This is a genomic window from Nonomuraea sp. NPDC001831 (assembly GCF_042892035.1).
Classification (GTDB): domain Bacteria; phylum Actinomycetota; class Actinomycetes; order Streptosporangiales; family Streptosporangiaceae; genus Nonomuraea.
Window position 1 is genome coordinate 284,523 of the sequence record NZ_JBIATU010000005.1, and the last position, 107,558, is coordinate 392,080.

The 107,558-nt window shown below is 72.2% G+C and carries 120 protein-coding genes, 7 tRNA genes and 3 pseudogenes (1 of these 130 only partly in view); 65 read left to right on the forward strand and 65 right to left on the reverse strand.

All coding sequences use genetic code 11. From position 1 onward, the window contains the following. Positions 1–8: 8 nt before the first annotated feature. On the forward strand, positions 9–308 hold the full coding sequence (locus tag ACFYYW_RS19185; protein WP_387650291.1) for a hypothetical protein: 300 nt from the start codon (positions 9–11) through the stop codon (positions 306–308). Positions 309–525: 217 nt separating this feature from the next. Here ACFYYW_RS19185 and glgC read toward each other — a convergent pair whose 3' ends face one another. After that, on the reverse strand, positions 526–1,761 hold the full coding sequence (gene glgC / locus ACFYYW_RS19190; RefSeq protein WP_387650293.1) for a glucose-1-phosphate adenylyltransferase: 1,236 nt from the start codon (positions 1,759–1,761) through the stop codon (positions 526–528). A 235-nt stretch (positions 1,762–1,996) separates the two neighbouring features. Between glgC and glgA the strand changes: the two genes are divergently transcribed. Both glgA and ACFYYW_RS19200 read left to right on the forward strand, forming a co-directional pair. Beyond that, complete coding sequence (glgA, locus tag ACFYYW_RS19195; protein WP_387650295.1) at positions 1,997–3,172, forward strand: glycogen synthase; 1,176 nt, start codon at positions 1,997–1,999, stop codon at positions 3,170–3,172. A gap of 5 nt (positions 3,173–3,177) precedes the next feature. Next, entirely contained in the window at positions 3,178–3,546 is a 369-nt protein-coding gene (locus tag ACFYYW_RS19200; protein WP_352329858.1) for a hypothetical protein, read from the forward strand. 14 nt (positions 3,547–3,560) lie between these two features. On the opposite strand, the gene ACFYYW_RS19205 is transcribed toward ACFYYW_RS19200, so the two are convergent. From ACFYYW_RS19205 to ACFYYW_RS19215, 3 genes are all read right to left on the reverse strand, one after another. Further along, complete coding sequence (locus ACFYYW_RS19205) at positions 3,561–4,712, reverse strand: hypothetical protein (RefSeq protein WP_387650297.1); 1,152 nt, start codon at positions 4,710–4,712, stop codon at positions 3,561–3,563. 66 nt (positions 4,713–4,778) lie between these two features. Further along, the gene (locus ACFYYW_RS19210) at positions 4,779–5,147 is read right to left on the reverse strand and encodes a PH domain-containing protein (RefSeq protein ID WP_352329854.1); all 369 of its coding nucleotides are present in this window, start codon (positions 5,145–5,147) and stop codon (positions 4,779–4,781) included. A gap of 44 nt (positions 5,148–5,191) precedes the next feature. Continuing rightward, on the reverse strand, positions 5,192–5,344 hold the full coding sequence (locus tag ACFYYW_RS19215) for a hypothetical protein (RefSeq protein WP_387650300.1): 153 nt from the start codon (positions 5,342–5,344) through the stop codon (positions 5,192–5,194). A gap of 84 nt (positions 5,345–5,428) precedes the next feature. On the opposite strand from ACFYYW_RS19215, the gene ACFYYW_RS19220 reads away from it, so the two are divergent. Then, a complete protein-coding gene (locus ACFYYW_RS19220) occupies positions 5,429–6,388 on the forward strand; it encodes a LysR family transcriptional regulator (protein WP_387650302.1) in 960 nt (319 codons plus the stop codon). A 3-nt stretch (positions 6,389–6,391) separates the two neighbouring features. Here the strand turns inward: ACFYYW_RS19220 and ACFYYW_RS19225 are convergent, their stop codons facing one another. From ACFYYW_RS19225 to ACFYYW_RS19240, 4 genes are all read right to left on the reverse strand, one after another. Further along, the gene (locus tag ACFYYW_RS19225) at positions 6,392–6,796 is read right to left on the reverse strand and encodes a nitroreductase family deazaflavin-dependent oxidoreductase (protein ID WP_364390070.1); all 405 of its coding nucleotides are present in this window, start codon (positions 6,794–6,796) and stop codon (positions 6,392–6,394) included. Between the two features lie 30 nt (positions 6,797–6,826). Next, positions 6,827–7,258, reverse strand: coding sequence for a hypothetical protein (locus ACFYYW_RS19230; protein ID WP_387650304.1), 432 nt, complete (start codon positions 7,256–7,258; stop codon positions 6,827–6,829). A gap of 130 nt (positions 7,259–7,388) precedes the next feature. Further along, complete coding sequence (locus ACFYYW_RS19235; protein ID WP_387650306.1) at positions 7,389–7,937, reverse strand: GNAT family N-acetyltransferase; 549 nt, start codon at positions 7,935–7,937, stop codon at positions 7,389–7,391. 41 nt (positions 7,938–7,978) lie between these two features. Next, a complete protein-coding gene (locus tag ACFYYW_RS19240; protein ID WP_387650308.1) occupies positions 7,979–8,686 on the reverse strand; it encodes a sirohydrochlorin chelatase in 708 nt (235 codons plus the stop codon). A gap of 255 nt (positions 8,687–8,941) precedes the next feature. On the opposite strand from ACFYYW_RS19240, the gene ACFYYW_RS19245 reads away from it, so the two are divergent. Continuing rightward, complete coding sequence (locus tag ACFYYW_RS19245) at positions 8,942–10,240, forward strand: MFS transporter (protein ID WP_387650309.1); 1,299 nt, start codon at positions 8,942–8,944, stop codon at positions 10,238–10,240. A gap of 84 nt (positions 10,241–10,324) precedes the next feature. On the opposite strand, the gene ACFYYW_RS19250 is transcribed toward ACFYYW_RS19245, so the two are convergent. Continuing rightward, positions 10,325–11,656 (reverse strand): MFS transporter, encoded by a 1,332-nt coding sequence (locus tag ACFYYW_RS19250; RefSeq protein ID WP_387650311.1) that lies wholly within the window; start codon positions 11,654–11,656, stop codon positions 10,325–10,327. Positions 11,657–11,738: 82 nt separating this feature from the next. Between ACFYYW_RS19250 and ACFYYW_RS19255 the strand changes: the two genes are divergently transcribed. From ACFYYW_RS19255 to ACFYYW_RS19275, 5 genes are all read left to right on the forward strand, one after another. Next, a complete protein-coding gene (locus tag ACFYYW_RS19255; RefSeq protein ID WP_387650591.1) occupies positions 11,739–12,428 on the forward strand; it encodes a GntR family transcriptional regulator in 690 nt (229 codons plus the stop codon). Between the two features lie 9 nt (positions 12,429–12,437). After that, positions 12,438–12,800 carry a DUF2203 domain-containing protein gene (locus ACFYYW_RS19260; RefSeq protein WP_387650313.1) on the forward strand — a complete coding sequence of 121 codons (363 nt, stop codon included), beginning with the start codon at positions 12,438–12,440 and terminating at the stop codon, positions 12,798–12,800. Positions 12,801–12,873: 73 nt separating this feature from the next. After that, positions 12,874–13,824 carry a hypothetical protein gene (locus ACFYYW_RS19265; protein WP_387650315.1) on the forward strand — a complete coding sequence of 317 codons (951 nt, stop codon included), beginning with the start codon at positions 12,874–12,876 and terminating at the stop codon, positions 13,822–13,824. A 5-nt stretch (positions 13,825–13,829) separates the two neighbouring features. Further along, positions 13,830–14,786: a hypothetical protein gene (locus ACFYYW_RS19270; RefSeq protein WP_387650317.1), complete on the forward strand. Its 957-nt coding sequence runs from the start codon at positions 13,830–13,832 to the stop codon at positions 14,784–14,786. Between the two features lie 68 nt (positions 14,787–14,854). After that, positions 14,855–15,394, forward strand: a complete 540-nt coding sequence (locus ACFYYW_RS19275) for a CGNR zinc finger domain-containing protein (RefSeq protein ID WP_387650319.1) — start codon at positions 14,855–14,857, stop codon at positions 15,392–15,394. Between the two features lie 176 nt (positions 15,395–15,570). Here ACFYYW_RS19275 and ACFYYW_RS19280 read toward each other — a convergent pair whose 3' ends face one another. After that, positions 15,571–16,941, reverse strand: coding sequence for an MFS transporter (locus tag ACFYYW_RS19280; protein WP_387650320.1), 1,371 nt, complete (start codon positions 16,939–16,941; stop codon positions 15,571–15,573). A gap of 203 nt (positions 16,942–17,144) precedes the next feature. Between ACFYYW_RS19280 and ACFYYW_RS19285 the strand changes: the two genes are divergently transcribed. Then, complete coding sequence (locus tag ACFYYW_RS19285) at positions 17,145–17,774, forward strand: alpha-ketoglutarate-dependent dioxygenase AlkB (protein ID WP_387650321.1); 630 nt, start codon at positions 17,145–17,147, stop codon at positions 17,772–17,774. Positions 17,775–17,818: 44 nt separating this feature from the next. Here ACFYYW_RS19285 and ACFYYW_RS19290 read toward each other — a convergent pair whose 3' ends face one another. The 4 genes from ACFYYW_RS19290 to ACFYYW_RS19305 all read right to left on the reverse strand — a co-directional run bounded on the left by ACFYYW_RS19290 (position 17,819) and on the right by ACFYYW_RS19305 (position 22,082). Continuing rightward, the gene (locus tag ACFYYW_RS19290) at positions 17,819–18,886 is read right to left on the reverse strand and encodes an oxidoreductase (protein WP_387650323.1); all 1,068 of its coding nucleotides are present in this window, start codon (positions 18,884–18,886) and stop codon (positions 17,819–17,821) included. A 149-nt stretch (positions 18,887–19,035) separates the two neighbouring features. Beyond that, on the reverse strand, positions 19,036–19,938 hold the full coding sequence (locus ACFYYW_RS19295) for a D-alanyl-D-alanine carboxypeptidase family protein (protein ID WP_387650325.1): 903 nt from the start codon (positions 19,936–19,938) through the stop codon (positions 19,036–19,038). A 123-nt stretch (positions 19,939–20,061) separates the two neighbouring features. Beyond that, positions 20,062–21,240, reverse strand: coding sequence for a glycosyltransferase family 4 protein (locus ACFYYW_RS19300; protein ID WP_387650326.1), 1,179 nt, complete (start codon positions 21,238–21,240; stop codon positions 20,062–20,064). After that, a complete protein-coding gene (locus ACFYYW_RS19305) occupies positions 21,237–22,082 on the reverse strand; it encodes a sulfotransferase family protein (RefSeq protein ID WP_387650328.1) in 846 nt (281 codons plus the stop codon). The genes ACFYYW_RS19300 and ACFYYW_RS19305 overlap by 4 nt, the downstream gene beginning before the upstream one ends. Before the next feature lie 191 nt (positions 22,083–22,273). Between ACFYYW_RS19305 and ACFYYW_RS19310 the strand changes: the two genes are divergently transcribed. Beyond that, on the forward strand, positions 22,274–23,260 hold the full coding sequence (locus ACFYYW_RS19310; protein ID WP_352327488.1) for a LacI family DNA-binding transcriptional regulator: 987 nt from the start codon (positions 22,274–22,276) through the stop codon (positions 23,258–23,260). 39 nt (positions 23,261–23,299) lie between these two features. Continuing rightward, a complete protein-coding gene (locus ACFYYW_RS19315) occupies positions 23,300–23,944 on the forward strand; it encodes a phosphatase PAP2 family protein (RefSeq protein WP_387650330.1) in 645 nt (214 codons plus the stop codon). On the opposite strand, the gene ACFYYW_RS19320 is transcribed toward ACFYYW_RS19315, so the two are convergent. Continuing rightward, positions 23,883–24,869: a LacI family DNA-binding transcriptional regulator gene (locus ACFYYW_RS19320; protein ID WP_387650593.1), complete on the reverse strand. Its 987-nt coding sequence runs from the start codon at positions 24,867–24,869 to the stop codon at positions 23,883–23,885. The two genes, ACFYYW_RS19315 and ACFYYW_RS19320, sit on opposite strands and share 62 nt — an antisense overlap. Before the next feature lie 249 nt (positions 24,870–25,118). Between ACFYYW_RS19320 and ACFYYW_RS19325 the strand changes: the two genes are divergently transcribed. The 5 genes from ACFYYW_RS19325 to ACFYYW_RS19345 all read left to right on the forward strand — a co-directional run bounded on the left by ACFYYW_RS19325 (position 25,119) and on the right by ACFYYW_RS19345 (position 32,392). Continuing rightward, positions 25,119–27,320 carry an RICIN domain-containing protein gene (locus tag ACFYYW_RS19325; protein ID WP_387650332.1) on the forward strand — a complete coding sequence of 734 codons (2,202 nt, stop codon included), beginning with the start codon at positions 25,119–25,121 and terminating at the stop codon, positions 27,318–27,320. A gap of 75 nt (positions 27,321–27,395) precedes the next feature. Then, positions 27,396–28,715 (forward strand): ABC transporter substrate-binding protein, encoded by a 1,320-nt coding sequence (locus ACFYYW_RS19330; RefSeq protein WP_387650334.1) that lies wholly within the window; start codon positions 27,396–27,398, stop codon positions 28,713–28,715. After that, the gene (locus tag ACFYYW_RS19335) at positions 28,715–29,635 is read left to right on the forward strand and encodes a sugar ABC transporter permease (RefSeq protein WP_352325160.1); all 921 of its coding nucleotides are present in this window, start codon (positions 28,715–28,717) and stop codon (positions 29,633–29,635) included. The genes ACFYYW_RS19330 and ACFYYW_RS19335 overlap by 1 nt, the downstream gene beginning before the upstream one ends. Before the next feature lie 37 nt (positions 29,636–29,672). Beyond that, positions 29,673–30,488: a carbohydrate ABC transporter permease gene (locus ACFYYW_RS19340; protein WP_387650336.1), complete on the forward strand. Its 816-nt coding sequence runs from the start codon at positions 29,673–29,675 to the stop codon at positions 30,486–30,488. Then, a complete protein-coding gene (locus ACFYYW_RS19345; RefSeq protein WP_387650338.1) occupies positions 30,485–32,392 on the forward strand; it encodes a DUF5107 domain-containing protein in 1,908 nt (635 codons plus the stop codon). The genes ACFYYW_RS19340 and ACFYYW_RS19345 overlap by 4 nt, the downstream gene beginning before the upstream one ends. 49 nt (positions 32,393–32,441) lie before the next feature. Here the strand turns inward: ACFYYW_RS19345 and ACFYYW_RS19350 are convergent, their stop codons facing one another. From ACFYYW_RS19350 to ACFYYW_RS19375, 6 genes are all read right to left on the reverse strand, one after another. Then, positions 32,442–33,188, reverse strand: coding sequence for a hypothetical protein (locus ACFYYW_RS19350; protein ID WP_387650339.1), 747 nt, complete (start codon positions 33,186–33,188; stop codon positions 32,442–32,444). Positions 33,189–33,254: 66 nt separating this feature from the next. Further along, a complete protein-coding gene (locus ACFYYW_RS19355) occupies positions 33,255–33,893 on the reverse strand; it encodes a maleylpyruvate isomerase N-terminal domain-containing protein (RefSeq protein WP_387650340.1) in 639 nt (212 codons plus the stop codon). A gap of 107 nt (positions 33,894–34,000) precedes the next feature. Then, positions 34,001–34,075 (reverse strand) — tRNA-Val (locus ACFYYW_RS19360). A 1-nt stretch (position 34,076) separates the two neighbouring features. Next, positions 34,077–34,150 (reverse strand) — tRNA-Cys (locus ACFYYW_RS19365). Between the two features lie 16 nt (positions 34,151–34,166). After that, positions 34,167–34,238 (reverse strand) — tRNA-Gly (locus ACFYYW_RS19370). A gap of 48 nt (positions 34,239–34,286) precedes the next feature. Further along, on the reverse strand, positions 34,287–34,922 hold the full coding sequence (locus tag ACFYYW_RS19375; RefSeq protein ID WP_352325165.1) for an ACT domain-containing protein: 636 nt from the start codon (positions 34,920–34,922) through the stop codon (positions 34,287–34,289). A 78-nt stretch (positions 34,923–35,000) separates the two neighbouring features. Between ACFYYW_RS19375 and dusB the strand changes: the two genes are divergently transcribed. After that, positions 35,001–36,110: a tRNA dihydrouridine synthase DusB gene (gene dusB / locus ACFYYW_RS19380; protein WP_387650341.1), complete on the forward strand. Its 1,110-nt coding sequence runs from the start codon at positions 35,001–35,003 to the stop codon at positions 36,108–36,110. Positions 36,111–36,133: 23 nt separating this feature from the next. Here the strand turns inward: dusB and ACFYYW_RS19385 are convergent, their stop codons facing one another. Next, positions 36,134–36,913: a phytanoyl-CoA dioxygenase family protein gene (locus ACFYYW_RS19385; protein WP_387650343.1), complete on the reverse strand. Its 780-nt coding sequence runs from the start codon at positions 36,911–36,913 to the stop codon at positions 36,134–36,136. A gap of 41 nt (positions 36,914–36,954) precedes the next feature. On the opposite strand from ACFYYW_RS19385, the gene ACFYYW_RS19390 reads away from it, so the two are divergent. Further along, positions 36,955–37,848, forward strand: coding sequence for a helix-turn-helix domain-containing protein (locus tag ACFYYW_RS19390; protein WP_387650345.1), 894 nt, complete (start codon positions 36,955–36,957; stop codon positions 37,846–37,848). Positions 37,849–37,902: 54 nt separating this feature from the next. On the opposite strand, the gene ACFYYW_RS19395 is transcribed toward ACFYYW_RS19390, so the two are convergent. After that, positions 37,903–38,406: a DUF2087 domain-containing protein gene (locus tag ACFYYW_RS19395; protein ID WP_387650346.1), complete on the reverse strand. Its 504-nt coding sequence runs from the start codon at positions 38,404–38,406 to the stop codon at positions 37,903–37,905. Positions 38,407–38,414: 8 nt separating this feature from the next. On the opposite strand from ACFYYW_RS19395, the gene ACFYYW_RS19400 reads away from it, so the two are divergent. Beyond that, positions 38,415–38,978: a hypothetical protein gene (locus ACFYYW_RS19400; RefSeq protein WP_387650348.1), complete on the forward strand. Its 564-nt coding sequence runs from the start codon at positions 38,415–38,417 to the stop codon at positions 38,976–38,978. Positions 38,979–39,109: 131 nt separating this feature from the next. Here ACFYYW_RS19400 and ACFYYW_RS19405 read toward each other — a convergent pair whose 3' ends face one another. From ACFYYW_RS19405 to ACFYYW_RS19415, 3 genes are read right to left on the reverse strand one after another with little or no spacing between them, the layout of a single operon-like run. Continuing rightward, positions 39,110–41,608 (reverse strand): DEAD/DEAH box helicase, encoded by a 2,499-nt coding sequence (locus ACFYYW_RS19405; RefSeq protein ID WP_387650350.1) that lies wholly within the window; start codon positions 41,606–41,608, stop codon positions 39,110–39,112. 45 nt (positions 41,609–41,653) lie between these two features. Next, positions 41,654–42,211, reverse strand: coding sequence for a GNAT family N-acetyltransferase (locus ACFYYW_RS19410; protein ID WP_387650352.1), 558 nt, complete (start codon positions 42,209–42,211; stop codon positions 41,654–41,656). A 36-nt stretch (positions 42,212–42,247) separates the two neighbouring features. Beyond that, positions 42,248–43,501 (reverse strand): acyltransferase, encoded by a 1,254-nt coding sequence (locus ACFYYW_RS19415; RefSeq protein WP_387650354.1) that lies wholly within the window; start codon positions 43,499–43,501, stop codon positions 42,248–42,250. A 187-nt stretch (positions 43,502–43,688) separates the two neighbouring features. Between ACFYYW_RS19415 and ACFYYW_RS19420 the strand changes: the two genes are divergently transcribed. Both ACFYYW_RS19420 and ACFYYW_RS19425 read left to right on the forward strand, forming a co-directional pair. Beyond that, on the forward strand, positions 43,689–44,936 hold the full coding sequence (locus ACFYYW_RS19420; RefSeq protein ID WP_387650355.1) for a sensor histidine kinase: 1,248 nt from the start codon (positions 43,689–43,691) through the stop codon (positions 44,934–44,936). Beyond that, positions 44,927–45,574 (forward strand): response regulator transcription factor, encoded by a 648-nt coding sequence (locus ACFYYW_RS19425; protein ID WP_352325176.1) that lies wholly within the window; start codon positions 44,927–44,929, stop codon positions 45,572–45,574. Before ACFYYW_RS19420 ends, ACFYYW_RS19425 begins: the two co-directional genes overlap by 10 nt. A 240-nt stretch (positions 45,575–45,814) precedes the next feature. Here ACFYYW_RS19425 and mihF read toward each other — a convergent pair whose 3' ends face one another. The 3 genes from mihF to ACFYYW_RS19440 all read right to left on the reverse strand — a co-directional run bounded on the left by mihF (position 45,815) and on the right by ACFYYW_RS19440 (position 47,983). Next, positions 45,815–46,120: an integration host factor, actinobacterial type gene (gene mihF, locus ACFYYW_RS19430; protein WP_043641121.1), complete on the reverse strand. Its 306-nt coding sequence runs from the start codon at positions 46,118–46,120 to the stop codon at positions 45,815–45,817. A gap of 101 nt (positions 46,121–46,221) precedes the next feature. After that, positions 46,222–46,626: a heme-binding protein gene (locus tag ACFYYW_RS19435; protein ID WP_352325177.1), complete on the reverse strand. Its 405-nt coding sequence runs from the start codon at positions 46,624–46,626 to the stop codon at positions 46,222–46,224. Positions 46,627–46,735: 109 nt separating this feature from the next. Then, entirely contained in the window at positions 46,736–47,983 is a 1,248-nt protein-coding gene (locus ACFYYW_RS19440; RefSeq protein ID WP_387650357.1) for an ROK family protein, read from the reverse strand. A gap of 23 nt (positions 47,984–48,006) precedes the next feature. Between ACFYYW_RS19440 and ACFYYW_RS19445 the strand changes: the two genes are divergently transcribed. The 11 genes from ACFYYW_RS19445 (at position 48,007) to ACFYYW_RS19495 (ending at position 59,136) form a co-directional block, all read left to right on the forward strand. Next, on the forward strand, positions 48,007–49,233 hold the full coding sequence (locus tag ACFYYW_RS19445) for an MFS transporter (RefSeq protein ID WP_387650358.1): 1,227 nt from the start codon (positions 48,007–48,009) through the stop codon (positions 49,231–49,233). Between the two features lie 254 nt (positions 49,234–49,487). After that, complete coding sequence (locus ACFYYW_RS19450) at positions 49,488–50,519, forward strand: LacI family DNA-binding transcriptional regulator (protein WP_387650359.1); 1,032 nt, start codon at positions 49,488–49,490, stop codon at positions 50,517–50,519. Next, a complete protein-coding gene (locus ACFYYW_RS19455) occupies positions 50,516–51,430 on the forward strand; it encodes a carbohydrate ABC transporter permease (protein ID WP_387650360.1) in 915 nt (304 codons plus the stop codon). The genes ACFYYW_RS19450 and ACFYYW_RS19455 overlap by 4 nt, the downstream gene beginning before the upstream one ends. Further along, positions 51,427–52,245 (forward strand): carbohydrate ABC transporter permease, encoded by an 819-nt coding sequence (locus ACFYYW_RS19460; protein ID WP_352328137.1) that lies wholly within the window; start codon positions 51,427–51,429, stop codon positions 52,243–52,245. The genes ACFYYW_RS19455 and ACFYYW_RS19460 overlap by 4 nt, the downstream gene beginning before the upstream one ends. Positions 52,246–52,257: 12 nt before the next feature. Beyond that, the gene (locus tag ACFYYW_RS19465; RefSeq protein WP_387650362.1) at positions 52,258–53,568 is read left to right on the forward strand and encodes an ABC transporter substrate-binding protein; all 1,311 of its coding nucleotides are present in this window, start codon (positions 52,258–52,260) and stop codon (positions 53,566–53,568) included. Further along, positions 53,565–54,530, forward strand: coding sequence for an ADP-ribosylglycohydrolase family protein (locus ACFYYW_RS19470; RefSeq protein WP_387650363.1), 966 nt, complete (start codon positions 53,565–53,567; stop codon positions 54,528–54,530). The genes ACFYYW_RS19465 and ACFYYW_RS19470 overlap by 4 nt, the downstream gene beginning before the upstream one ends. Before the next feature lie 6 nt (positions 54,531–54,536). Next, the gene (locus ACFYYW_RS19475; protein WP_387650364.1) at positions 54,537–55,496 is read left to right on the forward strand and encodes an ADP-ribosylglycohydrolase family protein; all 960 of its coding nucleotides are present in this window, start codon (positions 54,537–54,539) and stop codon (positions 55,494–55,496) included. Beyond that, on the forward strand, positions 55,493–56,632 hold the full coding sequence (locus ACFYYW_RS19480) for an ADP-ribosylglycohydrolase family protein (protein ID WP_352328141.1): 1,140 nt from the start codon (positions 55,493–55,495) through the stop codon (positions 56,630–56,632). The genes ACFYYW_RS19475 and ACFYYW_RS19480 overlap by 4 nt, the downstream gene beginning before the upstream one ends. Further along, positions 56,629–57,969: an ADP-ribosylglycohydrolase family protein gene (locus tag ACFYYW_RS19485; RefSeq protein WP_387650366.1), complete on the forward strand. Its 1,341-nt coding sequence runs from the start codon at positions 56,629–56,631 to the stop codon at positions 57,967–57,969. Before ACFYYW_RS19480 ends, ACFYYW_RS19485 begins: the two co-directional genes overlap by 4 nt. Beyond that, the gene (gene rbsK / locus ACFYYW_RS19490; RefSeq protein ID WP_364390088.1) at positions 57,966–58,859 is read left to right on the forward strand and encodes a ribokinase; all 894 of its coding nucleotides are present in this window, start codon (positions 57,966–57,968) and stop codon (positions 58,857–58,859) included. Before ACFYYW_RS19485 ends, rbsK begins: the two co-directional genes overlap by 4 nt. A 58-nt stretch (positions 58,860–58,917) precedes the next feature. Beyond that, a complete protein-coding gene (locus ACFYYW_RS19495) occupies positions 58,918–59,136 on the forward strand; it encodes a hypothetical protein (RefSeq protein WP_364390089.1) in 219 nt (72 codons plus the stop codon). Positions 59,137–59,299: 163 nt separating this feature from the next. On the opposite strand, the gene ACFYYW_RS19500 is transcribed toward ACFYYW_RS19495, so the two are convergent. Beyond that, positions 59,300–59,998 carry a FadR/GntR family transcriptional regulator gene (locus ACFYYW_RS19500; RefSeq protein WP_387650368.1) on the reverse strand — a complete coding sequence of 233 codons (699 nt, stop codon included), beginning with the start codon at positions 59,996–59,998 and terminating at the stop codon, positions 59,300–59,302. 202 nt (positions 59,999–60,200) lie between these two features. Between ACFYYW_RS19500 and ACFYYW_RS19505 the strand changes: the two are divergent. Next, positions 60,201–61,864 (forward strand): annotated as a pseudogene (locus ACFYYW_RS19505) (2-isopropylmalate synthase). On the opposite strand, the gene pyrF reads toward ACFYYW_RS19505, so the two are convergent. Beyond that, on the reverse strand, positions 61,845–62,651 hold the full coding sequence (pyrF, locus tag ACFYYW_RS19510) for an orotidine-5'-phosphate decarboxylase (RefSeq protein ID WP_387650370.1): 807 nt from the start codon (positions 62,649–62,651) through the stop codon (positions 61,845–61,847). The pseudogene ACFYYW_RS19505 and the gene pyrF sit on opposite strands and share 20 nt — an antisense overlap. Positions 62,652–62,778: 127 nt before the next feature. Between pyrF and ACFYYW_RS19515 the strand changes: the two genes are divergently transcribed. After that, complete coding sequence (locus tag ACFYYW_RS19515) at positions 62,779–63,255, forward strand: DUF2283 domain-containing protein (protein ID WP_352329810.1); 477 nt, start codon at positions 62,779–62,781, stop codon at positions 63,253–63,255. Between the two features lie 109 nt (positions 63,256–63,364). Here the strand turns inward: ACFYYW_RS19515 and ACFYYW_RS19520 are convergent, their stop codons facing one another. Continuing rightward, on the reverse strand, positions 63,365–63,748 hold the full coding sequence (locus tag ACFYYW_RS19520) for a hypothetical protein (RefSeq protein ID WP_352329808.1): 384 nt from the start codon (positions 63,746–63,748) through the stop codon (positions 63,365–63,367). Positions 63,749–63,798: 50 nt separating this feature from the next. Here ACFYYW_RS19520 and ACFYYW_RS19525 point away from each other — a divergent pair, with 50 nt between their 5' ends. Further along, entirely contained in the window at positions 63,799–64,602 is an 804-nt protein-coding gene (locus tag ACFYYW_RS19525) for an HAD hydrolase family protein (RefSeq protein WP_364419414.1), read from the forward strand. A gap of 154 nt (positions 64,603–64,756) precedes the next feature. Here the strand turns inward: ACFYYW_RS19525 and ACFYYW_RS19530 are convergent, their stop codons facing one another. From ACFYYW_RS19530 to ACFYYW_RS19545, 4 genes are all read right to left on the reverse strand, one after another. After that, a complete protein-coding gene (locus ACFYYW_RS19530) occupies positions 64,757–64,960 on the reverse strand; it encodes a hypothetical protein (protein WP_364390092.1) in 204 nt (67 codons plus the stop codon). A gap of 38 nt (positions 64,961–64,998) precedes the next feature. Then, positions 64,999–65,607, reverse strand: a complete 609-nt coding sequence (locus tag ACFYYW_RS19535; protein WP_352331531.1) for a TIGR00645 family protein — start codon at positions 65,605–65,607, stop codon at positions 64,999–65,001. 335 nt (positions 65,608–65,942) lie between these two features. After that, positions 65,943–66,161: a hypothetical protein gene (locus ACFYYW_RS19540; RefSeq protein ID WP_387650373.1), complete on the reverse strand. Its 219-nt coding sequence runs from the start codon at positions 66,159–66,161 to the stop codon at positions 65,943–65,945. Positions 66,162–66,242: 81 nt separating this feature from the next. Beyond that, entirely contained in the window at positions 66,243–66,599 is a 357-nt protein-coding gene (locus tag ACFYYW_RS19545) for a winged helix-turn-helix transcriptional regulator (RefSeq protein WP_387650375.1), read from the reverse strand. Between the two features lie 89 nt (positions 66,600–66,688). Here ACFYYW_RS19545 and ACFYYW_RS19550 point away from each other — a divergent pair, with 89 nt between their 5' ends. Together ACFYYW_RS19550 and ACFYYW_RS19555 are read left to right on the forward strand one after the other, a co-directional pair. Then, positions 66,689–67,342 (forward strand): NADPH-dependent F420 reductase, encoded by a 654-nt coding sequence (locus tag ACFYYW_RS19550; protein WP_387650376.1) that lies wholly within the window; start codon positions 66,689–66,691, stop codon positions 67,340–67,342. A 104-nt stretch (positions 67,343–67,446) separates the two neighbouring features. Then, positions 67,447–67,818, forward strand: coding sequence for a hypothetical protein (locus ACFYYW_RS19555; protein ID WP_352326735.1), 372 nt, complete (start codon positions 67,447–67,449; stop codon positions 67,816–67,818). A gap of 42 nt (positions 67,819–67,860) precedes the next feature. Here ACFYYW_RS19555 and ACFYYW_RS19560 read toward each other — a convergent pair whose 3' ends face one another. The 9 genes from ACFYYW_RS19560 to ACFYYW_RS19600 all read right to left on the reverse strand — a co-directional run bounded on the left by ACFYYW_RS19560 (position 67,861) and on the right by ACFYYW_RS19600 (position 74,478). Further along, on the reverse strand, positions 67,861–68,526 hold the full coding sequence (locus tag ACFYYW_RS19560; RefSeq protein WP_387650378.1) for an endonuclease V: 666 nt from the start codon (positions 68,524–68,526) through the stop codon (positions 67,861–67,863). A gap of 63 nt (positions 68,527–68,589) precedes the next feature. After that, complete coding sequence (locus tag ACFYYW_RS19565) at positions 68,590–69,276, reverse strand: type 1 glutamine amidotransferase (protein ID WP_387650380.1); 687 nt, start codon at positions 69,274–69,276, stop codon at positions 68,590–68,592. Positions 69,277–69,305: 29 nt separating this feature from the next. Next, positions 69,306–70,133, reverse strand: coding sequence for a bifunctional 5,10-methylenetetrahydrofolate dehydrogenase/5,10-methenyltetrahydrofolate cyclohydrolase (locus ACFYYW_RS19570; RefSeq protein ID WP_387650381.1), 828 nt, complete (start codon positions 70,131–70,133; stop codon positions 69,306–69,308). Next, entirely contained in the window at positions 70,130–70,735 is a 606-nt protein-coding gene (locus ACFYYW_RS19575; RefSeq protein WP_352326727.1) for a cyclodeaminase/cyclohydrolase family protein, read from the reverse strand. Before ACFYYW_RS19575 ends, ACFYYW_RS19570 begins: the two co-directional genes overlap by 4 nt. A gap of 28 nt (positions 70,736–70,763) precedes the next feature. Then, the gene (locus ACFYYW_RS19580) at positions 70,764–71,285 is read right to left on the reverse strand and encodes a hypothetical protein (RefSeq protein WP_352326726.1); all 522 of its coding nucleotides are present in this window, start codon (positions 71,283–71,285) and stop codon (positions 70,764–70,766) included. 50 nt (positions 71,286–71,335) lie between these two features. Continuing rightward, positions 71,336–72,010: a chitosanase gene (locus ACFYYW_RS19585; protein ID WP_357964264.1), complete on the reverse strand. Its 675-nt coding sequence runs from the start codon at positions 72,008–72,010 to the stop codon at positions 71,336–71,338. Positions 72,011–72,109: 99 nt separating this feature from the next. Then, a complete protein-coding gene (locus ACFYYW_RS19590; protein ID WP_387650383.1) occupies positions 72,110–72,745 on the reverse strand; it encodes an FMN reductase in 636 nt (211 codons plus the stop codon). A gap of 25 nt (positions 72,746–72,770) precedes the next feature. Next, complete coding sequence (locus tag ACFYYW_RS19595; RefSeq protein ID WP_352326722.1) at positions 72,771–73,862, reverse strand: LLM class flavin-dependent oxidoreductase; 1,092 nt, start codon at positions 73,860–73,862, stop codon at positions 72,771–72,773. A gap of 79 nt (positions 73,863–73,941) precedes the next feature. Next, positions 73,942–74,478 carry a CGNR zinc finger domain-containing protein gene (locus ACFYYW_RS19600; RefSeq protein ID WP_352326720.1) on the reverse strand — a complete coding sequence of 179 codons (537 nt, stop codon included), beginning with the start codon at positions 74,476–74,478 and terminating at the stop codon, positions 73,942–73,944. Between the two features lie 85 nt (positions 74,479–74,563). On the opposite strand from ACFYYW_RS19600, the gene ACFYYW_RS19605 reads away from it, so the two are divergent. Then, positions 74,564–75,808, forward strand: a complete 1,245-nt coding sequence (locus tag ACFYYW_RS19605) for an MFS transporter (RefSeq protein WP_387650384.1) — start codon at positions 74,564–74,566, stop codon at positions 75,806–75,808. On the opposite strand, the gene ACFYYW_RS19610 is transcribed toward ACFYYW_RS19605, so the two are convergent. Together ACFYYW_RS19610 and ACFYYW_RS19615 are read right to left on the reverse strand one after the other, a co-directional pair. Further along, positions 75,795–76,445 (reverse strand): NAD(P)H-binding protein, encoded by a 651-nt coding sequence (locus ACFYYW_RS19610; RefSeq protein WP_387650386.1) that lies wholly within the window; start codon positions 76,443–76,445, stop codon positions 75,795–75,797. The genes ACFYYW_RS19605 and ACFYYW_RS19610 overlap by 14 nt on opposite strands. Then, a complete protein-coding gene (locus ACFYYW_RS19615) occupies positions 76,442–77,815 on the reverse strand; it encodes an APC family permease (protein WP_387650388.1) in 1,374 nt (457 codons plus the stop codon). Before ACFYYW_RS19615 ends, ACFYYW_RS19610 begins: the two co-directional genes overlap by 4 nt. Positions 77,816–77,918: 103 nt before the next feature. On the opposite strand from ACFYYW_RS19615, the gene ACFYYW_RS19620 reads away from it, so the two are divergent. From ACFYYW_RS19620 to ACFYYW_RS19630, 3 genes are all read left to right on the forward strand, one after another. Continuing rightward, positions 77,919–78,527 (forward strand): TetR/AcrR family transcriptional regulator, encoded by a 609-nt coding sequence (locus ACFYYW_RS19620; protein ID WP_387650389.1) that lies wholly within the window; start codon positions 77,919–77,921, stop codon positions 78,525–78,527. Between the two features lie 134 nt (positions 78,528–78,661). Beyond that, positions 78,662–78,985 carry a hypothetical protein gene (locus tag ACFYYW_RS19625; RefSeq protein WP_387650390.1) on the forward strand — a complete coding sequence of 108 codons (324 nt, stop codon included), beginning with the start codon at positions 78,662–78,664 and terminating at the stop codon, positions 78,983–78,985. Positions 78,986–79,051: 66 nt separating this feature from the next. Then, positions 79,052–79,885, forward strand: coding sequence for an alpha/beta fold hydrolase (locus ACFYYW_RS19630; RefSeq protein ID WP_387650392.1), 834 nt, complete (start codon positions 79,052–79,054; stop codon positions 79,883–79,885). A 50-nt stretch (positions 79,886–79,935) separates the two neighbouring features. On the opposite strand, the gene ACFYYW_RS19635 is transcribed toward ACFYYW_RS19630, so the two are convergent. The 5 genes from ACFYYW_RS19635 to ACFYYW_RS19655 all read right to left on the reverse strand — a co-directional run bounded on the left by ACFYYW_RS19635 (position 79,936) and on the right by ACFYYW_RS19655 (position 82,097). Next, a complete protein-coding gene (locus tag ACFYYW_RS19635) occupies positions 79,936–80,367 on the reverse strand; it encodes a nuclear transport factor 2 family protein (protein ID WP_387650393.1) in 432 nt (143 codons plus the stop codon). A 147-nt stretch (positions 80,368–80,514) separates the two neighbouring features. Beyond that, positions 80,515–80,589 (reverse strand) — tRNA-Val (locus tag ACFYYW_RS19640). 7 nt (positions 80,590–80,596) lie between these two features. Further along, positions 80,597–80,667: transfer RNA gene (locus ACFYYW_RS19645), tRNA-Cys, on the reverse strand. 15 nt (positions 80,668–80,682) lie between these two features. Continuing rightward, positions 80,683–80,754: transfer RNA gene (locus ACFYYW_RS19650), tRNA-Gly, on the reverse strand. 143 nt (positions 80,755–80,897) lie between these two features. After that, a complete protein-coding gene (locus tag ACFYYW_RS19655) occupies positions 80,898–82,097 on the reverse strand; it encodes a hypothetical protein (RefSeq protein ID WP_387650395.1) in 1,200 nt (399 codons plus the stop codon). 112 nt (positions 82,098–82,209) lie between these two features. On the opposite strand from ACFYYW_RS19655, the gene ACFYYW_RS19660 reads away from it, so the two are divergent. From ACFYYW_RS19660 to hutH, 3 genes are read left to right on the forward strand one after another with little or no spacing between them, the layout of a single operon-like run. Continuing rightward, positions 82,210–82,761: a hemerythrin domain-containing protein gene (locus ACFYYW_RS19660; protein WP_387650397.1), complete on the forward strand. Its 552-nt coding sequence runs from the start codon at positions 82,210–82,212 to the stop codon at positions 82,759–82,761. Positions 82,762–82,805: 44 nt separating this feature from the next. Next, a complete protein-coding gene (locus ACFYYW_RS19665) occupies positions 82,806–83,513 on the forward strand; it encodes a helix-turn-helix transcriptional regulator (protein ID WP_352361291.1) in 708 nt (235 codons plus the stop codon). Positions 83,514–83,529: 16 nt separating this feature from the next. Beyond that, positions 83,530–85,080, forward strand: coding sequence for a histidine ammonia-lyase (gene hutH / locus ACFYYW_RS19670; RefSeq protein WP_387650398.1), 1,551 nt, complete (start codon positions 83,530–83,532; stop codon positions 85,078–85,080). Between the two features lie 10 nt (positions 85,081–85,090). Here the strand turns inward: hutH and ACFYYW_RS19675 are convergent, their stop codons facing one another. After that, positions 85,091–86,284, reverse strand: coding sequence for an NAD(P)-binding domain-containing protein (locus ACFYYW_RS19675; RefSeq protein ID WP_387650399.1), 1,194 nt, complete (start codon positions 86,282–86,284; stop codon positions 85,091–85,093). A gap of 21 nt (positions 86,285–86,305) precedes the next feature. On the opposite strand from ACFYYW_RS19675, the gene ACFYYW_RS19680 reads away from it, so the two are divergent. From ACFYYW_RS19680 to ACFYYW_RS19690, 3 genes are read left to right on the forward strand one after another with little or no spacing between them, the layout of a single operon-like run. Continuing rightward, a complete protein-coding gene (locus ACFYYW_RS19680; protein ID WP_352329202.1) occupies positions 86,306–87,223 on the forward strand; it encodes a LysR family transcriptional regulator in 918 nt (305 codons plus the stop codon). A 29-nt stretch (positions 87,224–87,252) separates the two neighbouring features. Beyond that, positions 87,253–88,203, forward strand: a complete 951-nt coding sequence (locus ACFYYW_RS19685; RefSeq protein ID WP_387650401.1) for a chorismate-binding protein — start codon at positions 87,253–87,255, stop codon at positions 88,201–88,203. Further along, positions 88,200–89,030, forward strand: coding sequence for an aminotransferase class IV (locus ACFYYW_RS19690; RefSeq protein WP_352329206.1), 831 nt, complete (start codon positions 88,200–88,202; stop codon positions 89,028–89,030). Before ACFYYW_RS19685 ends, ACFYYW_RS19690 begins: the two co-directional genes overlap by 4 nt. 48 nt (positions 89,031–89,078) lie before the next feature. On the opposite strand, the gene ACFYYW_RS19695 is transcribed toward ACFYYW_RS19690, so the two are convergent. Beyond that, positions 89,079–90,458 (reverse strand): LVIVD repeat-containing protein, encoded by a 1,380-nt coding sequence (locus tag ACFYYW_RS19695; protein ID WP_387650595.1) that lies wholly within the window; start codon positions 90,456–90,458, stop codon positions 89,079–89,081. An 88-nt stretch (positions 90,459–90,546) separates the two neighbouring features. On the opposite strand from ACFYYW_RS19695, the gene ACFYYW_RS19700 reads away from it, so the two are divergent. Further along, entirely contained in the window at positions 90,547–91,176 is a 630-nt protein-coding gene (locus ACFYYW_RS19700; protein WP_387650403.1) for a DUF305 domain-containing protein, read from the forward strand. A 59-nt stretch (positions 91,177–91,235) separates the two neighbouring features. On the opposite strand, the gene ACFYYW_RS19705 is transcribed toward ACFYYW_RS19700, so the two are convergent. Further along, positions 91,236–91,652 (reverse strand): SsgA family sporulation/cell division regulator, encoded by a 417-nt coding sequence (locus ACFYYW_RS19705; protein WP_020547189.1) that lies wholly within the window; start codon positions 91,650–91,652, stop codon positions 91,236–91,238. 451 nt (positions 91,653–92,103) lie between these two features. Between ACFYYW_RS19705 and ACFYYW_RS19710 the strand changes: the two genes are divergently transcribed. Further along, positions 92,104–92,178 (forward strand) — tRNA-Val (locus ACFYYW_RS19710). A 140-nt stretch (positions 92,179–92,318) separates the two neighbouring features. Here ACFYYW_RS19710 and ACFYYW_RS19715 read toward each other — a convergent pair. Both ACFYYW_RS19715 and ACFYYW_RS19720 read right to left on the reverse strand, forming a co-directional pair. Continuing rightward, positions 92,319–92,606 (reverse strand): annotated as a pseudogene (locus tag ACFYYW_RS19715) (tyrosine-type recombinase/integrase); the annotation flags it as partial. Then, positions 92,579–93,109, reverse strand: a complete 531-nt coding sequence (locus tag ACFYYW_RS19720; protein ID WP_387650405.1) for a hypothetical protein — start codon at positions 93,107–93,109, stop codon at positions 92,579–92,581. The pseudogene ACFYYW_RS19715 and the gene ACFYYW_RS19720, both read right to left, overlap by 28 nt. A gap of 804 nt (positions 93,110–93,913) precedes the next feature. Here ACFYYW_RS19720 and ACFYYW_RS19725 point away from each other — a divergent pair. From ACFYYW_RS19725 to ACFYYW_RS19745, 5 genes are all read left to right on the forward strand, one after another. Beyond that, positions 93,914–94,273 carry a hypothetical protein gene (locus ACFYYW_RS19725; protein WP_387650406.1) on the forward strand — a complete coding sequence of 120 codons (360 nt, stop codon included), beginning with the start codon at positions 93,914–93,916 and terminating at the stop codon, positions 94,271–94,273. Positions 94,274–94,333: 60 nt separating this feature from the next. Beyond that, positions 94,334–94,843, forward strand: coding sequence for a RibD family protein (locus tag ACFYYW_RS19730; RefSeq protein WP_387650597.1), 510 nt, complete (start codon positions 94,334–94,336; stop codon positions 94,841–94,843). 144 nt (positions 94,844–94,987) lie between these two features. Beyond that, a complete protein-coding gene (locus ACFYYW_RS19735; protein WP_387650407.1) occupies positions 94,988–95,203 on the forward strand; it encodes a hypothetical protein in 216 nt (71 codons plus the stop codon). 23 nt (positions 95,204–95,226) lie between these two features. Further along, positions 95,227–95,445: a hypothetical protein gene (locus tag ACFYYW_RS19740; protein ID WP_387650409.1), complete on the forward strand. Its 219-nt coding sequence runs from the start codon at positions 95,227–95,229 to the stop codon at positions 95,443–95,445. A gap of 531 nt (positions 95,446–95,976) precedes the next feature. Continuing rightward, a complete protein-coding gene (locus ACFYYW_RS19745; protein ID WP_387650410.1) occupies positions 95,977–96,285 on the forward strand; it encodes a hypothetical protein in 309 nt (102 codons plus the stop codon). A gap of 294 nt (positions 96,286–96,579) precedes the next feature. Here ACFYYW_RS19745 and ACFYYW_RS19750 read toward each other — a convergent pair whose 3' ends face one another. Together ACFYYW_RS19750 and ACFYYW_RS19755 are read right to left on the reverse strand one after the other, a co-directional pair. Then, positions 96,580–96,714 (reverse strand): hypothetical protein, encoded by a 135-nt coding sequence (locus ACFYYW_RS19750; protein ID WP_387650411.1) that lies wholly within the window; start codon positions 96,712–96,714, stop codon positions 96,580–96,582. A gap of 76 nt (positions 96,715–96,790) precedes the next feature. Continuing rightward, a pseudogene (locus ACFYYW_RS19755) lies at positions 96,791–96,955 on the reverse strand (site-specific integrase); the annotation flags it as partial. A gap of 379 nt (positions 96,956–97,334) precedes the next feature. On the opposite strand from ACFYYW_RS19755, the gene ACFYYW_RS19760 reads away from it, so the two are divergent. Genes ACFYYW_RS19760 through ACFYYW_RS19770 form a run of 3 tightly spaced genes read left to right on the forward strand, consistent with a single transcriptional unit; the run spans position 97,335 to position 98,441 of the window. Next, a complete protein-coding gene (locus tag ACFYYW_RS19760; protein WP_387650412.1) occupies positions 97,335–97,727 on the forward strand; it encodes a DUF6221 family protein in 393 nt (130 codons plus the stop codon). Beyond that, a complete protein-coding gene (locus tag ACFYYW_RS19765; protein ID WP_387650413.1) occupies positions 97,724–98,038 on the forward strand; it encodes a hypothetical protein in 315 nt (104 codons plus the stop codon). Before ACFYYW_RS19760 ends, ACFYYW_RS19765 begins: the two co-directional genes overlap by 4 nt. Beyond that, a complete protein-coding gene (locus ACFYYW_RS19770) occupies positions 98,031–98,441 on the forward strand; it encodes a hypothetical protein (protein WP_387650414.1) in 411 nt (136 codons plus the stop codon). Before ACFYYW_RS19765 ends, ACFYYW_RS19770 begins: the two co-directional genes overlap by 8 nt. A gap of 494 nt (positions 98,442–98,935) precedes the next feature. Here the strand turns inward: ACFYYW_RS19770 and ACFYYW_RS19775 are convergent, their stop codons facing one another. Further along, positions 98,936–99,352, reverse strand: a complete 417-nt coding sequence (locus ACFYYW_RS19775) for a hypothetical protein (RefSeq protein WP_387650416.1) — start codon at positions 99,350–99,352, stop codon at positions 98,936–98,938. Between the two features lie 316 nt (positions 99,353–99,668). Between ACFYYW_RS19775 and ACFYYW_RS19780 the strand changes: the two genes are divergently transcribed. Both ACFYYW_RS19780 and ACFYYW_RS19785 read left to right on the forward strand, forming a co-directional pair. Continuing rightward, the gene (locus tag ACFYYW_RS19780) at positions 99,669–99,926 is read left to right on the forward strand and encodes a hypothetical protein (RefSeq protein ID WP_387650417.1); all 258 of its coding nucleotides are present in this window, start codon (positions 99,669–99,671) and stop codon (positions 99,924–99,926) included. Between the two features lie 83 nt (positions 99,927–100,009). Beyond that, positions 100,010–100,276 (forward strand): hypothetical protein, encoded by a 267-nt coding sequence (locus ACFYYW_RS19785; protein ID WP_387650418.1) that lies wholly within the window; start codon positions 100,010–100,012, stop codon positions 100,274–100,276. 21 nt (positions 100,277–100,297) lie between these two features. Here the strand turns inward: ACFYYW_RS19785 and ACFYYW_RS19790 are convergent, their stop codons facing one another. Together ACFYYW_RS19790 and ACFYYW_RS19795 are read right to left on the reverse strand one after the other, a co-directional pair. Then, positions 100,298–100,834, reverse strand: a complete 537-nt coding sequence (locus ACFYYW_RS19790; RefSeq protein ID WP_387650420.1) for a LuxR C-terminal-related transcriptional regulator — start codon at positions 100,832–100,834, stop codon at positions 100,298–100,300. 82 nt (positions 100,835–100,916) lie between these two features. Continuing rightward, positions 100,917–101,078, reverse strand: coding sequence for a hypothetical protein (locus ACFYYW_RS19795; protein WP_387650422.1), 162 nt, complete (start codon positions 101,076–101,078; stop codon positions 100,917–100,919). A 204-nt stretch (positions 101,079–101,282) separates the two neighbouring features. On the opposite strand from ACFYYW_RS19795, the gene ACFYYW_RS19800 reads away from it, so the two are divergent. After that, entirely contained in the window at positions 101,283–102,407 is a 1,125-nt protein-coding gene (locus ACFYYW_RS19800; protein ID WP_387650423.1) for an alpha/beta hydrolase family protein, read from the forward strand. On the opposite strand, the gene ACFYYW_RS19805 is transcribed toward ACFYYW_RS19800, so the two are convergent. Further along, entirely contained in the window at positions 102,372–103,100 is a 729-nt protein-coding gene (locus tag ACFYYW_RS19805) for a response regulator (protein ID WP_387650424.1), read from the reverse strand. The two genes, ACFYYW_RS19800 and ACFYYW_RS19805, sit on opposite strands and share 36 nt — an antisense overlap. After that, on the reverse strand, positions 103,097–104,281 hold the full coding sequence (locus tag ACFYYW_RS19810) for a sensor histidine kinase (protein WP_387650426.1): 1,185 nt from the start codon (positions 104,279–104,281) through the stop codon (positions 103,097–103,099). Before ACFYYW_RS19810 ends, ACFYYW_RS19805 begins: the two co-directional genes overlap by 4 nt. Before the next feature lie 76 nt (positions 104,282–104,357). Between ACFYYW_RS19810 and ACFYYW_RS19815 the strand changes: the two genes are divergently transcribed. Together ACFYYW_RS19815 and ACFYYW_RS19820 are read left to right on the forward strand one after the other, a co-directional pair. Further along, positions 104,358–105,122 carry a hypothetical protein gene (locus tag ACFYYW_RS19815; protein WP_387650427.1) on the forward strand — a complete coding sequence of 255 codons (765 nt, stop codon included), beginning with the start codon at positions 104,358–104,360 and terminating at the stop codon, positions 105,120–105,122. Positions 105,123–105,270: 148 nt separating this feature from the next. Further along, positions 105,271–106,200, forward strand: coding sequence for a carbohydrate binding domain-containing protein (locus ACFYYW_RS19820; protein WP_387650428.1), 930 nt, complete (start codon positions 105,271–105,273; stop codon positions 106,198–106,200). A gap of 49 nt (positions 106,201–106,249) precedes the next feature. Here the strand turns inward: ACFYYW_RS19820 and ACFYYW_RS19825 are convergent, their stop codons facing one another. Then, positions 106,250–107,212, reverse strand: a complete 963-nt coding sequence (locus ACFYYW_RS19825) for an RNA polymerase sigma-70 factor (RefSeq protein WP_387650599.1) — start codon at positions 107,210–107,212, stop codon at positions 106,250–106,252. Positions 107,213–107,336: 124 nt separating this feature from the next. Here ACFYYW_RS19825 and ACFYYW_RS19830 point away from each other — a divergent pair, with 124 nt between their 5' ends. After that, positions 107,337–107,558: the start of an SDR family NAD(P)-dependent oxidoreductase gene (locus ACFYYW_RS19830; protein ID WP_387650430.1), read on the forward strand. It continues 624 nt past the right edge of the window; 222 of the gene's 846 nt are visible here — the first part of the coding sequence; the start codon lies at positions 107,337–107,339; the stop codon falls past the right edge of the window.

Genomic DNA, 107,558 nt, shown 5'->3' on the forward strand with positions numbered 1-107,558 from the left:
GGGGATTCATGAAAGCCAAGCTCATCGTGGCCGGCGGCTTCGCCGTCGCCGCGCTGTTCGGCATGGCGGGGGCGGCCAACGCCAACGTCGAGCACGACAGGTGCGACCTGAGCACGTCCGACGACTCGACCGCGCTGCGCATCACGCCGTGGGGCGTGTCCGCCGGACACCGTGACGCCGACGCCTGCGAGCACCACAGGGGCTACTACGGGCGTCCCCACGACGGCTACAACTGGGGCTACTGGGGGGGCCGCGGCTACTGGCCGGGCGGCTGGGCGTACGGCCTGGGCGTGGGCGCCGGCATCTGAGGTCGCACCTCCTGACCCGGGCCGCGCCGTGCGCGGCCCGGGATCCTGCGTTGCCGGGCGCCCGCGGCGCCCGGCGCTGCCACACCCCACGCCGACCGGCCGGATCCGGAACCCGTCCGCCCACGCGATGAGCACACTCGCGCGCGGCCGGGGCTGATCCGGACCGCCGCCGCCCGGTACGCGGCCGGCCCCGGGCGGGGACCGGCCCGCCCGCGCCCTAACGGTCGACGATCTCGTTCTTGCCGATGACCACGACCCCGCCGCGGGTCAGCGCGAAGCGGGTGCGGTCGTAGTCGAGGTCGAAGCCGATGCGCGCGCCGTCGGGGATCACCACGTTCTTGTCGATGATCGCCTTGCGCACGATCGCGCCCCGGCCCACCTTGACGTTCTCCATCAGCACGGAGTCCTCCACCAGCGAGTGCGAGTGGAGCACGACCTTCGGCGACAGGATCGAGCGCATCGCCATGCCGCCCGAGACGATCACGCCGGGGGAGACCAGCGAGTCGATCGCCCGGCCCACCCGGTCGCCGTCGTTGTGCACGAACTTGGCCGGGGGCAGCGGGTCGTGCCCGGTGAAGATCGGCCACTTGTCGTTGTACAGGTTGAAGATCGGGTGGGCGGAGATGAGGTCCATGTGGGCCTCGTAGTAGGCGTCGAGGGTGCCCACGTCGCGCCAGTAGCCGCGGTCGCGCTCGCTGGAGCCGGGCACGATGTTGTTCTTGAAGTCGTAGACGTCCGCGCCGCCGGACTTGACCAGCATCGGGATGATGTTGCCGCCCAGGTCGTGCTTGCTGGTCGGGTCGAGCGCGTCCTCGCGCAGCGCGTCGATCATGGCCTGGGTCTTGAAGACGTAGTTGCCCATCGAGGCGTAGACCTCGTCGGGGGAGTCGGCCAGGCCCACGGCGTCCTTCGGCTTCTCCCTGAAGGCCACGATGCGGCGGCCCTGGGGATCGGTCTCGATCACGCCGAACTGGTCGGCCAGCGAGAGCGGCTGGCGGATCGCCGCCACCGTCACGTCCGCGCCCGAGTCCTCGTGCTGCTCGACCATCTGCCGCGGATCCATGCGGTAGATGTGGTCGGCGCCGAACACGATCACGTGCTCGGGCATCTCGTCGTAGATCAGGTTCAGGTTCTGGAACAGCGCGTCCGCAGAACCGGAGAACCAGCGCGGCCCGAGCCGCTGCTGGGCGGGCACGGGCGTGACGTAGTTGCCCAGCATCGCCGACAGCCGCCAGGTACGGGAGACGTGCCTGTCGAGGCTGTGGTTCTTGTACTGGGTCAACACCACGATCTTCAGGAAGCCGCCGTTCGCGAGGTTCGACAGCACGAAGTCGATCAGCCGATACATCCCCCCGAACGGCACCGCCGGTTTGGCCCGATCCGCCGTGAGCGGCATGAGCCTCTTGCCCTCTCCACCTGCCAGCACAACCGCAAGCACCCTCCGGGACCTCATGTCCAGGACGCTACCCGTAAATGGCCGATCTATCGACGAAACCGCGCACTGTGCTGTGCCGCCGTGTCCTGACTTATCCGCGTTGAGCAGGGGCCGGACTTACCGACATTGGGCTGTATCGATGTGTTCCCTATGCTTGCGACGGTTCACAAGTGCGGTGCCGGAGTTGATGGTCGGCGCAAAACATGCCGCTCGCTGGCGGGCGGCAGGCCCGGCGCGTCGTAAGGTCGTGGGCATGCGTGTTGATCTGCTCAGCAGGGAGTACCCGCCGGACGTCTACGGCGGCGCCGGGGTGCACATGGAGTACCTGGCCAGGGAACTGCGCAAGCTGGCCGACGTCCGGGTGCGCTGCTTCGGAGCCGATCGCGAGGAGCCCGGCGTGTCGGCCTACCGGGTGCCCGGCGGCCTGGAGCGGGCCAACGCCGCCCTCCAGGTGCTCGGCGTCGACCTGGAGATGGCCGCCGCCTGCGAGGGCGCGGACGTCGTCCACTCCCATACCTGGTACGCCAACTTCGCCGGGCATGTCGCCAAGATGCTCCACGGCGTGCCGCACGTCGTCACCACCCACAGCCTGGAGCCGCTGCGCCCGTGGAAGGCCGAGCAGCTCGGCGGCGGCTACACGGTCTCGTCGTGGGCCGAGCGCACCGCCCTGGCCGCCGCCGACGCGGTGATCGCGGTCAGCGAGGGCATGCGCCGCGACGTGCTGGCCGCCTACCCCGAGATCCCGCCCGGCCGGGTCACCGTCATCCACAACGGCATCGACACCGCCCAGTACGCCCCCGACCCCGGCCTCGACGTGCTGAAGAAGCACGGCGTCGACCCCGACCGGCCCTACGTGATCTTCGTCGGCCGCATCACCCGGCAGAAGGGCCTGGTGCACCTCCTGCACGCCGCCCGCTCGTTCGACCCGGCGGCCCAGCTCGTCCTGTGCGCGGGCGCGCCGGACACGCCGGAGATCGCCGCCGAGGTGACCGGGCTGGTGCGCGGCCTCGACCGCGACGGCGTGCTGTGGATCTCGGAGATGCTGCCCAAGCCGGAGGTCATCCAGCTCCTCACGCACGCCTCGGTCTTCGTCTGCCCGTCGGTCTACGAGCCGATGGGCATCGTCAACCTGGAGGCCATGGCCTGCGAGACGCCGGTGGTGGCCACCGCGACCGGCGGCATCCCCGAGGTCGTCGCCGACGGCGAGACGGGCCTGCTGGTGCCGATCGACCAGGGCCCCGACGGCACCCCGCACGACCCCGATGCGTTCGCCGCCGACCTGGCCGAGCGGGTCAACGCGCTGCTGGCCGACCCGGCGCGGGCCGCCGAGATGGGCCGCGCCGGGCGGGCCAGGGCCGTCGAGCACTTCTCCTGGGAGCGCATCGCCCGGCGCACCCTCGACCTCTACGCCTCGCTGCGCCGGGACTGAACGTCTTGGGCTGGGATCTGGAGACCCCCGAGGGCGGCTGCCTGAGCGTCAACGCCTGGAACTGGCGTCCGACCCTGTCCCTGCTGGAGGAGGCGCGGGTGCTCGACCCCGAGACCGCGTGCCTGCTCGGCTTCAACGGCCGCATGACGCTCACCGGCGCGGACGCGAGCCGCATCGCGGCCTTCCTCGACGACTACCTCGACGGCCTGCCCGAGCACGGGCGGGTCCGGCTCGACGGCGAGGTGACCGAGGAGCCCGACGACCACCGCCTCCACCGCGACGACCTGGCGCTCAACTACTCGGCCACCGCCTCCTGGCTGCGCGACCTGCGCGACTTCTGCCGGGCCGCCCCCAACGGCTTCACCTGCATGTAGAGGACGGCGGCGGGTCAGCGGGTGAGCCAGAGGGCGGGCCTGGTCAGGTCGCCCTCGGGGCCGGTCCAGCCCGCCGCGTACACCTCGGTCGTGCCGGGGCGGCGGGCCAGGGCGGTGACCGTGCCGCGCACGGTCGTCGTCGTCCAGCGGCCGGCCGCGTAGTGGTGCAGCCGGGAGCGGGTCGAGTCGAGCACCCACAGGCCCGCCCGGCCGTCGGGCTCGGCCTCGGTGAAGGCCGCGCCCTCCGGGCCCCAGCGGCACCGCCAGGCCGAGCCGTCCCAGTGCAGCGCCAGCGGGCGGCGGCGTTCCAGGGGCTCGCCCTGCTCGTCGTACTCGTCGGGCGGGAACCAGGAGACCCCGCCGACCACCCACACGTCGTCCGGCCCGAGCACGGCCACGTCGCCGAGCTCCGTCCGGGCCGACCGCGCGCCGTCGGGCGCGCCCGGCTCGGGCAGGTGCACCGCCTGCCACGCGACGCCGTTCCAGCGGGCGGCGGGGTCGTGCGCGGTCTGGCCCACCGTCCACACGTCCGCGCCCTCGCCGCCGAGAGCCCGCGCCGGGGCGGGCAGCCGGTACGCGCGCCAGGCCGAGCCGTCCCAGCGCAGCGCGTCGCGCCCGGACACGGCCCACGGGCCGCTCGCCGCGGTGCCGTGCAGGCCGATGGCCGAGGCGCCCTCCTTGAGCGGCGTGGCGGCGCTCACGTCGCCGTCCGCGACGGCGGCGACCAGGCCGGGACGTTCGTCGTCGCCGGTCCCGAAGGCCCACGCCCGCTCGCCCGAGACCGCCCCGACCGCGGTGACCGTCATCCGGGACGGCAGCGCGTACGTGCGCCAGCGCGCGCCGTCCCACCGGCCCAGCCCGCCGGACGTCGTCTCCATCCCGGCGGACGTCTCGCGCTGGACGGAACGCACCGCCCACACCGCCCCGTCGGGGGCGACCGCGAGCCGGTCGAGCGTGCCGTGCCCGTCGCCCGCCGGGACCGTCCGCCACGGGGACCGTACGGGCTCGGCGCGCAGGTCGTCGCCGCCGGGCCGGGGGCAGCGGGCCTGGACGGTGAGACTCACCGCCGGAGCGGACGGGACGTCCCGCCCGGGAGGCCCGGCGCAGGCCGGGAGCGTCAGCAGCACGCCGAGACCGGCCACGCGGGCACGTACGGAACGCCGCACCTCGCCCCCTTCGTGATCATCGGCAGAATACGCTCACCCTGCCCAGGAGACCACGCGTGACGCCGATCAGCCCTGCGAAATGTAGTGGAGGATGACGTTGTGCACGTGGTGGGCCTTGTTGTCGCCGCGGAAGTCCACCTCGTAGGTGTGCGTGCCGACGTGGATGGCGATGGCGCCCGAGGAGAAGAACCCGCCGGCCAGCGACTTGTTGCTGACGACGCTCACCGCCGAGATCTTGGAGTAGGGGATGCTGGTGATCGCGATCCGCTTGCCCACGAACGACTTGTCCTGCACGATCACCCGCCGGTCCGTGAGCCCCAGGAACCCGGTGCCCGCCCCGATCGCGTCGTAGACGGCGATGATCTGCTCGCCGGGGAGCAGGCCGCTCTCGATCTGCTTGAACTGCTCTTTACGGTCGTAGGGGATGTCAGCCATGCCCGGCCAACGAACGGGACGGGCTCCCGCGTTCCGCCCCGGGCTCAGGGCCCCGGCGGGTGGGCGGAAGGGTCGTGCGGGAGGTCGAGCAGGCAGCCGCACGCGCCGGGCGGCCGTGGCAGCCCGAACAGCGCGCGGACCTGGGCCGGAGCGGGCGGCGCGGGACGGAGCAGGCGGGTCAGGAGGCGGCGGATCATGCTTTCCAGCGTCGCGGTGCCGCCCGCGCCGGGTCCAACACCGAAATATCGCGATTGACGCGCTTTTGTGGTTAATGTGGCGTCGTGGATCTGCACCCCCGGCTGCTGCGCGTCTTCGTCGCCGTCGCCGAGGAGCTGCACTTCGGGCGCGCCGCCGCCCGGCTCTTCCTGGCCCAGCAGGCGCTCAGCCGCGACGTGCGCACGCTGGAGACCCGGCTCGGGACGCCGCTGTTCGTCCGGTCCACCCGCCGGGTGGAGCTGACCTCCGCCGGCGCCCGGCTGCTGCCCGGGGCGCGGCGGCTGCTGGCGCTGCACGACGAGGTCGTCGCCGACGTGGCCGGCGCCGGTCGCCCGCTGCTCGTGGACGTCACCATGCAGGGCCCCGACCTGCCCGAGCCGCTGGTCAGAGCCCGGGAACTGGCCCCCGGCGCCGAGATGCTGGCCCGCTTCCACGGCGGCCTGGCCGCGGGCGCGGCGGCGATGCTGGACGGACGGCTCGACGTGTCGTTCGGCCGCTTCGCCGGGCTGCCCGCGGACGTGCGCGCCCGGCTGGCCCAGGTCCCGGTGCGCCTGCAGCCCCTGGCCGTGCTCCTGCCGCGGGACCACCCGCTGGCGGAGCTGGACGCCGTGCCGCTCGGCGCGCTGGCCGCCTTCCCGCTGGACGTCATGGCCGGGAACGCCGGCACGCGGGAGTGGAGCGACCTGGGGGAGCGGCTGGCCGAGGCGTTCGGGCTGCGGCTGGCCCGGCCGCACGCCGCGCCCGAGGGGGCCGCGGAGATGGGGCACTACCTGCGCCGCCATCGCGAGCCGGTGCTGGCCAGTGTGGGGATCGGCGGGATCCCGGGCGCGGTGAACAGGCCGCTGGCCGAGCCCGTGCCGCTCGGCCTGCAGAACCTGGTGCATCCCAAGGGCCTGCGGCACCCGGGCCTCGCCGCGCTCCTGGCCGCCGTCGATGAGCTGGGACGGGCCCGCCACTGGCTGCGCCGCCCGCCGGGCTCCTGGCTCCCCGAGGCCGACGAGGCCCTGGTGCCCTTGGAGGACTGACGCCTAGGTGGCGCGTTCGAGCACGACCACCGGGATCCGGCGGTCGGTCTTCTCCTGGTATTCGTCGTACTGGGGCCAGGTGCGGGTCATCGTCCGCCACATCTCGGGCTTCTCCTCCTCCGAGGCGGTGCGGGCGCGGGCCTTGAACCTGTCGCCCTTGACCTGCACCTCGACGTCGGGGTGGGCCAGCAGGTTCTTGTACCACTGGGGATCTTCGGGGTCGCCGCCCTTGGAGGCGACCACGAGGTAGTCGTCGCCGAACCGCTGGTAGATCAGCGGCGTGGTGTACGGCTTGCCGGAGTTACGCCCCTTGGTGGTCAGGAGGAGGACGGTGGTGTTGTTCCAGTCGTGCCCCTCCGCGCCGTCGGTGGCCTGATAGCGCTGCACGTGTTCCTTGCCATAGAGCATGCCTCTGGACTACCCCGCGCGGGGTGGTCCTCACCGTGCCGCGCCGACCAGCTCGGCGGCCCGCCGGCTGTCGATCGGGAGGGCCGAGTCGGGGGTGCGCTCGCGCACGTCGCGGTCGCGGATCGCGAACACGGCGGGCGCCGCGCCCACGTCGCCGTAGCGCTCGGTCACCGCCGCGCCGATCGCCCGCCGCACGCCGGCCACCACCTCGCGGACGCCGGGCCCGGACGTGACGAGATGGCCGAGCATCCCGGCGAAGCGCAGCTCGTCGTCGGCGGCGGGCCGCTGCCCCGGCAGCACCGGCCGGTCGAGCCAGAACACCGTGCCGGACAGGACCGCCTCGCTGCCGCCGGGGCCGAGCACCCGCGCCGTGCGGGCCAGCAGCTCACCGAACTCGGCCAGGTCCGCGTGCGGCGGGAGGTCGGTGGTGACGAACAGGGGCACGATCAGCGAGTCAGGCATGCGGCTATCCCTCCGTGAGGAGGCTCATCGTAGGACGTGCCACCGACAATTCCGCGGCGCGCCACTCACCGTCCACCGCTCGGGCTTCTCGGCGGCGCTCACCGTCCACCGCCCGGGCCGCTCGGCGGCGCTAGCGCTCGGTCCATTCGTCCTGGATCGCCGCGTGCACGATGGAGTCGCGCCAGCCGTGCGGGGTGTGCACGTGGTGCCGGATCCGTCCCTCCTCGACCATGCCGGCCGTCAGCATGGCGAGCTGGGCGGGCAGGTTGGCCGGCGACCTCGCGCCCCAGACGCGGTGCAGCCCGAGCTGCTTGAAGCCGAACGACAGCAGCAGCCGCACCAGGTCGGTGCCGATGCCGCGGCCCCACTGGTCGGGATGGAGGCCGAAGCCGATCTCGGCGCTGTGGGGCAGGTCGGGGTCGATCTTCAGGCGGGCCACGCCGATCACGTGCCGCCGGTCGGCGTCCACGACGGCCAGCACGTAGAGGCGGCGCGGCTCGGCGGCGGCCGCCTCCATGGCCTGGGCGACCAGGGCGGCGACCTCCTGCACGCTGCGCGGCGCGAACGGCATGTGCTGCGTGGCCGCCGGATCGCCGTAGACGGAGTGCAGCGGGACGACGTCGGCGTCGGTGAGGTCACGAAGTCCGATTCGCTCGCCGATGACCGTCACGCGCCGCATGCGCAGAAGGTAACGCGACTGTAGCGATCTTTACAAGGGTGTCAAGTCGCCAGCTGACTGCCGTAAGCCCGCGCGACAAGTTCGGCGACGGCGCTGTGCGCGCCGAGCGGCTCGGCGTGACCGGCCTCGACGGCGGCGGCGGCGCGCTCGACGAGCTCGGCCGGGGCCTCGTGGCCGATCAGGCAGGGCGCGATGGCCAGCCGCTCGGCCCCGGCGGCGCGCAGGCGCTGGGCGGCGACGTCCACGCCGGGCTCGCTGTCCAGCGAGGCGGCGACGACCGGCAGCGTGAGCCTGGAGGCCAGCAGCACGGCCGTGGCCTGGACGGCGTGCACCGCGCGCTCGCCGCCCACCGTGCCGAGGATGACGGCGTCGACGGGGCTGGAGACGTTGAGCAGGCGGACCCGGTCGGCCCTGGCCAGGCCGCGCTCGGCCAGCCTGATGTGCAGGGCCTCGGCGAGCAGCGGGTGGGGGCCGAGCGCCTCGGTGGCGACCGCGCCGGAGCCGGCGGCCGCGATGGCCTTGCCGATCTCGGCCATGACGACCGGGTCGTCCCAGGTGAGCAGGGGCACCACGACGGCGTCGCGGCCCGCGGGCAGCGAGTCTGCCAGGTCGGCCACGGCGGTCAGCCGCACCTCGATCTGCGGGTTGTCGACCCGCACCACGGCCGCGATCTCTTCGGCCACGCCGCCGGTGCCGCCGGGGGTGGCCAGCACGAGCATGGGCGCGTCCGGCGGCAGGGACGTGGGCACGGGGCGACGGTGCCGGCCGCCGCCGGGCCGGGGGGAACGTTCACGTACAGGCAGGCTCACAGGCGCGCAGTTTATGCCTATTCGCGGGTGGTTGTTCTGTGAATCGGGAGCGATTCCGTCACAACGGGAATGCTGTGATCGAGATCACATCGTGACCGCCGCCGCCGTTGACGAACACCCCTGAGAAGGGCAACTCTGAGGCCACTAGAAACGCGTTCTAGAGCGACAGTCACACACCGTCCCCGGAGGATGGGAATGAAGCCGTTCTATGTCCGCGAGCTGAGCGTGTACCCGGTCGGCCGCCGGCGGATCTTCCTGCTGGCGATAGCCGTGCTGGCGAGCCTGGTGGCCAACTTCGAGACCACGCTCGCCACGATCCTGCCGCTGCTGATGAAGGACCTGGGCATGTCGCTCACGGTCTACGGCCTGCTCGCCGCGGGGTCGGTCCTGATCGGCGGCCTGTCGGCGGGCGTCGGCGGCATCCTGTCCGACCGCTGGGGACGGGTCACGCTCCTGGTGCCCACCCTCACCGTCACGGCGGCCTGCAACTTCCTGCTCGCCACCGTGGACACCGTGGCGGGCCTGTTCTGGGTGCGCTGCCTGATGTTGTTCATCGAGGGCGCCGGGATCACCATCACCGCCTCCCTCGTCCGCGACTTCTCCCCGCGCCTCGGCCGCGCACAGGCGTTCGCGTTCTGGACGTGGGGGCCGGTCGGGGCGTCCTTCCTGGCCTCGTTCATCGCCGGGTTCACGCTGCCGCTGTTCGACGACGCCTGGCAGTCACAGGCGATCATCATGGGCGTCGTGTCGCTGGCCATGTGCGCGGTCATCATCTGGAAGATCGCCGAGCCGTCGGCGGCGCTGCGGGCCCAGGTGCTCGACGCCGAGGAGGCCGTCGCGGCGGAGGAGAAGATCGACGCCGGACGGGTGCGCGAGCTGTTCCGGCATCCCCACCTGTGGGCGCACGTCCTGGGCAACACCGGCTGGCAGGTGCTCTACTGGACGTTCGCGATCTTCGGGCAGACGATCCTGGTGGAGGCGTTCGGCCTGGAGCCCGCGGGGGCCAACCGGGTGGTGGCGCTCGGCATCGTGCTCAACGCGGTGGCCGTGGTCGTCGTCGGCCGGGTCTCCGACCGGCTCCGGTTGCGCAAGCCGTTCACGGCCGCCGGCACCGCGCTGACCGTCCTCACCCTGGCCTACTTCATCAGCATGGTCGGCCCCGGCGTCTCCCCGGGACACGTCACCGCCGTCTACGCGCTGCTCTTCCTGTTCATGGGCGTCGCGTACGTGCCGTGGATGGCCAACTTCTCCGAGAACGCCGAGGACGTCGAGTCGCGCCTGCAGGGCTCGGCGCTGGGCATCTGGGGCATGGTCGTCCGCGTCATGATCGTGGTGCTGCTCATCGTCTCGCCCATGGTGGTCTCCGCGGGCGGCTGGGGCGCCTGGCTCGCCGTGGCGCTGGCCGGGCAGGTCGTGTTCCTGGCCTCGATGGCGGCGTTCAAGGGCGACTGGTGCAGGCGCCCGCGGGTCACCTTGCCCGAGACCGCCGTCTGAGAGGGCTGTGCGTGTGGGACGCGCGTGGGCGGCGGTGGCAGCCGCCGCCCACGCCTTCGCGGCGTTCCCGCCTTCCCCCCGCGCTCAGGCGAAGGGACCCACCTGGCCGGGCAGCCTCCTGGGCGTGCCGCGCTCGCCGGCGGCGATGTCCAGGTCGCGGGTTTCCGGGGCGATGGCCAAACCTACGGCGGTGACGGCCAGCGCGACAACCACGTACAGGGACACGGCGAGGGTGGTGCCGTACAGGTCGAAGAGCTTCAGCGCGATGATCGGGGCCAGCGCCCCGCCGACGATCCCGGCCACCTGGTAGCCCATGGACGCGCCGCTGTAGCGCAGGCGGGTGCTGAACAGCTCGGCGATGAACGCGGCCTGCGGGCCGTACATGGCGGCGTGGGCGGCCAGCGCGACCACCGCCGCCAGCACGATCAGCGGGACCGACTTCGTGTCCAGCAGCGGGAAGAACGCGAACACCCACCCGGCCGCCGCCAGCACGCCCGCGAAGTAGACCGGCCGCCGGCCCAGCCGGTCCGACAGCGCGCCGAACAGCGGGATCAGGCCCAGTTGCAGCACCGAGCCGATCAGCACCGCGTACAGCGCCACCGACCGGTCCAGCTTCAGCTGCCCGGTGAGGTAGACGATGATGTACGCGGTGAAGGTGTAGAAGGCCACGTCCACCCCGATGCGCGCGGTGAACGCCGACAGCAGCGCCCGCGGATGCGTGCGCAGCACCTCCACCAGCGGCATCCTGGCCGTGGCTCCGTGCTTCTCGACGCGGGAGAACAGCGGCGACTCGGCGACCCGCGTCCGCACCCACAGCCCGACGACCACCAGCACGCCCGACAGCAGGAACGGCACCCGCCATCCCCACGACTGGAAGGCCGCGTCCGGCAGGGCGAAGGACAGGATCGCGAGCAGGCCGGTGGCCAGCACGTATCCGGCGGGCACGCCGACCTGCGGCCAGCTCGCGTTGAAGCCGCGCCGCCTGCTGTCGCCGTGCTCCAGCGACATGATCACCGCGCCGCCCCACTCGCCGCCGAGCCCGAAGCCCTGGACGAAGCGGAGCACGGCCAGCAGGACGGGCGCGGCCACCCCCACGCTCGCGTATCCGGGAAGCACGCCGATGAGGAACGTCGACAGGCCCATCAGCAGCAGCGTCACGACCAGCACGGTCTTGCGGCCGGCCCGGTCGCCGAAGTGCCCGAACACCACGCCGCCGAGCGGCCTGGCGACGAACGCGACGGCGTTGGTGGTCAGCGCCGCCAGCGTCGCGTTGAGCGGGTCGAGCGACGGGAAGAACAGCTTGCCGAAGACCAGCGTCGCGGCCGTGGTGTAGAGGAAGAAGTCGTACCACTCCAGGGACGTGCCGACGAGGGCGGCGATGATCACCCGGCGGGTCTGGTTCGCGGAGCTTGACATCGAAGGCTCCCAGATGGTCGAGGGGATAGTTTCAACGTAAGGATTGTTGAACAATTCGACAAGAGATTTGCTCCATGATTCCCTGGCGAACGTGGAAGACGTGGTCGCGGACCTCGCCCGGCACCGGTCGAGACTGAGCCGCAGCAGCACGGCCGAGCGCGTGGCCGACATCCTCCGCGACAACATCATCGAAGGCGCCTTCCCGCCGGGCGAGCGGCTGTCGGAGGAGGCCATCTCCGAAGGGCTCGGCGTCTCGCGCAACACGCTGCGCGAGGCGTTCCGCCTGCTCGGCCACGAACGCCTGCTCGACCACCGGCTCAACCGGGGCGTCTTCGTCCGGCTCCCGTCCGTGGAGGACGTCTCCGATCTCTACACGATGCGGCGGGTGCTCGAAGGGGCCGCCGTCCGCCGCGAGGCGTCGCGGCAGGCGCTGGCGCTCATCGAGGAGGCCGTGCGCGACGCCGAACGGGCCGCCGCCCAGGGCGACTGGCAGGGCGTCGGCACCGCCAACATTCGCTACCACCAGGCGCTGGTCGGCCTGCACGGCAGCCCCCGCCTCGACGAGACCATGCGGCAGCTCCTCGCCGAGCTGCGCCTGGTCTTCCACGTGATGGACAACCCGCGCGCCTTCCACGAGCCGTTCATCGACCGCAACCGCGCGCTGCTCGCCCTGCTGGCGGAAGGCCGCACCGAGGAGGCGGCCGCCTACCTCGACGACTACTTCGACGAGGCCGAGCGGCTTCTCATCCACGCCTACCAGCCGAACGGGTAGCGTTTCCGCATGGACCGGATCTTCACCCTGGACGAGGCGCGCGCCCTGCTGCCCGGCATCATCGCCGAGGCGCGGGAGATCGTCGCGGGCCGCGCCGACCTGGCCGAGATCGCCTTCGACCGGGAGGCCGCCGGCGGGTCGCGGCTCGGCGGGCTGCCCGAGATCAAGGCCATCGAGGCGCGCATCGAGGAGACGCTGACCCGGTGGAGCGAGCAGGGGATCGAGGTCAAGGGCGTCGCGCCGCTGCTGATCGACTTCCCCTCGGTGTTCGGCGGGGAGTCGGTGCGGCTGTGCTGGATCGAGGGGGAGCCCGAGCTGGCCTGGTACCACCGTACGGATCTGGGCTTCGCGGGGCGGCGCCCGCTGCCCTGAAGCGTGGCCTACATGTGACCAACTCGCCACCGTGCCCATGGGTCTAACCAGGTGAGCGAAAGGATCACCACTCATGAGGCTATCCTCAGCGGCCGCCGCGCTCCTCGCGCCGGCGGTCGCCGGCGGGCTGGGGCTCCCGGCCGCCGCCGCACCTGCGCACACCGGGCCGCCGCAGGCCCGCGCCGCCTGGGTCACCGCCTGCGAGCTGCCCGGCGAGGGCACGTCCCCGTGCGGCCCCTGGCGCCTGCTCCTGCGTGACGGCCGCAAGATCACCGTCGGCGACTCCGCGGCCCGTGCCAAGGGCCGCGCGACCTCCCTGTTCGCCCTCAGCGGCGACGGCCGGACCATCGTCTACCAGCGCGCCCGCGACCACCGCCTGGTCGTACGGGCGGCGGCCGGCGGCCCGGTCAGGGAACTGCCCAGGTCCCTGCGGCCGGGCGCGGACGACGCCCTCTACCTGTCATCGGCCGGCGACCGGGTCCTCGTCGGCCGCCGGGGCCACGCCGAGGTGCTCACCGTGGCCACCGGCAGGATCGCCGGCCTGACCGTCAAGGGCGAGCCGGCCGGCTTCAGCGGCGACGGCGACGAGGTGCTCACCACCCGCGACCTGAGCGACGGCACCAGATGGCTGTACTCCTACGGGCTCGACGGCCGCGTGCTCAGGAGCCCGGCCCCCCAGTTCGTCGCCAACGCCGTCACCCTCGCGCTGTCCCCCGACGGGCACACCGTCGCCGCGTTCAGCTCCGGCGGCAGCCGTGGCGGCCCGCCCCGGATGCGCACGTACGACCTGGAGAGCGCCCGGCTCTCCGACGGCGTGAACCTCCCCCTGGCCGGCGACGCCTCGCCCGACCACGCCCGCTGGACCCCTGACGGAAGGCTCGCCGCCTACTCCTACGACAGCAGCACCACGAAGTCGACGGTGGTACGGGTGCTCACCGTCGACCCCGCTTCCGGCCAGGCCCGCCGTACCGACACCTACAAGGTGGGCCCCGACCCTCACACCATCGTGTTCCCGGGGGAGTGACCATCATGAGAATCGTCCCTTTGCTGACCGCGGCCCTGCTCGCCCTCACCGCCGTGCCGGCCGCCGCCCAGGCGGCGCCGCACCACGATCACGACAGCATCCGGTACGCCTCCGTCAAGGGCTGCCCGGACAAGGACGGCGCGTCCAGGCCCTGCGGGCAGTGGCGGCTGGTCATGCACGACGGCGGGCGCAGGACGCTGCCCGACGCCCAGGTCGTCGCGCTCGACGCCAGGCGCAGGTCCACCGTCACCTCGCCGGCGCCGATCGCGGTCAGCGGCGACGGGCAGCGCGTGGCGTACCTCACCAAGGCCGGGCGGCTGGCCGTACGCGTGCTCGGCGGCGGCGTCACGCTGATGCCGAAGGACGCCCTGCCGCGGGTCGCCCAGAACGAGGTGACGCTGCAGCTCTCCGGCGACGGCGCGCGGCTGGCCGTCGCCATCCAGAACGACCGGCCCGCCGCCACGAAGATCTTCGACACCGCGAACGGCGCCCTGCTCGGCACCGTGCCCGCCGACGAGACCCTCCTCGGGTTCAGCGGCGACGGCGACGAGGTGCTGTCCACGATCGAGTCCGACGACTCCGTCACCGACCTGGTCGTGCGCGACCAGACGGGCGAGCACCTCGTACGCGTCACGCCGCCGCAGGTCGTGGCCGCCAACGGCCCGCAGGCGCTGGCCGGCGACGGGCACACGGCGGCGGTGCTGATCCGCGGCAGGAAGACCGAGCTGCTCACCTACGACCTCGCCACCGACGAGGTCACCGGGCGCAGGAAGATCAAGCTGCCGGACGGCGAGCTCAACATGATCGACTGGACCGGCGACACGCAGGTCACGCTGCACCTGGTGTCCGGCTCGTCCAGGATGACCATCGTCCAGGTCGACACCGGGACGGGCGCCGTGCGGGTCAGGGACCGGTACACCGTCCTGAAGGACAGCTTCGTCTTCGCCGCCTGCGGCGGCTGAGCCCGCGCCACGGCGGCGCAGCGTCCGCGGCGGGGCAGGGGGAGTCCCGCCGTGGATACGCTTGCCGGGTGGAGGTTCACTCGACCAGGGCGATGGCCGTCAGAGCCGTCGAGCTGTGCGTGGCGCTGCTGCACGAAGAGCCGACGCCCGCCTCGGTGACGGACGTCCTGCGCCGCCACGGCGAGCACGGCGACCTGGGCCTCGACGAGTCCGACGTGGCCGCGATGCGCGCGGCGGCGGCCCGGCTGCGCGACGTCCTGGGCGCCCGCGACGCAGGGGAGGCGGCGGGCCTGCTCAACCGCCTGCTCGCCGAGACCGCCCGGCCGCCCCGGCTGACCAGCCACCGGGGCACGACGTCCTGGCACCTGCACGTCGACAGCGGTGACGACGCGCCGTGGGCCGAGTGGTTCCTGGCCTCGTCGGCGATGGCCCTGGCCGTGCTGGTCGCCGACCATCAGCGCGTTCCGGGCGGGTTGTGCGCGGCCGCGGGGTGCGGACGGCCGTACCTCGACCTGGGCGGCGGCAGCCCCCGCCGTTACTGCGGCACCCGCTGCGCCACCCGCGCCCGCGTCGCCGCCCACCGCGCCCGCCCCCACCCAACCCCCTGACACCACACCCCCGCCTTCTGACGCCACGCGTCCGCCCACCGCGCCCGCCCGCATCGCCGCCCACCGCCCCCGCCCTCTGACGCCACGCGCCCGCCCACCGTGCCTGCCCCCTGACGCCACGCGCCAGCCCGCGCCTGCTTGCGGCCTGCCGGTGCTCGCGCCCCCGCTGACGCTCGCTAACCGCGGCGGCAGAAGAGGACGTAGACGGCCACGGTCTGTAAGGCCGCGCCGGTCAGCAGGGTGGCAGTGACCGAGTGGGTGCTCAGCGGGCCTGCCAGCGCCGATCCGACGGCGAACGAGGTGATCTTGAGGCTGGCGCCGGTCGTGAACACCTGGCTGCGCAGTTCGGCGGGGGCCTCGCGGTGCCGTACCGCGAACAGCGCCGTCAACTGCGGCCCCTCGCCCGCGCCCACCAGCCCCGCCGCGACCACCGCGATCCAGTACGTCCCCACCAGGGCTGCTCCTGCCATGGCAGCCAAGGCCATGCCCGCGCCGACCAGCGCGGTGGACCAGACCAGGGTCGTGTCCCACGCCGGTGTCGCGTTCCGCCGACGGGGGCCGCCGCGCCAGGCCAGGAGCCCGTTCGCGGCCAGGCCGGCCGCCGCCGTGACGGCCAGCAGCAGCGTGCCTCGGCTGCTGTCGCCCGCGAGCTCCAGCCCAAGCACCGGCGCCGACACCACGAACATGCCTGCCCCGGCGCACGAGACCATCGACCCGGCGGTGGCCCGCCCCAGCACCCGGTTCCCGAGCACCGCCCGAACCCCGCCCGCCATCTCCCGCGCGACGGCTCCCGCAGCCCGTACCGGCGCGGTGAGGCAGCCGAAGCGCCGCCGCTCGCCGCTTGGCCTGTCTCCAGCGAGCAGGTCGCCGCCGCTCAGCCGGCCCTTTGCGGGCCTGTCGCTCGTGGACCGGTCGAGCGGAGGCTGGTCAAGGGCGGCCCCGTCAACGGCGGGCAGGTTGTGGGTGGGCACGTCGCCTGTGGGCTGGGTGTGGGGGGTGCGGGTGGGGAGGGTCCAGGCGGCTGGGAGGGCGGTCAGGAGGAGCAGTGCGGAGACGAGGACCGCTGCCGTTCCGCCTGCCACGGCGGCGATGACGCCGACCGCCGCCGGACCGGCCAGCCCCGCCACGTTGTACGTCATGGCGTCGAGCGCGGTGGCCCGTGCCAGCCGCCCCCGATCGTGCCCGGAGACCAGGGGGAGCTGTCCCGTCCAGCCGCCGGTCAGCGCGGGGCCCGCGAGCCCGGTCACGACGGCCAGCGCCACCAGCGCCGTCCCGGGCACCCGTCCGACGCCGCCCGCCACCAGCAGCAGGCCGGCCGCGTACCCGAGCAGGCAGCACGCCAGCAACCGGCCCGGACGGCGGGCGCGGTCCAGCAGCACGCCGAGCAGCGGCCCGCCGACGGCCGCCGACACGGTCAGCCCGGCCAGCAGCGACGCCCCCAGCAGCGGAGATCCGGTGGCGGCGAGCCCGGCCACCAGGAGGGCGGGCCCGGACATCTCGTCGCCGGTCCTGGCGGCGACCACCCCGGCCATGTAACGCGTCAACATCGGCAAGACGTTACAGGATCGGGTTAAGGGGTGGTTCGGGCGGGGAAGGGGTCGGGTGATCGTCCCGCGGGGGTCCAGCGCCCGCCGGCGGCGACCGCCCGGCCTGTACGGACTGCGTACCGCACAGGCCGGGCACCTCCCAGCGCCCACAGTCGGCACCCTGAGTCGAATGTGTGTTTGAACAATGGCATAGACTCGGCCTCATGAAAGCCGCGTTCCAAGCATCTCTGCTGGGTCTCGACGAGGAGCTCGGCGTCGGGCGGCTGGGCGCCACGGTCCGCCGGACGTACCTCGACCACGGAGCCTGGATCGACCTGCGGCCCGGCTGGCTGACGGGGGCCGACACGCTGTTCACGCGGCTGGCCGAGACGGTGCCGTGGCGCGCCGAGCGCCGCCGTATGTACGACCGGGTCCTCGACGTCCCGCGCCTGCTGAAGTTCTACGACGAGGGCGAGACGCTGCCCGACCCCGTCCTCGACCAGGCCAGAGCGGCGCTCGACGCCCACTACGGCGAGGAGCTGGGCGAGCCCTTCCGCACCGCCGGCCTGTGCTTCTACCGCGACGGCCGCGACAGCGTCGCCTGGCACGGCGACACCGTCGGCCGGGGCAGCAGCGAGGACACCATGGTCGCGATCGTCTCGGTGGGCAGCCCGCGTCCGCTGCTGCTGCGCCCGCGCGGAGGCGGCCCCTCGATCCGCCGCGACCTCGGGCACGGCGACCTGATCGTCATGGGCGGCAGCTGCCAGCGGACGTGGGAGCACGCCATCCCCAAGACCGCCCGGCCCGCGGGGCCGCGCATCAGCATCCAGTTCAGACCCCGCGGCGTGCGCTGACCCGGCCCTGCGCGCCCGCCGTGTGCCTGCGCGCCCGCCGTGTGCTAGCGGAGACGGAGACGGGCTATGCGGCCCTGCTCGCCGGAGGCCCAGCAGGACAGGTCCGGGGTGCACGAGACGGTGTCGAACGAGCCACCGTCGAAGGTCTCCCAGCGCTCCCCGCCGGTGTACGTCACGTCGCTGCCCGTGGGCCCGACGGCGATGGCCGCGAACGGCAGGTGCGGCAGCCACGTCACCCCCGACCGGTACGCGGGCGGCGGGGTCGTGGCGGTCCGCCAGGTGGCGCCGCCGTCCCTGGTGACCGCGGCGGCGTTCGGGGAGGGGAGGCCGGGCTGGTAGTCGCCGCCGACCGCGATCCCGCGGTGCCGGTCGCGGAAGGCCAGCGCGAAGACGCCCTTCGCGGGGTCGGCGGCCGGGATCGGGGTGTCGGTGACGGTCCACGTACGCCCGCGGTCGGCCGAACGGAACACGCGTGACCGCTCGCCGCCGCCGGTGGCGATCCAGGCGTCCCGCCCGCCCGCGGTCACCAGGCACTGGCCGCTCGCCGCGAAACCGGCCTCGCCGGGCAGCGCGTCCGGCATGCCGCTGGACGGGAGCACCTGCCAGCTCCGGCCGCCGTCGTCGGTGGCCAGGAGGCGGAACCTGCCGTTCACCGGGTCGCTCATGGCCAGGCCGTGGCGGCGGTCGAAGAAGGCCATGCAGTCGTAGAAGGCGTTCGGCTCGTCGTTCCTGAAGGACTCGGTCCAGGTGCGGCCGCCGTCCTCGGTGCGGTAGACGCGGCCGTCCGTGCCCGTGCCGATCGACAGGACCAGGGCGTGGCGGGCGTCGAACGCCTCCACGTCGCGGAACTGGAGGGACTCGGTGCCGGGCGGGGAGACGTTCTGCCAGGTGCGGCCGCCGTCCACGGTGCGCAGGACGGTCCCGCCGGTGCCCGCGGCCCACACCACGTCCCTGCTCACGGGCGCGAGACCGCGGAAGCGGGCGGTCACGCCGGTCTCCTTCAGCTCCCAGCCGAGGCCCGGGCCGGGGGTGGGAGTGGCGGCGTGGGCGGGGAGCGGGGCGGCGAGCACGAGCGCCGCGGACAGCACGCTCATCGCGATGCGAACGTTCATGCCGGGCAAACTAACCCAAGAGATCACGAGCGTCCATCATGCGGACACCCCGCCGCCCCAGGAGACGACGCCTCTCAGGGGGGATCGGAGGGGCCCATGAGGGGGTGCGGCGTGGGGAGGGCGGACCCGAGGTGCGGGTGGGGGAGAGGTCAGGCGGCGGTGCGGGTGGGGGCCCAGGTGAGGAGGGCCTGGGCGGTGTCGAAGCGGCGGCTGGAGACCGACTCGCCCAGGATCACGCCCACCACCCGGTGCCCGTCCCGCTCGCCGGCGAAGGCCAGGCTGTACCCCGCCGCGCGGGTGAACCCCGTCTTCAACCCGATCACTCCGGGCTCGGCGAGCAGGCGGTTGGTGTTGCGCCACCCGTACGCGCCGTGCTCCTCGGTCGCCGCGACCTCGTGGTACCGGGTCCCTGCAACGCCCTCGATCAGCGGCACCTGGAGGGCCTTGGCCGCCAGCACGGCCTGGTCGCGGGCGGTGGACCAGCCGTCGCCCGCCGACGTGGGCAGCCCGTCGGCGTTGACGTAACGGGTGTCGTTCATGCCGAGCGAGCGGGCGGTGGCGTTCATCTTGTCGACGAACCCCGGCACGCCCGGCCCGTACGTACGGGCCAGCGCGTGGGCGGCGTCGGCGCCCGAGGGCAGCATGAGCGCGTAGAGCAGCTCGCCGACCGGCAGCCGGTCGCCGGGCCGCAGGTCGGCGGTGGTGCCGCCGCCGTCCTCGGCGTACCGCGCGTCCTGGGGGGCGATCTCGACCAGGTCCGTGGGCTTGGCCGACTGCAGGACGACGTACGCCGTCATCGTCTTGGTGAGGCTGGCGATCGGCATGCGGGTGTCGGCGGCCTTGCCGAACAGGGCGGCGCCGGACCGGGCGTCCATCAGGTAGGCGGCCCGGCCGTACAGGGCGGGCGCCCCGGCGTCGGCGGAGGCGGCGGCGGCGAGGGAAGGGGCCGCGACGGTCGGGGTCGCGGTCTGCGCGTACGCGGGCACGCCCAGCCCCGTGACCAGGGCGAAGGCGCCTGCGAACGCGGTGAGTCGAGCTTTCCGGTTACGCATGCAATCCAGGCTGCCGCCCGTTTTGGCGTGCGTTTAACGATTTAAGGCAAAATCTGTGACCAAATCGTTAGAAACCCTGCGACGCCGGAGAATTCAACAGGTAGATCTTTCCGGGAAGGAGCCTCAGCGGCCCGTCCAGAGGTTGTCCGCCACCCGATGACCCCGCGCCAGCCCGGAGAACAGCTCCTCCCACATCGGCATCACCACCTCCGGCCCGTACGCCCGCGACGTCGCCGCCGCCGCCTCGCCCATCCGCACCCGCAGCTCCCGGTCGCCGATCACCCGGATCAGCGCCGCGGCCAGCGCGTCCACGTCCCTGGGCGGCACCAGCACGCCGTCCACGCCGTCGGTCAGCACGTCGCGCGGCCCGGTCGGGCAGTTGAAGGCGACCACGGGCAGCGCGTGCGTCATGGCCTCGATCATCACCATGGGCAGGCCCTCGAAGCGGGAGCTGAGCGCGTAGACCGACGCCTCGGCCAGCTCCTTCTCCAGCCGCTCGGTACGGCCGGGCAGCGTCACGTGCTCGGACAGCCCGTGCCGCGCGACCAGCCCGGTGAGCTGGCCGCGCCGCGGCCCGGTGCCGAAGACGCGCAGCCGCCACTCCGGATGCACCCGCACGACCTGCGCGAACGCCTCGATGAGCAGGTCGAACCCCTTCTGCGGCACCAGCCGCCCGGCCGCCACCACGACCGGGTTGACCTGCCGGGAGCGTTCCTGCTCCACGCGGTGGACGGCGTTCGGGATCACCACCACCGGAGTGTCCGGCAGCAGGCGCTGGTATTCGAGCTTGTTGGTCCCGGTCAGCACGGTGATCGCGGCGAACCTGCCGTAGTGGCGGGCGATCTCCCTGCGGATCGTGTCGGGGTAGGCGGACAGGTTCATGTGCTCCTGCGCGATCCTGACGACGCCGGCGGGGGCGCGCCGGGCGGAGATCAGGTTCAGCGCGGGCCTGGTCGTCACCAGGACGCCGCCGGACAGTCCGGAGACGTAGTCCATCGCGGCGCGTTCCACCCGCTCGGTGAAGTAGTCGGCGGCGAACTCGCCGCGCGGTACGATCTTGCCGCGGATCCGCCGCCACGCCTTGCGGCCGACGGAGTCGGGCTGCCTGCCCTCGCGCTGGTCCACCAGCGTGGTGAGGGTGACGCGGGGGTCGATCGCGAACTGCGGGGTCTCGCGCCGCCGGACCAGGCTGACCAGCTCGACGTCGTGCCCGGCCGCGGTCATCGCGTTCGCCTGGTTGACCACCGTGCGGATCGTGCCGCCCATGCCGTAGGCGTGCAGCATCAGGTAGCGGATCTTCACGTGAGGTACCCCCAGGTCCGGGCGATGGGCTTGAGGGGCTCGGGGATCCGGTCGGGGGAGGGCAGCTCGCGGGCGGGCTGGACGGTCCCGGTCCGGATCTTGTCCCGCCAGTCGCCGAGGCCCTTCTCCAGCACCTGCTGCTCGCCGTAGGAGAGCATCCGCGGCTCCCACTCCAGGCCGAGGAACGCGCAGATCTCGCGGGTGACGCGCTCGGGCTCGGCGCTCAGCTCCTCGTACCTGACGGTCAGCCCCGGCAGTGCGGCCCTGGCCCGCTGCACGGCCTTCATGTACCGCAGGGCGTCGAGGGCGGCCTCCTCGGGGGTGCGCCGGTCCGGGCTCGCCTCGTGCCAGGACGTGGCGATGGAGGCGGGATGGCGCAGCAGGAAGAGGAAGCGGGCGTCCGGCCAGCAGGCGGCGATGCGCTGGTGGGCGAAGGCGTTGGCGGGCGTCTTGTCCACGACGTACCGCTTGCCGCTGCGGACCAGCTCGCGGTGCAGCACCCGGTCCCACAGCAGGTGTTCCAGGTCGGCCTGGTTGTGCCCGAGCGCGGCCATCGCCTTGGCGGCCAGCGGGGTGCCGAACTGCACCCGCAACCGGCGTACGTGCAGCTCGTGCGGGGCGTGCAGGTCCGGGTGGGCGTTGAGGATCGCGCGCAGGAGCGTGGAGCCGGACCGTACGGGGGACAGGAGGAAGACGGGGGATTCGAGCAGCCGGTCGGTTAGCGGATCCGCGGGCGGTCTGATCTCGGGAGCGGGCGGGGGAGAGGGCGCGTTCCCGACTCGCTCGATCTGGAATCCGGTGAACCTGACCAGCGCTTTGTTGACGTGCCGCTGCCAGTTCATGGCGAGGCAGACTACCTACCGTTCCTGGCAGTTACCTGGCAGCGTCAGGCCGCCGACCAGGCGTGCCGCGGGTTCGCGGGGGCCGCTCGCGGCTCCCGCGCGGTCGCGCGCCGCGGCCCCGGGCCTGTTAGCGTTACCGCTGACAGGAGGTGGCGGCGGTGAAAGCGAAGGGCGACAGGCCGGCGGTGCTCATGGACGTGGCCGTGCTCGCCGGGGTCTCGGCCATGACCGTCTCGCGCGTGCTCAACGCGCCCGACCGGGTCCGCGCGGAGACCAGGGCCCGCGTCATGGCCGCGGTCCGCGAGCTCGACTACCGGCCCAACCAGGCCGCCCGCCAGCTCGTCACCGGCAGGTCCGGGGTGCTCGGCGTGGTCAGCATCGACACCACCCTCTACGGCCCGGCCTCCACGCTCTACTGCATCGAGCAGGCGGCCAGGCGGGCCGGCTACAACGTCAGCATCGCCAGCCTCCCCTCGCTCAGCCGCAGGTCGATGGAGGAGGGCGTGCAGCGGCTGCGCGCCCAGGCGGTCGACGGCGTGATCATCGTGGCGCCGCACGAGTCGGCCGCCGACGGCCTGCGCCACCTGCCGCCGGAGATGCCGGTGGTGGCCGTCGACGCCGGCGACGACATCCCCGTGCCGGTGGCCAAGGTCGACCAGCAGGCGGGCGCCAGGCGGGTCACCCGCCACCTGCTCAGCCTCGGCCACGAGACGGTCTGGCACGTCGCCGGCCCGGCCGACTGGCTCGACGCCAACGGCCGCATCGAGGGCTGGCGCGGCGTGCTCGCGGCCGCCGGCCGGGAGGTGCCCGAGGTGCTGCGCGGCGACTGGAGCGCCCGCTCGGGTTACCAGCTCGGCCGCCGCCTGTGCGAGAACCCCGACGTCACCGCCGTGTTCGTGGCCAACGACCAGATGGCGCTCGGCGTGCTGCGCGCGCTGCGCGAGGCCGGCCGCCGGGTGCCCGAGGACGTCAGCGTGGCCGGGTTCGACGACATCCCCGAGTCGGCCTACTTCTGGCCGCCGCTGACCACCGTGCGCCAGGACTTCGGCGAGGTCGGCAGGCACGCCTTCCACCTGCTGCTCGACTTCATGGCCGGGCACGAGCCCGAGGCGCGGCGGCTGGTCGAGCCCGAGCTCGTGGTCAGGGAGAGCACGGGAGCCAGGCCGTCCCGGGCATGACCGGCGTGCTCGGCGGGCAGGTGTAGGTCCGTCGCGGAGGTGATCGGCTGGATGATGCTGCTCGAACGTTTCGACGCCTGGGACAAACGGGCCTTCGACCGGGTCGCGCGCTCCGACCTGCCCGTGCTCGACGCCCTGCTGCCGCATCTGTCGTCGGCGGCCGACCACTCGGTCCTGTGGGGGCTGGTGGCGGGCGTGCTGATGATGACGGGCCGGCCGCGGCTGCAGCGGGCGGGCGTCCGCGGGCTGCTGGCGATCTCGCTGGCCAGCCCGCTGACCAGCATGGTCGTCAAGCAGGCGATCCGCAGGCCGCGCCCGCTCACCGACCTCATCCCGGTGATCCGGCGCCGCCGGGTGCCGGCGTCCTCGTCGCTGCCGTCGGGGCACAGCGCGTCGGCGGTCGCCTTCGCGGTGGCGGTCGCCAGGGACGCGCCGCTGCCGGTCGCCACCTCGGTCACACTGCTCGCCGCCGGGGTGGCCGCCTCCCGCGTGTACGTGGGCGCCCACTACCCGGGCGACGTGCTGGCCGGGGTCGCCGTCGGCGCGGCGGCCGGCTGGAGCGCCCGGGGCTGCGGACGCTGGCTGCGCCGCACGCTGGCCGCCTTCGCCGCGCCGCAGGAGGTCAGGCGGGCCCGCTGCTGGCCCGGACGATCAGGGTCGAGCGCAGCAACTGCAGGGAGTTGACCGGCGGGCGGCCCTCGTCCAGGGCGCGCAGCAGGAGCTCGATGGCCTGCCTGGTCATCTCCCTGCTCGGGACGGCGACCGTGGTGAGGGCGGGGTGGGTCACCCGTACCTCGTCGATGTCGTCGTGGCCGACCACCGACAGGTCGCCGGGGACCGAGCGGCCGCCGAGCCGGGCCGCCTCCAGCGCGCCCAGCGCGAGGATGTCGTGGGTGCAGAACAGCGCGGTCACGCCGGGGTCGGCGGTCAGGGCCGCGGTGGCGGCGGTGAAGCCGCCCATCGCCGTCGGCTCCGGCGCGGTGAAGACGGCCGCGGCCGGGACGTCGAGGCCGTCGCGGGTGAACGCGCGGCGGAACCCCCGCACGCGCAGCGCGTGCGGCGCGCTGCTCAGCACCGCGACCCGCTCGTGGCCCAGCTCGCGCAGGTGCCGCCCGGCCAGGTAACCGGCCTGCTCGTAGTCGATCGTGACGACGGGCAGGGTGTCGGGCACCTCGCTCTCCCACGCGCACAGCGCCACGGGGAAACGCGCGTCGGCCAGGAGCGGCAGGTGCTCGGTGAGGCCGTTGTCGCCGGCGATCAGCAGGGCGTCGACCGAGCGGCTGGTCAGGCCGGTGATGTGCCGGCGGGCCCGCTCGCCGTCGAGGCGGGTGGTGCACAGCAGCAGGTGGTAGCCGTGCTCCTCCAGGACGTTCTCGGCCTCCTCGACCACGGCCGAGTAGAACGAGCTGGCCACCGTCGGCACGAACAGGCCGACGGTCATGGTGGTGCCGGTGGCCAGTGAGCGGGCGACCAGGTTGGGGGTGTAGCCGAGCTCGGCGATGGCCGCGCGCACCCTGGCCTCGGTCTCGGGGCGCACGCGTACGCGGCCGGTGACCACGTTGGAGACGGTCTGCTTGGTGACCCCGGCCCGCTCGGCCACGTCCTGCATCGTGACCACGCGGCCTCCAAGGGGGTTTGACCGGTCCAATGACGTCGCCCCGAAAGGTAGCCGCCCGGCTCGGAACTCGTCAACCGTCGTGCGCATTACGTGCCTTTTGACCGGACAAGAGAGCAGGAACGCAAAATCGGGCCTTGTTTGAGCGGTCAAATCTGGCGTATGGTCCGGCCACGCGGTTCCGGCTCGTGGTTCCCCCCAAGGGCCCGCCAGGTGTGGCGTGCCCGACAGAAAGGAGCACCCGTGTCCCCCCATCGCAACGTGCTCACCGCTGCCGCCGCGGCCCTGACGCTGGTCCTGGGCGGCTCGCTGAGCGTCCCGGCCGCCTCGGCCGCACCGCCCGACGCCGCCTACACGATCACCGTCGGCTCCACCGGCCGCTACGCCCATCCCACCGACACCCCCGCGGCCACCTACATCGACAAGGACGGCACCTTCTACTTCCAGCAGTCGGCCGCCCTCTACGGCGCCTCCGACCCCCGCTACTGGGACTTCTTCACCGGCGCGAACTTCGAGACCGCCACCCGCTCGGCCGCGATCAGCGACGCGGTCAACCCGGCCAACTCCGCCGACCGCAACAACGACACGACCTGGCGCTGCAACAACAGCCCGACCGGCGTCGAGGCGACCCCCGCCGGCGCGGGCTCGGGGTACGCCCACAGGAACTACTGCGACCTGGTCGGCGTCTGGGTGGACCCCGACACCGGCGACTGGTACGGCCTGGTGCACAACGAGTTCACCCCCCAGCCCTTCGGCGACGGCCTGCACTACGACTCGCTGGACTACGCCGTCTCCCGCAACCAGGGCCGGGTGTGGACCATCCTCGGCCACGCGATCACCTCGCCGTACAGCACGAAGCGCAACGACGGCGCGGCCTTCCCCCACCAGACCTACGACTACGGCGACGGCGACCCGCGCCTGTTCGCCGACCCGGTCTCGGGCTACTTCTACGTCTACTACGGCTCGCGGATCATCCCGAAGGGCGGCGTGGGCGGCGGCAACGGCGGCCTGGCCCACGTGGCGCGGGCGCCGATGTCGGCCAAGATGGCGACCGGCTCGTGGACCAAGTGGTACGACGGCTCCTGGTCGCAGCCCGGCGTGGGCGGCAAGGAGAGCAACATGGTCCCGGTCACCGCCGCGAACCCCCGGGGCTACACGCCCGTGGGCGCCGACTACGACCCGGCCAACACCGGCACGGTCGACCAGCAGATCGCCGCCGGTGAGCTGCCGCCGAAGTCCGACCTGTTCATCATGAACATCGCCTACGACGCCCACCTCGGCCTGTACCTCGGCGAGCCCGAGGTCGTCTCCGGCCGTCAGCCGCAGCGCCTCTACGTCACCGACGACCTGTCGACCCAGCGATGGCGCCTGATCGGCGACACCGGGAGCTACGTCTCCGGCTCCTGGTACCGCTGGTTCCTCGACGACGTCAGCAGGACCGGCTCGGCCATCGTCGGCAGGACGTTCCGCTCGTACTGCTCGATCGAGTGCGCGTCCTCCAGCGGCGAGTACGCGAACCTCACCGTCACCTCCACCGCGCCCGCCCCCGCCCCGGCGGACCCGGCCAGGACCTACCGGATCGGCACCGGCGCGGGCCGCGTCCTGGCCCAGGTCTCCGGCGGCCCGGCGACCACCTCCAGCGCCGCCCCGACCGGCTCGCCCCTGGAGAGCTGGACGTTCACCTCCAACGGCGACGGCTCCTACCGCATCGCCAACGCCTCGACCGGCGGGCTGCTCGGCGTGGACGCGGCCACGACGGCCGGCCGCGCCTGGGGGGCGAGACCGGTCGTCACCGCGCCCGGCGCCGGCGGGCCCACCGCGGGCCAGCAGTGGTTCGTGGTGCCGGCCGGGAGCGGCCACCGGCTGGTCAACCGCTACAGCGGCCTCGCGCTCGCCCTGACGGCGGACGCGTCCCGACCGGCCGAGACCACCCCCGTACGCCACTGGAGCGACACCTCCGGCGGGACGGTCGGCGGCCGCCGCACGGCCGCCGAGCAGACCCTGACGCTGACCGACACCGGCGCCTCCGGCGGCGACCTGAGCGGCACCCACACCCTGACCGCCGCCGGCAAGGCCCTGGACGACCCCGACCACTCCACCACCCCCGGCACCCAGCTCATCACCTGGGCCCCCAACACCGGCGCCAACCAGCGCTGGATCTTCACCCGCCAGCCCGACGGCTCCTACCAGATCGCCAACGGCCTGTCGAAGCTCTGCGCGGACGTCAGCGGCGGCTCGTCCGCCGCCGGCGCCAAGATCATCCAGTGGACGTGCACCGGCGCCGCGAACCAGCGCTGGCAGGTCACCCCCGCCTCCGCCGGCGGCTACCGGATCGCCTCGCAGAAGAGCGGGCTGCTGCTCACCACGGCCTCCACCGCCGACGGCGCGCTCGTCACCCAGCAGGCCGACACCGGCTCGGCGCTGCAGCGCTGGACGGTCGGCTGACCACCCTCCGGCGGGGCCCCGTCCGGGCCCCGCCGGGCCACCCCCCGAATCTCACAGGACAGGCGGTGCCGCTCGATGAGCTCATCCCGATCCCTCCCCATCCGCAGGACGTTCGCCGGGCTCGCCGCCGGCGCGCTGGCCCTCGGCCTGGTCACCGCCTGCGGCGGCGGCGCCCAGGACGCGGCCGGCAAGGAGCTCGTCTACTGGTCGATGTGGAAGCAGGGCGAACCCCAGCAGGTCGCCCTGCAGGCCGCGATCACCCGCTTCACCCGGGCCACCGGCATCAAGGTCAAGGTCGAGTGGGCCGGCCGCGACGTGGTCAAGCAGAAGCTGCCCGCCGCGCTCACCACGTCCAAGGTGCCGGACGTGGTCGACCAGTCCGACGACACGATCCGGCCGTTCATGGTGACGCCGGGCGTGGCCCGGGGGCTGGCCGGGGTGTACGAGGCCGACGTGCCCGGCGAGGCGGGCAAGAAGGTCAAGGACGTCATCCCGGCCAAGTACTCGCAGAGCCCGGCGTTGCGGCTGCCGGACGGCCAGCCGTACATGGTGCCCTACAGCGTGGCCGGCATCGGCCTGTTCTACGACGCCGCCACCCTCACCGAGGCGCCGCCGAAGGACTGGACCGCGTTCCTGGCGCTGCTCGGCAGGCTCAAGGCCGGCGGCCGGACGGCCCCGCTCACCGCCGACGGCGAACAGTACTGGTCCGACTCCTACTGGATGAACTACTACCTCTACCGGACGATCGGGGCGGACGGCCTCAAGGCCATCGCCGAGGACCGGACCGGGCAGTCGTGGAAGAGACCGGAGGTGCTGGCCGCCGCCCGGCAGATCGAGCGGTTCGCCAAGGAGGGTTACCTGCTCAAGGGGTACGACGCGAGCAAATACCCCGAGCAGCAGAAGAACTGGGCCCAGGGCCGGGCCGCGTTCATGATCATGGGTTCCTGGCTGCCCAGCGAGGTCGGCTCGTACGCCAGGGCCGGGTTCAAGCCGGCCTCCATGCCCTTCCCCGAGGTCGGCGGGCCGGCCAAGGGCGAGGAGGTCGTGCAGTTCGGCTTCGCGATGCCGGCCAAGGCCAGGAACGTCGAGGCCGGCGAGCGGTTCATCGCGTACCTGACGACCAGGGAGTTCGCCGACGACCTGGCCAGGACCGCCTCCGTGCTCTCGCCGCGCGCGGACGCGTTCGTGCCCGAGGCGCTGGCCGGGGTGAAGAGGCAGCTCGACAGCGTGCCCGAGACCTACCCGTTCGCGGCCGGGCTGAGCGTGCCGGGCTGGACCGACAAGGTCTACTACCCGACCGTCGGCGAGCTGTTCAACGGCAGGCTCACCGCGCAGGGGTTCGTGGACAAGATCAGCGCGGTCCAGGCCGGCTTCTGGAAGAACCAGGGCAGCTGATGGCGGCCGAACCCGGCACGCGGCCCGGTCCGGCCGTGCGGGCCCGGCAGCGGGCCTTCGTCCCCATGGTCGGGCCGGCCCTGGCGCTGCTGGGCGTCTTCGTCCTCGGCCCGGCCTGCTACGCCGTGTGGATCAGCCTCCAGCAGACCGCCGGGTACGGCGATTCCCGCTTCGTCGGCCTGCGCAACTACGCCCGCCTGCTGGGCGACCCGGTCTTCCACACCGCGCTGCTGAACACCCTGAAGCTGCTGGTCGTCGGCGGCGGCGTGACGTTCGCCGCCGGGTTCGCGCTCACGATGGTGCTCAGGGAGATGCGCGGGCGGCTGGTCGCGCGCAACATCCTGTTCTTTCCCAACATCGTCAGCGCGCTGGTGCCGGCCATCGTGGCGGGCTTCCTGTTCAACCCCGACGGGCTGGTCAACACCGTGCTGAGGGGCGTCTTCGGGGTGAGCGACCCGCCGAAGTGGCTGGCCGTGGACAACACGTTCACGCTCATCCTGATCGTGGCGATCTGGGCGGCCGTCGGGTACTACACCACGATCATCATGGCCGCCGTCGACCGCATCCCCGCCTCCTTCTACGAGGACTGCGCGCTGCTCGGGGCCACGTCCTGGCAGCGGCTGCGGCACGTCACGATCCCGCTGACCTGGGACGTGCTCAGCGTCTGCGCGCTGCTGTGGACCATCAGCTCGATCAAGGTGTTCGAGCTGGTGCTGGTGTTCGGCGGCGGCACCGCGGGCACCCCGCCGAGCAGCACCTGGACCGTCGCCCTCTACAGCTACGCGGCCACGTACGGCGGCTCCGGCTCGCCGCCCGAGCTGGGGATGACCGCCGCCAGCGCGCTGTTCAGCCTGCTGATCGCGGCGGCCGTGGTGCTGCTGCTGCGGCGGGCGCTCGACCGTGAAGCCGTCCGGTTCTGACAGGGGGACGATCATGAGACCGACGAGGCTCGCGCCCATGAAGGCGCCCCTGAAGGCGGCCGTGTGGGCGGTCGCCGCCGCCGACGTGGCGCTGCTGGCGTGGGTGCTGATCACATCGCTGAAGAGCACCCGCGACGTGTTCGACCACCCCTGGCGGCTGCCGATCCCGCCGACGCTGGACAACTACCTGACCGCGCTGGAGGTCGGGAACTTCGGCCGGGCCGCGGTCAACAGCGCGGTCGTGGGCGTGCTGTCCTCGGTGCTGGCCGTGGTGGTCGCCGCGCCGGCCGCGTACGCGCTCACCCGGACGGCGACCCGCGCCGGACGGCCGCTGACGCTGCTGTTCGCGCTCGGGACCGGCGTGCCCACGCAGGTCATCCTGCTGCCGATCTTCCTCATGCTGAGCAGCCTGGAGCTCACCTCCACCCTGACCGGCCTCACCCTGGCCTACGTCGGCACGGCCATGCCGTTCACCGTCTTCCTGCTGACAGGCTTCTTCCGGTCGCTGCCCGGCGAGCTGGAGGAGGCCGCCGCGCTGGACGGCGCCGGGGTGTGGCGGACGTTCCTGCGCATCGTGGTGCCGGTCGCCCGGCCCGGCCTGGTCACCGTGTTCGTGCTGCAGCTCATCGTCTCCTGGAACGAGACCATGCTCGCCCTGGTGCTGATGCAGGACGACGAGAAGGAGACGCTGCCGGTGGCGCTGATCGGCTTCGCCCAGCAGCAGCAGTACACCGGCACCAACTGGGGCGGTATGTTCGCCGGCGTCTGCGTGGTCGTGCTGCCCATGGTGGTCCTGTTCGCCTGGGTGGGACGCCGCGTCACCGAAGGCATCACCTTGGGGATGGGAAAATGACGACGACCGTCCGACGTACCACGATCACTCTGCCGGTCGCCCCGCCCGGCCCGGACAACCCGCTGCCGCCCCTCCGCGACGCCCCCGGGCCCGCGCCCACGGTCGCCGGCGCGCCGCCCGACATGGCCTTCCAGCTCTCCTACGGCAGGCTCGTCTCCGTGCTGCCCTGCCGGGTCCAGGACGGCTACGACCGGGCGCGCCGGCCCCGCCGGGTCGAGGCGATCCAGCTCGCCAACGACCGGCTGACCGCGACCGTGCTGCCCGGCTGGGGCGGACGGCTGTACTCGCTGGTCCACCGCGACCACGGCGAGCTGCTCCACCGGAACCCGGTGCTGCAGCCGGCGAACTTCGGGCTGACCGGCGCCTGGTTCTCCGGCGGCGTGGAGTGGAACTCCGGCTCGACCGGGCACACCACGCTGACCTGCCGTCCGGTCTTCGCCGGGGAGGCCGAGGGGCCCGACGGCACGCCGATGCTGCGGGTGTGGGAGTGGGAACGCACCCGGGACCTGCCGTACCAGGTCGACTTCTGGCTGCCGCGCGGGTCGGACTTCCTGTACGTGGGCGTGCGCATGCGCAACCCGCACGCGCACGAGGTGCCGGCGTACTGGTGGTCGAACATCGCCGTCCCCGAGACCGGGGGGACGCGCGTGCTCGCCCCGGCCGGCACCGCCTGGCACTTCGGCTACGCCGGGCGGCTCGAACAGGTCCCGATCCCGGTCTGGGACGGCCTGGACCGCAGCTACCCGGCCCGCGCGGAGCACGCCGCCGACTACTTCTTCGAGCTCGGCGACCGCCGTCCCTGGATCGCCGCGCTCGACGGCTCCGGCGCGGGACTCGTGCACACCTCCACCCGGTCGCTGCGCGGCCGCAAGCTCTTCCTGTGGGGACGCGGGCCGGGCGGGCGCCGCTGGCAGGACTGGCTCACCGAGCCCGGCGCCGGCGGCTACCTGGAGATCCAGGCGGGGCTGGCCCGTACCCAGCTCGAACACGTGCCGCTGCCCGGCGGGGGCGAGTTCTCCTGGCTGGAGGCGTACGGACCGCTGCGCGCCGACCCCGCCGCCGTGCACGGCGCGGACTGGACGGCGGCGGTGCGGGCGGCCGAGGAGGAGCTGGCGGCCCGGCTGCCGGCCGCCGAGGTCTCCGCCGCCTGGCGCAAATGGCGGCCGCACGCCGACCAGGAGCCCGTCCGGATCCTGGCGGAGGGGTCCGGCTGGGGGGCCCTGGAGGTGACGCGCGCCGGCGTCACCACGCCCGGCACCCCGTTCCCCGGGTCCACCCTCGGTCCTGACCAGTCGCCCTGGCTGTCCCTCCTCACCACCGGGGCCTTCCCCCGTCCCGGGCCCTCTCCCGGCGCGGATCCCGGGCACAGCCTCGTGTCGGGGCCGTGGCGGCGGCTGCTGGAACGGGCGCCGGAGACCTGGGTGACGGCCTACCACCTGGGCGTGGCCGCCTGGCACGCGGAGGACCGCGAAGGGGCCGTACGCGCGTGGCGGCGCTCCGCCGAGCTGCGCCCGAACCCCTGGGCGACCCGCTGCCTGGCCCACACCACCGCAAACCCGGACGAACGGGCCACCCTGTACCTCACGGCCCTCCACCAGACGACCGGACTCGTCCGGGAGCGCCTGGCGGCGGAGGCGGCCGTCGCCCTGCTGGAGGCCGGCCGGGCCGCCGAGTGCCTCGCCGTCCTGGACACCCTGCCCCCGACCGGCCGGGCCGTCCTGCTCCGCGCCCGCGCCCTGCTCGCCGTCGGGGACCGGGACGGCGCCCGCGCGCTGTTCGACGCCGGCTTCGACGTCGAGGACCTGCGGGAGGGCGAGGCCGTCCTGCACGACACGTGGGCGCGCCTGACCACCGACCCGCTGCCCGCACGCTACGACTTCCGCATGCACCCGGACGACGCCTGACCCCTCAGGCCCGGCCGCCGCCCTGCTGCACACTCGACGGGAGGGACGCTCACTCGCCGGTGCCGGTGGCCACCGCGTCGGAGTCGGGCGCCTTGATGGACACCTTGGCGCCCCACCCGGTGAAGCGGCTGTCGATGGTGATCGTGCCGCCCTCGAACCCGTTGGTGTCGAGGACCCCCGTGGCCGCGTACGACGACCGCACCCGGCTCACCAGCCCGGCGGAGTTCAGCGTGAGCGTGTACGAGACCTTCGTGTCGTCGTGCATGCGCAGCGGGATCGAGGCCCCGAACCAGCGCGACACCTTCTCCAGCTCCTTGAAGGTGATCTTCCCGGTGAGCGTGCTGCCGCTCAGCCTGCCCTTCTTGACCAGCGCCGCCAGCGTGCCGGGCTCGACGGGGTTGATCACCTGCCCGTGGAAGCCGCTGCCGCCGCCGAGCAGGGCCTTGCCCTTGTACCACGACTTGCCCTCCGGCAGGCGGCCGGACCACATGCCGCCGGAGGTGTAGCTGACGTCGCCGATGCTGATCGTCCGCTCGCGGGGCCGGCCCACGGGGGTGGCGGTGATGTCGGAGGCCGCCACGCCCTTGGCGCCGAACTGGAAGGTGCCCTTGCGGCTCTGGATCTTGCCCTTGTGCGGGCCCGACAGCGTGGTCGTCTCGGTGAACCGCACGCCGTGCCCGGTGGCGAGCTTGGCCTTGAGGGCGCGTACGGGGTCCTTGGGGGCCGCCTGGGCGGGCGCGGTCGCCGTCAGCACGCAGGCGCAGGCCGCCAGGGCGGTGATCATCGTCTTCTTCACGAGCCGAGATCCTGCCGCAGGATGATCACGGCAGGAGCACGGCCCCCCTCCGCTCCGCGATGATCATCAGCCCAGCAGCGGGAAGCGGTCGTCGGCGGACGGGAGCCGTCCGGTGGCTTCCAGCACGTACGTCGTCAGGTCCAGATGCGACGGGCGGTCCGAGCCGAGCAGCCCGTCGAGGGTCTCGCCCGCCAGTTCCAGCGCCTCCCGGGCGGGCGGCCGCGCGGCCCGCAGGTCGAGATGGTGGACGGCGGCCTCGGTCGCCAGCGTGGCCAGGAAGTCGGGCACGGCGATCACGTGGCCCTGCGTGGCGACGCATCCCGCCGGGTCGGCCGCCAGCGCCGCCCGCACGGCGGCGGGGGCGGTGTCCTGCCACACCCGCAGCACTCCGGAGGGCCGGGTGAAGGCGGAGGCGGACCTGCGCACCCACCAGGCGTGGGCGTCCGCGCCACCGGCGCCCTCGGGGGCGTCCGGGACGGGCTGGAAGGCGCTCCAGTAGGTGACGTGGTCCACGTCGGGCGGCCCGTCGGCCGGGGTGGCGAACGCGACGAGGGCGCGCTGGGCGTCGCACAGGACATGGAAGAGCAGATCCACCCCGGCCCAACCGGCGCACCGGGTGGGGCTGAGCGGGTCGGTCTCGGTCACCGCGGCCGTGAACTCCCGGTAGGCGGCGACGAGGGCGGTGCGGGCACGTTCGATGTCCATGAGGACGATTCTTCTCGGGAGCGGGCTTGCCCGCGTGCCGGGCGGGCGCCCGGGGCCCGGACAGCCGAAAGGCCAGACCCCGTTGTCGCGGGTCTGGCCTTGGAGTGTGGTGGACGATACTGGGATTGAACCAGTGACCTCTTCCGTGTCAGGGAAGCGCTCTCCCGCTGAGCTAATCGTCCTTGGAGGTGGAGACGGGATTTGAACCCGTGTGGACGGCTTTGCAGGCCGCTGCCTCGCCTCTCGGCCACTCCACCGAGTCGAACCACTCCGAGCGGAAGACGGGATTCGAACCCGCGACCCTCACCTTGGCAAGGTGATGCTCTACCACTGAGCCACTTCCGCGCTGTTGCGTGCCTAACTCTAGCGCCTTTTCCGACCAGATGCTTCCCGCTACTTGCGGAGCCGGCGGGCGACGCCGCGTTCGGTGGCCGGCAGGCTCAGGAAGATCTCCAGGATCCGGGTGAGACGGTGGACCTCGATGCGGTGGAAGGCCGGACCCTCGGAGCGGGCCAGCAGCAAGGTCAGGGCGAGCGGCGGGAGCGGGGCGTGGATGGCGTGCACGCCGCCGTCGAGCGTGAGGGCCGCCGGGCGCGGCGGGGCCGGGCTGGGCACGGTCAGGCCCTGCGGCGCGCGCCAGCTCGCGTAGATCACGCCGTGCTCGGCGGCGGTGGCCGCCCAGTCGGCGCTGAACAACACCGGCAGCGAGTCGACGAGCGTGGTCAGCGCGCGGTCGCCCGCCGTGGTGATGTACTTGAGTATCTCCAGCTCGGGGTAGGTGCCGGCGGTCTCGCGGGTGGTCCAGACGCCTTCCACCCGGACGTCCTCGACGCTCTCCAGGCTCTTGACCAGCAGCTCCCGCGGGGTGCTCTCGGGGCAGAAGACGGTGATGTCGTCGACCGCCGAGCCGGCACCCCGGTCGAGCACGGTGACCTGGGTGATGTCGGCCCCCGCCGTGCCCAGGGCCTTGGTGACCTGGGCCAGAGACCCCGGACGGTCGGGCAGCGCCACGCGCACGCGAAGAAGCATCGATCCCTCCCTGGTGATGCCGTTCACAGCCTATAGGCGAATACCGCTTCCGGCCTGAGCTGCGCTACAACTGACGGAGTGAAGATTGGGCCGATTGGGGCATGGCCGCCCGTGGTGCTGGCGCCCATGGCGGGCATCACGAACGCGCCGTTCCGGGTGTTGTGCCGGGAACAGGGCGCCGGGCTGTTCGTGTGCGAGATGATCACGACGCGGGCGCTGGTCGAGCGCAATCCCAAGACGCTCAGGATGATCAGGTTCGCCGAGTCGGAGCGGCCGAGGAGCCTGCAGCTCTACGGCGTCGACCCCGACATCGTCGGTCGGGCGGTCCGGATGATCGCCGAGGAGGACCTCGCCGACCACGTCGACCTCAACTTCGGCTGCCCGGTGCCCAAGGTGACCAGGCGCGGGGGCGGGTCGGCGCTGCCGTACAAGAGGAACCTGCTGCGGCGGATCCTGCGGGCGGCGGTGGCGAACGCGGGGGCGCTGCCGGTGACCATGAAGATGCGCAAGGGCATCGACGACGACCACCTGACCTACCTCGACGCCGGCCGCATCGCGGCCGAGGAGGGCGTCGCGGCGATCGCCCTGCACGCCCGCACGGCGAAGCAGCACTACGGCGGCGTGGCCGACTGGGCGGCGATCGCGCGCCTGAAGGAGGCCGTGCCGGAGATCCCGGTGCTGGGCAACGGCGACATCTGGTCGGCCGACGACGCGTTGCGCATGGTGGCGCGCACCGGCTGCGACGGCGTCGTGGTCGGGCGCGGCTGCCTCGGGCGTCCGTGGCTGTTCAAGGACCTGGAGAACGCCTTCAACGGCAGCCCCGAGCGGGTCAGGCCGACGCTCGGCGAGGTGGCCAGGACGATGGAGCGCCACGCGGCCGGCCTCACCGAGTGCTTCGACACCGAGCGGTACGCGATCGCGGACTTCCGCAAGCACGTCGGGTGGTACCTCAAGGGGTTCGAGGTCGGCAGCGCGCTGCGGCGGGAGCTGGCCACGGCCGAGTCGCTGGACGGGCTCCGGGAGGGGCTCGCCAAGCTCGACCACGACCAGCCGTGGCCGCCGAACACCGACACGCCCCGGGGCAAGTCGGGCGAGCGTCAGAAGGTGCAACTGCCTGACGGGTGGCTCGACGACCCGTGGGACTGCGTGGTCCCGGACGAGGCGGAGTCGGACATCTCCGGCGGCTGACGGACCGGTTCCTGGTGGGGCGGTCAGTGGGGGCCGGTGGCCTCGGTGCCGCAGGGGCCGCCGCCGGCCGACGGCTCCAGGAGCACGCGCTCGCCGTCCATCGTCAGCGTCTCGTACCAGGACGAGATGCGCTCGGCCGAGCGGCCGGTGTAGTGGCAGATGAAGCTGCGCCTGAACCGGTCGGCCGTGCTGTTCGGCTCCGACCCGTGCACCAGGCTGCCGTTGAAGAAGAGCACGTCACCGGGCTGCATGTCCACGGGCACCCGCTCCAGGCCCGGCGGGGGCGGGACGTACTCGCGGGTGAAGGAGAGGTCCTGGTCGGCCTCCTCCGGGCAGAACAGGTCCATCAGATGGGTGCCGGGGACCACTTCGAGGCCGCCGTTGGCGCGGTCGACGCGGTCCAGCGCCACCCAGGCGGCCACGCACGTGCCCGGCTCGACGCGCAGGTAGAAGTTGTCCTGGTGCAGCGCCTGCCCGCGGGCGCCCGGCGGCTTGAAGTAGAACATGCTCTGGGCTGCTATCGGCTCCTCGCCCAGCAGCTCGCGCAGGATCGCGGCGAAGCGGGCGTCGAGCAGGTAGCGCAGGGCGACGTCGTTCACCTGGTGGGGATGCATGATCCGGGGGTAGTCGCGCAGGACGTCGTAGGGCTCGCCCGGCTCCTGCGGGACGGGCGAGAAATGCCCGGGTATCGGGCCGGCGGCGTGCAGGGCCATGAACTCCTCGCGCAGCTCGGCCACCTCCTCGGGAGCCAGCAGCGCGGGGACGAGCACGTACCCCCGGTCGTGGAAGTCGTTCAGCCTCATGCCCTTCACCGTAGGCACCCGGCCTGTGGGACGGTATGACCGTGACCGCTGAGAACCTGTCTGTTCCTGCTGCCGAGTTGATGATCGTCGGCCACTACGACAAGGCGGCCGGGTACGGCACCCGCCGCCCCCACGGCTCGCCGAGCTGGCTGCTGCTGTGGACCCAGGCGGGGGAGGGGCGGGTCGAGCAGGCGGGGGCGTCGTTCACCGTGCGGGAGGGGGACCTGGCGGTGCTCGGGCCGGGCTCGGCGCAGCGTTACCGGGTCGCGCCGGGGGCGGGGAGATGGCGGTTCTGGTGGGTGCACTTCCAGCCGCGCCCGTCCTGGACGGCCTGGCTCGCGCCGTACGCGCCGGCCGCCGGCTGCCACCTCGTGGAGGGCGTGCCCGCCGGGGTGCGCGACCGCGTCGACCGGGCCTTCGACCGCGCGCTCCAGGACGCCCGCTGGATCCCCGGCCACACCGCCCCGGACGCGCCGGCCGGGCCGCCGTCCGCGCCGGCGGTCGTCATGTCGAGTCCCGCCCGGGAACTGGTGCTCGGGGCGGTGGAGGAGGTGCTGGTGCTGGCCACGGCCGCGGCGGGGGCCGTTCGTGAGCCCGGCGCCGAGGGCGGCGACGAGCGGGTGCGCCGGGTGCTCGACCTCATCGCCGCCGAGCCCGAGGCCCAGCACTCGGTCGCCTCGCTGGCCCGCGCGGTGGCGCTGTCGCCGTCGAGGTTCGCGCACCTGTTCGCGGCCGAGACCGGCCAGACCCCGATGGGCGCCGTGCGCAGGGCGCGGGTGCGGCACGCCGCGAGCCTGCTGGAGGTGACCGACCTGGACGTCGGCCAGGTGGCCGCCGCCTCGGGGTTCGTCAGCCCGTTCCACTTCAGCCGCGCCTTCAGACGCGAGTACGGCCTCCCGCCCCGCGACTACCGCGCCCGCCTGCGCCGCCCCTGACCCCCCTCAGCCCCGGCCCGGCTCACACCTCGACCGGCTCACACCTCGACTGGCTCACACCTCGACCGGGCCGCCGCTGCGCCAGTAGACGTTGCCCTCCCTGGACAGCAGCCCCTCGTCCACCAGGTAGCGGCGCAGCGCCGCGAAGTCGTCGTGGAAGGCCCGCAGCGCCACGTTGACGTCGGCCTCGGGGTAGCGCACGCCCGGCTCGAACACCCGCGAGACGTAACGCAGCACGATCAGCCGCTTGTCGCGGCGCATGCCCATGGTGGTCAGCCGGCCGTCGACCAGGAACGTGCGCAGCACCCGCTCCTCGGCGCTCAGCTCCGCGGGCGGCTCGGCCCGCTCCCGCAGCAGCTCGCGGAAGCGCTCCGGCCGCGCCCGCCACTTGCCGTCGTCGTCGCGCTCGGCCAGGCCGCCGCTGGCCAGGCGGTCGAGGGCCTTGGGGGGCAGGTCGCCGCTGTCACCGAGCACCAGGGACGCGAGTGCGCGCAGGGTGTCCTCCTGGCAGAGCAGCCCGAGCACGCGTCTGAGGTCTTCGTCGCTCACCCCTACCATTTTGTCCCATGATCGCAGCACTGTTCGTCGCCGTCGGCCTGGCCATCCCGGGCAACTTCCTGCTGTACGAGAAGGCCGCCGCCAAGAAGGACCCCAACCCCGAGCACAGCTGGACGGTGTCGGGCAAGAAGAACGCCCAGCTCGTCGTGAACCCGTGCCAGAAGACCGGGCTGGGCCAGGCCGGCCGCACGGCGGCCAGGACGATCGTCTACACCTCGGTGCCCGACTACTCCAAGTCCGAGCAGGTGATCCTCTACTCCTCGCCGGAGGCGGCGGGCAAGGCGGTCGGCGAGCTCAGGGCGGCCGTCCGGGCCTGCGGCACCGCGGCGTACCGGTACGGCGCATCCAGGATCGCGCTCGGCGACGAGGGCCTGCTGGTCACCGGCCAGGCCTACGACCACGGCAAACCGGCCGTCGGCGGCGAGCGGGCCGTCGTGACCCGCCGCGCCAACGCCCTGATCGTCTACACGGCCGGCGGCGAGTGGGGCAAGCCCGCCAAGACCGACTTCAGCCGGCAGCGGAAGGACGCGGGCACGATGCTCGCCAAGATCTGCACGCTCGCGGAGTGCTGAATGTCTCGATCTTGAGACGTCGCCATGACCGGACGCCTACTTTCGCCGTCCGACAATGAAGCGACAAGCCGGTGCCGGAACGCCCTTGCCAGTCCGTTCCGGCACACGGCTTGTTCTCTGTCCGCAGCCGCTCAGAGCCGGTTGAGGCCGAGCACGTGCAGCACGGCCCGGCCCTCCTCGTCGGAGGCGGTCAGGTCGACCTGGGCGTCGATGCCCCAGTCGCCGTCGCCGGCCGGGTCCTTGATCGTCTGGCGTACCCGCCACAGGCCGCTCTCCTCCTCGATCCGCAGCAGCGCGGGCCCGCGCGCGTCGGCGTCGGTGAAGATCTCCTCGTGGTCGGCGTAGTACGCGTCGAGCGCCGCGCCCCAGTCGACGTCGGGGGCGAGCTCCTCCAGCTCGTCCTCCTTCTCGATGGCGCACAGCTCGACCAGCCGGAACATGGCGTTGCGCACCAGCACCCGGAAGGCCCGCGGGTTGGCCGTGACCGGCCGCACCTTGGTCTCCAGCTGCGCCTGGCGCTCCAGCGCCTCCTCGGGGTTGGTCAGCTTCTCCCACTCGTCGATCAGCGAGGAGTCGACCTGGCGGACCAGCTCGCCCAGCCACTCGATGAGATCGACCAGGTCCTCGGTCTTCAGGTGCTCGGGGACCGTGCGCGACAACGTGCGGTAGGCGTCGGCCAGGTAGCGCAGCACCGTGCCCTCGGAGCGGGCCAGCTCGTAGAACTGGATGTACTCGCCGAACGTCATCGCGCGCTCGAACATGTCGCGCACCACCGACTTCGGGCTGACCGTGTAGTCGCCGACCCACGGGTGGCCGCGCCGGTAGGTCTCGTACGCCCCGAGCAGCAGGTCGTCGAGCGGCATCGGGTACATGACCTCGGCGAGCGCCTCCATGCGCTCCTCGTACTCCATGCCGTCGGCCTTCATCTGGGCGACCGCCTCGCCGCGCGCCTTCTTCAGCTGCGCCGACAGGATCTGGCGGGGGTCGTCGAGGATGGACTCGACGATCGAGACCATGTCCAGCGCGTACGAGGGCGACTCGCGGTCGAGCAGGTCGAAGGCGGCCAGCGCGAAGGTGGACAGCGCCTGGTTGAGCGCGAAGTCCTCCTGCAGCTCGATCGTCAGCCGGGCCCGCCGGCCCTGCTCGTCGGGCTCGGCGAACTGCTCGACGATGCCGCCGGCCAGCAACGAGCGGTAGATGGCGATGGCCTGGCTGATGTGCCGCCGCTGCCACTTGCGGTCTTCGTGGTTGTCGGTGAGCAGGTGTCTCATCGCCTGGAAGCAGTCGCCCGGCCGGTTGATCACGGCCAGCAGCATCGCGTTGCTCACCTTGAAGCGGGAGTTGAGCGGCTCGGGCTCGGCCTGCTGCAACTTCTCGAACGTCTCCTCGCTCCAGCCGACGAACCCCTCCGGCGGCTTCTTGCGCGCGTAGCCGCGCCGCCGCTTGGGATCGTCGCCGATCTTGGCCAGCGCCTTGGCGTTCTCGATGTCGTGCTCGGGGGCCTGGCAGGCGACGTAGCCGATGGTGTCGAAGCCCGCGCGCCCGGCCCGCCCGGCGATCTGGTGGAACTCGCGGGCGCGCAGTCGGCGGACCTTGTTGCCGTCGTACTTGGACAGGGCGGTGAACAGGACCGTGCGGATGGGCACGTTGACGCCGACGCCGAGCGTGTCGGTGCCGCAGATGACCTTCAGCAGCCCGGCCTGGGCCAGCCGCTCCACCAGCCGTCGGTACTTGGGCAACATGCCGGCGTGGTGGACGCCGATGCCGTGCTTGACCAGCCGCGACAGCGCCCGGCCGAACCGGGTGGTGAACCGGAAGCCGCCGATCATCGCGGCGATGGCCTCCTTCTCGGCCTTGGTCGCCATGTTGATCGACATGAGCGCCTGGGCCCGTTCCATGGCCGCGGCCTGCGTGAAGTGCACGACGTAGACGGGGGCCTGCCCGGTGGTGAGCATCTCCTCCAGCGTCTCGTGCAGCGGCGTCATCCGGTAGGAGTACACCAGCGGCACCGGCCGCTCGGCGTGCTTGACCACCGCCGTGGGCCGCCCGGTGCGCCTGGTCAGGTCGCGCTCGAACATCGACACGTCGCCGAGCGTGGCCGACATCAGCACGAACTGCACGTTGGGCAGCTCCAGCAGCGGCACCTGCCAGGCCCACCCGCGGTCGGGCTCGGCGTAGAAGTGGAACTCGTCCATCACGACCTGGCCGATGTCGGCCGCCGCGCCGTCGCGCAGGGCCACGTTGGCCAGGATCTCGGCCGTGCAGCAGATGATGGGCGCGCCCGGGTTGACGCTGGCGTCGCCGGTCATCATGCCGACGTTGGCGGTGCCGAACACGGCGCACAGGTCGAAGAACTTCTCCGACACCAGCGCCTTGATCGGCGCGGTGTAGAACGTGCGGACGTCTCTGGTCAGCGCGGCGAAGTGGGCCCCGGCGGCGACCAGCGACTTGCCCGAGCCGGTCGGCGTGGCCAGGATCAGGTTGCTGCCGGAGACGACCTCGATGAGGGCCTCCTCCTGGGCGGGATAGAGCGTGAGCCCCCGTTCGGCGTTCCAGGCGACGAACGCGTCGAATATGACGTCGGGGTCGGCGTCGATGTCTTCCGGCAGGCGGTCAACGAGAAGGCTCACGTATCTATCCTGCCGAAGTTTGCCGGGTGGTCGAACCCGCCGCCCCTAGCGGAGGTCGAGTTGCATCAGCACGGTGTCGATCCAGCGGCCGTGCTTGAACCCCACGTTGCTCAGCCGTCCCGCCTCCTGGAACCCGAAGGCGGCGTGCAGCCGCAGCGAGGCGGGGTCGCCGCCGTCGGCGATCACCGCGATCAGGGTGCGCGCGTCGGTCGCCGCGGCCCGCCGGATCAGCTCGCCCAGCAGCAGGCGGCCGAGCCCGCGGCCGGTGGAGCCGGGCGCGAGGTAGATCGAGTCCTCCAGGCTGTGGCGGTAGGCGGGCTTGGGCCGGTACTGGCTGAGGTAGGCGTAGCCGGCGATCGCGCCGGTGACCGCCCCGCCGTCCGCGCCGCCGTCCGCGCCGCCGTTCGCGCTGTCGTTCGCGCTGTCGTCCTGAGCCACCAGGAAGGGCAGCCCCGCCGCCGCGAGCGCTGCCGCCTTGGCCCGCCACTCCTCGGCCCCCGGCGGCGTCTCGTCGAACGTGGCCACGCCGCCGGTGACGTAATGGGCGTAGATGGCGGTCACGGCGGGCAGGTCGGCCTCGGTCAGGTCGCGGATCGTCGTCATGCCGCCCGATTGTGGACGGGACGCGTTTCGCCGGTGTTACGCGCGGGCCTTCGGCGCCGTCAGCAGCAGGCCGCCGAGCACCGCGAGCACCGCCAGGAACGGGCCGCCGCCCGGCACGAAGCCGCCCACGGTCAGCGTCAGGATCCCGGCCCCGACCAGCCCCGCGGCCACCAGCATGACCCCGCGGCCGGCGGTCCCGTACGGCAGCGACGGCGGCGTCTCGAACCTGGCGAACGCCCGCACCAGCCCCCACATGACCAGGCACAACATCCCGAACCACACCGGCCACCCGGCGAACCAGAACAGGCTGCCCGGCTCCGGCGTCTCCACGCCCAGCAGCACCACGACCACGCCGGTCACGGCGAACAGCGCGGGCATGTGCCACAGGTAGACCGTCATGATCCGCGGGCCGGCCCAGTCCAGGACGCGGCGCAGGGGCAGCCGGACCAGCCAGGGGCGCAGCAGCACGGCCAGGCCGATCTGGCCGACGCCGACGGCCATGATGGCCAGCGTGGGCGGGGCCATGTTGGACACCTCGGCGCCGGGCAGGCCGATCATGCTGCCGGGGTAGGGGCCGAACCCGACCAGCAGCGCCGCCACGCCGAACCCGCCGGCCGCCAGCAACGCGGCCATCCGCACCCGGCCCTCGGCGTAGAAGAAGCCGATCTGGTGGACGGCCAGCCACACGAAGACGATGTTCACATAGCCGGCCGCCTCCAGGCCGGTCGAGAAGCGCACGACGTCCGTCAGCGCCGCCCCGGCCGCCAGCGCGACGGGGACGAGCACGCCGAACCTGCGGTGCAGGCGCAGCGCGTACGGCGTGACCGTGACCGCGATCAGGTACACGGCCAGGAACCACAGCAGCTGCCCGGTCAGCTTGGCGCCCACCGCCAGCGGCTGCTCCGGCACCCCCAGCGTGAGCAGCACGTGGGGCAGCGGGATCCACACCGCCGCCAGCGGCAGCAACGGCCAGGCGAGCCTGCGCAACCGCCCGGCCAGCCACTGCTGGTCGCTCTTGGCCGAGCGGCCGCGGCTGATCGCGTTGGCCGCGCCGCCGGCGAAGAAGACCAGCGGCATGACCTGGCTGAGCCACGTCACCACCCACACCCCCGGCGTGGACAGCGCGTTGCCCGTGGTCAGCCGGCCGCCCTCGTAGGACAGGACGGGGATCGTCCAGTGCTGCAGCACGATGAGCGCCATGCCGAGCACGCGCAGCAGGTCGATGAACGGGTCCCTGGCCGTCGCGCGCGGCGCCCGTACCGGGGCGGGACGGTCGAGCAGGACGGTCATGGGGGAGCCTCGTTTCGAGCGGGGGAGCGGATGACTCAAGGCTTCCGTCCCGGACGCCCGGGCACACTGCCGCGGACCGCCGTCTTCAGGTCAAGATCACACCACCATGGGGGGTAGGGCCAGCCCTACCCTCGGACGCCTGCGTACCTGCTCGTACCGGCCCGCCGGGGGACTTAGCCTTCATTGCATGCGCTCCCTGATGAGGCGTGTCCTTCTCGACACCCGCTACACGCTGGTCGGTTTCCCGACGGCCGTCATCGGCTTCGTGACCATGGTCGCCGGTTTCGCGGCGGGCGTCGGCACCGCGATCGTGTGGATCGGCGTGCCGCTGCTGGCCGGCACGCTCCTGGTCGCGAGGGGTTTCGCCGACGCCGAGCGCGGCTGGCTCTCCGACGTGCTCAAGCGCCCGCCGGTGCGGCCGCGTTACCGTCCGGCGCCCGAGGGGGCGGGCCGCTTCCGCCGCATCGTCAACCCGCTGACCAACGGCCAGTCGTGGCTCGACCTGCTGCACGGCATCCTGAACTTCCCCTTCGCCATCCTGTCGTTCGTGCTGACCGTGGTGTTCTGGGCGATCCCGATCCTCGGGCTGACCTATCCGCTCTACGGCCTGGTCACCTCACGCATCCCCGGCAACTCGGAGCTGCCCGAGCTGCTCGGGCTGGGCTCCGGCTACGTGGTGAACACGATCTTCTACGTCTCGCTCGGCCTGGTCTTCACGTTGGTCCTGCCGTTCGTGGTGCGCGGGGCCGCGCTGGTGCGGGCCGGGCTCGGCCGGGCGCTGCTGACCGGGGTCGCCGAGCTGCAGGAGCGCATCGACGACCTGGCCGAGGGCCGGGCCGCGGCCGTCTCCGCCGAGGCCAACGCGCTGCGCAAGCTGGAGCGCGACATCCACGACGGCCCGCAGCAGCGCCTGGTCTCCCTGGCCATGGAGCTGTCCAGGGCGCAGCGGCAGCTCGCCAAGGACCCCGAGGCCGCCTCGGCCACGATCAGCTCGGCGATCAGCGCCACCCGCGAGACGCTCGACGAGCTGCGGGCCCTGTCGCGCGGCATCGCGCCGCCCATCCTGTCCGACCGCGGCCTCGCGCCCGCCCTCGCCGCTCTCGCCGGGCGCTGCACGGTGCCGGTCGACCTCGACGTGCAGATCGTGGGCCGCTTCCAGGCGGCGATCGAGAACGCGATCTACTTCGTCTGCGCGGAAACCCTGACCAACGTGGCCAAACACAGCCGCGCGACCATCTGCACGGTTCAGCTGCTCCGCATCGGTGACGTCCTCATGCTCACGATCGGGGATGATGGTGTCGGCGGCGCACACGTCGCCAAGGGACACGGCCTGGCCGGTCTGGCCGACCGGCTCCGGGCCGTCGACGGGGAGCTCACCGTCAGGTCGCCGGACGGCGGGCCGACGGTGATCGTGGCGGAGGTGCCGTGCGCGTAGTCGTGGCCGATGACGCGGTCCTGATCAGGGAGGGCCTGGTCAGGCTGCTGGAGGAGTTCGGCTGCGAGGTGGTCGCCACCGTGGGTGACGGCGACGCCCTCGTGGAGGCGATCGTCGAGCACAGACCCGACGTGTCGGTGGTCGACGTGCGCATGCCGCCGTCGTTCACCGACGAGGGGCTGCGGGCGGCGGTCGAGGCCCGGCGCCGGGTGCCCGGCGCCCCGGTGCTCATCTTGTCGCAGTACGTCGAGGTCTCCTACGCCGACGACCTGCTCGCCGACGCCCGTGGCGCGGTGGGCTACCTGCTGAAGGACCGGGTCGTCGACGTCGACGAGTTCCTGGAGGGCCTGCGGCGGGTGGCGGCGGGAGGCACCGTGTTCGATCCGCAGGTGGTGTCCCAGTTGATGGTCCGCAGACGCAAGGACGACCCGCTGGCGCAGCTCACGCCGCGTGAGCGCGAGGTGCTCGGGCTGATGGCCGAGGGCAAGTCCAACCCGGCCATCGGGCGGCAGCTCGTCATCAGCGACGGCGCCGTGGAGAAGCACATCAGGAGCATCTTCAACAAGCTGGGCCTCTACGCCGAGGACAGCGACCAGCATCGCCGCGTGCTCGCCGTGCTGGCCTACCTGAGGTCCTGACCTCCGCCTGTCATCGCCTGAGGTCCTGACCCTCGCCTGGCATTGCCCGAGGTCCTGACCCTCGCCTGGCATTGCCCGAGGTCCTGACCCTCGCGTGCGGCTGCCTGAGGCCGGCTGCCTGAGGTTGACCCCTCGGCCGGGCCCGCCGTGGAGCGTGCGCCGCTCTCCGGCCCCTCCTGGCCCTACGAGGGGTCGCCGGCCGGTCCGCGCGACAGCGCGCGCGGACCCGGCCGCCCGGTCCTAGCCGAGCGCGTCGACCAGCTTCTTGCGCTGCTGGGCGCCGAGGCCGCCGAGACGGCGCTTCTCGTCGACGCCGGCCTCCTCCATCAGCGCGGTGGCCTTGGCCGGGCCGACGCCCTTGACGGCGCGCAGGGCCTGGGACACCTTGATCTTCTTGGCGATGTCGTCGTCGCGCTCCAGGAGCTGGGCGAAGGTCAGCTCGCCCGCCTTGACCTTGGCGAGCAGAGCCGTGCGGGCGGCGCGGGCCTCGGCCGCCTTCGCCAGAGCCGCCTGACGCTGCTCGGGGGTGAGAGTGGGAAGTGCCATCTCGTTCTCTCCTCGGGGAGTTGGGTTCGGGAAACTGTTTCCCGTCGTGCAGTGGCTAATCATGGCGGATACCAGCGGTTCGTGTTGCGGAAAGCGCCCGCTCAACGAGTCCGCCACACCAGGGCGGCCGCTTCGGCGCACGCCACGTCCTGGCTGATCGTGCCGCCGCTGACCCCCACGCCGCCGGCCACCCGTTCCCCTTCGCCGTTGTCCGCCCAGAGGGGGATGCCACCCCCGAAACAGACGAATCGCTCACCCGCCAGACCGAAGAGCTCCCCGCCCGGCGCCACCAGCGCGGCGAGGTCCGCGGTGGCCGCGCGAAGGGCCACCGACGTGTACGCCTTGCCCGGCGCGAGCACCGGCCCGGCGATCTCCGCACCCGCCATACGCTGGAAAGACACCAGATGTCCGCCCGCGTCCACGACCGCCACCGAGACCAGCGCGCCCTCCCGGACGGCCTGCTTCAGAGCGGCCTCGGTCATGCGGAGCGCGAGTTCGAGATCCACGCGTTCCCACCCCCCGTCGAAGATCGTGAGCGCGCCGGGCCCTTCCATCCGTACAGCGCCGGGGGAGGGGGGCGCAAGATCGCCTGGTCGGGGCTCGTGCCGCCGGAAGTTATTGCAAGATTTTCCTCTTCAGGGTGGAATGCGTCACATTTCGTGATCCGGGCGTGTCGGCGCCCTGGTCGGGGCCCCTTTCGCGCCATCTCTCCAGCCCTTCGGGGGTCAGGAAGGCGTCGAACACCGACTCCATGGCCCCCAGCAGGGCGGCGCGCCAGCCCAGCGCGGCGGCCTCGATCCGGGGCGGACGCTCCCGCCGGATGGCCATCAGCGCGGGCCGGCAGGAGTCCGCCAGGGCCTCGCCCGCGCGCTCCAGCAGCGCGACGCCGTGCCCGGAGAGCGTGACGACCTCGGGGTCGTGCGCGTTGACCAGGGCGGCGATGCCCAGCCCTAGGGCGCGGGCCCCGGCCGCGACCGCCTCCGGGCTGCCGGCCAGCACCTCCTCCGCCTGCGCGCGGCCCCGGCCGCCGCCGTGGGCCAGGCCCACGTGGCGCAGCAGCGCGTTCGCGCCCACCTCCTGGCCCCAGCAGCCGGTCGCGCCGCACGCGCACGGCCGGTCGCCGCCGCCCAGCGGCATGTGGCCGAACTCGGCGCCCGGCCCGCTCGCGCCGTCCAGCGGCCGGCCGTCCACGACGAGGACGCCGCCGAGGTCGAAGTCCACGTGCAGGTGCAGGCCCACCCGCACGCCGCGCAGCCGTCCGCGCCGGGCCTCGGCCAGGGCGGCCAGGCCCGTGTCGTTGCCCACCAGGACGGGGTCGGGGCCGGCCGGGCGCCAGGCGAGGCCCAGCAGCCGGGGCACGTCCACCGACCGCCAGCCCAGGTGGGCGATGTCCACCAGCCCGTCGTGCCGGACGGGGCCGGCGAGGGCCACCCCGAGGCCGATCACCCGCCGCGACAGGTGGTCGGCCACCGCCTGGCCGAGCGAGGCCAGGGCGCCCTCCGGGGTGCCGTCGTGCGGCTGGACCTCCAGCACGCTCACCCGTCCGCCCAGCTCGCACGCCGCCAGCTCCCAGGCGTCCTCGCGCACGTCGGCGGCCAGGGCCAGCGGGCCCAGCGGGTGGGGGCCGGGCACCTGGGTGGGGCGTCCCCTGGTGTGCCCGGCGGTGTGCCCGGAGGCGGGCTCCTCGTGCAGCAGGGCGTCCTCGGCCAGGCCGGCGACGAGCACCGACGCCGTGCCCCTGGCCAGGTTGAGGTCCCGGGTGAGCTGCGACCTGGTACGGGTCGCCGCGCAGTCGTGCACCGCGCGCAGCAGCCGGACCCGGTTGTGCGCGCGAAGTTCGCCGCTCGTCGTAGCACTTTTCACAACTCCCAGCTTATGCTCTAGGCGTGAACAAAAGCCTCATTGATGCCAGACGTGCACGTGTCGGAGTCTTCGGTCTCTTTTCCCTCAGCGGATTCGTGATGGGCCTGTGGGCGGCCGGCCTGCCCTCGTTGAACGACCGCCTCGGCCTCGGCGCCGCCAGGCTGGGCACCGTCCTGTTGCTGATCTCCGGCGGCGCGCTGGTGTCGATGCTGGTGGCCGGGCGGCTGGTGGACAGGTGGTCGAGCCGGCGGGTGTCCTGGATCGGCGGGCCGCTGTCGGCCGTGCTGCTCCTCGGGCCCGCGCTGGCCCCCTCGTACGGGCCGCTGATGGCGCTCGCGCTGGCGTTCGGGATGGGGCTGGGGGTGGTCGAGGTCGCCATCAACGCCCACTCCGTCGAGGTCGAGCGGGTCTACGGCCGGCCCATCATCTCGGCCTTCCACGGCACGTGGAGCCTGGGCGGGGCGGCCGGCGGCGTGCTGACGTCCCTCGCGCTGAGGGCGTCGGTCGACCCGCAGGCGCTGCTGGTGGCGGGGGCGCTCGTCGTCCCGTTCCTGTACCTGCTGGCCTGCCGCCTGCTGCTGCCCGACGCCGCCCGGCAGGCCGGCGAGCAGGCGGAGGGCGGCGAGGGCGGCGGCACGCTGAAGTGGGCGCTGATCGCGCTGCTCGGGGTGGCGGCCTTCGCCGGGCATTTGAGCGAGGGCGCGGCCATCGACTGGGCCGCCCTGCACGCCCGCTGGGTGCTGCACACCGACCCGGCCGACGCGCCGCTGGCCTACACGATCTTCTCGGTCGCGATGACGACCGTCCGCCTGCTCGGCGACCCGATCAGGGCCAGGCTCGGCTCGGTGCGCACGATCCAGCTCGCCGGCGGCTTCGCCACCCTCGGGTACGTCCTGGTGCTCGCCGCCCCGGTGCTCGGCGGGCCGCTGCGCGTGGTGTGCGCGTGGACCGGCTGGGCGCTGGCCGGCGTGGGGCTGGCCACGGTCGTGCCGGTGCTGTTCAGCGCGGTGGGCGCGGCGGGCGGCCCGGTGGGCCGCGCCCTGGCCATGGTGACGGCCTTCGGCTACAGCGGGCTGCTGCTCGGCCCGGCGGTCCTCGGGTACGTGGCCGAGGCCACGAAGTCGCTGCCGGTCGCCCTGATCATCCCGGCCGTCCTGGCCGCCGTGGTCGCGCTCAGCGGCGCCCCGGGGATCCGCCTGCTCACCCTGCAGTCGCCGCCCGCCCCCGTCCCGGCTGAACGTTCCGCGTAGCGACAGAACGTCCCGCGTAGCGGCCGGACGTCCCGTGTGGCCGCTCGGGCGTCCCCCGGGCCCTGAGCCGCCACTGACGCGCCCGCTTCCCGAATCCCGGGGGGCGGGCGCTCTTGTTGCCCCCATATGCCCGCTGACCTGGCGTTATGGGATCGTGACTTGACCCTGAAGTGAGGGCCCGGTTTCATGTGCGAAACACGGTAAACGTTTACAGACACTTTCCCGTAAACGTTTACGTTCTTGGAAGGACAGCCTTGGCCGACGGACCCACGATCACCACGATCGCCGAGCGCGCCGGTGTCTCGATCGCCTCCGTCTCGCGGGTCCTCAACGGCCTGCCGACCAGGCAGGAGACCGTGCGCAAGGTGATGGCCGCCGCCGACGAGCTGGGCTACGTGCGCAACGCCGTGGCCAGGTCGCTCAAGTCCCGGCGCACCCACCAGGTCGCCTTCGCCATGGCCGACGTCGGCAACCCCGCCTACCTGGCGATGCTGCGCCAGATCCAGCCGGTGCTCAAGGCGGCCGGCTACCGGCTCGTCCTGCACTCGACCGACGCCGTGGTGGCCGACGAGATCGACGTGCTGCACAGCCTGGGCGAGCGGTACGTGGACGGGCTGATCATGAGCCCGCTCCGGGTCACCGACGCCCACCTGCAGATGCTGGCCGCGGCCAGGGCGCCCGTCGTGATCATCGGCACGGTGCCGGAGGGCACGCCGGTGGACAACGTACGGGCCGACTCGCGCACCGGCGTCAAGCTCGCCGTCGACCACCTGTACGCGCTCGGCCGCCGGCGCATCGCGCTGGTCAACGGCCCGCCCGACACCTGGCCAGGAGCCTCGCGCGGCGCGGCCTACCGCGAGGCGCTGGAGCAGCTCGGCCTGCCCTACGACGACGACCTGGTCCAGATCGGCGACTTCTACCGCGCGCAAGGGGGCCGCGCGGTGGCCGAGCTGCTGGACCGGGCGCCCGACGTCGACGCGCTGATGTGCGCCAACGACCTGATCGCGCTCGGCGCCCTCGACGTGCTGCGCGCCGCCGGCCGCCGGGTGCCCGAGGACGTCGCGGTGGTCGGCATGGACGACACCGACCTGGCCGCCGCGTCCTGGCCGTCGCTGTCGAGCGTCTCGCTCGGCTCGGCCGAACGCGGCAAGGTCGCCGCCGAGCTGCTGCTCGACCGGCTGAACGGCGACGACGCCGCGCCGCGCGTGATCACCGTCCCGCCGCGCCTGGTGGTGCGGGCCTCGACGGCGGGCGAGACCTACGGACAAGAGGGAGGCAGGACGTGACCGCGACCGTGACGACGGCGGCACCGCCCCGGCGCCCGCCTTCCCGGCGGCGTCCCAAGTCGCGCAGGAACCGCGAGATGTGGCTGCTCATGCTGCCCGCGCTGGTGCCCGTCGCGCTGTTCAGCATCGGCCCGCTGCTGTACGGCATCGGCCTGGCCTTCACCGACGCCCGCAACACGCGCGTCCACGAGACCAGCTTCGTCGGCCTGGAGAACTTCGGCCGGCTGCTCACCGACGACGACTTCTGGGCCTCCTTCCGGATCGGCGCGATCTGGTCGGTCTCGGTGACCGTGCTGCAGTTCCTGGCCGCGCTCGGCCTGGCGGTGCTGCTCAACCAGAACCTGCGCTTCAGGACCCTGGCCCGGGTGCTCGCGGTGGTGCCGTGGGCGATGCCGCCGGTGGTCATCGGCCTGATGTGGAAGCTCGTCTACCACCCCGACGCGGGCATCCTGAACAGCCTGCTCGGCACGCACGTCAACTGGCTGGCCGACTTCTCGCTCGCGCTGCCCGCGATCATCGTGGTGGGCGTCTGGACCGGCATGCCGCAGACCACCGTGGTCCTGCTCGCCGGGCTCCAGGGCATCCCCAAGGAGCTCTACGAGGCCGGCGAGGTCGACGGCGCGGGCCGCTGGCGGCGGTTCTGGAGCATCACGCTCCCGCAGCTGCGGCCGGTGATCGTGTCGATCACCTCGCTCGACTTCGTGTGGAACATCAACCAGTTCGGCCTGGTCTACGTGCTCACCCAGGGCGGGCCCGGCGGCCAGACCCGGCTGCCGATGTTGTTCGCCTACGAGGAGGCCTTCCGCTACCGGATGGCCGGATACGCCTCGATGCTCGGCCTGGCCATGGCGATCGTCGTGCTCGCCGTGCTTGGCCTGTACCTGTGGCGCCAGATGAGGGAGGCCCGATGAGACGCGCCCCGCAGTACCTCGCGCTGGTCGCCTACATCGTCTTCCTGGCCTTCCCGCTGTTCTGGCTGCTGTCGACGGCGCTGAAGACGCCCCAGGAGATGGCGCTGGCCGACCCGACATGGATCCCGCGCGAGCCGACCCTGTCCAACTTCTCCGACGCCTTCGGCGAGCAGGACCTGATCGGCGCGGCCGGCCGCAGCCTGGTCGTGGCGCTGTTCAGCAGTGTGATCACCGTGCTGATCTCGCTGCCGGCCTCGTACGCCATGGCCCGTTACCGCAGCCTGCTCAACAAGGTCGCGATCGGGTGGGTGCTGGTCAGCCAGGTCTTCCCGTTCATCCTGATCATCATCCCGCTCTTCATGATCCTGCGGGATCTGGAGCTGGTGAACACCCTGCCGGGGCTCGTCGTCGTGCACGTGACGTTCACGCTGCCGTTCGCGCTGTGGATGCTCCAGGGCTACGTGCGGGCCGTGCCGCGCGAGCTGGAGGAGGCCGCGGCCGTGGACGGCGCGACCCGGCTGCGCTCGATCGCCAGCGTGGTGGCGCCGCTGCTCGCGCCCGGCGTGGTGGCCACGCTGCTGTTCTCGTTCATCTCGTCGTGGAACGAGTTCCTGTTCGCGCTCGTGATCCTCCAGGACCCCGACGTGATGACACTCCCGCTCACGCTGGTGCGGTTCACCGGCCCCGAGGGGGTGGCCAGGCTCGGCCCGCTGGCCGCGGCGTCGCTCATGGCGACGATCCCGAGCCTGATCTTCTTCGCAATCATTCAGCGGCGACTGAAGTCCGGCCTGATGGCCGGCGCCGTGAAGGGCTAGTAGGAGGCTCATATGCGAATCAAGTCCGCATTGGCGGCGGCGGCCGTCGTCGCGTTCGCCGCCGCGTGTGGCGGCAGCGGAGGAGGGGGCGGTGGAGAGGCCGCCTCCTCCGGCGAGCCGGTGAAGCTCAACTTCCTCAGCCTGGCCTGGCAGAAGGAGTCCGTCGCGGCCAACAAGCAGCTCGTCGAGGAGTGGAACAAGGCCAACCCCAAGACCCAGGTCACCTACGTGCAGGGCAGCTGGGACAACGTCAACGACCAGCTCGTCACCCAGTTCGCCGGCGGCACCGCGCCCGACGTGATCCACAACGACTCGCCGGCGCTGGCCGGGTTCGCCTCCGACGGCTACCTGCTCGACCTGACGAGCAAGCTGCCCGCCGACCTCAAGAGCGACATCCCGCAGTCCGCCTGGGACACCGTCACCTTCAACGGCGGCAAGGGCGAGCAGGGCATCTACGGCGTGCCGTTCCTGCAGGAGTCGCAGGTCATCATCGCCAACAAGAAGCTCCTGGACGCCGCCAAGGTGCGCGTCCCCACCGCGGACAACCCGTGGACCTGGGACGAGTTCTCCGAGGCCGCCAAGAAGATGACCAAGGGCGGCACGTTCGGCGTGGCCTGGCCGATGAAGTCGCCGGTCAACAAGACGCTCAACCTGGCGCTCAACTTCGGCGGCACGTTCTTCCAGACCGCCGACGGCAAGACCACGGTCAAGGTCGGGCCGGAGGAGCGCGAGGTGCTCCAGCGCATCCACGACCAGCTCTACAAGGACAAGTCCGCCGACCCGGCCGCGCTCGGCCAGGGCACCGCCGACCCGCTGCCCGCCTTCTACAAGGGCAAGTTCGCGCTGCTGCCGGCCGGCGTCTACCTGCGCCAGCAGGTCGCCGAGCAGGCCCCGGACGACTTCGACTGGGTGACGCTGCCCGCGCCGAAGGGCACCAGCGCCCAGCAGGGCGCGGTCTCGCAGACGCTGTCGATCGCCCAGGACAGCAAGCACCCCGACGAGGCCATGAAGTTCATCTCCTTCTTCCTCAACGGCGCCAACCAGGCCAAGCTCGCCAAGGGCGACTGGCTGCTGCCGACCTCGCAGACGGCCGCCGCCGACCCGGCGATGACCACCAAGGAAAACGGCTGGGACGTCGCCACCGCCTCCGCCAAGAACCTGGTCGTGGCCCCGTTCCTGAAGGTGAACGGCTTCGACGAGTGGAAGAGCAAGGTCGCCACGCCGGTCCTCCAGGAGTACTTCGCCAATAAGATCACCATCGACGACGCGGCCAAGCGGCTCGTCGAGGACGGCAACCAGGTCTTGGAGCGGTACCAGCAGTGACTCATCGCCTGAGGGCCCGGGGGTGCCTGCTCGGCCTGGCGGCCGGCGACGCCCTCGGCGCCCCCGCCGAGAACCTGTCGCCGTCGGAGATCCGGCGGCGGTGGGGCCGGCTCACCGAGATCGAGGGCGGCGGCACCGACGACACCGAATACGCCATCTTCGCCGCCTCGCTGCTCGTCCGGCACGGGCACGCCCTGACCGCGGCCGACGTCGCGCGGGCGTACCGGCAGGAGATCATCCCGTCGGTGACCGGGCCGATGCGCGGCGCCGGCTTCTCCGAGCTGGGCACCATCGAAGCGCTCCGCCGGGGGCTGGAGCCGCCGCTGACCGGGCGCGTCCACCAGCACGGCTGGTCCGACGGGCTGGCCATGCGGGCGGCGCCGTACGGGATCTTCTGCCCCGGCGACCCGGCCGAGGCGGCCCGCCTGATCGAGCAGGACGGGCTGGTCAGCGGGTCGGGCGAGGGCATACTCGGCGGCCGCGCGGTCGCCGGGGCCGTGGCCGCCGCCATGGCGGGCGGCACGCCCGCCGAGGCCGTGGCCGCCGCGCTGTCGGTGATCCCCGCCGACTCCTGGACGGCCCGCGCGGTCGTCAGGGCGCGCGACGTGCTCGCCACGGGCGCGGACGACGACCTGGCCCTGATCGAGGCGCTGCACGAGGCCGTCGTGGTCCGGCACTACCCCTGGACCGACCTCGCGCCCGAGGCCGTCGCGCTGGCGCTGGGCGCCGTCCTGGCGGGCGGCGGCGAAGTGGAGGCCACGGTGACGTTCGGGGTCAGCCTGGGCCGGGACGCCGACACGATCGGCGCCATCGCCGGCGCGGTCGCCGGCGCGATCCAGGGAGAACAGGGCGTGCCCGGACGATGGGCCGCCCGGATCGGCCCGGTGAGCGGCAAATGCCTGCCCGTCGTGGCCGGAAGACACGTGCTGGACGTCGCCGACGAACTGGCGGAAGGACTGTAGATCATCATGTCGGGGGACAGAATCAGGGGGGCCTTCATCGGGCTCGCCGTGGGCGACGCCGCCGGCTGGCCCGCGGCCAGGCACCGCGCCGCCCTGCACGCGCCCTGGAGCCGGCGCCTGCACCGCGAGCTGGACGCCTTCGCCGAGGAGCACCGGGTCACCACGCTGCCGGTGCCGTTCGCGCTCAACCAGCCGATCGCGCCGCTGGCCGTCGGGCCGTCCGACGACGCCGAATGGCTGGCCTGGACGCTGCTGACGATCGACCGGCCGCGGGCCGCGGCGTTCCGGGAGCTGACCGGCGTCCGGGCGCGCATCTCGGTGGCCACCGCGCTGGACAACCTGGCCAGGGGCGTCGAGCCGCCGGCCTCCGGGCACGACAACCCCCACCACTTCGACGACGCCGCCGCCGTACGGGCGGTCGCGTTCGGCGCCCTGGGCCGGGACCCGACCGAGGACGCCCAGGTGACCAACGCCGGCGACGGCCTGCTCGGCGCCCAGGCCATGGCCGCCGCCGTGGCCGCGGCGGTCGCGTCGGGCTCGGTGGGCCAGGCCGTGGAGGCGGCGCTCGCCGTCCTGCCCGGCGACACCGCCATCGGGCACAACGCCCGGGTGGCGCTGGCCGCGGCGCGGAAGGCGGGCGACCCGTTCGGCGCGGTGCCCGCGCTGGACGCCGCGCTGCTCGACCACGTCTACAGCTACGGCGTGGGCGCCGCACAGACGGTGCCCGTCGCCCTGGCGCTGGCCGAGGCGGCGGGGGGCGACCTGGCCCGCGCCGTCCCGGCCGCCGCCTGCCTGCCGGCGCTCGCCGACTCGGCGCCCGCGCTGACAGGCGCGCTGGCGGGGGCCGCCAGTGGGTACGGCGCGATCCCGGAGGGGTGGCTCGCGCCGGCCCGCACGCTGGCGGGCTGCTGCCTGCCGGAGCTGGCGGGCAAGGATCTGATCGAACTGACGAAAGGAATCGCATGACGCCGCTTGAGGACAGGGCCACTGGCTGCGTGGCGGGGGCGGCGGTCGGTGACGCGCTGGGCGGCGCCACCGAGGGCTGGACTCCCGAACAGATCGTGGAGCGGTACGGGGGCCGGGTCGAGGGCATCGTGCCGCCGTACAACGAGGACTGGCGCAACGCCCGGCCGATCGCGCCCTACCACAAGGGCGACGGGCACATCACCGACGACACCCTGATGACGCACGCCCTGATCCGCGTGTACGAGAAGGTCGGCGGGCACCTGGGCGCGTACGCGATGGCCGACCACTTCGTGCCGGAGCTGATGGGCGAGCGGCGGTGGATCCCCGAGCTGGAGGCCGAGGCGCTGCCGCTGCAGCGGATCTTCCTGGCCGAGAAGTGGATCGTGGCCCGCCTGCACTACGGGCACGTCGACCCGCGCGAGGCCGGCGTCGGCAACATCGTCAACTGCGGCGCGGCCATGTACGTCGCGCCCGTCGGCATCGTCAACGCCGCCGACCCCGACGCCGCCTACGCCGAGGCCGTCGACCTGACCGGGGCCCACCAGTCCAGCTACGGACGCGAGGCCGCCGGCGTGATGGCCGCCGCCGTCGCCGAGGCCATGCGGCCGGGCGCCACGGTCGACTCCGTGGTCGCCGCCTGCCTGCGCCTGGCCAAGGACGGCACCCGCGCCGCCATCGAGGCGGTCTGCGAGGCCGCGGCCGGCGTCGGCCACTGGGACGGCTCCTTCGAGGTGCTGCGCGCCGCCGTACGGCCCTTCGACACGGTCGCCGACACCTACCGCGACCAGGGGCTCGGCGCGCGCCGGCCGAGCCGGGTGCACAGCATCGAGGAGCTGCCGCTGGCGCTGGGCTTCCTGGTCGCGGCCAAGGGCGACGTCCGCGACACCGTGCTCGGCGGCGTGAACTACGGCCGCGACGCGGACTCGATCGCCTCCATGGGCGGAGCGATCGCGGGCGCCCTCGGGGGGCTGTCCGCGGTGCCCGCGCAGTGGGTCGAGCAGGTGGGGGCGGCCAGCCGTACCGACCTGGTGGCGCCCGGCCTGGCGATCGCCGAGGTGGCGCGCCGGGTGCACGCCGACGACCTGGCGCGGCGGCGCGCCCACGAGGCCGCCTTCGCCGAGCTGGACGCTCGATGATCAGGCTCACCTGGGTCCAGCCGGAGGACCTGGTCGGCCACGAGCTGCGCCAGGCCGTCGAGGACGGCAGGGGCGACCTGCCCCGGGTCCGCGAGCTGGCCGCGCGGTGGCACGCGGCGGGCGGCCACGACGCGCCGCCGCGCGCCGGGGCCTCCGAGGCCGCCGCGGCCCGGCTGCGCCCCCTGGCCGAGAGCCTGCTGGACGAGCTGGCCGCGATCCCCTCGCCCCTGGCCGAGCCCTCCGAGCTGGACGCCATCGTCGCCGCCTGCCCCGACTGGCCGTCGGCCGGGACGGCGGCGAAGGCGGACCCGGCGCGGCTGCTGGGCGCCTGGCAGGGCCGGGCGGCCGGCTGCGTGCTGGGCAAGCCGGTGGAGAAGATCCCGCGCGCGGGCATCAGGCAGATCGCCGAGGCCACCGGCAACTGGCCGATCACCGGCTGGTTCACCGCCGAGGGCCTGCCGGAGGAGATCGCGCGCAGGTGGCCGTGGAACCGGCGCAGCGCGGTCAACTCGCTGGCCGAGAACATCGACGGCATCCCCGAGGACGACGACCTCAACTACCCGCTGCTGGCGCTGTCCGTCCTGGAGCGCCACGGCCGTGGCTTCACCACCGAGGACGTCGCCAGGCTGTGGCTGGACGAGCTGCCGGCCGGCCGCACGTTCACCGCCGAGCGGGTCGCCTACCGCAACCTGCTCGACGGTTTCGAGCCGCCGGAGACGGCCACCCGCCGCAACCCGTTCCGCGAGTGGATCGGCGCCTTCATCAGGACGGACGTCTACGGCTGGGCCAACCCGGGCGACCCCGCCACGGCCGCCGAGCTGGCTTGGCGCGACGCCCGGCTGACCCACACCGCCAACGGGATCTACGGCGCGATGTTCGTCGCGGCCATGTGCGCCGCCTCCCTGGTCGCCGGATCGGCGCGGGAGGTGGTCGAGGCGGGCCTGTCGGTCGTGCCGCGCGACTCCCGCCTGCACGCGGCGGTCAGCCTGGCCGTCGCCGACGCCGCCCGCGAACCGGACTTCGAGCGTGTCATCGACCTGCTGCACCAGCGGCATGGCACGCTGCACTGGGTGCACACGATCAACAACGCCGCGCTGGTCGCCGCCACGCTGATCCACGGCGCGGGCGACTTCACCGCCACGATCGCGGGCGCGGTCGCCGGCGGCTGGGACACCGACTCGGCCGGGGCCACGGCGGGGTCCGTGGCGGGCGCGCTGAACGGCGGCGTACCCGACCGCTGGATCATGCGCGACAGCCTGGCCAGCAGCCTGACCGGCTTCGACGGGGTGGGGCTCGGCGAGCTGACGCGACGTACTCAGGAGATGATGGCCGCATGATCTCGGTTTTCGGCAGCGCCAACATGGACCTCGTCGCGTACGTATCCCAGGCCCCCAAGCGGGGCGAGACGGTCACCGGTCACCGGTTCCGGACCGTGCCCGGCGGCAAGGGCGCCAACCAGGCCATCGCCGCGGCCCGCGCCGGCGCGCAGGTGGCCTTCCTCGGCGCGGTCGGCGACGACGCCTTCGGGGCCGAGATGCGCTCCACCCTGGCCGAGGCCGGCGTGGACGTCCGGGGCCTGCGCCAGGTGCCCGGCCCCAGCGGCATCGCGCACATCGTGGTCGACGACGCCGGCGGCAACTCGATCATCGTCGTGCCCGGCGCGAACGGCACCGTGACCGGGCCGTCCGGCAGTGATCTGGCCACGATCGCCGGGTCGCGGGCCCTGCTGCTCCAGCTCGAACTGCCCATGGAGGCCGTCGTGGCCGCCGCGGAGGCGGCCCGGGTCTCCGGGGTGCCCGCCGTCCTGACGCCGGCGCCCGCGCAGCCGCTGCCCGACGAGCTGCTCGACGCGGTCACCATGATCGTCCCGAACGAGCACGAGGCCGCCGACATCACCGGCCAGGCCGACCCCGACGCCGCCCTCGACGCGCTCCTCGAACGCGTCGAGGAGGCCGTCATCACGCTGGGCTCGCGGGGCGCGCTGTACGGCGCGCGCTCGGGCGAGCGGCTGCGGGTGCCCGCGATCGAGGTGAAGGCGGTGGACACCACGGCCGCCGGTGACACGTTCGTCGGCGCGCTGGCGGTCGCGCGGGCCGAGGGGCTGGCGCCGGCCGAGGCGCTGCGCTTCGCCTCGGTGGCGGCGGCGCTGTCGGTGCAGCGGGCGGGGGCCAGCACGTCGATGCCGGTCCGGGCCGAGATCGAGGACGCGTTGCGGGAGCTGTCCTAGCCCGTCCCTTGACGTCCGGCCGGGCGTCAAGGGACGCCGTCACGGGCAGGTGGGGGCCATGAGCCGAAAGCCCGACGACCTGCCCGCGGCGGTGGGAGGCGTGGAGGGGGAGAGCGACGTGGTCGCCGAGCGGTCCGCCTCCGGATCGCCCAGGACCCGCCGCCCCCTGTCCGCGGACCCGCCGGACGAGCTGGAGGAGCCCGTCCCGGAGGAGCCGCCCGAGGAGGACGAGGAGGGCGAGGACGTCATCCGCCCCGACGCCGGCCCCACCGCCTGACCCACCCGGCCACTCCGCCCGCCTGACCCGCCCGCCTGACCCGCCCGCCTGACCCGCCCGCCTGACCCACCCGCCTGACCCACCCGCCTGACCCACCCGCCTGACCCACCCGCCTGACCCACCCGCCAGGACCGGCCGCCAGGACCGCCCGCCCCGGCGGTCGTCAGGCGCCGGGTCTGCCGTGCAGCCGGGCGAGGGTCTGCTCCAGCTCGGCCTGCAGCAGGTCGCCGGCCGCCGCCGCGTCGCCGTCGCGGACCGCCGCCACCAGCGCGGCGTGCGCGTCGTGCCCCGGGTTGCGGTCGTGCCCGCGCAGCTCCAGCAGGCCCACCATGTCGATCAGCCCTTCCCGCAACGCCGGCGCGAACTCGGCGAACAGGTCCGTGAGCACCGGGTTGCCCGCCGCCGCCACGACCGCCGCGTGCAGCGCGATGTCGGCGTCGACGAACGCCGCGTCGTCCTCGCCCGCCGCCCGTTCGCGGGCCCGCAGCGCGGCCTCCATCGCCGCGACGTCCTCGTCGGTACGCCGGGCCGCCGCCAGCCTGGCCGCCTGCGTCTCGACCATCATGCGGACCTCGTACACGTCGGTGATCGCGGCCCGCCGCAGCCGCGCCGGCCAGTCCTCGGCCGGCTCCGCGGCGATGACGAACACCCCCGAGCCCTGACGCGCCCGCACCAGCCCCGCCCCGGCCAGCGCCCGCAGCGCCTCCCGGACCGTGGAGCGGCCCACCCCGAGCGTCTTGGCCAGGGCATTCTCGCCGGGCAGCCGGGTGCCGACCGGCCAGTGGCCTTCGGTGATCTGCTCGCGCAGGTGCTGGACGGCCTGGTCGACCAGGGGGCTGCGGCGGAGGGCGCCGAGCGGCATGCGTACCTCTCAGGTTGTCTGAGGACCTGTGTTGTGGTTAGTGTAGCCGCCATGTCGTCGTACGGTCTCCTTCTTCTCGGCCGCCGCGGCGGGGCCTGACCGGACCGGCACCCCGCCGCGGTGTGCGAGGTGCCGCCGGTCGTCCGACCGCCGAAGAAGGAACGAAGACGTGTACGAATGGAACCGGCAGCGCCCCAGCGCGATGCCCTCCCACCGCTACCGGCCCGCCCACGAGCGGGTCGAGGTGCCCGTGACCGGCGAGCGCGACTGGCCCTCGCGCCGCATCACCGCCGCCCCCCTCTGGGTGCCGGTCGACCTGCGCGACGGCAACCAGGCGCTGGCCGAGCCGATGGACCCGGCGCGCAAGCGCCGCCTGTTCGACCTCCAGGTGCGCATGGGCTTCAAGGAGATCGAGGTCGGCTACCCCTCGGCCAGCCGGCTCGACTTCGACTTCCTCAGGGAGCTGGCCGAGCCCGGCGCGGTGCCCGAGGACGTGACCGTGGTGGCCTTCACCGCCGCCCGGCAGGACCTGATCGAGCGCACCTTCGAGTCGATCCGCGGCCTGCCCGACGTGGTCGTGCACCTCTACACCGCGACCGCGCCCACCTGGCGGGACGTGGTGCTCGGCCACGACCGCGACGCCCTGCGCAAGCTTGTCCTGGACGCGGCCGGCCGGATCGCCCGCCTGGCCGACGGGCTGCCGGTGCGCTTCGAGTTCTCGCCCGAGGTGTTCAACCTCACCGAGCCCGACTACGTGCTGGAGATCTGCAATGACCTGACCGCCCTCTGGGACGCCTCCCCGGACCGCCCGGTGATCCACAACCTGCCCGCGACCGTCGAGATCGCCACCCCCAACGTGTACGCCGACCAGATCGAGTACATGCACCGCCACCTCGACCGCCGCGACGCGGTGATCCTGTCGGTGCACCCGCACAACGACCGCGGCACCGGCGTGGCCTGCGCGGAGCTGGCCGTGCTCGCCGGGGCGCAGCGGGTGGAGGGCTGCCTGTTCGGCAACGGCGAGCGCACCGGCAACGTCGACCTGGTGACCCTCGCGCTCAACCTGCACTCCCAGGGCGTCGACCCGATGATCGACTTCTCCGCCATCGACGAGATCCGGCGCGTCGTCGAGCACTGCAACCGCCTGCCCGTGCACGACCGCCACCCCTACGCCGGCGACCTGGTCCACACCGCCTTCTCCGGCACCCACCAGGACGCCATCCGCAAGGGCCTGGCCCACCACGCCGCGCGGGCCGCCGAGCTGGGCGTGCCGCCGGAGCAGGCGCCGTGGGAGGTGCCGTACCTGCCCATCGACCCGGCCGACGTGGGGCGCGGCTACCAGGCGGTCATCCGGGTCAACAGCCAGTCGGGCAAGGGCGGCATCGCCTACCTGCTGGGCGCCCGCCACGGCCTCGACCTGCCGCGCCGCCTGCAGATCGACTTCGCCGCGACGGTGCAGCGGGCCACGGACGACAGCGGCGAGGAGATCACCGCCGACGAGTTGTGGGCGCTGTTCCACGCCACCTACATCGCGCCCGGTTCGCCTCCTGGCGCACCGCCGAGACCGCGCCGGGCACGCACGAGTTCGAGGGCGTCCTGGAGTCGGGGCGGGTGCTGCGCGGCACCGGCAACGGGCCGCTGTCCGCGCTGACCGCCGCGCTGGCCGCGGACGGCGTCGAGGTAGACGTCCTGCACTACGCCGAGCACGCCGTGGACGCGGGGACGGGCAGCAGCGCCGTCGCGTACGTGGAGGCCCGCGTGGGTGGCGTGATCGGCTGGGGCGCCGGCCAGGACACCTCCGTGCTCACCGCGTCGGTACGGGCGGTGCTGGCCGCCGTCGACCGGCTCAGTACGTCAGGTACATGACGCACTCGTCCCGGTACTGCAGGGTCCTCGACCGCAGCCGTCGCGGGTCGGCCAGCACGGCCCGGGAGACCGACGGCACGACGGAGCCGCGTACCGGGGCGAACAGCCGGGCCACGTCGGCGGGGGAGGCGCCCTGCGCGCCGAGCCCCGGCGCCAGGATCGGGCCGTTGAGGTCGGCCAGGGAGTGGTCGAGCGCGGGCAGCGTGGCTCCCATGACCACTCCCACCGGCCCGAACGGCTCGTGGCCCGCGTTGGCCGCGGCGGCCCCGGCGATCACCAGGTCGGCCACCCGCTGCTGCAGCCCGGCCGCCGCCGGGTTGGAGGTGCGGGCCAGCACGAACACGCCGGCGTCGTTGGCCACCGCCGAGGTGATCGCCACCTCCAGCGAGCCGAACCCCAGGTAGGGGCTGAGCGTCACCGCGTCGACGGCCAGCGGGCTGCCCCGGTCGAGGTAGGCCTCGGCGTAGGCGGCCATCGTGGTGTCGACGTCGCCGCGCTTGGCGTCGAGCAGCACCAGCGTGCCGGCCTCGCGCAGATCGGCGATGGTGCGTTCCAGGACGGCGACGCCACGGCTGCCCCAGCGCTCGTAGAAGGCCGACTGCGGCTTGACCACGGCGGCCACGTCGCTGATCGTGTCGGCCACCGTGCGGCTGAAGCGCTCGAGGCCGCCCGGTGAGTCGTCGAGGCCCCAGGCGTCGAGCAACGCCGGGCTCGGATCGATGCCCACACAGAGCGGGCCGAATTTGTCCAGCCTGGCACGCAGGCGTGTGCCGAACGACTCGTTCATCTAGGCCCCCTTGCGACCCTAACGCACACTAACCCGCCGCCGCCGGAAGCCGGAACGCATCGGCCCCGGATGATATGGCTCGGGCCGCGGGTCTTCCGGAAGCGGGCGTCTGGGTAGATGATGCGGCATGTACGAGATCGCCCAGCGGGTGCTGGTGCTGGAGACCGTCCCGCCGCGCGAGGTGACCGTCGCCGTCGGCATGCCGTACGAGGAGGCGGGGGAGTGGGCGTGCCCGTACCGGATCGACGGGCTGGCCGGGTGGGAGCACGAGCGCCGGGCGACCGGGCGCGACTCGCTGGAGGCGGTCGAGGTGGCGCTGGCCATGGTACGGGCGGCGCTGGCCGGCTCGCACGAGGCCAAGGAGGGCCTGCTCCAGCCGGACGACGCCGCGCCGGACCGCCAGCTCACCCGGACCGTGTACGTCAGCTGGAACAAGGAAGAAGACATCGCCTATATCGCGATGAAGCACGAAATCGTGCCAGGTGAGGCGGTACGGCAGACCGTCTCGGAGGACGTCGTCCTCGACTACGGCGCCTCGGGGGACCTGCTCGGCCTGGAGCTCCTCCACGCCGCCACCCGCCTCCCCACCGAGATGCGCCTCTGAGGAACCCTCAGCCGAGACGCGCCTTTGCGGGACCCTCCGCCGAGACGCGCCTCTGCGGGACCCTCCGGCGAGATGCGCCTTTTTAGGGAGCCTCCGGCCGCGCGGCCGCTCAGCCCGTCAGCAGCCAGCGCCAGCGCGGCAGTTCCAGCACCACGGTGACCACCGCCAGCACCGTGACCGCCGCCGCCACGACCGCGTGCCAGGCCACCCACGCCGCCGCCACCCCCACGACGAGCTGGAGGGCGACCAGCCCGACCGTCACGAACCCGGGCACGGCGACCAGCACGCTCCGCTTGTCGCCGGGCGTGGCGAACACCGTCGGCAGCCCGATCAGCACCACGACCGACAACACGGCCAGCCACACCGAACCGGGAAGCAGCGCCCACGGCGTCGCGACCCAGGCGACCAGCTCCGACGCGAACCGGAAGGCGGAGGCGACCCGGTCGTCCGGACGCGGCCCGGACCGGGCGAAACGCCCCGAATTGGTAGACACGAGGGCACCCTACCCCCGAGCCCCTCCCGGCCGGGATCTACGGTGGGGACGTGACCTCCGCCACCCCGCCCCGCATCGTGGCCACCGACCTCGACGGCACCCTCCTGACCTCCGCCGGGGTCGTCTCCCCGCGTACCCGGCGAGCCCTGGGCCTGGCCCGCTCCGCCGGAGCGGAGATCGTCTTCGTCACCGCCCGCCCGCCGCGCTCCATCCGCGCCATCGCCGGCCAGGCGGGCCTGACCGGCCTGGCGATCTGCAGCAACGGCGCCCTGCTGTACGACCTGGCCGCCGCGGAGATCGTCGCCAGCCGCACGATCGAGCCGCAGGCCGCCAGGGAGGTCGCCGACAGCCTGGCCGCGGCCCTGCCCGGGGCGGCCTTCGCCGTCGAGACGGGAACGGGCGTGCTCACCGAGGCCGGCTACACCAGACGGGTCGAGCACGACGCGGAGCACTACCGGGAGGTGGTCTCGGCGTGCGAGGCGGGCGAGCCGATCGTCAAGCTGCTGGTGCTCTCGCCCGCGCACACCCTCGACGAGATGTCGGCCGCCGCGGCGGCTGCCGTGGGGGAGCTGGCCGAGGTGACCCACTCCGGGGTGCCGGGACTCCTGGAGGTCAGCGCCCTGGGCGTGACCAAGGCGGGCATGCTCGCGGAGCTGTGCCTGGCACGCGGGGTCGAGCCCGCCGAGGTGGTGGCGTTCGGCGACATGCCCAACGACCTGGCCGTGCTGGCCTTCGCCGGGGCCGGTTACGCGATGGCCAACGCGCACCCGCTGGTGCTGGCCGCGGCCGGGCACCGGACGTCCTCCAACGACGAGGACGGCGTGGCCGAGGTGCTCGAACGCCTGTACGGCTGACCCGGCCGACGTTCTCGAACGCCTCTATGGCTGACCCGGCCGGCGTTCTCGAACGCCTCCATGGCTGACCCGGCCGGGGTTCTCGAACGCCTCCATGGCGTGACCCGGCCGGGATCCGGCGCCCGCTCGCCCCCGCGGGCGGGCGCCGGGGGGCTCAGGCGTCGTCGTCCGACACCCGGGACGTGCCCTCGCACCCGGCAGGCGCGCCGCTGAGCACCGGCAGCAGGCCGCCGCAGGTGCTCACCGGGAGCGACACCGGCTCGACGATCTCGTCGTTGAAGACGACCACGTCGCCGATGAGCGGCCGCGGCCCCTGGGCAGGCGCCGAGGCGTACGCCGCCGGCGCCGCCCAGCACACGCCGGCCAGCAGCCCCGCGCCGGCCGCCAGGGCGATCGCTAGGCGGCGGCGACCCGCTCCTGCGCGACGCCGCCGGGCTGCCGGTCCCGGTGCGCCTGCTGGACGTGCCGCCCGCCCGCCATGATCCGATCCATCACGGCCAGGGCAAGCGCCGAGACCACGAAGGTGAGATGGATCAGTGTTTTCCATACGAGTTCCCTGTCGGTGATGGCCGGCCGGGCGGCGTTGATGAAGATCTGCAGGAGGTGCACCCCCGAGATCCCGATGATCGCCATGGCCAGCTTGACTTTGAGGACGTTTGCGTTGACATGGGACAACCACTCCGGCTGATCGGGGTGACCGTCGATGCGCAGCCGCGAGACGAAGGTCTCGTAGCCGCCGATGATGACCATGATCAGCAGGTTCGAGACCATCACGACGTCGACGAGCCCGAGGACGATCAGCATGATCGTGGTCTCCGGAGGGTTGCCGCCGAACCCGAGTTCGACCAGGTGGGCGAGTTCGACCATGAACCGCCACACGTAGACGACCTGGGCGACGATCAGCCCGAGGTAGAGCGGCGCCTGTATCCACCGGCTGAGGAACATGACGTAGCCGACGCGCTCCAGCGTGCTCCGCGGCCGGGGAGCGGACTCGGACTCGGCCACGGTCAACTGTGGTGGCCTCACTACGACGTGAAGATGTTGACCCGGTCGACGATGGCCTGGACATTGATGTTCCCCGGATCGTTTCGGCCCCCTGACCCGAGGGCGATTGGGGGAACGGCGGCCGCCGCCGCCAGAGCGAGGACCGCTGCGCTGGTCAGGATTCGGAACTTCAATGGGGACTCCTCGACTGCTGCTGGTCGGGCACGGGGATTGCGCTGTCGGAGCTGGTCGGAGCTGGTCGGAGTGGGTCGGCACTGTCGGAGCTGTCGGTGGGGGAGGGCCGGTGGCGGGGGTGCGGCGTGGCTCGCCGCACCGCCCGCGCGGTGGCCGGCCGGTCAGGGATGCAGGCAGCCCGCCGCGGGGATCTCGGTCGGCGCCTGGGGGGCCGCCGGGTCCACCAGGGCGGCCAGGCCCGCGGCGGCCTCGGCCGCGCACGGCACCGCGGTGGCGGGATCGACGACGGCGTACGCGGGCGCCGCGAAGAGCGTGGCGGTGAGGGCCGCGGCGAGCGCGCCTGTGATGACGGCGGCGCGGCGGCGTTGGACGTCAGGCATGAGTACCTCCTGGGGATGGTGGAATCAACCACCGACTTGCTACCCAGAGTAATTACTCAGTAACGCTGCGTTAAAGAATCCTCATAAAGCGGGGGACTGCGAGCCCGTCCACCGGTCCTGGGCGTCCATGACGTCCTCGGCGTGGTCGTGGGCCCACGCGCCGAACGCCTCGATCGGGCCGAGCAGGGAGCGGCCCAGGTTGGTCAGGGCGTACTCGACGCGGGGCGGGGCCTCGGCGTAGGCCCGGCGGGTGACCAGCCCGTTGAACTCCAGGCGGCGCAGCGTCTCGGTGAGCACCTTGGGGCTGATCCCGCCGATCTGCGCGCGCAGCTCACCTGGACGGCGCGGCCCGTGGCGCAGCGACCAGACGACGACCGCGTTCCAGGTGTTGGCGATCAGGTCGAAGGCCAGTCTGGCCTGGCAGTCGGCGAGGAACACGTAACGCCTCCGATAGGCACCGATCGGTGCGTGACGGGATTTCTAGAGTCCTAGTCCTAGTAAAGCCCTTTCGCAGCACGGAGGACGACATGAAGATCGGGATCCTGGGCGCCGGCGGCATGGCCGACGCGCTCGGCACGCAGTGGATCAGGGCCGGGCACGAGGTGACGGTCAGCGGGCGCGACCCTGAGCGCGCCCGTGCCCGCGCGGAGAGCATGAACGCCCAGGTCGGCCGCCCGGGGGCGCGGTCGGGGAGCTGGGCGGAGGCGGCCGCGTCCGGCGAGGTCGTGATGGTGGGCGTCCGGGAGGCGGGGCTGGACGACGTGCTGGCCGCCGCCGGCCCGGCCCTGCGCGGCAAGCCGATCATCGACGTGACGAACGGCGCCGCCCCCGACAGGTACGACGTCACGCGTCCGCTCGCCCGCCGGATCGCCGACCTCACGGGCGGGCACGTGGTGAAGGCGTTCAACCTGTGCCACGTGGACGTGTGGCGGATGACGCCGCCCGTGTTCGGCGGCCGTCCGCTGGCGGTGCCCCTGTGCGGCGACGACGCCCGGGCGCTCGACCTGGTCCGGGGCCTGGTGCGTGACCTGGGCTGCACCCCGCTGGACGGCGGCGGCCTCGACCGGGCGGTCCAGCTGGAGGCGACGGCCGCGTTCATGATCGGGCTCTGGTTCGGCGGCGCGGACGCCCAGGCGATCCTGCCCCCGCTGGCCTCCTCGGGAGCGCACGAACCGGCGTGAGCGTACGCCGTGAGGCGTAGTGCGGATGACGACGGGCGGCGGATGCCCGGCTCCGGCGGCGGCGCGATCCTTGGGGCGTCCACCCGAGGTCGAAGGAGAGTCCAGTGGTCACCCAGGTCGTCAAGGGGAGCGGGTATGCGACCGCGTTCAAGGCCCTCGCCACGCTCAGCATGTTGTCGGTGCTGCTGCAGGCCGTCACGGCGGGGCAGCTGATGAGCGGGGCCGGCGCGGGCCTGCACGGGGCCGGGGCGGGCGCCGTCCACCTGCTCGGGCTGCTCCAGCTCGTCGCGGCCGTGCTGCTGTGGCGGCCGGGGCGCGGCGCGGGCTGGCCCGCGCTGGTCAGCCTCGGGGTGCTGCTGCTCGGGTTCCTGCAGTCGATGCTCGGCGGGTCGGGGGCGGTGGCCGCGCACGTGCCGCTGGGCATGACGATCTTCGGGCTCAGCGTGTGGCTCGTCGTCTGGGCCTGGCGGCGCTGACCGTCACGTCGGCCTTCCGGCGGGACCCGGCTGTGGAGGCGGTCACGCGCCGCCGGGGTGACGGGCCAGGTGGTCGGCCTGGCGCACCGGCTCGGGGAGGCGGTAGCGCGGCGTGAGCAGCAGGGTCTGGGACGTGGCGGTGTCCAGGCCGATGCGGTGGCCCTGGGAGACGTAGACCGGTTTCGTGTCCCGCCGCGTGCGCAGCGCCCTGCCCACGGTGACGCCCTCGTGGACGATCGGCGTCCAGTCCCCGCGCTCCCGGCCGGGCGGCTGGTGCTCGCCCACGAACGGCGTCTTGGCCACGCCGAGCGCGGGCAGGCCGGTCAGCACGCCCAGGTGGCAGGCCAGGCCGAAACCGCGCGGGTGGGCCAGGCCGTGGCCGTCGCAGACCAGCAGGTCGGGGGTGACGGCGAGGCGTTCGAGCGCCTCCACCAGGGTGGGCAGCTCGCGGAAGGCGAACAGGCCGGGCACGTACGGGAAGGCGGCCCGGCCGTGGGCCACCGCCCGCTCGACCGGTTCCAGGCTCGCCGCGTCCAGGACGACCACCGCCGCCGTCACCTCGTCGTCGCCGTGGTAGTGCACGTCGAGGCCGGCCACCAGGGGGAAGGCCGTGGGCCCGGCGAGCTCGACGCGGCCGCGCAGCCGATCCTGGACGGCCTCGGCCTCGGCCGCGTCGGCCGGCCAGGGGTGAAGTCTGTCTACCCGCATTCCACCCACGTTAGGGCCATTCCTCCCACGGGGCGGCCACCGCCCGGGCCGGACGGCGGGCGGTCAGGCGTGGACGATCTTGGCGAAGCGTGTCGCCACCTCGCGCCAGATCGGCGTGGAGACGGGCTCGTCGGCCACCGCGCCCGCGTAGACCTGCTCGGGGTCGAAGCCGTCGGGCGTCCACTCGCGCACGCGGGCGGGCAGCACCTCGGGATGGAACTGCACCCCCCACGCCCGCTCGCCCACCCGGAACGCCTGGTAGGGGCAGGCGCGCGTCTCGGCCAGCCACACCGCGCCGGCCGGCAGCCGGGTGACGGCGTCCTTGTGGTGCTCGATCGCGGGCACCACCGGCGGCAGGCCCTGGAACAGCGGGTCCGCGGCCGCCTCGGGCCGGATGGTGACCGGCAGGCTGCCGTTCTCCGGCGTGCCGGTGTCGCCGGTCACCTCGCCACCGGCCACCTCGGCCAGCATCTGGCCGCCCAGGCAGATGCCGAACAGCGGCACGCCGTCCGCCAGCGCCTGGCCCATCAGCCGGCGGGCGGGGGCCAGCCACGGGGCCCGGTCGTCCTCGGAGGGCAGGTAGCCGCCGCCGAGCATGATCATGGCGTCGTGCCGGTCCAGCCGGTCGGGCAGTGGGGCGCCCTCGTGCGCGAGCACCACGTCGAGCCGCAGCCCGGCCTCCTCCAGCCAGTCGCCGAGCCGGCTCGGGCCGCCGCTCCTGCTGTTCTGCACGATCAGGACGTCACCCATCGATGGTCTCCACTCTCGGATGTCGGGGCTCAGGGCAGGTTCGCGGCGCGGGCGGTGTGGCGCAGCAGCAGCGCGGTCGTCACGGGGCCGACGCCGCCGGGCACCGGGGTCAGCGCGCCGGCCACCTGCGAGACCGCCGCGAAGTCGACGTCGCCGGTGAGCCCGCCGTCGTCGGTCGGGTTGGTGCCCACGTCGATCACCACCGCGCCCGGCGCGACGTGCGCGGCGCCGATCAGCCCGGCGCGGCCGACGGCGGCCACGAGGATCTCGGCCCCGGCGGTGACGGCGGCCAGGTCGCGGGTGCGCGAATGGCAGACGGTGACCGTGGCGTGCCGGTCGAGCAGCAGGTGGGCCAGCGGCTTGCCGACCACGGTCGAGCGGCCGACGACGACCGCCCGCCGCCCTTCGAGCGGCACCTCGTAGTGGTCGAGCAGGGCCATGACGGCCGCCGCCGTGGCGGGCGGGAACGCGGGCAGCCCGGCGGCCAGGCGGCCGAGCGAGAGCGGGTTCGCGCCGTCGACGTCCTTGCGCGGGTCGATGGCGGCGGCCAGCTCCTGCGCCGAGGCCCCGGCCGGCAACGGCGTCTGGAGCATGACCCCGTGAACGGCGTCGTCGGCGCTGAGCCCGGCCAGCGTCTCGTGGATCCTGCCGGGGTCGGCCTCGGCGCCGAGGTCGACGACGTCGCAGGCGACGCCGACGCCCGCGGCGGCCTTGGCGATCGAGCGGACGTACCACAGGCTGGCCTCGTCGGCCGTGGCCACCACGACGGCCAGTCTGGGCTGCCGCCCGGCGGCGGCCTCGACCTGCGTCTGGGCCTTGATCGCGGTGGCCAGGTCGCGGCCGGTCAGCGTCCTCATCGGGCGATCTCCTCGCGTACCCCGGCGGTGATCCGGTCGGCCGTGACGACGGCCGCCTCGACGCCCGCCAGGCGGGCCGTCAGCTCCTCGCGGACCTGCTCGTCCTTGATGCCCCGCAGGTTGACCTCGACGTTCACCCGGGCGGTGGTGAGCGCGGCGCGGGCGGCCTCGGCGGCGGCGGCGACGTCGGTGACGACGTTGCGGTTGCCGATCGGCAGCAGCAGCTCGCAGAGCTCGACCAGGCGTATGGCGGCCGCCACCACCAGGGCCGGGGGCTCGGCCGCGCCGGCCAGGGCACGGGCGATGGAGACGCTGCGCTCCTCGCCCTTGGGCAGCCGGTAGGCGTCGGCGACCGCGGTGAAGGCGGCCGCGTCCTCCTCGGCCAGCCGCAGCGCCCGCGCTCGCAGGGCGTCGGTCTCCTCGATCACCGCGGCTACGGCTTGGGCGTGGTCGGCGTACCGCTCGCCGGTGGTGTAGCGGGCCACCATGCCGAGCAGCGCCGCGGACTGGGCCGCGTGCAGGGCGGCGGTGGCGCCGCCGCCCGGGGCGGGCACCTTGTCGGCCAGCTCGGCCAGGAAGTCGACGATCTTCGAGTCGCGCATGGCCGCATTCTGCCAGGCCCGGCCGGACTCACTCGCGGTGCATCGGCCTGGTGACGTCGTGCGGCGTGCCCTGCGGCAGGTACGGCGAGCCCGCCGCGCCGTAGTCGGAGGTGTAGGCGGTGTAGGCCGACGGCCGCGCCGGGGACCGCCACCGCGACGGGAAGGCCGACACGACCAGCAGCGCCACGCCGAGGAACAGCATGACCCCCGTGTAGATCGTGGTCTGCAGGCCCGCCCCCAGGCTGCCGGTGACCAGCCCGCCGGGGATGACGCGGATGCCGGCGCCCAGCTCCACCGCGGGCACCAGGCCGAGCGCGGTGTAGGCCAGGCCGCCGAGCAGCGAGGCGATCGGCGACAGACGCGAGCCGGCCAGGACCGCCAGACCGGCCCCGGCCACCGCGATCACGGCCAGCCCGAGCCAGGAGACCGTGTACCGCGTGGCCATGGTCAGGCCGAGCTCGCCGATGCCGTACATGAGGCAGGCCGCGATCAGCGGAGGAAGGAGCAGCCCGGCGACCACTCCCAGACCATGACGGGCACCGTTGGACATGATTAACCCCGTTTGTTCGGCTTGTGCACCAACCTACCCTGATCGCCGGATCAGTGCTTGATCGTGTACTTGTCGCCGTACACCTTCCAGGTCAGCGGCGGCCTGAGGTCGAGGTTGCCCTTCCTGAGGAAGACGCGCTGCATGGTGTCGACCCGGGTGGTGTCGTCGTGGGCGTCCTCGGCCTTCATCGCCGCCTTCCTGGCGTCGAGGAACGCGTTGAGGTAGGCCACCTCGTCGCCGCCGCGGGCGGGGGAGGCGGCCTTGGCCAGCGCGGCCTTCCTGATGCCGCCGAAGCTCAGCTTGTCGGAGCCGGGGCCGTGCATGACCATGGCGTCGTAGTAGGCGAACTGGCCGAGCGCCCGCAGGCCGTCCTTCTTGGCCCGGCGGACGGCCGGGTCGAAGTAGACGCGGTCGCGCTCGTGGTCCTGGGCCCGCCGGAAGACGGGGTCGGCCGCGGCCTTCTTCCAGTCCTTGACGAACGGCCTGCCGAGGCCCTTGTGGGAGTCGGTGCCGTTGACCTTGCGCAGCGCGGGCAGGTACTTGGCCAGCACGTTCGAGGGCTTGCGCCTGGTGTAGAGCTCGACCAGCTCCAGCATGTCGCCGGTGCCGGAGCAGAAGCCGATGATGCCCGCGGTGTAGCCGCGTTCGTCCTTGATGTCCTCGATGTAGCCGTACTGGGCCTTCCAGTCCAGCGAGGAGTTCTCCGCGCTGGACACCAGCTGCATGGCGATGTCCTTCTTGTGAGGGTTGTTGAGGTCTGCGGGGGAAACGCAGGTCACGGCAAGGGACAGCGAGAGGCACATAGCGGTCAGCACCGCTGCAAACTAGCGCAGTGGGCGCAAAGCCGCGAGCTGCTCCGCGAACGGGACGACCTCGTCCTCCTCTTCGTCCTCGGCAGCGGCCCCGGCCGGGGCCGGGCGGGGAGCGCGGCCCGCCAGCAGGCCGGCCAGCTCACCGGCGGCCCGGTCGATGCGCTCGCCGAGCCCGTCGGTGAAGGAGTCGCCGCCGCCGCCCCAGTCCTCGGAGGCGGCGTAGACGGCGGTCGGCACGACCACGGCCCGCAGGTAGGCGAACAGCGGGCGCATCGCGTGCTCCAGCACGAGCGAGTGGCGGGCGGTGCCGCCCGTGGCGGCGATGAGCACGGGCGTGCCCGCCAGGGCCGTGTTGTCCAGGACGTCGAAGAACGACTTGAACAGCCCGCTGTAGGAGCCGCTGAAGGTCGGCGTGACCGCGATGAGCCCGTCGGCCTCCGTCACGGCCTCGACGACCTCGCGCAGCCGGGCGCCGGGGAAGCCGGTCACCAGGTTGTTGGCGATGTCCACGGCCAGGTCGCGCAGCTCGACCACGCGCACCTCGGCCGCGCCGTCCAGCCGCCGCCGGGTGGCCTCGGCCAGCCGGTCGGCGAGCAGGCGGGTGGAGGACGGCTGGGTCAGGCCGGCCGTGACGACGACGAGCTTCATGGGGGGATCTCCTTCCCTGGAGGGGTCAGACCTCGACGGCCTGGGACGTACGGGCCTGGACCAGCGCGGCGTGTGCCGGCGCGTCCGGGACGCCGGCCGGGCGGTCCTTGGCCATCTCCTTGCGCAGCACCGGCACGACCTCCTCGCCCAGGATGTCGAGCTGCTCCAGCACGGTCTTCAGCGGCAGGCCGGCGTGGTCCATGAGGAACAGCTGGCGCTGGTAGTCGCCGAAGAACTCGCGGAACTCCAGCGTGCGGTCGATGACCTGCTGCGGGCTGCCCACGGTGAGCGGGGTCTCGGCGGTGAACTCCTCCAGCGACGGTCCGTGGCCGTACACGGGGGCGTTGTCGAAGTAGGGGCGGAACTCGCGGACCGCGTCCTGGGAGTTCTTGCGCATGAACACCTGGCCGCCCAGGCCGACGATCGCCTGCTCGGGCGTGCCGTGCCCGTAGTGGGCGTAGCGCCGGCGGTAGAGGTTGATCAGGCGGATGAAGTGCTCCTTGGGCCAGAAGATGTTGTTGGCGAAGAAGCCGTCACCGTAGTAGGCGGCCTGCTCGGCGATCTCCGGGCTGCGGATCGAGCCGTGCCACACGAACGGCGGCACCCCGTCGAGCGGGCGCGGCGTGCTGGTGAACCCCTGCAGCGGGGTGCGGAAGCGGCCCTCCCAGTCGACGACGTCCTCGCGCCACAGCTGGTGCAGCAGCGCGTAGTTCTCCACGGCCAGCGGGATGCCCTGGCGGATGTCCTGCCCGAACCACGGGTAGACCGGCCCGGTGTTGCCACGGCCCAGCATGAGGTCCACCCGGCCGTCGGCCAGGTGCTGGAGCATGGCGAAGTCCTCGGCGATCTTGACCGGGTCGTTGGTCGTGATCAACGTCGTGGCGGTGGACAGGATCAGCCGCTCGGTCCTGGCCGCGATGTAGCCGAGCATGGTGGTCGGCGAGGACGGCACGAACGGCGGGTTGTGGTGCTCGCCCGTCGCGAACACGTCGAGGCCGACCTCCTCGGCCTTGAGCGCGATCGCCACCATCGCCTTGATCCGCTCGTGCTCGGTCGGGGTCCTGCCGGTGGTGGGGTCGGTGGTCACGTCGCCCACGCTGAAGATTCCGAACTGCACTTTAGTCACCATCCATGACTGTTGAATCTTTGACAGGTACCGTAGCGTCCCGGCCTCCGCCGTTATTCCATCATCCCGGTCAGGCGCCCGCGCGGGCGCGGAAGGCCGCCGCCTTGGCGCGGTTGCCGCAGCCGCGCATGTCGCACCAGCGGCGGGTGCGGCGATGGGAGGCGTCGACGTACAGGCGGGTGCAGGGGGCTGCCTCGCACTCGCGGATCAGCTCCGCCTGCGGGCCGCCGAGCAGCTCGATCGCCGCGCGCGCCGTCGTGGACAGCGCGCCGGGCAGGCCGCCGCCGCGCCGCAGGCCGCGCTCTTCGAGCGCGACGTCCGCGGGCGGCCGCCGGGCGGTCTCGTTGAGCAGGTCGCGGTCGGCCTGTCCGTACGGGCTGCCGTCGCGGGCGGCCGTGGCCAGCCGGTAGATCGCCTCGCGCAGGGCCGTCGCCCGCGCCAGGTCGTCGTCGCCGGTCTCGGGCGGCTCGTCGAGGAGCCCGGCGGCGACCGTCCAGCGGGCCAGGTCGGCGGGGGAGGGCAGCAGGTCGATGCGCGCGCCCCGGCGGTGGCCGATGGTGCCGGCGAGGTCGAGGCCGAGGTTGCCGCTGACGAAGGTGAAGTCCACGGCAACCATAGTAACCGCGTTGACAAGTTACTTTCGGCGCTGCCAAGGTTGCTAACCATTGAATCCGGTTACTTTGGAGGCATTCGTGGCGACACTCGTCACCGTCCGCGGCGGGACGCGCCGATTCGGCCTGCGGCACCGATGGGTCGTGCTGTCCGTGGGCGTCGGGGCCCAGGCCAGCTTCTCGGCCATGTTCTCCGGCATCCCGCTGACCGCGGTCTCCATGCGCTCGGGCTACCACCTGTCGCTGGGCTCGCTCGGCCTGGTCCTGTCCTGCCTGGGGCTGGGCGTGGCCGCCTCCGACATCGCGTGGGGCATGCTGACCGACCGGTGGGGCGACCGCCGGGTGCTGCTCGCGGGGCTGACCGCCACGGGCGCGCTGCTGGCGGTGATGGCCGCCGCCGTCACACCGGCCGAGCACGCCGGGGTGGCCCTGCTGGCGGCGTGCCTGCTGGCGGCCGGGGCGCTGGGCGGCAGCGTGAACGGCGCCTCCGGGCGGGCCGTCATGACCTGGTTCGCCGACGGCGAGCGGGGGCTGGCCATGAGCGTCCGCCAGACGGCCATCCCCGTCGGCGGCGCGCTCGGGGTCGCCCTGCTGCCCTGGCTCGCCGAGCGGTACGGCTTCCGCGCCGTCTACGCCGTACCGGCGGTGTTCTGCCTGCTGGCGGCGGCGGCCACCTGGCGCTGGCTGCACGAGCCGGCGCCCGCCGCGGCAGCCGCGGCCCCGGAGCCCGGCCCCTCCCCGCTGCGCCGCTGGGACGTGTGGCGGGTGGCGCTGGCCAGCGGGCTGCTCACCGTGCCGCAGTTCGCCGTGCTGTCCTTCACCGCGATCTTCCTGCACGACGTCAAGGGCGCCGGCGCCGGCCTGGCCGCCCTCACCGTGCTCCTCGCCCAGCTCGGCGGCGGCGCGGCGCGCATCTGGACCGGCCGGCGCACCGACCGCCGCGGCGGTCGGCGCACCTGGATCCGGGCCATCGGGACGCTGTCCGGGGTCGTGATGGCCGCCGCCGCGGTGCTCACCTCGGCGCCCACGCCGCTCACGGTCGCCGCCCTGGCGATCGGCGGCCTGCTGGCCAACTCCTGGCACGGCATCGCCTACACCGAGATCGCCGCCATGGCGGGCGCGGCGAGGGCGGGCACCGCGCTCGGCCTGGAGGGCACCGCCTGCTTCGCCTCGGGCTTCCTGACCCCGCTGCTCGTCCCGGTGGTGCTCGGCCTCGCCTCGTGGGAGGCGGTGTGGGGGCTGGCCGCGCTCGCCTCGCTGCTGGCGGTGCCCCTGGTGCCGGGGGCCGTGCGACCGGCGCCGCGGGCCGCCGTCACAGGGCGTTGATCGCCGCCGGGCCGAGGATGCGCTCGGGCGCGCCGCGCTCGGCCACGGTGATCATCGCCTGGCCGATGCGCTCGGTCGTCGTCACCGACGCCGGGAACAGCCGCCGCAGCAGCGGGTACAGCGGCGCGGCCACGACGTAGGCCAGCCGGTACCAGCGGGTGCGCGAGGTCACGCCGTGCATCGGCTGGATGTAGCCGGGACGGAACATGTAGGCGTGGAACGGCAGCGCGAGCAGCGCGTTCTCCGTCGCGCCCTTCACCCTGGCCCACATCGCGCGGCCGTGCGCGTCCGTGCCGGCCCCGGAGACGTAGACGAAGGTCGAGGACGGGCTGAGCCGGGCCAGGGTGGTGCCGGCCGCCAGCGTGTAGTCGTAGGTGACCCGCCGGTAGTCCTGCTCGCTCATGCCGGCCGAGGACACGCCGAGGCAGAAGAAGCACGCGTCGTAGCCGGACAGCTCGTCCTCGATGTCCGACAGGTCGGACAGGTCGGCGTGGGTGAGCTCGCGCAGCTTCGGGTGGACCGTCCCCGTGGGCGACCGGCCGACCGTGAGCACGGCCGTCACGCGCTCGTCGAGCAGGCACTCCCTGAGCACGCCGCGCCCGACCATGCCGGTCGCCCCGAAGATGATCACTCTCATGGTTCAGCCAGATCCCACCCGCCGCGCCGCCGCAGCACCACCAGATAGTACGCCGCCGACACCACCGCGATCCCGGCGGTGACGTACAGGCTGGGCCGGCCGATCACCGGGTCCAGCGCGTTCAAGTAGATCACGTACGCCAGCGCGGCCAGCGCCAGCACCGGCGCGAGCGGGAACCACGGCATCCGGTACGCCGCGTGGCCGGTCGTGCCGTTGCGCCGCCCGGCGATCGCCCCCAGGCACAGCGCCGCGTACACGGCCACGATCGAGGTGCCGGTCACCACCAGCAGGAAGCGCTCGTCGATGAAGCAGCAGGCCGCGCTGACGACGCCGGTCAGCACCGTGGCCACCCACGGCGAGCCGTACCGGGCGTGGATCGACGACAGCAGGCGGCTGACCGGCGCCGGCCAGGCGCGGTCCCGTCCGGTGCTGAACAACATGCGGGAGGTGATGAGGATGATGGCCAGCACGGCGTTGAGGATGGCCAGCGCGACGGCCAGCGAGATCACCGTGTTGGCCACGGAACCGGCGCGGGCGGTGACGAAGTACTGCATCATGTTCTCCGCGCCGAACAGGCCCTCCAGCGACGGCGCGCCCACCAGCACCGCCGTCACCGGCACCAGCTCGGCCGCCACGGTGACGCCCAGCGCCCACAGCACCGTCCGCGCGATGCTCTTCGGCGCGTCGTGCACCTCCTCGCCGAAGTAGACCGCCGAGCCGTACCCGTTGTAGGAGAAGATCGCCACGGCGGTCGCCGCGCCGATCAGGCCCAGCGAGGCGGGCACCAGCGCGCCGCCGTCGCCGGCGACCACCGGATGGGTGATCAGCTCGACCGGCGAACGCTGCGGACCGAACAGGCCGAGCGCCGCCACGACCACCAGCGCGATCATCTCGATGGCCAGGAACACCCCGGTCACCCAGGCGTTCAGCTTGATGTCGAAGACCGCCACGACGGTGGTGAGCAGGCACGTCACGGCCGCCACCAGCGGCCCGTCCAGCCCCGGGAGGACGACCGACAGGTACGCGCCCACGCCCAGCGCGATGACGGCGATGATGAGCAGCTGCGTGATGAGGATCAGCCCGAGCACCACGAACCCGGGCAGCCGGCCGAGCGTGCGGGCGGTGATGGCGTACTCGCCGCCGGTGAGCGGGAACGCCGAGCCCAGCTCGGCGTAGACGAAGGCCATGAACACGCCCACGACGGCGCCGGCCAGGTAGCTGAGGATCGCGCCGCTGCCGGCCTGGGAGATCACGCCGGGGGCGATGATGAAGACCGAGGACGCGGGGGTGATGGCGGACAGGGTGAGGAGGAGGGTGCCGAGGAGCTTGAGTCCCCGGTGCAGGTGTGGATGGGCGGCCGTTGATGCCACGACGCCTCCTTGGGGGGTTCCTTGAGCGAGTATCAAAGAACTATCGGCGGCGTTCGTCAAGGACGGCTTGCGTTTTTTGAAGCGTCTATGAAGAATCGCGGCCATGGCGCGACCCAGCCGGGCCCGGGAGAAGCGGGCCGAACTCGTCTCCGCCGCCCGCCGGGCGGTGCTCGAACGCGGCATCCTCGACCTGCGGCTGCGCGACGTCGCCGAGGTCGCGGGCATGTCGGCGGGGTCGGTGCTGTACTACTTCCCGAGCATGGCCGGCCTGCTGCAGGAGGTGCAGCGCGAGGCGGTCGACCGGTTCTGCGCCGCCCGCGAGGCCGCCGCCGCCCGCGAGCCCGACCTGCGGCGGCGCCTGGTCATCACCATCGGCAGCGGCCTGCCCGCCGGTCCCGGCGACGAGCTGTGCGTGCTGCTGTACGAGCTGGGGGCGCACGCCCGGCGCGACCCGGCGTACGCGGCCCAGCACATCCGGCTGTACGAGCGGCAGGTGGCCCTGTACGCCGCGATCCTGGAGGCGGGGTCGGCGACCGGCGTCTTCACGCTGACCCGGGACGCCATGACGATCGCCCGGAACCTGGTGGCGCTGGAGGACGGGCTCGGGTTGCACCTGCTGGACGCGGTGCAGCCGTTCGACACGGAAACGGCCCGCGACCTCCTCCTCGCCTACGCCACAGACGCCACCCACTGCCCCTTGCCACGCCCATGACCCTTCCCCACCCGGCCCGTCCGCGCTGCCCTTCTCCGCATCGCAGGTGCGTGGCCCTGCTACGTCCCCCGCCCCTCCCCCCTGTCCCGCCCGTGCGCCGACCGATGGCGGCGACGCCGTGCGATCATCACCCCGTGACGTCCCCCCTTGATCCCAGTGCGCGCAAGTACGGCAGCCTCGGGCTGGCCCTGCTCTGCGCAGCAGCCCTCACCGGCTACGGGCTGGTGGCCTGGAGCATCTGGCAGTTGGCCTGGATGCCCACAGAGCTCCTGGTCAAATGCGGCATCGCGGCCGCGGTGTTCCCCGGCGCCGGCCTCGCCCTCGGGTACGCGTTCACGGCACGGAAGCCCAGGCCCGTACGGATCTTCGCGGTTTCGGCGGGCGCGGCGATCGGTGCGGTGGGCCTGCTGCTGGCCGCTGCCGGCTACATCTGGTTCTCGATGACAGCGAACGTGTAGCCCCGGCAGCGCCCGAGGGAACATTCGTCCAATCCTCCGGCGAGGGACAGCCGCCACAGTGACCCCATGACCAGTACCCACGGCGACACCACCGACAGCACGATCCTCTCCCTGGACGACGGCGACCTCCACGTCTCCCAGGACGGCCCCCGCGACGCCCCCGCCCTCCTCCTCATCCACGGCTCGGCGTCCTCGGCCCGCTCCTGGGACCAGTTGGTCCCCCTGCTCACGGGCTCGCATCGCGTCATCCGGATCGACCTGCTCGGCCACGGCCGCTCCGCCAAACCGGACGACCGCGGCTACACCACCCCCGACCAGGCACGCCGGGTCGGCGAGGCGCTGGACCTGCTCGGCGTGCGGGAGGTCGTGGTCGCGGGCCATTCCAGCGGCGGCGCGGTCGCCACCGCCCTGGCCGAACAGCGTCCCGGCCTGGTGACGGCGCTCGTCCTGATCAACACCGGGCCCGGTCTGGACGCCTTCATCGCCCCGGCATCGGCCGCGTTCGCCCCCTCGCAGTGGCCGCCGACCGACGAGCAGATCCGCCTGTTCGCGAGCCCTGGCTTCAGCCGCCCCGGCTACCGGCCCCCGGACGAGCTGCTGGACGAGGTGCGTTGCATGACCCTCCACACGCTCGCCGCCACCATGCAGGGCACTCGCGAATACCTGCACGAACGGCCCCTCCCTGACCGGCTGGCGCCCCTGGGCAAGCCGCTGCTGGTGATCTTCGGCGCGGACGACCGACGATGGCGCTCCTCCTCCGCGTCCGACTACCGCGTCGTGCCGGGAGCCGAGATCGAGCTCCTGCCCGGCCTCGGCCACACCCCCATCCTGGAGGACCCCCAGCAGACCGCCATCCCCCTCCTCGCCTTCACCACAACCCACGCCAAACAACCACACTGAGGCCGCCGAGCAAGGAAGCGGCCGAGCCAGGAAGCCGTCCCGGGGCAGGGTCACCGGGCTGTGCGCCAGCTCTGTTCCTCCACCAGCTCCTGGCTGCGCCAGCCACCCGAGGTGCGCCGCATGCGGTGGTGGTACCAGCCGCCGCCGTGCAGGAACCCCTTGGCGTCGGCCGCGACCATGTCCCGCGTGGGGGCGAGCGTGTCGGTGAACGGCGCGCTGACCCGCGCCTCGTCCCCGGCCAGGACGATCCGCGCGGCCCCGATCAGGTGCAGGCGTCCCGGCCAGTGCGGCAGCACCTCGGCGAGCCAGCTCTTGACCTCCGCCAGCCCGCCCCTGATCCCGCCCGCGGACCGGTAGTCGATGACCGCCTCGGGGCTGAACACCTCGTCGAGCAGATCCCACTGGCCGGAGTCGACGGCCAGCGAGTAACGGGCCAGCAGGTCGGTGATCTCCAGGCGGTCGGCGATCTCCTGAACGTCCATGCCACTGATCGAACCAAACGCTTGCTACAAGCGCCAGGCCCTCGCGCCGGGGAAGGACCGCGAAAAAACACCAGGCCCCCGCGCCGGGGAAGGGCCGTGAAAAAGCGACAGCCAGGTCGGCGACCCGCCGACCTGGCTGATGAGAGATGGTGGACGATACTGGGATTGAACCAGTGACCTCTTCCGTGTCAGGGAAGCGCTCTCCCGCTGAGCTAATCGTCCTTCGTAGAGGTGGCGACGGGATTTGAACCCGTGTGGACGGCTTTGCAGGCCGCTGCCTCGCCTCTCGGCCACGCCACCGAGCCGGAAGCTCCGAGCGGAAGACGGGATTCGAACCCGCGACCCTCACCTTGGCAAGGTGATGCTCTACCACTGAGCCACTTCCGCGTGCGCCCCGCTCGTGCCGGGCGACGAGAGAACTCTAGCGAATCATCGCCGAGTCCCCAAACCGGACCGCTTCCGCGCAGGTCGTCCCCGGTGCGGCCCAGCCGTGCCCCGCCCCGGAGCAGGGCACGGGCCAGGCGCCCCGGTCAGCGGCCCAGCTGCATGCCCGCCGGATGCGGCCCCTCCGTCTCCAGCCGGTACTCCCGGCCCGACACCGCCCGGTTGTCGTCGATGACCCGCTCCGACGGCGGCTTGTCCCCGCCCATGACCGCCTCCTGCATGCGCGTGAACCGCTCGTGGGCCTCCTGGACGTACCCGGTGCCCAGCGTGGTGCAGTCGATCTGGGTGGCCAGCAGCTCCCGCAGGTACGCCTTGTTCGGCTCGAACGTCACCGGCGGCGGCAGCTCGGGAGCCAGCACCTGGTCGGGATCCCGCCCGTCGAACCGCTTGAACAGCTCGCAGGCCAGCCGCAGGTGCTCGATCTCCATGTTCAGGTGCAGCTCCCAGACGGCCTTCACCCTGGGGTCGGACTCGGTCTCCATGAACGAGTGGTAGAGGTAGCACTCGTTGTACTCGTGGTTGAGCAGCATCTCCCACCAGCTCTCGCCCGGGTCGACCAGCGACTCGTAGTGGGTGACGTGCTCCTCCTCCACCATGGCGATCTCCTGGTAGAGCTGCCGGGCGATCGGCTCCATGGCCAGCGGCCCGACGTTCATGTAGAAGTTCATGGTCTGCTGCTCGGCCGCCATGACGGTCAGGGCGTGCAGTTTCGACAGCGGCTCGGTGCGGTGCCGGTCGTACGGCTCGCGCACGTTGTCGACCGGGTCGCGGTGGTGCAGGTACGTCGGCCGTCCCGGCATGACCTCGGTGACCCCGTCCACGATCTTCTCGGCCTTGCGGTGCTCGATCATCTCGTAGAGGTTGGCGTACCGGTAGAGGTGGTCGAAGTCCTCCAGCACCCCGAACTGGTACGCCTGCGTCAGGTACGGGTCCGGCTCCATGCGCGCCACCCACGCCGTCAGGTCCACCGCGACCTGCTCGTAGGCGATGGTGGTCTCCAGCACCGACGAGACGCCGGGCAGCAGCCAGTTGACCGCCTTCTGCTGCTGCGCCTCGATGTAGCGCACCCGGGCGAGCTGCCGCTTCAGCTCCAGGTCGGTGCAGTGGCGGGCGAGCTGGTGGCTGAACAGGACCGCCTCGGTCTCGATGCCGTTCATCGTGATGATCCGGCACCGGGTGTACGGGTCGGCGTGGTCGGGATCGATGGGCGAGACGTTGAGCTCCCGCCAGTCGCGCAGCTGCTCGTCCAGCGGGATGCCCCGCTCCTGAAGTGGGTCGAAGGCCATGTCGCTGCGCCTACCCGCGGCCTGGTGGGGCAACCTCCGCGTTGCGTCGCCGAACGATCCGCGTTCGGTAAGGAGGAGCGTGCCCGACCGGCGCCCGGGTAGGCCGCTGGACGTGGCTGAACACGATGTCATCGACGTGCTGATGGCCCAGCACGGCCAGATCAGGGACCTGTTCGACGAGGTGGAGCAGGCGCCGCCGGAACGGGTGGAGGAGGCGTTCGAGCGGCTGATCCGCCTGCTGGCCGTGCACGAGACCGCCGAGGAGGAGATCGTCCACCCCTACGCGCGCAGGAAGGTGGACGGCGGCCCCGGCGTGGTGGCCGACCGGCTGGCCGAGGAGAACCGGGCCAAGCGGCTGCTCGTCGAGATCGACCGGGCGGGCGTGGACGACCCGGCGTTCTGGGAGAGGCTGGCCGAGCTGCGCACGGCGGTCACCATGCACGCCCGCAGCGAGGAGCGCTACGAGTTCGCCCAGCTCCGCAACAGCACCTCGGTCGTGGAACGCCGGGCCATGGCGGCGGCGGTGCGGGCGGCCGAGGCGGTCGGGCCGCTGCGGCCGCGTCCCGGCGTGGAGTCGGCCACGAAGAACGTGCTGATCGGCACGCCCCTCGCGCTGATGGACCGGGCCCGCGAGATCATCAGGAAGGCCCTGGGGAGCGGCTGACACTTCGTCCCCGGGCGAAATGTCGGTGCGTTAGCGTCGTGGGCATGGAGCACATCGCCCGTGACGCCGACATCGCGCCCGTCGCCGCCCTCATCGCCGACCCCACCAGGGCCGCCATGCTCACGGCGCTGCTCGGCGGCCGGGCCCTGGCCGCCGGCGAGCTGGCCAGGGTCGCCGGGGTGAGCGCCGCGACCGCCAGCGCCCATCTGGCCCGGCTGCTCGACGGAAGCCTGGTCGACGTCGTCCGGCAGGGCCGCCACCGCTACTACCGGCTGGCCGGGCACGAGATCGCCGAGGTGCTGGAGACCCTGGCCAGGGTGAGCGCCCGCCCGCCGGTGCGCTCCCTGCGGCAGTCCCGGCAGGCGCGCCTGCTGGAGGAGGCCCGCACCTGCTACGACCACCTGGCCGGACGCGCCGGCGTCGCCCTGCTCGACCGGCTCAGGGACGGCGGCTTCTACGACCGTCAGGACCTCACCTCCGACGGCGAGCGGCTGCTGACGGGCCTGGGCGTGGACGTCGAGGGCGCCCGCAGAGCCAGGCGGCGCTTCGCCCCGGAATGCCTCGACTGGACCGAGCGCCGGTCGCACCTCGGCGGCGCCCTCGGCGCCGCGATCACCGACGTCCTGCTGGAACGCGGCTGGTACCGGCGCGGATCGGTGCCGCGCGCTGTGGTGCTCACCGACGAGGGCAGGGAGGGGCTGGCGGCGATCTTCCCGAGTAAGGAGCTAACATCGGGTACGCCGGTTACCTAAAGCGAGAGAGACGATCATGCGCGACAACGGAGTCGTGAACGTCGGCCCCGAGCCTTTGAGCTTCGACGACGTCATCAAGGTGGCCCGCCACGGCGCCGCCGTGCAGCTCACCGACGACGCGGTGGCCGCCATGGCGGCCGCCCGCCAGCGGGTGGACGAACTTGCCGAGAGCCCCGTGCCCGCCTACGGCGTCTCCACCGGGTTCGGCGCCCTGGCCACCCGGCACATCGACCCCGCGCTGCGCGCCCAGCTCCAGCGCTCGCTGGTGCGCTCGCACGCGGCGGGCAGCGGCCCGGAGGTGGAGACCGAGGTGGTGCGCGCGCTCATGCTGCTGCGCCTGCACACCCTGGCCACCGGCCACACCGGCATCAGGCCGGGCACCGCCAAGACCCTGGCCGCGCTGCTCACCGCCGGCATCACGCCGGTCGTGCACGAGTACGGCAGCCTCGGCTGCTCCGGCGACCTCGCGCCGCTGGCCCACGTGGCCCTGACGCTGATGGGCGAGGGCGTCGTCCGCGACGCCGCGGGGCAGCTCCAGCCGGCCGGGGAGGCGCTCAAGCAGGCCGGCATCGAGCCGGTCGAGCTGGCCGCCAAGGAGGGCCTGGCGCTGATCAACGGCACCGACGGCATGCTCGGCATGCTCATCCTGGCCATCTCCGACCTCACCAGGCTGGTCAGGACCGCCGACATCAGCGCGGCGATGAGCGTGGAGGCGCTGCTCGGCACCGACCGCGTCTTCATGCCGGAGCTCCAGGCCCTGCGCCCGCATCCCGGCCTGGCCAGGTCCGCCGCCAACATGACCAGGATCCTGGCCGGCTCCGGCGTCATGGCCAGCCACCGCGACCCGCAGGCGTGCACCCGCGTCCAGGACGCGTACTCGCTGCGCTGCGCCCCGCAGGTCGCCGGCGCCGCCCGCGACACGATCGCGCACGCCGCCACCGTGGCCGGCTGGGAGCTGGCCAGCGCCGTGGACAACCCGGCCGTGCTCGACGACGGCCGGGTGGAGTCCAACGGCAACTTCCACGGCGCGCCCGTGGGCTACGTGCTCGACTTCCTCGCCGTCGTGGCCGCCGACCTGGCCTCGATGTCCGAACGCCGCACCGACCGCTTCCTCGACGTGGCCCGCAACCACGGCCTGCCCGCGTTCCTGGCCGACGACCCCGGCGTCGACTCCGGCCACATGATCGCCCAGTACACCCAGGCCGCGATCGTCTCGGAGCTGAAGCGGCTGGCCGTGCCCGCCAGCGTCGACTCCATCCCCAGCTCGGCCATGCAGGAGGACCACGTCTCCATGGGCTGGTCGGCGGCGCGCAAGCTGCGCAGGTCGGTCGACGGGCTGACGCGGGTGCTGGCCGTCGAGGTGCTCACCGCGGCCCGCGCGCTCGACCTGCGCGCCCCCCTGGAGCCCGCGCCGGCGACCGCGGCCGTGGTCAGGGCGCTGCGCGAGAACGTGCCCGCGCCGGGCCCCGACCGCTTCCTCGCCCCGGAGATCGAGTCCGCCGTGCGGCTGGTGGCCGAGGGCGGCGTCGTGGCCGCGGTGGAGTCGGTCACCGGGCCGCTCGACTAGCCTCCCGCGCTCAGCGGGGGAGTGCGACGATCAGGTCCATCTCCATCACCAGCCCCGGCCGGAACAACTTCGACACCTCGACGGTCGTGCTGGCCGGGGGAGTGCCGGTGACGTACCGGCTGCGCACGTCCCTGAGCTGGAGGATGTCGTCCATGTCCGTCAGGTACGTGCGGATGAAGGCGACGTCCTGCCAGGTCGCGCCCTGGTCGGCCAGGATGCGCGTGGTGACCGCGAAGATGTGCTCGGCCTGGTCCTTCAGCGAGCCGGGGGCCACCACGTGCCCCTGCTCGTCGAAGGCGGCCTGGCCGGAGACGTAGAGCATGTCGCCGACCCGCACGGCGTGCGAGTAGGCGCCGTTCGTGGCCGGGATCGTGGACAGGTTCAGCGGCACCGCGCGCGCGGCCGGGCCGCCGCCGACGTGCTCGGCCACCGCCGTCAGGTCGCGCTCGCCCAGCCCGGCCGCCCGTGCCTCCTGGAGGCGTCGCCGGGCGGCCGTGGCCATCGACGCGCCCTCCCACGCGGCCAGCTCCAGGTCCTTGGCGGCCAGGCCGAGCGAGTACCGGGTCTCGGCGGCGGGCGTGCGCAGCCGTTCGGCGACCTGGCCGAGCGGCGTGCCGGCCAGCACGTCGAGCAGCGCGTCCCGGTCCACGCCGTGCGCCGCCCCGTACGCCAGCGTCTCGGCGACCAGCACCTGCGCGGGCACGATCGCGCTCATGACGGCGATCTTCATCGCCGCGCCGGACCCCAGCGGCCCGGTCTCGCGCACGCCGCCGAAGACCGACAACACCTCGCGGCAGCCCGACACGTCGCCACCGGCCAGCACCACCAGCGAGCCGTCCGCCGCCGGGCCCACGCTGCCCAGCACCGGCGCGTCCACCAGCGCCACCGACGCCGGCAGCAGCTCGCGCAGCTCGCGCACCGCCTCCGGGCCGATCGTGGACATCTCCACCACCGTCGCGCCGGGCCGCAGGCCGGGCAGCGCGGCCGTCAGCACCTCGCGCACCGCCGCCGGATCGCTGAGCATGGTGATCACCAGCTCGGCGCCGTCCACCGCCTCGGCGGCCGTCACGCCGGTCCCACGCCGCCACGTCGTCACCTTGTGCCCGGCCTCCACGAGTCGCCGAGCCATGGGGACGCCCATGCGTCCCTGTCCGAGAAATGCAATCACGGGAACAGTGAACAGGGATGCGAGGTATTCCACCACCGACTAGATTGCATGGCAGCCATGCATGAGACGAATGCCTTCGACCTCCAAGCTCTCCGCCTCTTCGACGAGGTGGCCAGGAGCGGCTCCTTCACCGCCGCCGCCGAGCTGCTCGGCTACACCCAGTCGGCGGTCTCCCGGCGCATCGCCGCGCTGGAACGGGCCGGCGGCGGCCCCCTGTTCGAACGCCTGGCGCGCGGCGTGCGCCTGACCCCCGCCGGCACCGCCCTGCACCGGCACGCCGTCGCCGTGCTCGACCGGCTGGCCCGCGCCGGCGAGGAACTGGCCGCCATCCACGCCGGGCGCGGCGGCACCCTGCGCGTGGGCGCGTTCGCCACCGCCAACGTCGACCTCATGCCCTCCACGCTGAAGCGCTTCCTGGCCGCCCACCCCGGCGTCGAGCTGCGGATGACGGAGGCGCTGACCCCACGGCTCATGGAACGCCTGCACGCCGGGGCGCTCGACGTGGCCGTGATCAGCGACTACCCGGCCGGGCTGCCCGCCGAGGACGCCCGGCTCGTCCGGCTCTGCCAGGACCGGCTGCTCGTCGCGCTGCCCGCCGGCCACCCGCTGGCCGCCGAGCCCGACGTGGACCTGCGCGACCTGGCCGAGGAGAGCTGGATCGAGGCCGCACCCCGCGGGCAGCCGACGCCGCTGGTGGCCGCGTGCGCCGCCGCCGGGTTCACGCCGCGCGGCGGGCTGCGGGTGGCCGAATGGTCGGGCAAGTTCGGGTTCGTCGCCGCCGGGTTCGGCGTGACGCTGGTGCCCGAGCTGGCCGCGCGGGCGGTGCCGCCGAACCTGGTGCTCAAACCGCTGCGCGAGGCCACCCCCGTCCGCACGGTGTACGCGGCCCTTCCCGAGGTTCCCCTGCCCTCCGCGCTGGAACTGGTCGAAATGCTGGGACAATGGGAGATGTGTACGACGGTTTCGCCCACTTAAACGGTCATCTCGCCACCGGACTCCGCGACGTGACGACCGACCTCGCCGCCCTCGACGGCGAGGGCTGGTGGGCCGTCGTCGTCGACTACGAGGGCACGGCGACCTGCGCCCGCTTCGACCGCGTGCGCCCGTCAGCGCTGCCCTCGCCCAGGAGCCCTTGGCACGGTCCACGTCCGGGCCAGTGGCGTACTTCGCTCGACCGCGCCGCCTACGAACGCGGCGTGCGCGCGATCCGCGACCACATCGAGCGGGGCGAGGTCTACCAGGCCAACCTCTGCCGCGTCCTGTCCGCACCCGTCCCGCCCGGCGCCGACCCGCTGGCGCTGGCCGTGCGGCTGGCCGAGGGCAACCCGGCCCCGTACGCCGCCGTCATCGACGTGCCCGGGCTGAGCGTGGTGTCGGCCTCGCCGGAGCTCTACCTGTCGCGCGAGGGCGACGTCGTGGAGTCCGGCCCCATCAAGGGCACCGGCGTCACCGCCGCCGACCTGCTGGAGAAGGACTACGCCGAGAACGTCATGATCGTCGACCTGGTCCGCAACGACCTGGGCCGGGTCGCGGCGGTCGGCTCGGTCGAGGTGCCCTCGCTGTGCGCGGTCGAGGAGCATCCGGGTCTCGTCCACCTCGTCTCCACCGTGCGGGCCAGGCTCGCGCCCGGAGCGGGCTGGCCGGAGCTGTTCGCCGCCACTTTCCCGCCCGGGTCTGTCACGGGCGCGCCCAAGTCGTCCGCTCTGCGCATCATCAATGAGCTCGAACCGGTCCCCCGTGGGCCCTACTGTGGTGCCGTGGGCTGGGTCGACGCCGACCGGGGCAGGGCGGCGCTGGCCGTGGGCATCCGAACATTCTGGATCTCAGCAGGCGAGATCCGCTTCGGCACCGGCGCGGGCATCACGTGGGGCAGCGACCCCGCGCGTGAATGGTCCGAGACCGAGCTGAAGGCGTCCAGGCTCATCTCACTGGCATCCTCAGGAGGAAACGCATGAACATCCCTGTCTGGGTCAACGGGGAACTGATCGACCCCGCGCAGGCCACCGTCTCCGTGTTCGACCACGGGCTCATGGTCGGCGACGGCGTCTTCGAGACGATCAAGATCGTCGACGGCGAGTCGTTCGCGCTCACCCGGCACCTCGACCGGCTCACCCTCTCGGCCCAGCGCATGGACCTGCCCGAGCCCGACGTCGAGGCCATCGCCGAAGGCGTCGGCAAGCTGCTGGCGGCCGCCCCCGCCTGGCCGCTCGGCCGCATCCGCATCACCTACACCAGCGGTCCTGGCCCGCTCGGCTCCGACCGGGGCAACCAGGGCACCACCTCGATCGTCATCGTCGACGAGCAGAAGCCGTTCCCCGAGACCGCCCACGTGGCCGTCGTCCCGTGGCCGCGCAACGAGCGCGGCGCGCTGTCCGGCGTCAAGAGCACCTCCTACGGCGACAACGCCAAGGCCCTGCTGCACGCCAAGAACCAGGGCGCCGGGGAGGCGATCTTCGGCAACCTCGCGGGCGACCTGTGCGAGGGCACCGGCTCCAACATCTTCATCGTGCGCGACGGCCGCCTGATCACCCCCACGCTCGCCTCCGGCTGCCTGGCCGGCGTCACCCGCGCGCTGGTGCTCGAATGGTGCGGCGGCGAGGAGACCGACGTCCCGCTGCAGGCGCTGTACGAGGCCGAGGAGGCGTTCCTCACCTCCACCACCCGCGACATCCAGCCGATCAGGCTGGTCGACCGGACCGAGCTGCCCACCGCGCCCGGCCCGATCACCGCCAAGGCCATGCGGATCTTCGCCGAGCGCGCCGCCGCCGACCTCAACCCCTGACCCGCCGTCGACAGGGCCCCGCCTCCGGGGCCCTGTCCCTTCATCCGCTCAGTACGACTTCTGCGTCTGGACGTTGAACTCGTCCATCTTCACCTGCTTGGCCGGATCGGTGATCGGGTCGTCGATGCGCAGCACGTCCAGGCCCTCGCGCATGTCGCTGGAGTAGATGTAGCCGTTGTAGTAGTAGGCCGACCACGAGCCGGCGATGCCGCCCTCCGGGTACGGACGCCGCTCGAAGAAGCCGATCTCCTTGGGATTGGCCGAGTCGGTGAAGTCCCAGATCGACACCCCGCCCTGGTACCACGACTGGACCATGACGTCCTTGCCCTTCACCGGGATCAGCGAGCCGTTGTGGGCCACGCAGTTCTCGTCCGGCTCCTGGTTGCGCGGGATCTTGAAGTAGCCGCGGCGCTCCAGCTTGCCGTTCACCAGGTCGTACACCGCGTCGGCGCCCTTGGTGCGCGGCGTGCCGGCGTCGCAGGTCGCCTGGCTGCCGCCGCCCAGCTCGTCCCCGAACACGACCTTCGTCGCGTCGTTGTTGAACGTCGCCGAATGCCAGATCTGGAAGTTCTCGGTGTCCCGGATCTGCTGGATCACCCGTGGTTTGACCGGGTCGGAGATGTCGAGCAGCACGCCGTCGCCGAAGCAGGCCGCCGCGGCGAGCTTCTTCTCCGGGTAGGCGGTGATGTCGTGGCAGCCCGCGAACATCTCGGTGTTCTGCTGCTGGGGGAAGATGTCCGGCTGCGCCACGACCTTGGCGGACTTGGGGTCGTCCAGCGGGATCTCCACGATCTGGATGTTCTGGTGCGGCGGCGAGCAGGTCCGCGAGTCCGGCTCGGGGCCGGGGGAGGAGACGTAGACGTACAGCTTGTCGTCGGCGGGGACCATGGTGTGGGTGTGGGAGCCGCAGTCCGTCAGCACCGCGCCGACGTAGCGCGGGCGCTTCTTGTCGCTGATGTCGAACAGGCGCAGACCCTCCCAGTTGCGGGTCTCCTCGTTGGAGTCGCAGCCCGCGCTGTCGCGCGGCTCGTCGACCGAGAGGATCAGCAGGTCGCCGTGCACGCTGACGTCGTTCTGCTGCGCCGGGCAGGACACCTGGCTCACCGTCCTGGGCTTGGCCGGGTCGCTGATGTCATAGATCGTGAACCCGGCGAAGTTCCCGACGAACGCGTAATCGCCCTGAAAGGCCAGGTCGGTGTTGAAGTTGTCGTCCCCGGAGAACGGGCCGGAGCGCGGGACGTTCGCCACGTGCTTGACGTTGGCGCTGGTCAGCACCTCGCCAGAGCCCGACGCCGTGCCCGACGCCGTGCCGCTTCCCTCCGAGGAGGGCGGCCGCGGATCAGCGGCCGGCGGCGGTTCCGCCGCGCACGCCGCCGAAGTCAGCAACAACGCCGCACACAACACCGCTCCGCGCAACTTGGCGAAGATCAACACGCGTCCCCTTTATCGCTCGTGGCCCACTATGGAAGTTATGCCAGCACGTTGGTGGCCGCGTACGATCTCCATCACAGTTGTGATGACATTTGCGCTTTCGGCCTGTTCTCAGCCGCCTGCCCCGGACATCCCGGCCGTCGGGACGGAGGCCCCCGTCCTGGTGCCCGCCAGCCCCGGAGCCCCCGCCCGGACGGCGACCCCCGGGGAACGCGTCGGCCCGAGCCCCGCCCCCACCGTCGCCGCCGACGTGCGCTTCGCCGAGGCGATGATCCCCCACCACCGGCAGGCCCTGGAGATGACCGCCCTGGTCGAGGCCCGTACGACCACCCCGGTCATCCGCGCGCTCGCCCGCTCGATCACCGCCGCCCAGACCCCCGAGATCAGGTCCATGACCGTCTGGCTCGCCGAACTCGGCCGCCCGGCCCCCGCCGGCCACGACCACGGCGCGGCGGCCGGCTACGGCATGGCCACCGAACAGCAGCTGAACGCCCTGCGCGCGGCCAAGGGGGCCGCCTTCGACCGGCTGTTACTGAGCCTGATGACCCGGCACCACCAGGGCGCGGTGAAGATGGCGGGGGAGGAGCTGGCCGGCGGCCGCGACTACCGCATGCGCCTGCTGGCCAGGGACGTCTACTCCGGGCAGAGCATCGAGATCGAACGCATGCGCCAGGCCGGGACCACCCTCCCGCCCCTCCCGTCCCCGCCGTCCTGACGCCGCACATGCCGAGGCCCCGGCGTCGGGGTGGACGCCGGGGCCTCGGGTGCGACGGTTCAGGACGGCCAGAGCATGTTGGTGAGCTCGGCGTCCAGGTCCATGAAGTCGGTCTCGCGCCCCGCGGGCACCTTCTCGTACGTGCGGTGGAGGAACTCCGTGAGGGGGGCCAGCGGCACTTCGAACAGCGCCTGCCCGAACGGCGAGGTGAGGCTGATGTGCAGGGTGCGCTCGCCATCGGCGCGTGCGGGCCATACCTGCACGTCGCCGTCGCCGACCCGCCGCACGATGCCTACGGTCAGCAGTTCACGAGCAAAGATCCACTCGACCGGCTCGTCGTTCCCTACGTGGAAGGCCATGCGGATGGCATACGGATCGTCGGCTGTGTAGCTCAGTCCGGCGAGCAGGGGGACGGTAGTACGGTCGGGGACCACTAGCCGAAGGCCAAGCTCGGCGGAGACGGTGGTGCTGTTCATCGTCAGCCAAACCTTTTCGTCGTAGGTCCCCTCTTCGGGGCTTTCACTGCTCTGACGGACTTCGTCCTGAGCTATGACGCGGAACGAAGAAACCTGTAGGAAAGATTCCGCCTCAAGGGCCTTCTGTAACGCACATCACAGCTGGACATTTAGGCATCTACCTGGCTAAACGGCATCAATCGGGTCGTATTTGCAAGGGTTTTGCTGTTGTAGAGCCTGCCCCGACGGGCTCGACCAAGAACGTTTCTACCGAAAAGATCGCGATCGGTGTCTTCCGGGACACGTCGATGGTATGACACCGACCCACCACGCCGATGGGCAACCGCCGCCTTTCGCTCGAATCCCTCGCGCCGGCCGCTCCCGAAGATCGCCCCACGACCGCTCCGTTTCGCCACCACCCCCAGAGTGCGGTATGGTTTTCCCCGTCAGCACCGCAAGGCGCCGACAGGGCGGGCGATTAGCTCAGCGGGAGAGCGCTTCGTTCACACCGAAGAGGTCACTGGTTCGATCCCAGTATCGCCCACCAAGGTCAAGGGCCACATCCCAACTCGGGAAGTGGCCCTTTTGATCTTTCAGGTGACTAACTGAGTGACTGTCCCCTCCGGGGGCGTCACCAGGGAAGATCCGGTCCATGACGGTCGCACCGTCCTGGATCTGGTGTCGATAGACCTTCTCGGTGACTGCTGATCCGCCGGCATGTCCGATCAAGCGGGTGGTGTTCTCGATGGGGACACCGTCTGCGGACAACAGTGACACGAAGCTGTGCCGCATCTCCCGAGGCGTCCAGTCGGCACCGACCAGACCGGCCCACGTGATCACCTGGCGGAACTCGCGACGCACGGTGCCTGCGTCCAGCATGGTGCCGCTCCGGGTGGCGAAGACCAGTCCCGCATCCTGGCCTTGGCCCCGGGCTGCCCCACGAGCGTTCAGATGATCCCAGAGCGCCGGACGCATCGACGGGGGAGCTGAAGCGTGCGGCGCGACTTGGGAGTCTTGGTGTCCCCGACGGCACTCACCGACCGCCAGACATAGACGGCGAAGTCTTCGTGCTCCCAACCGGCTTCGAGGGCCGGCCGCCACTCCTGGCGAGCTTTGTCGTAGGCCACCACGTGCGACCAGGCGAGCCCACGCAGCTCCTCGAGGCGGGCACCAGTGAGAAGGGACAGGGCCACGTACGCCGAGAGCCACGGCTTGGCTTGCTCGGCAGCCGTGAGCACGGCCTCGGCTTGTGCGAGTGTCAGAGACTTGGATGGCCGTCCTGGCCTACCCTTGGGCAGTTCGCACAGCAGCACGACGTTGCGTCTGACCTTGTCGCAGGCCTGTGCTCTGGTGATGGCCAGTTTGAAGATTGAGCGCAGTTCCTGAGGGGTTCGCGTGGAGACGTGCCCGGCGCGATCGGCGAGCCAGCGATCGACGTCGTCGGCCGACAGCTCCCGAAGCTTGCGAGCACCGAGCAACGGGATGACGTGCTTCCCAGCCAGGACCCGTTTGGCCTCGATCGTCTGGGGGGGGGCGGCCGGCGAGCCCGAAGGTCAGCCAGTCGCGCACCGCGTCGGCGACGGTGTCGTGGCCCGCAGAGGTGAAACCGTCATCGAGGTCGCGGAGAGCTTCTTTGAGCTTGGCCTTGGCTTCGGTCTTGGTGCGTCCGGCGGCTTTCCTGGTGATGCGCTTGCCCGCCGGAGTACGGATCATCTTCTTGACTCTGCCACGCCGTACGTTCCTCAGCGGAATTGGCCTGGGCGCGATGGCGGCAACCGCCGCTGGCCCCTTCGGCCGCCGCACAGTCGAGGACTCCGGCATCTCGATTCACAGCGGTCCCGGACCTCAACCCGGCCGAGCACTTCCGCCAGCTCCACCAGGTCCTCATCGACAACGACAACCTCTTGGGGCCGCTCGGCGCCATCCCAAGAGTTCTGTGGCTGGCTGTATGACGCGGGCGATTTCCGATCCGCCCAGGAGTGGCTGGACCGGTCTCTGGAATGGTCATACGCGACTGCCGACCGGGACATCACCACGTACATCCTCGCGCGCAAGAGCCAGCTCGCCGGGGACATGGGTGATGCGACGACCGCCATCGACCTGGCCGTAGCAGCGAGCGCACGCGCGCGTCCGGATGCCCGGCTTGGTGCCATCGCCGCGACGTACGGCGCATACGGTCATGCTCTCGCGGGCGATCACACCGGCGCGAACGGGAGCTCGACCGAGCTCACGGCAGTCTGGCCAACCTTGATCCCGACCCTGCTTCGACCTGGGGCGCGTGGATGGACGACGCTTACATCAACGTCCACCGCGCACGTGGCCTGTACGCCCTCGGTCAGCATCAGCAGGCCGCAGAGGACTTCCGCACGGCCATCGTCGACCTTCCGGCCGGGTACCACCGGGACAAGGGTGTTTACCTCGCTCAGGAATCACTCGCCCACGTCGGTGCGCGAGAGCCGGAGGACGCCGCACAAGTCGGTCTCCATGCGCTCCAGGTTGCCGAGTCCACAGCGTCCGCTCGGATCATGACCGAGTTGGCGGGACTCGACACCCAATTGGAACGCTGGCCGAAAATTCCCGCTGTAGCGGAGTTCCGCCAGGCGTTCGACGCTCTGGTGCCGCGACAAGCTCAGGATCCATAGAAGTCGATCTAAGGATTGTTCGCCATGCCCCAGCGTTCGTACGTCCTGCTGAGCGTTGCAATGTCGGTCGATGGCTACATCGACGACGCCACCCCTGAAGGGCTGCTGTTGTCCAATGCCGCAGACTTCGACCGGGTCGACCAGGTCCGCGCCGAGAGTGATGCCATCCTGATCGGCGCGGCCACCATGCGCAAAGACAACCCTCGGCTTGGTCAACTCCGAGGAGCACAGAGCCCAGCGAGAGACGCAAGGACTCCCCGCCCACCCACTCAAAGACACCATCACCGGGAGTGGAGACCTGGACTCCGCTCTGAAGTTCTCACCACGGGCGACGGCAAAGTCGTCTACTGCCCAGACTCAGTGGTGCCCAAGGTTCGGGAGACGTTGGGCTCGCTGACCGATGTCGTTGGCACCGGTCCTACGCTTGACCTGTCCGCGATGTTCGATGATCTGGAATCGCGAGGAGTACGCCGGCTGATGGTCGAGGGCGGCAGCACGATTCCATACACAGTTTCTCACTCAAGGGCTGGCCGACGAGATCCACCTCGCGATCGCGCCCATTTTCGGTAGTGACTCGGCAGCTCCCAGGTTCGTTCACGATGGCATCTTTCCGGGAGGGGCAACCCATCGGATGAAGGTCGCCGGCATCCATACTGTTGGCGATGTCGTCCTGATCCGCTACCTGCCCAAGGAAGTCTCTGGGAACTCCACCTCATGAACGCAACAGAGGCGAGTGACATAGTCCGTCACTGGCTCATCAAGGCAATCGACCTGGCGAAGCAGTGTCCGCACTTGTCTACGGCATTCTCAGTCGGGGCAGTCATGGTAGGTCAGCAAGGCCAAGAGATAGCGAGCGGGTATTCACGCGACATAGACGCTCATGTTCATGCCGAGGAGCCAGCGCTTTCAGAGTCGATTCGATCTCACTGATTAGTGCGACGCTCTACAGCAGCTTGGAGCCGTGCTCAACCCGAAAGTCACGCCCAACGAGCTGTACGGAACTCATCCTGAGGGCTGGTATCCCTCGCGTTGTGATCGTATGGCGAGAACCCAGCCTTTTCGTAGCGGACTGCCAAGGAGTGGAACTCCTCCAGGCCCACGGCGTCGAGGTCGTCGAGCTGGACGACCTTGCCGGCGCGGTCCGCACTGTTGGTATGCCTGTGAGCCAATAGGCCATTGGGGCCTGTGAGAACTTTCTTTCTCATAATTGAAGCGGCCGTGACCGGGCCGCACGTGCCGCCAACGCGGCACGGGCCGGGCACTCCCACTTGGCTCCCGTGCCCGACCCGCAGTAACGCCGGTCGGCTGGCACGGGCAAAGGACAGGGCCGCAAGGCAAGTGCACTACTCGGGTCAGCGGGCCGAGCTCATCAGCGCACCACAGCCAGCCACAGGGCCGAGTTTAGAACATGCCTCCGGCGGGGGCACCCCGGCTCCGGGCTGGCCAAGATCGCGGCGAACGGTGGGGGAGTGGTTGCGGTGGAAACCTGTCCGCCTGCCGTCGCCCCAGAACAAGCTCTAGCAGACCAGCCGCGGGGCCGCCTTCGCTCCATCGCGGCCGTCACACCAGGCGCGGCAGAGCGTACGCATTTACGCCGCGCACGAGGGGAGCCGCGTCCAGCTTTACAAAAGATCAACAGTTTCTCAACAGCGCCTGTGCATCCTGGCCTATGTAGAGCTTCGAACAAGCAGGAAGGAATGCACATGCACAGACGGATCCTTCTGATCGTGGCGGTGCTTCTCGGTGGCGCTGCGCTCTATCTGGCCCCAGCCAGTGCACATGCCGAAAGCGGTTCGGCAACTAATGGGAGTGGTGCACCGACGGCAATCGTTGCTGACTCGACACAAATCCAAGACCAGTGGCGTACGTACGCGCACTACATCGCGAAGAAGCCGTGTCAAGTGCAGGGGAGGTTCCTCATGCGAATGCAACTGGCAAAGGCCTACACGTGCACCAAGGTCAAGAAGGGGTGGTTCAAGGTCTGGCGTCTGCGGATCCTCAGCGTCGTCTGATCAAGCCGTCCCACCGGGCGCCACCTCGTTCGGGTCAATCGCAGGAGTGAGTGACATCCGGTGTGCCCAGCGGGCTCTAGACATGCGCATGGACGCACAAAATAGTGGGCTTGACCTGGCAACGCGCCTGGTTCCATGACGGTATGTCTTCTTCACGCCGAAGAGATCACTGGTTCGATCCCAGTTCGCCCACCCGTGAGGTGCAGGTGGAGGGGCTTCGGAGATCATCCGAAGCCCCTCCTCTCATGTCTGGGGGCGACGGGAGCCAATCGGGGAGCCATCCCACTCGGATGCTCAACCCGTCGGCTTCCCGCCGAAGATGGTGTTCGTCGGCCGGATCTGGTGGCGGTAGACCGCTGATGTGGCGCTGGTGCCCGCGTGTCCGACGAGGTCCGCGATCGTCTCGATCGGTACGCCCTGATCGCTCATGATCGAGACGAACGATCGAGACGAACGAGTGACGCAACTCTCGGGGGCTCCATGTCGTTCCGAGCCCGGCCTGCCTGGTGATCCTGCGGAAGGTGCGCCGCACGTTCGACGCGTCGAGCGGGCTTCCGACGTTCGTGCAGAACACCAGATCGTGGTCCGCCCATGCCTCGCCGGCCTTGAGCTTCTGGGCGGCTCGGCGGGTGTGGTGCTGTCTGAGCGCTTGGGCCGCCGGCTTCGGCAGCTTCCGCGCCGCTCGCGACGCTCCTCATGAGTTCGGGTGACCGCCTACCCCCATCCCCGAAAATCACGGCCACTGGTGGCCAGCCACCTTCAAGGGCTGGCGCCGCCTCCACGCCGTCCCCGGCGACGCGCTCACCGTAGAAGACCATCGGGCGGGGATCGACGCCTGCGAGCCGTACGTCCGCACCACCGTGTGCGGGCGTACCCTCGCCCTCACCTGCGCCGGCCTCTTCTCCCGCTTCTCCAGCCCCGCTGCGGCGCCTGCTGCGACATGCTGGGCATACCGAGAGGCAAGGGGACGCCTGTGAACGAGGCTGACGACAAGCGGCTCGCGAACGCTCTCGACGCTAGCCTGCCTCCAGAGGAGGAGACTGAGACCCGTGGATGACCTGATCGCCTTCCTGGGGATGATGCTCGACGACGAGGAGGGAGAAGCCCGCGAGGCCCTGGAGCGGACCCCCGACCAGTCGCCGCATGATCGGCGGACAGATGGTCACCGTGCCGATCCGTCCGCCAGCGTGGCGTACAGCGCTGTGGATGCCCGAACGTGTGCTGTGCGAGGTCGAGGCAAGCGGCAGCTCCTGCACGCCCACTCCCGCGACCATGAGTGCATCAGTTTCCTCGACCACGGCAAGCAGTCAGCAGTGGACGGCAAGCCGTGGGAGTACTGGGAGCCGAAGGACACCGCCGAGCATGGTTCGTGCCTCGTGCTGCGCTGTCTCGCGCTTCCGTACTCGGACCGTGAAGCCTTCGGCGAGGAGCGGTGTCCGTGATCCTTTCCGCCATGCGTCCTGAGGTGTCAGTTCTACTAAAGGGAGGAACGGTGACGTTTCCAGATCCGCCACGCCGCCACCGGAGGCACTGGGACGTGTTCCTGGGCGGCACCCTCGTCAAAGACCTGGACACCCTCACCCGCATCGCCTACGGGAAGGCCGGCGTCGAAGAGAGGGCGCGCACAGCCCACAGCCTCCTGGGCGACACCCGGCGCTTCTGCGACATCCCAGCGGAACTGATCGCCGAGTGCAGGCGAGAAGTAGGACTACCGGAGGGACAGACAGACCTGCTGGAGGAAACCGATGAGTGAGAAGCCCCTGCCGTTACCCGCCTCGCTGCAGTCGGCCCGAACCGTCCTGTGCATCCAACTGGCCCTGATGGCCCTGCCTCTCGTCATCATGCTGGTGGACCTCATGCAGCAGGCACTGGCAGTAACGGGCTCACTGCTGATCCCCGCGCTGTTCAGCGTCGTAGTCGCCGTAGCTGTCGGCCTGGTCATCGCCAAGATGAGATCACGCCGGCCGTGGGTCCGATGGACGGCCCTGGCAGTCGAGGCGGTCCTCGCGGTCGGCCAGGCATGGGGAGTGATCATCGACCCAAGCGTGGCTGGCTTGGCGGGTCTCGCCCTTGCCGTGTCCGTGATCTGGTGTCTCCTGTCGCCGACGTCGACCGCCTGGTTCAAGCAGGCAGCTTCGGAAAGAACGACACTTTGAGCGACCACCGTTGTGAGCGCCCTGCCGCCGCGCACGCCGATGGGCAGCCGTGGCGGTGCCTCGAATGCGGGCTGTTGTGGGAGGCGTTCCCAGCGCCGCCAGTCGCGCATCCCCGGCGGAGGATCGCCATCTCCAAGAACGGTGTCATCACTGCTGGCCTGGTGGTTGTGGGCGGGGCGTGCGTGGCAGCACAGGCGATATCCGATGACGCGTTGATCGTCATGGAGGGCTTGGTGGGCCTGGGCGCTCTCGTGTGGGCAGCAGTCGAGATGTACAAGAGCTCGTGAGACGATTGCTGCGTCTCTCCTGCGTCTGGCATACGGCAGTCTCTCACTAGACAGCTAAAGCGGCCTCCCACGCCCACGGGAGACCGCTCCGTCCCACGCGCTCGAAGACACTCACGACGGACAGCGCGAATGCGCCCGCGGCGATCGCTGCTCGGACCCGCGCATCTCGACCGAGGCCGGCAAGTCCGTCCTTCTCCCCGCGCTCACCTACCGGGCGTTCTGCGACGCAGACCGTACCGCGGTGTCGAAGGCGCTCAATGACCGCCGTTGCTGTTCGTCCGCGTCCACCAGCGGCTCGACGAGTCCTTCCGGGTGGCCGGCGAGCCGGTCGTATTGGTCTCCAAGTCGGCGCCCCTCCCCATCAGCCCGGCAGCCGCCGAGCTGATCCGGCTCATCCTCGCGACGCTCGTTTCCTGGGAGGAGCGTGTCCGCACCGTCGCCCGGCTCCGACCGCTCGACACTGACACGTCCCGCCGGCGACGGGACGGCGCGATCCCCACGCAGGCGTGGACCATCGTCTCCGCTTACCTGGACGCGCTCCTCGCCCTTGAGGCCGAGCCGATGATGCGCGACGGCGACCTGGTTGACCTGTCGGGCGCTGTCGCTGGCCTCGACACCCTGCATCCGGCGCACCGTTGCCGCCGGCCCCTCACCGACAATCGGCCGCCTCCACGCCACCCTGTCCGGCGTCTACTGCGACTGCGGCTAACACCGAGCTGTACGAGGTCCTGGACGAGGCCAAAGGCCAGTAGGACGGGGCGGGATGCCGCTCATGCAGGATCGAGTACGACCAGCACCAGTACGCGGACCTGACCAAGGTGAGAGCCGAGCCGGTGAAGACGTACCGGCACAGGACGGTAGGCGCGAGGCCGTTGGACGACGCGGATAGTCGCCGAGCATAGGCGTTGACGGCCGCTCGCAGAAGGATCACGCTGGGCCGATGGCGCAGATGAAGTCGCGAGTTTCAGACGTCTACAAAGGCCACCGGCCTGGCAGGTTCCCCAACAAAACCAAGGGCGAGTCGGGGAAGTGCAGCGCTCACAGCGATGGAGAAGACTGCGGCGGGAACGCTGACTACAACGTTCTGCTGCTGAGGGAAGACGGCCGCCGCATCTGGTACGGAGCCTGTGAGCGGTGGGTGAATGCCAACGACGACGTCAAGGAACACATCCATCTGCACGGCTACTCCACCGATTAGTCCTCCGGACGGGTATGAGGACACACCGACTGTGTGCGTCTTCGCTTGGGAGCACCCGCCCGGACTACCTCTAAGATCACGTCATGTTCAGTGAATTAGTCTCAGGTGTCTTCGTCGGACTGTTCGTCCTGGTCTTCGTCTCACTCTGGATCCTCTTCTTCGTGAAGCTGGTCCAGAATGCGCGGCGTCGCCGTGTGCTGAAGTACACGGACGCCATCAGGGCTACCGAGCTTGTCGGCCGGGTACGCCAGATGAAGGTTCGTGGCCAGCAAGAGCAGGCCGTTCAGCTCGTTCAGGACGAACTCGCCATGCCTGCCGAGGTCGCGCGATCCTGGGTCAAGTCCATCTGAGGATGACGAACCCCGCTCTGTTCACGCATCACTTTCAAGGTTCCGGTAGCGGGCCCATCCTTCCTTGATTTCGGCACGCGCCCTGAGTCCCGTTCGCGCTTGCACCCGCGCCATGTACGTGTGAACGGTGGACAGACGGACACCCAGGCGCTGAGCGATCTGGCGGTCCGTGAGGTCCTGCACCACCAGATCCATGTATGCCTGCTCGCGCGGCGACAAGGTTCCCCACGTCTTATCCAGCTCGCCTCGAATGCGCCCCAAGGATTCAGCGGCCGCGACGAGATCTTGCACTGCGTCCTGCCGCTCAGCCGCATCCAATTCTGGCGACACCACTTGGCCGGCAAGGGTCGCCACCTGCTCCTCCTGCTTGGCTTCCACTGCGGCGAGATCGATCTGTCCGCCGGGGAATTGCAGAGAGCTGACGCGGTCGATCAAACGTCCGAAGGCATCCCTGTGCCTCCGCATGATCAGCCACACCGCCAGGACGACAGCTACTGGCCATGCCACGGCGCCGACCAGTCCGGCAATGGCCTCGATCAACTTCGCCCAATCAGCCACACGCCGATACTGCCTGGCCCCTCAGGCTGCAGGTAGGGCTGTGGCTTGAACGTGACATCGAGAATCCTGCGATTACCGCAGGCTAGATGTACTGACCACAGAGGTTGGACACGGGGACGACGACACGATGTGGATGATCTTGTGAATGGGTGAGGGCCTTCGGGTCGGTGTGGGTCGCGTCCGGCTGCACCGGGCCCTGGAGAGCCACGACCGTCCGCTCGCCGCCGAGGAGACGGGCGTCCATGCCGGTATGAGCGTTCGGGGCCTTCACCGCGATCTGCGGGCTGTGACGGGTACGGGTCCCATGAAGTGGCTGCTGCCCCGCCGGTAGGTGGCGGGGCGGTCATCCCCGAAGACGAGTTCCGTCGACCTCTACCCTTCTGGGTTGAGCGGGAGGTCGTTCTCGGGTCAGAGGTGGTGGCTGTGCGCGCTTGGCACCGTGGAAAGGGTGAAACGTGCACTCATCATCACCGCTCTCACTGTCGCGCTGGCCGGGTGCGGCTCCACCCCGCCGCAGCGCCTGACGATTCCGAAGCCGACGGGCCCGCATCCGGTGGGGACCGTCTCGGTCCACCTGGTGGATCAGTCACGCGTGGATCCCTGGAACGGCTCGGGAAGGAAGCGGGAGCTGATGGTCAGCCTGTGGTACCCGGCTCGGGACGTGCAGTCCCACCCGGTCGCCCCCTGGATGCCGCGGGCGGCGGCGGACCGGTACCTGAAGATGAACGACCTGGAGCCGGGCTCGGTGCTGCTGGACAGGACCGACGGCCACGAGGGCGCGCCCGCCGACACGAGCCTGGGTGAGCTGCCGGTCGTCCTGTACTCGCCGGGCGCCAACGCCTCGCGCGCGTACGGGACCGGGGTCGCCGAGGAGCTGGCCAGCAGGGGATACGCGGTGGTCACCGTCGATCATCCCTATGACGCGGCGGTGGTGGAGTTCCCCGGCGGACGGGTGGAGGCGGGGCCCGAGGTGACCGACTTCGCCAAGGCGGTGAACGTCCGGGTGGCCGACGTGCGTTTCGTCCTGGACAGCCTGCCCGCCCTGGAGGAGAAGGTGCCCGGCCGTGCCGGGAAGCCGCTCTTCGATCGCGCGCGGATCGGCATGTTCGGGCATTCGCTCGGCGGCGCGGCCACCTCCTCCGCCATGTACGCCGACCCGCGGATCAAGGCCGGCCTCGGCCTGGACGGCGCCGTCTTCGGCAAGGTGGCGAAGTCCGGCCTCGACCGGCCGTACATGGTGGTCGACACCGACGGGAAGGGCGGCATGGCCACCAATCCGACCCTGCGTGCCTTCTGGGACGGGTTGCGGGGCTGGCGGCTCAACGTGACGCTCAAGGGGGCGGCGCACAACTCCTTCGGCGACGACGTCCTGCTCATCCCCCTGTCGGCCGGGCCGCTGGGGCTGGGGAAGGAGCAGCTGCAGGAGGTCGTGGGGACGATCCCGGCCGAGCGGGCGCTGGCCTTCCAGCGTGCCTACCCGCTGGCCTTCTTCGAGCAGACGCTGCGCGGCCGTCCGCAGGCGTTGCTGCGCGGCCCCTCAGCCGCCTTCCCCGAGGTCTCCTACCGCCGCTGACGGCGCCCGCCCGCCGGCCGTGACCACGCCGCCCTCGTAGGCGGCGATGACGAGCTGCGCCCGGTCGTGCGCGGCGAGCTTGGCCAGCAGGCTGCGGACATGGGTCTTGACGGTCGCCTGCCCGATGCCGAGCCGCTCGGCGATCTGCGGGTTCGTCAGCCCCCGGGCTACCAGCACCAGCACCTCCCGCTCCCGTCCGGACACCTGGGCCAGCCCCGCCGCCAGCCCCGCCCCCAGCCCGGCCGGGATCGCGGCGGGCTCGCGCCGGGCGAACTCCGCGATCAGCCGCGTGGTGACCGACGGGGCCAGCAGCGCCTGCCCTTCCCCGACGATGCGCAACGCGTCCAGCAGGTCGCCGGGGCCGGTGTCCTTGAGCAGGAATCCGCTGGCTCCGGCACGCAACGCCCCGTAGACGTACTCGTCGAGATCGAACGTGGTCAGCATCAGCACCCGTGTCCCGGCGGTCGCCGGGTCGGCCCGGATCAGCTCGGTGGCCCTGATCCCGTCGAGGCCGGGCATGCGGACGTCCATGAGCACCAGGTCGGGGCGCAGGTCGCGGGCCAGTTCCACGGCCTGCTGCCCGGTGCCGGCCTCGCCGGCGGTGGTCAGGCCGGGGGCGGTGTCGATCAGCCTGCGCAGGCCCGCGCGCAGCAACGCCTGGTCGTCGGCGACCAGTACCGTGAACGTGCTCACCTCTCGTCCTCCCCGGAACCGGTCGGCAAGGGCAGTCTCGCGCGGACGGCGAAGCCGCCGCCGGGCTCCGGTCCCGCCGAGAACGTGCCGCCGTGCAGGATCACCCGCTCTTTCAGCCCGGCCAGCCCGTGACCGCCCGCACGCGGCGCACCCCCGCGACCGTCGTCGACGATCTCGACCGCCACTTCGCGCCGGGCCCGGGTGGCGACGGTCACCCGGCACCGGGCCGGGCCGGCGTGTCTGAGCACGTTGGTCAGCGACTCCTGCACGAGGCGATGGACGACCAGGGCCGTCTCGCCGCCGAGCGTGAGGTCGGGCTCGACGTCCAGCTCCACCCGCACGTGTCCGTCCGGGATCGCCGCGACCAGCTCGCGCAGGGTGTCCATCATGGGCGGCGGGTCGTCCCGCTCTCCTGGGGCGTCGCGGAGCAGGCCCAGCAGGCCGCGCAGATCCGTGAGCGCCTTCCGGCTGGTCTGCTCGATGATCGTCAACGCCTCGCCGGCCTCCTCGGGGTGCGTGGCGGCGACGTGGTTGGCGATGCCGGCCCGCATCGAGATCAGGCCCATGCTGTGGGCGACGACGTCGTGCACCTCGCGAGCCACGCGCAGCCGTTCCGCCGTCGCCGCGGCCTGCGCTGACCGTGCGACGGCCTGCGCGGCGTGCGCGCGCTGTTCCCGTACGGCGAGTCCGATCGTCCAGGCCAGAGCGAGCAGCAGCCAGGCGAATGCGCACGCCGAGGCGGCCTCCGTCCAGGAGGGGGCGCCGATCGCGGCGCCGGCGGCGGTCACCGCCAGCGCGGCCGCCAGCGCCGTCACCGCGGTCCGGCGCGCCTGCAGCAGCGCCACCGCGTGCAGCGCGACGGCCAAGGGCACGAACGCCTCCTGCCATCCGGCGAACGGCGCGCACACCGCCGCCACCAGGACCACCGCGCACACCGGTACCGGCCAGCGGCGCCGCACCGCCGTCGGCAGGCAGGCCAGCGCGATCACCGGCACGGCCACGAAGAGTGGCACCCGGGCGGACCCCGGCACGGCCATGAAGAGTGGCACCCGGGCGGACTCCGGCACCAGCACCGCCGGCACCGAGAACCCGATCGTCAGGGCGACGGCGGCGAACGCGTCGACGGCGAGCCAGTGTCCCGGCCGCAGCCTGCGCGCGATCAAGGGACGCCGTTCGGCCATGCGCCCACCCTAGACGGGCCGGGCCACGGCGGCGTGCGCGATGTGGATCATGAGGTTGGTGATCTAGGGTGCGGGCATGTCGTACGTGCTCCACGGTGTCGTCGGTGAGTTCGACCGTCTCCGCTCCCTGGCGGGCGAAGTGCCGCAGGCTGTGGTGGCGCCTCTCGGGCAACGCTTAGGGCTGCTGCCGGTGACCGACGAGATCTGCGACGAGCTGACCGGCGCGCGGCGGGAGAGCGGGCCGTTCACGCTCATGTCCCCGGGGTTCGCCGGGAGACTGGAGGAATGGTCCCGCGGCGGCCGCCTCGCCTACGTGGAGGCGGACTTCTGGGGTGGCGACGGCAGCCAGGCCGCCGCCCTGTGGGAGAACGGCCGTCGGAGCTGGGGGCCCGAGCACGCGTCGATCCGGGTCGGACCGCCGCGCGACGACTGGCCGATCAACGCCGTGCTCGCGCGCCTCGGAGCGGTCGGAGCCGGCGCGGCCGACCTCTTCGACGCGGTCGGCCTCGGGCGGGAACGCGACCCGGAGGGGTGGCGCCGGGCCGGCCTGGACGCCCTGGACGCCCCCGGCTACGACGCGTGGGAGGCCGCCTGCCGCGCCAGGGAGGAGGCCGACGCCCGCGCCGCCGCCGACCGTGAGCGCTACGCCAGGCGTGACGACGTCCCCGTCGTGCTCGACGGCAGGACGGTGATGCGGCTGCTCGGCCTCCCGCCCTCCCCGATGGTGGGGGCCGCGATCCGGCACCTCCAGGAGGTTCACCTGGAACGCGGTCCCCTCACCCGCGACGAGGCCGTCACCGAGCTGCGCCGCTGGGCCCGGAGCTTCCGGAGGACCCGATGATGCACGCTGCGCCCGGCGGCGCTGACCTGCCGGTGTTGTCCGCCCGAGCGCCAGGACGGGAGGGCCGCCCGCGGCGACTTGGCCCAACCAAATGACCGGGAATTGGCTCTAGGTTGACGCTGATGTCGCCCCCCTAAGATCCACGATCATGAATTCTCTTCCGATGCGTCTCATCGCCGTGGGCGCCTTCGTGGCGATGGCCGCGGCGGCCACACCCGCGTACGCCGCTGCGCCCGCCGGCGACGTCGTGGTGAACGGCTCCCTGGACAACGGGGTCAAGGGGTGGTGGGCGTCCAAGAACACCCCGATCAAGGTGACGGGCGGGCGGCTGTGCGCCGAGGTGCCCGCGGGCGGTGACAACGTGTGGGCCGCCATGGTCGGGCAGAGCGGCATCGAGGTCCGGGCCGGCCAGACCTACCAGTTGAGCTTCGAGGCGACCGCCACGAAGACGACGAGGATCAGGTCGCTGGTCCAGGGCGGCGGCACGAAGCCCGCCGCGATCGTGGACGGCTACCCCGAGGTCGGCGGCAGCCCGAAGAAGTTCACCTACGCGGCCACGGCCAAGGCGTCGGACGCGGAGGCTCAGGTGTTGTTCCAGGTGGGCGGCGCGGACGCGGCGTACACGTTGTGCCTGGACAACGTCTCCCTCGTGCCCGTGCACCAGAGTGTGGTGAACGGCTCGCTGGACAACGGGGTCAAGGGCTGGTGGGCGTCCAAGAACACGCCGATCGAGGTGACGGGCGGGCGGCTGTGCGCCCAGGTCCCGGCGGGCGGTGACAACGTGTGGGCCGCGATGGTCGGGCAGAGCGGCATCGCCGTGACGGCCGGGAAGACGTACCGGCTGAGCTTCAAGGCGTCGGCGACGCGGCCGGTGAGGATCAGGTCGGTGGTCCAGGACAGCGGCGCGAAGCCCGCCCCGATCGTGGACGGCTACCCCGAGGTCGGCACCGGGTCCAGGACCTACGCCTACCAGAACACCGCCAAGACCTCGGACCAGGAGGCCCAGGTGTTGTTCCAGGTGGGCGGCGCGGACGCGCCGTACACGCTGTGCCTGGACGACATCCTGCTCACCGACTAGAACACCGGGCGCAGCGGTCCGGCGGACCGCTGCGCCGGCAGGCCGCCGGTCACCGGGGCTCGTCCGGCACGCCGGTGACCGGCACATCGTCCCGCGCCGCCGCGCGTGCCTGCTGCTTCTTCTCGCGGATGACCGCGTGGGCGTCGGCGATGGGGCCGAGATGCCGGAGCTTGTCGGGGTTGACGATCGAGCGGATGGTCTGGATGCGTCCGTCCAGGATGTCGAGCGTCCAGATGCTGACGATCCGGCCGGCGCGGTCGCGGATGATCGCGCCCGGCTGGCCGTTCACCTCGTGCGCCTCCAGCACCGCGCCGATCCGGGCGAACGGCGCGACGGCGACGGACAACACCCGGGCCACCTTCGCCAGGCCGAGGACGGGCAGCGTACTGCCGATCTTACCGCCGCCGTCGTTGACCAGCCGGACGTCGGCGGTCAGCAGTTCCCGAAGCCCTTCGAGGTCCCCCTCCCTGAGCGCGCCGAAGAAGCGCCCGGCGAGCTGGTCCCGCGACCGGCGATCGGCCTGGAAGCGGGGGCGGCCCGCGTCCATGTGGCGGCGCGCCTGCACCGCGAGCTGGCGGCAGGCCGCCTCCGACCGCTCCACGGCGGCGGCGATCTCCCGGTAGCTGAAGGCGAACACCTCGCGCAGCACGAAGACCGCGCGCTCCAGCGGGCTCAGCCGCTCCAGCAGGATCAGCGCCGCCATCGACACCGAGTCGGCCAGCTCCGCCGACCGCTCCGGGTCCTGGTAGGGGTCGGTCAGCAGCGGTTCGGGGAACCACGGCCCGACGTAGGTCTCGCGCCGGACGCGGGCCGAGCGCAGCACGTCGATCGAGATCCGGGTGACCGTCGCCGACAGGAACGCCTTGGGCGAGTCGGGCCGGGCCGCGGCGCCCTCGTAGCGCAGCCAGGTCTCCTGGACGGCGTCCTCGGCTTCGCTCACGCTGCCCAGGATCCGGTAGGCGATCGCGAACAGCAGCGGCCGTAGCTCCTGGAACTCCTCGGTGCGGGTCACGCCGACCATTGGTACCACCATGGCCGGACAAAGGCGACAAAGTGTCGCAGGTCACACTCGCCCGAGCTCACATCCGTGCGGGGCTGTCTCGTCCAGGGGGTGTAACAGCTGAAAGGAGCACTGCATGCAGAAGGTCTGGTTCGTCACCGGCTCGTCCCGCGGCCTGGGCCGCAACTTCGTGGCGGCCGCCCTGTCGCGCGGTGACCGGGTCGCCGCCACCGCCCGGAGCACCGCGAGCCTGAAGGAACTGGTGGACGCCCATGGCGACGCGGTGCTCCCGCTGGAGATGGACGTGACCGACAGGGCCGCGGTCTTCGAGAGCGTGCGGCGGGCGAAGGAGCACTTC

Bases quoted from the DNA above. Each gene is read 5' to 3' on its own strand.
- ACFYYW_RS19585 (WP_357964264.1), bottom strand. From the start codon at position 72,010: ATGCAGCTGGTGTCCAGCGCGGAGAACTCCTCGCTGGACTGGAAGGCC.
- ACFYYW_RS19785 (WP_387650418.1), top strand. From the start codon at position 100,010: ATGTTCAGTGAATTAGTCTCAGGTGTCTTCGTCGGACTGTTCGTCCTG.
- ACFYYW_RS19735 (WP_387650407.1), top strand. From the start codon at position 94,988: ATGAACGCAACAGAGGCGAGTGACATAGTCCGTCACTGGCTCATCAAG.
- ACFYYW_RS19565 (WP_387650380.1), bottom strand. From the start codon at position 69,276: ATGGGTGACGTCCTGATCGTGCAGAACAGCAGGAGCGGCGGCCCGAGC.
- ACFYYW_RS19340 (WP_387650336.1), top strand. From the start codon at position 29,673: ATGAAGGCGCCCCTGAAGGCGGCCGTGTGGGCGGTCGCCGCCGCCGAC.
- ACFYYW_RS19355 (WP_387650340.1), bottom strand. From the start codon at position 33,893: ATGGACATCGAACGTGCCCGCACCGCCCTCGTCGCCGCCTACCGGGAG.
- rbsK (WP_364390088.1), top strand. From the start codon at position 57,966: ATGATCTCGGTTTTCGGCAGCGCCAACATGGACCTCGTCGCGTACGTA.
- ACFYYW_RS19320 (WP_387650593.1), bottom strand. From the start codon at position 24,869: ATGCAGGACGTGGCCGAGCGGGCCGGGGTCACCAAGCAGACCGTCTCC.
- ACFYYW_RS19310 (WP_352327488.1), top strand. From the start codon at position 22,274: ATGGACGTGGCCGTGCTCGCCGGGGTCTCGGCCATGACCGTCTCGCGC.
- ACFYYW_RS19400 (WP_387650348.1), top strand. From the start codon at position 38,415: ATGATCGCAGCACTGTTCGTCGCCGTCGGCCTGGCCATCCCGGGCAAC.
- ACFYYW_RS19270 (WP_387650317.1), top strand. From the start codon at position 13,830: ATGAGAATCGTCCCTTTGCTGACCGCGGCCCTGCTCGCCCTCACCGCC.
- ACFYYW_RS19230 (WP_387650304.1), bottom strand. From the start codon at position 7,258: ATGCCTGACTCGCTGATCGTGCCCCTGTTCGTCACCACCGACCTCCCG.
- ACFYYW_RS19395 (WP_387650346.1), bottom strand. From the start codon at position 38,406: ATGGTAGGGGTGAGCGACGAAGACCTCAGACGCGTGCTCGGGCTGCTC.
- ACFYYW_RS19245 (WP_387650309.1), top strand. From the start codon at position 8,942: ATGAAGCCGTTCTATGTCCGCGAGCTGAGCGTGTACCCGGTCGGCCGC.
- ACFYYW_RS19815 (WP_387650427.1), top strand. From the start codon at position 104,358: ATGTCGTACGTGCTCCACGGTGTCGTCGGTGAGTTCGACCGTCTCCGC.
- ACFYYW_RS19495 (WP_364390089.1), top strand. From the start codon at position 58,918: ATGAGCCGAAAGCCCGACGACCTGCCCGCGGCGGTGGGAGGCGTGGAG.
- ACFYYW_RS19575 (WP_352326727.1), bottom strand. From the start codon at position 70,735: ATGCGCGACTCGAAGATCGTCGACTTCCTGGCCGAGCTGGCCGACAAG.
- ACFYYW_RS19465 (WP_387650362.1), top strand. From the start codon at position 52,258: ATGCGAATCAAGTCCGCATTGGCGGCGGCGGCCGTCGTCGCGTTCGCC.
- ACFYYW_RS19285 (WP_387650321.1), top strand. From the start codon at position 17,145: ATGAAAGCCGCGTTCCAAGCATCTCTGCTGGGTCTCGACGAGGAGCTC.
- ACFYYW_RS19580 (WP_352326726.1), bottom strand. From the start codon at position 71,285: ATGTCCAACGGTGCCCGTCATGGTCTGGGAGTGGTCGCCGGGCTGCTC.
- ACFYYW_RS19420 (WP_387650355.1), top strand. From the start codon at position 43,689: ATGCGCTCCCTGATGAGGCGTGTCCTTCTCGACACCCGCTACACGCTG.
- ACFYYW_RS19185 (WP_387650291.1), top strand. From the start codon at position 9: ATGAAAGCCAAGCTCATCGTGGCCGGCGGCTTCGCCGTCGCCGCGCTG.
- ACFYYW_RS19610 (WP_387650386.1), bottom strand. From the start codon at position 76,445: ATGAGAGTGATCATCTTCGGGGCGACCGGCATGGTCGGGCGCGGCGTG.
- ACFYYW_RS19750 (WP_387650411.1), bottom strand. From the start codon at position 96,714: ATGAGCGATCAGGGCGTACCGATCGAGACGATCGCGGACCTCGTCGGA.
- pyrF (WP_387650370.1), bottom strand. From the start codon at position 62,651: ATGAACGAGTCGTTCGGCACACGCCTGCGTGCCAGGCTGGACAAATTC.
- ACFYYW_RS19305 (WP_387650328.1), bottom strand. From the start codon at position 22,082: ATGAACTGGCAGCGGCACGTCAACAAAGCGCTGGTCAGGTTCACCGGA.
- ACFYYW_RS19655 (WP_387650395.1), bottom strand. From the start codon at position 82,097: ATGGCCTTCGACCCACTTCAGGAGCGGGGCATCCCGCTGGACGAGCAG.
- ACFYYW_RS19780 (WP_387650417.1), top strand. From the start codon at position 99,669: ATGGCGCAGATGAAGTCGCGAGTTTCAGACGTCTACAAAGGCCACCGG.
- ACFYYW_RS19700 (WP_387650403.1), top strand. From the start codon at position 90,547: ATGACATTTGCGCTTTCGGCCTGTTCTCAGCCGCCTGCCCCGGACATC.
- ACFYYW_RS19730 (WP_387650597.1), top strand. From the start codon at position 94,334: ATGTCGGTCGATGGCTACATCGACGACGCCACCCCTGAAGGGCTGCTG.
- ACFYYW_RS19210 (WP_352329854.1), bottom strand. From the start codon at position 5,147: ATGGCTGACATCCCCTACGACCGTAAAGAGCAGTTCAAGCAGATCGAG.
- ACFYYW_RS19515 (WP_352329810.1), top strand. From the start codon at position 62,779: ATGTACGAGATCGCCCAGCGGGTGCTGGTGCTGGAGACCGTCCCGCCG.
- ACFYYW_RS19345 (WP_387650338.1), top strand. From the start codon at position 30,485: ATGACGACGACCGTCCGACGTACCACGATCACTCTGCCGGTCGCCCCG.
- ACFYYW_RS19415 (WP_387650354.1), bottom strand. From the start codon at position 43,501: ATGACCGTCCTGCTCGACCGTCCCGCCCCGGTACGGGCGCCGCGCGCG.
- mihF (WP_043641121.1), bottom strand. From the start codon at position 46,120: ATGGCACTTCCCACTCTCACCCCCGAGCAGCGTCAGGCGGCTCTGGCG.
- ACFYYW_RS19290 (WP_387650323.1), bottom strand. From the start codon at position 18,886: ATGAACGTTCGCATCGCGATGAGCGTGCTGTCCGCGGCGCTCGTGCTC.
- ACFYYW_RS19690 (WP_352329206.1), top strand. From the start codon at position 88,200: ATGAACATCCCTGTCTGGGTCAACGGGGAACTGATCGACCCCGCGCAG.
- ACFYYW_RS19560 (WP_387650378.1), bottom strand. From the start codon at position 68,526: ATGCGGGTAGACAGACTTCACCCCTGGCCGGCCGACGCGGCCGAGGCC.
- hutH (WP_387650398.1), top strand. From the start codon at position 83,530: ATGCGCGACAACGGAGTCGTGAACGTCGGCCCCGAGCCTTTGAGCTTC.
- ACFYYW_RS19250 (WP_387650311.1), bottom strand. From the start codon at position 11,656: ATGTCAAGCTCCGCGAACCAGACCCGCCGGGTGATCATCGCCGCCCTC.
- ACFYYW_RS19330 (WP_387650334.1), top strand. From the start codon at position 27,396: ATGAGCTCATCCCGATCCCTCCCCATCCGCAGGACGTTCGCCGGGCTC.
- ACFYYW_RS19705 (WP_020547189.1), bottom strand. From the start codon at position 91,652: ATGAACAGCACCACCGTCTCCGCCGAGCTTGGCCTTCGGCTAGTGGTC.
- ACFYYW_RS19775 (WP_387650416.1), bottom strand. From the start codon at position 99,352: ATGCAGGGTGTCGAGGCCAGCGACAGCGCCCGACAGGTCAACCAGGTC.
- ACFYYW_RS19460 (WP_352328137.1), top strand. From the start codon at position 51,427: ATGAGACGCGCCCCGCAGTACCTCGCGCTGGTCGCCTACATCGTCTTC.
- ACFYYW_RS19810 (WP_387650426.1), bottom strand. From the start codon at position 104,281: ATGGCCGAACGGCGTCCCTTGATCGCGCGCAGGCTGCGGCCGGGACAC.
- ACFYYW_RS19795 (WP_387650422.1), bottom strand. From the start codon at position 101,078: ATGGACGCCCGTCTCCTCGGCGGCGAGCGGACGGTCGTGGCTCTCCAG.
- ACFYYW_RS19385 (WP_387650343.1), bottom strand. From the start codon at position 36,913: ATGAGGCTGAACGACTTCCACGACCGGGGGTACGTGCTCGTCCCCGCG.
- ACFYYW_RS19820 (WP_387650428.1), top strand. From the start codon at position 105,271: ATGAATTCTCTTCCGATGCGTCTCATCGCCGTGGGCGCCTTCGTGGCG.
- ACFYYW_RS19375 (WP_352325165.1), bottom strand. From the start codon at position 34,922: ATGCTTCTTCGCGTGCGCGTGGCGCTGCCCGACCGTCCGGGGTCTCTG.
- glgA (WP_387650295.1), top strand. From the start codon at position 1,997: ATGCGTGTTGATCTGCTCAGCAGGGAGTACCCGCCGGACGTCTACGGC.
- ACFYYW_RS19635 (WP_387650393.1), bottom strand. From the start codon at position 80,367: ATGGACGTTCAGGAGATCGCCGACCGCCTGGAGATCACCGACCTGCTG.
- ACFYYW_RS19680 (WP_352329202.1), top strand. From the start codon at position 86,306: ATGCATGAGACGAATGCCTTCGACCTCCAAGCTCTCCGCCTCTTCGAC.
- ACFYYW_RS19500 (WP_387650368.1), bottom strand. From the start codon at position 59,998: ATGCCGCTCGGCGCCCTCCGCCGCAGCCCCCTGGTCGACCAGGCCGTC.
- ACFYYW_RS19475 (WP_387650364.1), top strand. From the start codon at position 54,537: ATGTCGGGGGACAGAATCAGGGGGGCCTTCATCGGGCTCGCCGTGGGC.
- ACFYYW_RS19225 (WP_364390070.1), bottom strand. From the start codon at position 6,796: ATGCTCTATGGCAAGGAACACGTGCAGCGCTATCAGGCCACCGACGGC.
- ACFYYW_RS19590 (WP_387650383.1), bottom strand. From the start codon at position 72,745: ATGAAGCTCGTCGTCGTCACGGCCGGCCTGACCCAGCCGTCCTCCACC.
- ACFYYW_RS19295 (WP_387650325.1), bottom strand. From the start codon at position 19,938: ATGCGTAACCGGAAAGCTCGACTCACCGCGTTCGCAGGCGCCTTCGCC.
- ACFYYW_RS19540 (WP_387650373.1), bottom strand. From the start codon at position 66,161: ATGCCTGACGTCCAACGCCGCCGCGCCGCCGTCATCACAGGCGCGCTC.
- ACFYYW_RS19260 (WP_387650313.1), top strand. From the start codon at position 12,438: ATGGACCGGATCTTCACCCTGGACGAGGCGCGCGCCCTGCTGCCCGGC.
- ACFYYW_RS19770 (WP_387650414.1), top strand. From the start codon at position 98,031: ATGAGTGAGAAGCCCCTGCCGTTACCCGCCTCGCTGCAGTCGGCCCGA.
- ACFYYW_RS19480 (WP_352328141.1), top strand. From the start codon at position 55,493: ATGACGCCGCTTGAGGACAGGGCCACTGGCTGCGTGGCGGGGGCGGCG.
- ACFYYW_RS19620 (WP_387650389.1), top strand. From the start codon at position 77,919: ATGGCGCGACCCAGCCGGGCCCGGGAGAAGCGGGCCGAACTCGTCTCC.
- glgC (WP_387650293.1), bottom strand. From the start codon at position 1,761: ATGAGGTCCCGGAGGGTGCTTGCGGTTGTGCTGGCAGGTGGAGAGGGC.
- ACFYYW_RS19335 (WP_352325160.1), top strand. From the start codon at position 28,715: ATGGCGGCCGAACCCGGCACGCGGCCCGGTCCGGCCGTGCGGGCCCGG.
- ACFYYW_RS19630 (WP_387650392.1), top strand. From the start codon at position 79,052: ATGACCAGTACCCACGGCGACACCACCGACAGCACGATCCTCTCCCTG.
- ACFYYW_RS19570 (WP_387650381.1), bottom strand. From the start codon at position 70,133: ATGAGGACGCTGACCGGCCGCGACCTGGCCACCGCGATCAAGGCCCAG.
- ACFYYW_RS19725 (WP_387650406.1), top strand. From the start codon at position 93,914: ATGGACGACGCTTACATCAACGTCCACCGCGCACGTGGCCTGTACGCC.
- ACFYYW_RS19235 (WP_387650306.1), bottom strand. From the start codon at position 7,937: ATGCGGCGCGTGACGGTCATCGGCGAGCGAATCGGACTTCGTGACCTC.
- ACFYYW_RS19215 (WP_387650300.1), bottom strand. From the start codon at position 5,344: ATGATCCGCCGCCTCCTGACCCGCCTGCTCCGTCCCGCGCCGCCCGCT.
- ACFYYW_RS19665 (WP_352361291.1), top strand. From the start codon at position 82,806: ATGGAGCACATCGCCCGTGACGCCGACATCGCGCCCGTCGCCGCCCTC.
- ACFYYW_RS19485 (WP_387650366.1), top strand. From the start codon at position 56,629: ATGATCAGGCTCACCTGGGTCCAGCCGGAGGACCTGGTCGGCCACGAG.
- ACFYYW_RS19410 (WP_387650352.1), bottom strand. From the start codon at position 42,211: ATGACGACGATCCGCGACCTGACCGAGGCCGACCTGCCCGCCGTGACC.
- ACFYYW_RS19265 (WP_387650315.1), top strand. From the start codon at position 12,874: ATGAGGCTATCCTCAGCGGCCGCCGCGCTCCTCGCGCCGGCGGTCGCC.
- ACFYYW_RS19280 (WP_387650320.1), bottom strand. From the start codon at position 16,941: ATGTTGACGCGTTACATGGCCGGGGTGGTCGCCGCCAGGACCGGCGAC.
- ACFYYW_RS19745 (WP_387650410.1), top strand. From the start codon at position 95,977: ATGCACAGACGGATCCTTCTGATCGTGGCGGTGCTTCTCGGTGGCGCT.
- ACFYYW_RS19550 (WP_387650376.1), top strand. From the start codon at position 66,689: ATGAAGATCGGGATCCTGGGCGCCGGCGGCATGGCCGACGCGCTCGGC.